Genomic DNA, 112,176 nt, shown 5'->3' on the forward strand with positions numbered 1-112,176 from the left:
GCGCGGTGGTCCCACCTGACCCCATGCCGAACTCAGAAGTGAAACGCCGTAGCGCCGATGGTAGTGTGGGGTCTCCCCATGTGAGAGTAGGGAACTGCCAGGCATCAAATTTAGCGTGCTGATATGGCTCAGTTGGTAGAGCGCACCCTTGGTAAGGGTGAGGTCCCCAGTTCGACTCTGGGTATCAGCACCACTTTTTAGGTTAAAGTTCGGCTCGTTGTAAAGAATTTGCCTGGCGACAATAGCGCGGCGGTCCCACCTGACCCCATGCCGAACTCAGAAGTGAAACGTCGTAGCGCCGATGGTAGTGTGGGGTCTCCCCATGTGAGAGTAGGGAATCGCCAGGCATCAAATAAAGCAGAAGGCCCAGTCGAAAGACTGGGCCTTCTGCTTTTGTGCTATCTGTTATCTGTTGATAAACAGTCCTGCCACCAGGGGGAAACCCGTCAAAGTCGATTTGCTCGTAATGCAGCAAGGGACAGAGAGTTTATTTGCCCGGTTGTCATGTGGATGATGCGCAGAAGAGCAGATACAGGTTCGACGCTAGCCCCAGTATCTGCTGGTCGGGGGTGAATTAGCGGGTCAACGCAACGATCCCTAACGTGAGGCCGGCTACCGCGGCGGCTCCCCCGGCGATCGCGCCTGCCGTGTCCCAGTTGTCTTCTGTTGTGCCCTTCATACAGGTATTGGTGTGGACTAAGCGGCCTTGCGAGTCATAAACCGGCACGCAGGGAGAGTCATGGGCACAGCCTGCCAGCAGAGAGGCCAGCAGCGCCACGATTAAATACTTTTTCATGATATTACCTCTGGATAATCCGCAGGGTTGTACTGAAAGCCAGTGCAGAACGGAATGGCTTATTTTATCACCGCGGATTGTCCGGCCCGGATGCCGAAATCATCTCAATATATGAGCCACGTAAATATCGTGAAGATAAGCAGGGGAATATGCAGAAAAGATGGAGAGAAAGATCGTCTCCCCGCGCTGCCGCACGCGATAGAGGTTGTCAGGTAGCGGGAAGCTGAGCGGGTTGCTAATATGCCTGGCGAAAAAAAAGCGCCCGCAGGGGGCGCCTTTAAAACCAGGCCGCGTTATTCAGCGTGCCGGGTAAAACGTCGTCTGACGACCACAAAGAAGACCGGAACAAAGAAGATCGCCAGCAGTGTCGCGGTTAGCATCCCGCCCATGACGCCGGTACCTACCGCATTCTGCGCCCCGCTGCCGGCACCATGGCTAATCACCAGCGGCATGACTCCGAGAATAAAAGCCAGAGAGGTCATCAGAATGGGTCGCAGGCGCATCCGCGATGCCTCCAGGGTTGCTTCAATGATCCCTTTCCCCTCCTTCTCCATCAGATCCTTGGCGAATTCGACGATCAGGATCGCGTTCTTCGCCGACAAACCGATCGTGGTCAGAAGGCCTACCTGGAAGTACACGTCATTATTCAGCCCACGCAGCGTGGCGGCTAACAGCGCGCCGATCACCCCCAGCGGAACCACTAACATGACTGAGAATGGAATCGACCAGCTCTCATACAGCGCCGCCAGGCACAGGAAGACGACAATCAGCGAGATGGCATAAAGCGCGGGAGCCTGGTTGCCGGAAAGGCGTTCCTGGTAAGACATCCCGGTCCAGTCGTAACCAATGCCGCTCGGCAGCTTACTGGCCAGCGCTTCCATCAGCGCCATGGCTTCCCCGGTACTTTTACCCGGCGAGGCTTCACCGAGGATTTCCATGGAGGGTAAACCGTTGTAGCGTTCCAGACGCGGCGAGCCATAAATCCAGCGCGAAGTGACGAAGGCGGAGAACGGGACCATTTCGCCATTGGCGCTACGAACATACATATTGTTAATGTCGCTCGGCAGCATACGGAAATGGGCATCAGCCTGGACGTACACTTTCTTGACGCGACCACGGTCAATAAAGTCATTGACGTAGTACCCGCCCAGCGCGGCTGATATCGTTTCATTGATATCGGAGAGCGATACGCCCAGCGCCTGCGCTTTTTCCTGGTCGACATCCAGTTTGAACTGCGGCGTATCTTCCAGCCCATTAGGCCGTACCCGCACCAGCTGATCCGGATGCTGTTTCACCATGCCCAGCAGTTGATTGCGCGCCTGCGTCAGGGCGGTATGACCTAGCCCGCCCTGGTCGATCAGCTCAAAGTCGAAGCCGGTGGCGGTACCCAGCTCAATAATGGCAGGCATGTTGAACGGGAAAACCATGGCGTCTTTGATCTGGCTGAAGGCCACGGTGGCTCGCTTGATGATGGACTCCACGCTGTTTTCATCACCGCTGCGCGCCTCCCAGGGTTTCAGGCTGACAAACGCCATGCCGGAGTTTTGTCCCTGACCGCTGAAGCTGAAGCCGTTAACGGTAAAGACGCTTTCGACGTTAGCCTTCTCGTTATGCAGATAGTAGTCGGTCACGGTACCCAGCACTTTCTGTGTCCGCTCCTGGGTGGCGCCGGAGGGCAGCTGGATCATGGTCAGGAAGACCCCCTGGTCTTCATCGGGTAGAAAGGATGTCGGGAGACGCATAAACAGCACGGCCATTCCCACGACGATCAGCAGATAGATCACCAGGTAACGGCCGGTTCCACGCAAAATACCGCTGACGCTGTTGGTGTAGTGGTTAACGCTCTGGTCAAAGCGGGCGTTAAACCAGCCGAAGAAGCCTTTTTTCTCATGGTGTTCGACCGAGGACGGCTTTAACAACGTGGCGCAGAGCGCTGGCGTCAGGACCAGGGCAACCAGCACGGAGAGCGCCATGGCGGAAACGATGGTGATCGAAAACTGGCGATAAATCGCGCCGGTGGAACCGCCGAAGAAGGCCATCGGCACGAATACCGCAGAGAGCACCATGGCGATACCCACCAGCGCCCCCTGGATCTGCGACATCGACTTTTCCGTCGCTTCTTTTGGCGAGAGTTTTTCCTCAACCATCACGCGCTCAACGTTTTCCACTACGACGATAGCGTCATCGACCAGCAGACCTATCGCCAGCACCATGCCAAACATCGTCAGGGTGTTGATGGAGTAGCCAAACATCGACAGTACGGCGAAGGTGCCCAACAGCACGACGGGCACGGCAATGGTCGGAATGAGCGTTGCGCGCATGTTCTGCAGGAACAGATACATGACAAGGAAGACGAGAATAATCGCTTCAAATAGCGTTTTGACCACTTCGTGAATAGAGATTTTAACGAAAGGGGTCGTATCGTACGGATAGACCACCTTCATTCCCTGGGGGAAGTAAGGCTGCAGTTCGGCCAGCTTCGCTTTAATCGCCGTGGCGGTATCCAGCGCGTTGGCGCCGGTCGCAAGCTTAATACCCAGACCAGAGGCGGGCTTACCGTTAATTCTGGCGACGACGTTGTAGTTCTCTCCGCCCAGCTCAATGCGGGCGACATCTTTCAAATGGACGACAGAGCCATCGGCATTGACCCGCAGCGTGACCTTGCCAAACTCCTGCGGATCTTTAAGCCGCGTCTGGGCAATGATCGACGCATTGAGCTGCTGGCCTTTTAGCGCTGGCGTACCGCCCAGCTGGCCGGCGGCGATCTGATCGTTCTGAACCTGCAGCGCATTAATGACATCCACTGGCGTCAGGTTGTATTTGTTCAGCAGGTTGCCATCCAGCCAGATGCGCATGGCGTACTGTGCGCCAAACAGCTGGACATCGCCCACACCGTTGAGGCGGCTGATGGGATCTTTAACATTAGAGGCGACATAGTCGGAAATATCGTCCTGGGTAGTGACCGGGTTATCAGAGATAAAGCCGGCCACCAGCAGGAAGCTGCTGCTGGACTTTTCTACGCTAATTCCCTGCTGCTGGACTTCCTGAGGCAGCAGCGGGGTGGCCAGCTGCAGTTTGTTTTGCACCTGCACCTGGGCGATATCCGGATCGGTGCCGGACTTAAAGGTAAGCGTGATGGTTACTGAGCCGGCGGAATCGCTGGTCGACGACATATACATCAGGTTGTCGATACCGTTCATGTTCTGCTCAATAACCTGAGTGACCGTGTCCTGCACGGTCTGGGCATCCGCACCGGGATAGGTAGCGGAGATCGCCACCGCAGGGGGCGCTATCGTCGGATACTGCGCTATCGGCAACTGCAGAATGGCCAGACCTCCGGCAATCATCATGATGATCGCCAGCACCCAGGCAAAGACTGGTCGATGGATAAAAAACTTAGACATGGCTGGGTATCCTTATTGTGCGACCGGTGCCGCACGCTCCGCTTCTGCTTTAACGGTGACGCCTGGACGGACTTTCTGTAAGCCGCTGATAATCACCTTATCGCCCGGCTTCAGCCCGCTGGTGATAAGCCACTTATCGCCCACGGCCTGGGAAGCTACCACCTGACGGGTTTCAACCTGGTTTTTGTCATTCACCAGCATGACGGAGGCATCGCCCCGCGGCGTACGGGTCATCCCCTGCTGCGGCACCAGGATGGCCTGCGGATCGGTGCCTTCATCGATGCGGGCGCGAACGAACATTCCCGGCAGCAGGACATGCTGTGGGTTAGGGAAGATAGCGCGCAGGGTAATTGAACCTGTACTTTCATCGACAGTCACGTCGGAGAACTGCAGCGAACCCTTAAGCGGATAGGCCTGACCGTTCTCCATCACCAGCTCAACGCTTTTGGTGTCGCCGCCGCGTTGCAGGCTTTCCTGCTTGAGGCGCATGAAGTCATTGCTGGATTCCGTCACGTCGACGTAGATCGGATCGAGCTGCTGGACGGTAGCCAGGGCATCCGACTGACCGTTGGTGACCAACGCTCCCTCGGTGACGCTCGATTTACCGATGCGTCCGCTAATGGGAGAGGTCACTTTGGTGTAGGCCAGGTTGATGCGGGCGCTTTCCACGGAGGCTTTGGTGGCGATGACGTCAGCGTCGGCCTGGCGGGCGGTGGCCACCGCCTGATCGTATTCCTGCTGACTGATATACTTGGTGCCCAGCAGCGGAACGTAGCGTTTCACCGTTAAGTGGGCGATGGCGGCTGCGGCTTCGGCTTTAGCCTCATCGCCCTTGGCGCTGTTCCACGCCGCCTGGTAGGTTGCCGGATCGATCTGATAGAGCGACTGGCCTGCTTCGACATCGCTTCCTTCAACAAAGTTACGCTTCAGGATGATTCCGCTTACCTGAGGGCGGACTTCCGCCACGCGAAAAGCTGAAGTTCGGCCTGGCAGTTCGGTGGTGACCGACAGCGGCGCGCTGTTCACGACATGGACCGTCACCTGCGGCGCCTGGGCATGGGGTTGCGGGTTGTCCGAATTATCGCAGCCGGTAAGCAATAAGGCCGAGATAATTAAACCGGATAAAAGTGTCACTCTGGCGTGAGTTGTCATGGCGGTTCCTTATAGATTACGTGCCAAATTCGGCGGCGAATCTTTGAAAGAAAGAGGGAATTAAAAAGCAGTTTGCCATCCTACAAATAAACGCCGCTGGATGTAAGGGATACTTATTTTTGAGCAATCAGCAAGGCACGCAAAAACAAAAAAGCGCGCAGGATTTTTTTGCTATTTACCTCAATTGTAAAACTTAATAAATAGACATCAATTCAGTGAATGGGTTATTTATTAATATTCTTTTGGGTAATTTATTTGGCGACAGCTTCAGAATTAACTTGTCTGCATTTTTGCTAAAAAATATTCCATGACAAATGTTAGGTTAAGCGATCTTCAGAAAATCCTGAATAACCTGTCTGACGGGAAGGGGCTTGTATGGCTAGAAAAACGAAAGAAGAGGCGCTACGCACGCGGCAGCTCCTGATTGAGTCCGCGATCCAGCAGTTCGCCCTGCGGGGGGTGACCAACACAACCCTGACGGATATTGCTGATGCGGCGGGAGTGACCCGCGGCGCCGTATACTGGCATTTTGCCAGTAAGACTGAGCTGTTTAATGAAATGTGGCAGCAGCAGCCACCGCTCAGGGATTTGATTCAGCATAGCCTCGTAACAGAGAATGAACAGGAGCCGTTAAATGCATTGCGCGAGCGGTTTATTACCGGGCTCCGCTATATTGCTGCGAATCCTCGCCAGCGCGCGCTGATGCAAATTCTTTATCAGCGCTGCGAGTTTGCCAATGATATGCTTTCGGAAAACGAAATTCGCCAGCGCATTGGTTTTAATTATTCGCTGATTGGCGGCATGCTTCAGCGCTGTGTGCGTAACAATATATTGCCAGCCGAAACAAATATTGAAGTGATATTAATTGTTTTACACAGCGCCTTTTCCGGGCTGATTAAAAACTGGCTGCTCGATCCGCAACGCTTCGATCTTTATCAGCAGGCGCCTGCGCTGGTGGATAATGTTATGGCGGTAGTCTGTGCTGCTCATGTATCGGAGGCGCCGGTACTGCGGGCGGTGAATCAGTGATGTGTCCCGCTGTCGCAGGTAATAAAAAAGGCGCTTCCCCATGCCGAAGAGCGCCTTTTATATCAAGCAAGCAACTGACTAGTATCAGTTCATGCCGTATTTTTTCAGTTTTTTACGCAGCGTACCGCGGTTGATGCCCATCATCAGGGCAGCGCGGGTCTGGTTACCACGGGTGTATTGCATCACCATGTCCAACAGGGGCTGTTCAACTTCAGCCAGTACCAGCTCATACAGGTCATTCACATCCTGACCGTTCAGTTGAGCAAAATAGTTCTTCAGTGCCTGTTTAACCGAGTCACGCAGGGGCTTTTGAGTTACCTGATCCTGAGAGTTAACGGTAGAAACGGTCAGTACGTCAGAATTTACGCGTTGTTCGAACATAGTTCTGTCAGCTCTTTATTTCTATTACGCAAAATTTTCGAAGTATGCCTCCAACGCCTCCAGCTGTTCGCTGGCATCCTCAATGGCGTTGAATGTGCGCCGAAACTGGTCATCTGGAGCATGTTCCTGAAGATACCAGGAGACGTGTTTACGCGCGATTCGGTACCCTTTTGCCTGACCATAAAAGTCATGCAATTCCCGAACGTGCGCACAAAGCAAGCGCTTGACCTCTGCCAGCGGCAGCGGGGGCAGCAGCTCTCCAGTGTCCAGATAATGCTGGATTTCCCGAAAGATCCAGGGTCTTCCCTGAGCTGCACGGCCTATCATCAGGGCATCAGCCCCTGTATAGTCGAGCACAGCTCTGGCTTTAAGCGGGTCAGTAATGTCGCCATTCGCGATAATCGGAATGGAAACTTTCTGCTTAACTGCCCGAATACTGTCGTACTCAGCGTCTCCGTTAAACAAGCAGGCGCGGGTGCGTCCGTGAATAGTCAGAGCCTGAATGCCACACTCTTCGGCCAGTTGGGCAATCTCTACGCAGTTACGGTGTTCCGGTTCCCAACCGGTGCGAATCTTGAGAGTCACAGGAACGTCCACCGCATTCACGACCGCCGTCAGGATCGACTTCACCTGGTCGGGGTACTGCAAGAGGGCTGAACCTGCAAGCTTGCGATTCACCTTTTTCGCCGGGCATCCCATATTGATATCAATAATCTGGGCGCCGCTTTCCACGTTAATCCGCGCGGCGGCAGCCATCTCTTCCGGCACGCTACCGGCGATTTGCACGGTACGAATACCGGGCTCATCAATATGCACCATCCGTAAACGGGACTTGTCGCTCTCCCACACCTGTGGGTTAGAGGACATCATCTCGGAAACGGTTAAACCCGCTCCCATCTCGTAGCACAGCGTCCGGAATGGTCTGTCAGTAATGCCAGCCATGGGCGCTGCGATCAGGCGATTTCTGAGCTGGTGGTGTCCGATGCGCATGAGTTAAGAAATGACCATACTGTGACTGCAAGGCGGCGTATATTACGCATTTTTTGCACGAGATGAAAGGCCAAACTTTGAGCAATCCTCTGTTGCAGATCAATGAATCCGGGACTAACGTAAAAGGGATGAATAAATACTTATATTAATCATTGATTTAATGGCTGATGGATAATTTGTGTCCATTTATAAAATCATAAAACTTCTCGATTTTTCTTAGACAAACTCGCTACCAGGCGATATAAAACGCTGTTTTTATAGTCAAAAAAGTGCTCTGTAGTGCGATCTGCCTCTCATTTCCTGGCATTATTTGGTGGCTACTGGAAACAAAAATGCGGCCCACAGGCCGCATTGCACTTAGTTTTTCTGGCCGGTGATCCGGCACCACTCCTCTTTCTCGACCACCGGGTCAAGTGTGAAGATATCGGCGTAGGCTTCACAGACGCTCTCCGCCTGGCTGGCAAGGATGCCGGAAAGCCCCAGCAAACCGCCTGAAACAGGCAGGACGCTGATTAACGGCGCCAGCTCACGTAACGGGCCAGCCAGGATATTGGCGACCACGACGTCGGCTTTCATCGACTCGGGCTGGTCCTGAGGAAGATAGAGCTCCAGACGCTCAGAGACGCCGTTACGCTGTGCGTTATCGCGGCTGGCCTGAATAGCCTGCGGGTCGATATCAATGCCGATCGCTTTTGCGGCTCCCAGCTTCAGCGCGGCAATCGCCAGGATGCCGGAACCGCAGCCGAAATCAATGACCGTTTTTCCGTTGAGGTCGAGTCCATCGAGCCACTGCAGGCACAGGGATGTCGTCGGGTGCGTGCCGGTACCGAAGGCCAGACCCGGATCGAGCATCACGTTGACGGCATTTTCATCCGGAACGTCGCGCCAGCTCGGGCAGATCCACAGCCGCTCACCGAAGCGCATCGGATGGAAGTTATCCATCCATTCCCGCTCCCAGTCTTTATCTTCCAGCTGCTCGATCTTATGCGCGAATCCGGCGCCCAGCAGCGGGTGCTGCTCCAGTTGGGCAACGACCGCTTTCATATCGGTTTCGGCATCGAACAGGCCGATCACGTCGGTGTCGCCCCACAGCCGGGTTTCCCCGGGTAACGGCTCAAATACCGGCGTATCGTGCGTATCCTGGAAGGTGATCGAGACCGATCCGGCCTCCATCAGCGCATCGCTAAGATCTTCAGCGTTCGCGCCGGTGGTATTTAGTTTCAGTTGGATCCATGGCATAGCAAAACTCTTTATTTATCAGTAGTCAAAATAGGTGGCTGTGGTGCGGGACGGCCGAAACGATTCCCTGCCACAAACGCCAGTAAACTCAGCAGCAGCGCGGGAACGATCGGATGGAAGCCGAGAAACTGCACTTTCAGCGTGGCAAGTACGGCATACAGTACACCACCCACGATCATCGCGCTCAGCGCGCCAGCCGCGTTGGCACGTTCCCAATACAGGCCCAGCACCAGCGGCCACAGAAAGACGGCTTCCAGGCCGCCGAAGGCCAGCAGGTTCAGCCAGATAATCATCTCTGGCGGTCGCCAGGCCGCGAGCAGCAGCAGGACACCCAACAGGAGCGTAATGCCGGCGGACATGCGTTTAAGCCGCTTTTCGTTAGTCGCCTGATCCGGACGCCAATTCAGATACAGATCCTTGATGATCGTAGCGGAACTTTGCAGAAGTTGGGCATTGATCGTCGACATAATCGCCGCCATCGGCGCGGCCAGAAAGATCCCTGCCGCAAAGGGCGGGAGCACTTTGACCATCAGCGTCGGGATCACCAGATCCGGTACGGTGAGGTCAGGGATCACCGCCCGACCTAACGCGCCGGCCAGGTGCATGCCAAACATCAGGATCGCCACCACGATGGTGCCGATAATGATGCCGCGATGCACGGCTTTGCTGTCTTTGTAGGAGATACAGCGCACGGCGGTATGCGGGAGGCCTATCACGCCGAAGCAGACCAGCACCCAAAACGAGGCCATAAAGGTTGGCGAGAGGATATCTTCCGCCCCCTGAGGGGACACCAGCTTGACATCGATCGACTGCAGGGTCTCTACCGCATGGCCAATCCCGCCGGCGGCGTGGATCACCCCCACCAGCAGCACGATCGTGCCGATCAGCATCACCATGCCCTGCATGGTGTCGTTGAGCACGCTGGCGCGAAAGCCGCCATAAGCGGTATACAGCGCGATGCTGATGCCGAAGATCAGCAGACCGGTATCGTAGGGAATACCCGCAGCCGTCTCCAGCAGGCGGGCACCGCCGATAAACTGGACGGTCATGGCGCCAACGAAGGCTACCAGCAGACTCAGGCTGGCCAGCCAGACCAGCAGACGACTCTGGTAGCGCGCAAACAGCATGTCATTGAGGGTGACGGCGTTGTAACGGCGCGCAAGAATGGCGAATTTTTTTCCCAGTACGCCCAGCGACAGCCAGATGGCGGGGAGCTGGATCATTGCCAGCAGCACCCAGCCCAGGCCGTATTTATAGGCGGCGCCGGGTCCGCCGATAAATGAGCTGGCGCTGATATAGGTGGCGGTTAGCGTCATGGCCAGCACGAAGCCGCCCATCGAGCGGCTGCCGAGAAAGTACTCATTCAGAAAGCTTCCTGAGGCGCGTTTTCGCATGGCGTAGAGGGATAAGCCGAACACCACCACCAGATAGGCGATCAGGGGAATAATGACCTCAAACTGCATCATCGTCCTCCAGAGGAATGTCGCGAAAAACCAGTTTGACCATCGCCCAGCACAGCAGAATAAACAGCAGCGAAACCAGCAGGCAGGCCATTTCAAACCAGTGGGGCAGGCCGGTAAAACCGATAGCCACCCCCGGCAGATAGGCGGCGGCCAGCCAGGCGGCAAGATAGAGAAGGGTCAGCCACAGCGCCCAGCGCGCTTCTTTGTGGGCCTGAACAAAGCGTTTGTCCATTTTTTGTCCCTTGAGGATGAAGAAAGCGGGGATTGTACCGCATGGTATAGATGAGGAGAGAGAAAAAGAAAAAAGGCCGGAAAATCCGGCCTTTTGCTGAGAGTGCAGAATTATTTTTCCTGCAAGCCGAGTTTTTTCTCCAGATAGTGGATGTTGGTGCCACCATGCTGGAAGTTCTCGTCGCTCATAATGCGCATCTGCAGATCGACGTTGGTCTTGATGCCATCGATGATCAGCTCCTGCAGCGCATTCTTCATGCGGGCAATCGCCACGTCACGGCTTTCGCCGTAGCAGATCAGTTTGCCGATCATGGAGTCATAGTACGGCGGTACGGTGTAACCGGCGTAAATATGGGACTCCCAGCGCACGCCAAAGCCGCCCGGCGCGTGGAAACGGGTAATTTTACCCGGGCTCGGCAGGAAGGTGTTCGGGTCTTCGGCGTTGATACGGCATTCCACCGCATGGCCGCGAACCACCACTTCATCCTGCTTGATGGACAGCGGCTGACCGGCTGCGATACGCAGCTGCTCTTTGATCAGGTCAACGCCGGTGATCATTTCAGTTACCGGATGCTCTACCTGGATACGGGTGTTCATTTCAATGAAGTAGAACTCGCCGTTTTCGAACAGGAACTCAAAGGTACCCGCCCCGCGGTAGCCGATATCGACACAGGCTTTCGCGCAACGCTCGCCGATGTAGCGACGCAGTTCCGGGGTGATGCCCGGCGCCGGCGCTTCTTCGACCACTTTCTGGTGACGGCGCTGCATGGAGCAGTCACGTTCAGCCAGATAGATAGCGTTACCCTGACCGTCCGCCAGCACCTGAATTTCGATGTGACGCGGGTTTTCCAGGTATTTCTCCATGTAGACCATGTCGTTGTTGAAAGCCGCTTTGGCTTCCGCTTTGGTCATGGAGATGGACTGGGCCAGTTCAGCGTCGCTGCGCACAACGCGCATACCGCGACCGCCGCCGCCGCCGGAGGCCTTGATGATCACCGGATAGCCGATGCGTTTGGCATGGGCGCGGTTAGCGTCCATGTCGTCGGTCAGCGGGCCGTCAGAACCGGGTACGGTCGGGACGCCGGCTTTTTTCATGGCGGTGATCGCGGACACTTTGTCGCCCATCAGGCGGATGGTGTCGGCTTTCGGGCCGATGAAGATAAAGCCGGAGCGCTCAACCTGCTCAGCAAAGTTGGCGTTCTCAGAGAGGAAGCCATACCCCGGGTGAATTGCTACCGCGCCGGTGATCTCAGCGGCGCTGATGATAGCCGGGATGTTCAGATAGCTTTTTACGGACGGAGCCGGACCGATGCAGACCGTCTCATCCGCTAACAATACGTGTTTTAGATCGCGATCCGCGGTGGAATGCACAGCAACGGTCTTGATGCCCAGTTCTTTACAGGCACGCAGGATGCGCAGTGCGATCTCGCCACGGTTAGCGATGACAATTTTATCCAGCATGTTCGCCTCGTTACTCGATAACTACCAGCGGCTCGTCGAATTCTACCGGTTGGCCGCTTTCGATCAGAATGGCTTTCACCACGCCGGCTTTGTCGGCTTCGATCTGGTTCATCATTTTCATCGCTTCGACGATGCACAGGGTGTCGCCCACGTTAACTTTCTGGCCAACTTCCACAAACGCTTTCGCGTCCGGGCTTGGCGTACGATAGAAAGTACCAACCATCGGGGAACGTACGATGTGACCACTGATTTCCGCTTTTGCCGGCGCTTCTGCTGCTGCAGCTGGCGCGGCAGCCGCGGCGGCAGGTGCCTGAGGCTGCATCATCGGCGCAGCATAAGCCTGCTGCATAACCGGATAGCTTGCGGCCGGTGCAGAGCGGCTGATGCGAACAGACTCTTCGCCTTCAGAAATTTCCAGTTCGGAGATACCTGATTCTTCAACCAGCTCGATCAGTTTTTTAATCTTACGAATATCCATGAGTGGGTTCCGTACTCTTTGTTTAGTGTGATTGTGACAGGCGTTTTACCGCCGTCTGTAAAGCGTATGAATAGCCGTCCGCCCCCAGTCCGCAGATAACGCCAGCGGCGATATCTGACAGATACGAATGCTGGCGGAAGGGTTCGCGTGCATGCACATTGCTCAGGTGAATCTCGATAAACGGGATGTTCACGGCAAGCAACGCGTCACGGATTGCTACGCTGGTATGCGTGAACGCGGCCGGATTAATCAGGATATAGTCCACGTTGTCTTTAGCCTGATGAATTCGGTCGATTAACGCATGCTCCGCGTTGGACTGCAGGTGATCCAGGCTCACATTCAGCGCCGCTGCTTCAGATGTTAAATGGTTAACAATCTCAGCCAGCGTGAGAGATCCATACTTCTCTGGCTCGCGGGTACCGAGCATGTTAATGTTTGGACCATTCAAAAGCAAAATGTGAAACTTGTCTGCCATCGTGTGGCCATCTCCTGCCATTTTCGGGTAAAAAACAACATATACCTTCAATGCGCCCTTGTCACCTTTTCAGGGTCAGAAAACCCTGTCAGGAAAGCCAAAGTCGCACATTATAACGATTTCGTAGCAATTGGCAGCTAAATACTGGTCTTATCAGGGAAGATTATCAACCGCTATCTTAAAAAGAGTCGCGGTTGATAAAGGATCTGCGGGAAACTGCACATTACCGGATTCAGCGCCACCACTGGCGAAACTTCTTGTAACGCCATGCCAGGAGCGCGACTGCCAGCAGGGCATAAATGATGGGCTGCGGTGAGAGGATCTTCACTGACCACAGGTAGTGAATCGGCGCGAGGATCGCCACCAGATAGACGAAGTTGTGTAAAATTTGCCAACGGCGGCCCAGTTTTCGCTGCATCGCCTGCGTCGACGTCGCCGCCAGCGCCAGCAGGATCGCCCAACTGACCATGCCTAACGTCAGATAGGGGCGGTTGATAATCTCCGAGCCCAGTAGCGCCAGATTGTTAATGCCCAGCTCCAGCAGGGTATAGCTGGTCAGGTGCAGGGTCGCCCAGGCGAAACACCATAAACCTAACAGGCGGCGAACGCGAATCAATAATGGCTGTTTCGCGTAGCGCGCCAGCGGGGAGACCAGCAGCGTCGCCAGCAGAAACTTCAGCGCCATCCTGCCGGTAAAATGCTGGATATCCTTGGCCGGATCGGCGCTAAAGTAGCCCTGGTGCCCGGCCCAGAATAACCAGACCAGCGGCAAAAACCCCGCCAGATGAAGTAAAACCTTCAACCAGGCGATCTGTTTGACGGTGAAACGCACTAGAAGTTCTCCCGCAGATTCATGCCGCGATACAGCGACGCCACCTCGTCGGCATAGCCGTTAAACAGCAGCGTCGGTTGACGTTTCACATCGAGCACGCCGCCGGCACCGATAAACCGCTCGCTAGCCTGTGACCAGCGGGGGTGATCGACGTGCGGATTGACGTTGGCGAAGAAGCCGTATTCGTCCGGCGCCGCGAGGTTCCAGGTGGTCGGTGGCCGCTCGCGGGTCAGTTCAATGCTGACGATGGATTTAATGCCTTTGAAACCGTACTTCCACGGCACGGTAAGGCGGACCGGCGCGCCGTTTTGCGGCGGCAGCGCTTTGCCATACACCCCGACGGTGAGCAGCGTCAGCGGGTGCAGCGCTTCATCCAGCCGCAACCCCTCCACGTAAGGGTAAGCGAGCCCGCCGCCGATAAACCGATCTTTCTGCCCGGGCATTTGATTCGGGGCATAGAGGGTTTTGAAGGCCACATAGCGCGCGTTGCTGGTGGGCTCCACCAGCGCCAACAGCTTATGCAGCGGGAAGCCGACCCAGGGGACCACCATCGACCAGGCTTCCACGCAGCGCATACGGTAAATACGCTCTTCCAGCGGGAAGCGTTTGGTCAGATCGTCATGGTCAAGGGTCAGCGGCTTCGCCACCTCACCGCCGATGGTCAACGTCCAGGGATCGGTGCGCAGGCTACCCGCGTTCGCCGCCGGATCGGCTTTATCGAGGCCGAATTCATAAAAGTTATTGTAGCCGGAGACTTTATCTTCCGGAGTAAGCGTCAGGTTAGCCTGCCATTCAGCGGGTTTAGCAAAGTCCAGGGCCTTGCCCGCCGGGGCTGGCGGACGGTCGTGGCCTTTAAACCAGTCCAGCAGGTCGGCCTGTGCGGCGGCGGGAAGCGAAAGGGCGGTCGCGCTGATGCCCAGCATTTTCAGCACCTGGCGCCGCTGGAGCATAAAAACGGATTCGGCCGTGACGTCGGCTTCCGTCAGTTTTTTTCTTTTCATGGTGTCCTCCGTCATGCGTTTCCCTAAGCATGACGGAGGCGGCGATGAATCGCGAATATGTCACGAAAAATTGCACATTAGGCGCATTCGCCACCGCCGAAGCTGGGGCGCGGTCGTCCAGGAATCATCGGAAAGTGGCGCAAGACGTTTCCTTTAACGCGCCTGACCCGGCATCTTTAGCAGGGGAAAAAAGCGGGCGGGAGGCTGGCAGGATGGAAAATTAGCAATAATGTGCGCCGCTGGCGCGGGTTTGCCATCCAGCGTCTAAAATTAAAGCGCTTCTGGCGCAGGCCGCAGGCGGGCGGCGTTTGGCAAATTTTTTCTGCCGACTATACTCGCTATCGGCATACTTTCGCCGATAATACGCATTCCATTGCCAGACTCGCCATCTTTGATAGTATGCGTCGCGCTTTAAAAGGTTAATGCTAGCGTCAAGGCGCGCGCCGGCACGGGAGCCTGATGGTTCATCGGGCAGTCATTCACTCGCGGAGTTAACACAGGGATGCGATTAACGACGAAGTTCTCAGCCTTTATCACGCTGCTAACTAGCCTGACCATCTTTGTCACGCTGATTGGCGCTTCGCTGAGTTTTTACAACGGCATTGAGAACAAGGTCGAAAACCGGGTTCAGGCGGTGGCGACCATGCTGGATAACCGGCTCATCACCACCTCTTTTGATAAGCTTGAGCCGCAGCTGGATGAGCTGATGACGCCGATAGAGATCGTGCATATCGATTTCATGCTTAACGGTAAACCGCTCTACAGCCACTCCCGAACCGACAGCTACCGCCCGCTGGGCAGTCATGAGCAATTCCGTGAGATCACGGTCCCGTCGTTGAAACATCCCGGTATCACCCTGCATCTGGTCTACGTTGACCCGATGGTGAACTATTTCCGTTCGCTGTCAATCACCGCCCCGCTGTCGATCTCCATCGGCTTCATGGTGGTGATTATTTTCTTCGCCGTCCGCTGGATACGCCGCCAGCTGGCAGGTCAGGAACTGCTTGAGCTTCGTTCCACGCGCATCCTGAGCGGCGAGCGCGGGCCGCAGGTGCGCGGGTCAGTCTATGAATGGCCTGCCAGCACCAGTAGCGCGCTGGATATGCTGCTGTCGGAGCTGCAATTCGCCAGCGATCAGCGCAGCCGGATGGATACGCTGATTCGCTCCTATGCGGCACAGGATTCCAAAACCGGGCTGAACAATCGCCTGTTTTTTGACAATCAGTTGGCCACGCTGCTGGAAGATCAGGAGAAGGTGGGGGCGTACGGCATCGTGATGATGATCCGTCTGCCGGAGTTTGATCTGCTGCGGGACAACTGGGGACGAGCGGCGGCCGAAGAACATTACTTCACGCTAATCAACCTGCTCTCTACCTTTATTATGCGTTACCCTGGCGCGCTGCTGGCCCGCTATCACCGTAGCGACTTCGCCGTGCTGCTGCCGCACCGCACGTTAAAAGAGGCGGATAGCATCGCCGGACTGTTGCTGAAGGCCATGGACGCGCTGCCTCCGACGCGCATTCTCGATCGTGACGATATGATGCATATCGGCATCTGTTCTTTCCGCAGTGGACAATCGGCGGCGCAAGTGATGGAACATGCTGAAGCAGCAACGCGCAACGCGGTGCTGCAGGGCAGCAACAGCTGGTCGGTCTATGACGATACCCTTCCGGAGAAAGGCCGCGGCAACGTTCGCTGGCGGACGCTGATCGAACAGATGCTGAGCCGCGGCGGGCCGCGGTTGTATCAGAAACCCGCCGTCACTCGCGATGGCCGGGTGCATCACCGTGAACTGATGTCGCGGATGTACGACGGTAAGGAAGAGGTGATCGCCGCCGAGTATATGCCGATGGTGCTGCAGTTTGGCATGGCGGAGGAGTATGACCGCCTGCAGGTGACGCGCCTGCTGCCGTTTTTAGGCTTCTGGCCCGAGGAGAATCTGGCGCTCCAGCTGTCGGTGGAGTCGCTGATCCGTCCGCGATTCCAGCGCTGGCTGCGTGATGCTCTGATGCAGTGCGAAAAATCGCAGCGTCAGCGGATTATTTTTGAACTTGCTGAGGCAGATGTTTGTCAATATATCGGCCGTCTACAGCCGGTTATGCGGTTGGTTAACGCGCTTGGCGTTCGGGTGGCGGTGGTTCAGGCAGGGTTAACCCTGGTGGGAACTAGCTGGATCAAGCAGCTGGATGCGGAGCTGATCAAACTGCATCCGGGGCTGGCGCGCAATATCGAAAAGCGCAGCGAGAACCAGCTGCTGGTGCAAAGCCTGGTGGAAGCCTGTAAAGGCATGCCTATGCAAGTTTTTGCGACGGGCGTACGCAGCCGCAGCGAGTGGCTGGTACTGTCCCAATGCGGTGTCACGGGCGGGCAGGGGGAATTTTTTGCCGCCTCACAGCCACTTGACACAAATGTGAAAAAATATTCGCAAAGATACTCGGTTTGATCTGCCGTTTAGCGTGATTTCACGTAGAATAACGCGCGCCATCGTGAAGGGGGTGTGCTTGTCTACCTGCCGGATCATCGCAATGTAAATGCCAGTGACCCTCCTTTGACAGGTTACAAATTCAGGCGTGGAGCGCTGCTGAAGATTTCAGCAATGAACGGAGTCGGAAAAATTTGTAACAAAGGAAATGAACTGCACTAATTTTCACCGCAGCAGGTGATTTTTGCGCCTTGTCGCTGCTGCGTGTGGTTGGTAAAGTAAGCGGATTTTGTTTTCCGCCCCAGCTTTCAGGATTATCCCTTAGTATGTTAAAAAAATTTCGTGGCATGTTTTCCAATGACCTGTCCATTGACCTGGGTACCGCGAATACCCTTATTTACGTAAAAGGACAAGGCATCGTATTGAATGAGCCTTCCGTGGTGGCCATTCGTCAGGATCGTGCCGGATCGCCGAAAAGCGTCGCCGCCGTGGGTCATGAAGCGAAGCAGATGCTCGGCCGTACCCCGGGTAATATCGCGGCGATTCGCCCGATGAAGGACGGCGTTATCGCTGACTTCTTCGTGACGGAAAAGATGCTGCAGCACTTTATCAAACAAGTGCACAGCAACAGCTTTATGCGCCCGAGCCCGCGCGTACTGGTCTGCGTGCCGGTTGGCGCCACCCAGGTTGAGCGTCGTGCTATCCGTGAATCCGCGCAGGGCGCAGGCGCTCGCGAAGTGTTCCTGATTGAAGAACCGATGGCGGCCGCGATCGGCGCTGGCCTGCCGGTTTCTGAAGCGACCGGTTCCATGGTGGTGGATATCGGCGGCGGTACCACCGAGGTGGCGGTTATCTCTCTGAACGGCGTGGTTTACTCTTCTTCCGTGCGTATCGGCGGCGACCGTTTCGACGAAGCCGTCATCAATTACGTGCGTCGTAACTACGGTTCCCTGATCGGTGAAGCGACCGCTGAGCGTATCAAACATGAAATCGGTTCGGCTTACCCGGGCGATGAAGTGCGTGAAATTGAAGTGCGCGGCCGTAACCTGGCGGAAGGCGTGCCACGCGGTTTCACCCTGAATTCAAACGAAATTCTTGAAGCGCTGCAGGAGCCGCTGACCGGCATCGTGAGCGCGGTCATGGTTGCCCTTGAGCAGTGCCCGCCGGAACTGGCGTCTGATATCTCCGAGCGCGGGATGGTTCTCACCGGCGGTGGTGCGCTGCTGCGCAACCTGGACCGTCTGTTAATGGAAGAAACCGGTATTCCAGTCGTGGTTGCTGAAGATCCGCTGACCTGCGTAGCGCGTGGCGGCGGCAAGGCGCTGGAAATGATCGACATGCACGGCGGCGACCTGTTTAGCGAAGAGTAGTCAGCCTGAAGGTCCGGGGTGGCTTACCCGCTGCCCCAGGTCTTTACTGACACGAGAATACGCATAGCCTATGAAGCCAATTTTTAGCCGTGGCCCCTCGCTACAGATTCGCCTTATTCTGGCGGTGCTGGTGGCGCTTGGCGTGATTATCGCCGACAGCCGCCTGGGTACGTTCAGTCAAATCAGAACGTACATGGATACAGCCGTCAGCCCTTTCTACTTTGTCTCTAATGGTCCCCGAGAACTGCTTGACAGCGTATCGCAGACGCTGGCTACCCGTGACCAGCTCGAACTGGAAAACCGCGCGCTGCGTCAGGAGCTGTTGTTGAAAAACAGCGATCTGCTGATGCTGGGCCAGTACAAGCAGGAGAACGCACGCCTGCGTGAACTGCTTGGCTCGCCGCTGCGCCAGGACGAGCAAAAAATGGTGACCCAGGTCATCTCAACGGTCAACGACCCCTACAGCGATCAGGTGGTTATCGATAAGGGCAGCGTCAACGGCGTCTACGAAGGCCAGCCGGTTATCAGCGATAAAGGCGTGGTGGGGCAGGTCGTGGCGGTAGCGAAAATGACCAGCCGGGTACTGCTGATCTGTGATGCCACCCATGCGTTGCCGATCCAGGTCCTGCGTAACGACATTCGCGTCATTGCCGCCGGTAACGGCTGCACCGACGACCTCCAGCTTGAGCATCTGCCGGCCAATACTGATATTCGCGTCGGCGATGTGCTGGTGACCTCCGGTCTTGGCGGCCGTTTCCCGGAAGGGTACCCGGTTGGGGTTGTCTCTTCAGTGAAACTGGACACCCAGCGCGCCTACACGGTGATCCAGGCGCGTCCGACGGCCGGTCTGCAGCGTTTGCGCTATCTGCTGCTGCTGTGGGGCGCCGATCGCAATGGCGCTAACCCGATGACTCCGGAAGAGGTTCATCGCGTGGCTAACGAACGCCTGATGCAGATGATGCCGCAGGTGTTGCCTGCGCCGGATGCGATGGGGCCGCAGATGCCGGCGCCCGCCACCGGGCTGACGCCGTCTCAGCCGTCGCAGCCTGCAGGGGGGCAATAGTGGCAAGTTACCGTAGCCAGGGACGCTGGGTTATCTGGCTCTCGTTTCTTATCGCGCTATTGCTGCAAATTATGCCCTGGCCGGCGGACATCAGCGTTTTCCGGCCCAACTGGGTATTATTGATCCTGCTGTACTGGATCCTCGCGCTGCCGCACCGGGTGAACGTGGGGACGGGCTTCGTGATGGGGGCTATTCTTGATCTCATCAGCGGCTCGACGCTGGGCGTTCGCGCGCTGTCCTTAAGCATCGTCGCCTATCTGGTGGCGCTGAAGTATCAGCTGTTCCGTAACCTGGCGCTGTGGCAACAGGCGCTGGTGGTCATGCTGTTATCCCTCGCCGTGGATATCATTGTTTTCTGGGCAGAGTTTTTAGTGATCAACGTCTCTTTCCGTCCGGAAGTATTCTGGAGTAGTGTAGTAAACGGTATCCTCTGGCCATGGCTCTTCCTGCTGATGCGTAAAGTGCGTCAGCAATTTGCAGTGCAATAAGGTTGATATGACAACTCTGTATCTTGCTTCTGGTTCCCCGCGTCGGCAGGAACTGCTGACTCAGCTTGGTCTCGCGTTCGAGCGTCTGGTTCCTGGTATCGAGGAGCAGCGCCAGCCGCAGGAGAGCGCACAGCACTATGTCGTCCGTCTGGCGCGTGAAAAGGCGCAGGCCGGAGTGGCGCTGGCATCGCGGGATTTGCCGGTGTTGGGAGCGGATACGATTGTTATTTTGAACGGCGAAGTGCTGGAAAAACCGCGCGACGCCGAACACGCTGCAGCGATGCTGCGCCTGCTTTCCGGCCAAACCCATCAGGTCATGACCGCGGTGGCGCTGGCGGATAAGCAGCAGACGTTGGATTGTCTGGTGGTCACGGAAGTGACCTTCCGAACGCTCAGCGAGCAGGATATCGCCGATTATGTGGCCAGCGGCGAGCCTTTAGATAAAGCAGGTGCATACGGTATTCAAGGGTTGGGTGGCTGCTTCGTCAGGAAGATTAATGGCAGCTATCACGCCGTAGTCGGCTTACCGCTGGTGGAAACGTATGAGTTGCTCAGTAACTTTAACTCACTGCGTAAAGAAAAGGGATAAAGATGACGGCTGAATTATTAGTGAACGTAACGCCATCCGAAACGCGCGTTGCGTATATTGATGGCGGTATTCTGCAGGAAATCCATATTGAGCGTGAAGCGCGACGCGGGATAGTAGGCAATATCTACAAAGGTCGTGTTAGCCGAGTGCTGCCGGGAATGCAGGCGGCTTTTGTAGATATTGGTCTGGATAAGGCGGCGTTCCTCCACGCCTCCGATATCATGCCGCATACCGAATGCGTTGCCGGTGAGGAGCAAAAGCAGTTTACCGTGCGCGATATTTCGGAGCTGGTGCGTCAGGGCCAGGACCTGATGGTTCAGGTGGTTAAAGATCCGCTCGGTACCAAAGGCGCGCGTCTGACCACCGATATTACCCTGCCTTCTCGCTATCTGGTTTTTATGCCAGGCGCCTCCCACGTGGGGGTCTCTCAGCGGATTGAAAGCGAAGCCGAGCGCGAGCGGCTGAAAAAGGTCGTGGCAGAGTACTGCGACGAGCAGGGCGGGTTTATCATTCGCACCGCCGCGGAAGGGGTCCACGAGCAGGAGATGGCCGCCGATGCCGCCTATCTTAAGCGCGTATGGACCAAAGTGATGGAGCGCAAAAAGCGCAACCAGACCCGCTATCAGCTGTACGGCGAGCTGGCCCTGGCTCAGCGCGTGCTACGGGATTTTGCCGATGCGCATCTCGATCGTATTCGCGTCGACTCGCGGCTGACCTATGAGGCGCTGCTGGAATTTACCGCCGAATATATTCCGGAAATGACCAGCAAGCTGGAACACTACAGCGGCCGTCAGCCGATATTCGATCTCTTTGACGTTGAGAACGAAATTCAGCGCGCGCTGGAGCGTAAAGTCGAGCTCAAGTCCGGGGGCTATCTGATCATCGACCAGACCGAGGCGATGACCACCATCGATATCAACACCGGGGCGTTTGTTGGGCACCGCAATCTTGACGATACTATCTTCAATACCAATATCGAAGCCACCCAGGCGATAGCCCGCCAGCTGCGTTTGCGTAACCTCGGCGGCATTATCATCATTGATTTCATCGACATGAACAATGAAGACCATCGCCGGCGGGTGTTGCACTCCCTGGAGCAGGCCCTCAGCAAAGACCGGGTGAAGACCAGCATCAACGGTTTCTCCCAGCTGGGTCTGGTGGAGATGACGCGGAAACGCACCCGCGAAAGCGTGGAGCATGTGCTGTGCAACGAATGCCCGACCTGCCACGGACGCGGAACGGTAAAGTCCGTGGAAACGGTATGCTATGAGATTATGCGTGAGATCGTTCGCGTGCATCATGCTTATGATTCCGATCGCTTCCTGGTCTATGCTTCCCCTGCGGTGGCGGAAACCCTGAAAGGGGAAGAGTCGCATGCGCTGGCTGAAGTGGAGATCTTTGTCGGCAAGCAGGTGAAGGTACAAATTGAGCCGCTCTATAATCAAGAGCAGTTCGATGTGGTTATGATGTAATACACCGCGTCATTGTGCGGCTGACAAGGAGAGAGGCGTGAGGCGACTGCCCGGGATTTTATTGCTCACCGTGGCAACATTGATTGTTATCGTCGCGCTGCTGGTGAGTGGCTTGCGTCTCGTGTTGCCGCAGCTCGACGCCTGGCGTCCGCAGCTGCTGGAGAAAATCTCCGCCCTCACCGGCACGCCGGTGGATGCCTCGCAGATCGCCGCCAGCTGGCAAACTTTTGGCCCAACATTAGATGTCCGCGATATTCATGTTGGGCTTAAGGATGGCGGGACAATGGCGGTCAAGCGCGTGACCCTGGCGCTGGACGTCTGGCAAAGTCTGCTGCATATGCGCTGGCAGTTTCGCGATCTCACCTTCTGGCAGCTGCAGGTCCATACCAATACCCCGATTCAGACCAATGACGGCGGCGAAAGTCTGAAAACCGACCGCATCAGCGATCTCTTTTTACGTCAGTTCGACCACTTTACTCTGCGCGACAGCCATCTGAGCTTCCTGACCATTTCTGATCAGCGGGCGGAGCTGGCGGTCCCGCAGCTGACCTGGCTTAACGGCAGGAACCGTCACCGCGCCGAGGGGCAGCTCAGCCTTTCCAGTCTCACCGGCCAGCATGGCGTCATGCAGGTGCGGATGGATCTCCGCGATGAGGATGGCCTGCTGAATAAAGGCCGGGTCTGGCTGCAGGCTGACGATATTGACGTCAAACCCTGGCTGGGCCGCTGGATGCAGGACAATATCGCGCTGAAAAGCGCCCGCTTCAGCCTCGAAGGCTGGATGACTATTGAAAAAGGCGATGTAGCCAGCGGCGACGTATGGCTGAAAAAAGGGGGCGCCAGCTGGCAAGGGGATAGCGAGGTTCATCATCTGTCAGTGGATAACCTGACGGCGCATCTCTCTCACGACAAGCAGAGCTGGGGCTTCTATATTCCCGATACGCGGATCGCGATCGACGATAAACCGTGGCCAAGCGGCGCGCTGGCGATGGCGTGGATCCCGGGGCAGGATGTCGGTGGCGACGGTCATCAGCGTAGCGATGAATTACGTATTCGCGCCAGCAATTTAGCGCTCAGTGGCCTGAGCGGATTGCAGCCGTTTGCCGATAAGCTGGCGCCTTCTTTGGGCGAACTCTGGCGTACCACGCAGCCCAGCGGCAAAATCAATCTGCTGGCTCTCGATATTCCCCTGCAGGCGACGGAGAAAACGCGCTTTCAGGCGCAGTGGAGCGATCTGGCGTGGAAGCAGTGGAAACTCCTGCCGGGAGCGGAACACTTTTCCGGCAGCCTGAATGGCAGCGTGGAGCACGGGGAACTGCGCGCCCGCATGACGAAGGCGCAAATGCCGTATGCCGGAGTTTTCCGGGCCCCGCTGGAGATCGCCGCTGGCGAAGCCACCCTCAGCTGGGTGAAAAATGACAAAGGCTTTATGCTTGATGGCCGCGATATTGACGTGCAGGCGACGGGGGTACGCGCCCGCGGCGGCTTCCGCTATCTGCAACCGCAGGGGGACGATCCGTGGCTGGGCATTCTGGCGGGGATCAGCACCAACGATGGCGGCCAGGCGTGGCGTTACTTCCCGGAAAACCTGATGGGCAAAGCGCTGGTGGACTATCTCAGCGGCGCGATTAAAGCCGGGCAGGCCCGCGATGCGACGCTGGTGTATGGCGGTAACCCACATCTGTTCCCGTATCCGCACAATGAAGGCCAGTTCCAGGTTTACGTCCCGCTGAAGAATGCCACTTTCGCTTTTCAACCGGACTGGCCGGCGCTGACCGGGCTGAATATCGACCTCAATTTTATCAACAGCGGCCTGTGGATGCGGGCGGATAAAGCGATGCTCGGCAATGTGACCGCCAGCAATCTCGATGCCGTGATCCCGGATTATGCGCAGGAAAAACTGCTGATTGATGCTGACATCAAAGGCCCGGGCAAAGAGGTGGGCCCTTATTTCAACACCACGCCATTGAAAGCGTCGCTCGGGGCAGCGCTGGATTCCCTGCAGCTGGATGGGGATGTGAGCGCTCGCTTACATCTGAATATCCCCCTCGATGGCGAGATGACCACCGCGAAAGGCGATGTACGGCTGCAGAATAATACCTTGTTTATCAAACCATTAGATACTACGTTGCAGAACCTAAGCGGTAATTTCAGCTTTGTGAATGGCGATCTCAATAGTCAAACGTTGAGCGCGACCTGGTTTAATCAGCCGCTGAACCTCAATTTTTCCACCCGCGAAGGCGAAAAAGCGTTTCTGGTGGATGTCGGGATGAACGCCAGCTGGCAGCCGTCGCGCACCGGACTGCTGCCGAAAGCGGTTAATGAGACGCTGAGCGGTAGCGTTCCGTGGGATGGCAAGGTCGCTATCGAACTGCCGTACCATGGCAATGCCAGCTATAAGGTTGATATCAATGGCGATCTGAAGAATGTGAGCAGTCACTTACCTTCACCGGTCAACAAGTCCGCTGGCGAACCCCTGCCGGTCAAAATTAACGTCGCCGGCGGTCTGAGCAGCTTCGACCTGACCGGATCCGTTGGCGCGAAGAATCATATCAACAGCCGCTGGTTGCTGAACCGTAAGCTGACGCTGGACAGAGCGATCCTCACGACGGATAGCAAAGGCCTCTCTCCGCTGCCCGACCAGCCCGGCGTTGAACTCAATCTGCCGCCGATGGATGGCGCGCAGTGGCTGGCGCTGTTCCAGAAGGGCGCGGCGAATGAAGTCAGCAGCAGCGTCCTCTTTCCACCGCGCATTGTGCTGCGTACGCCGTCGCTGGCGCTGGCCGGCCAGCAATGGAACAACGTCAGCCTGATGTCGCAGCCGGTCGCCGGCGGCTCGCAGGTTGAGGCGCAGGGGCGTGAGATCAACGCCACCCTGACGATGCGCGACAATGCCCCGTGGCTGGCAAATGTGCGTTATCTCTATTTCAACCCGGCCAGCGCCAGCGGCAAGGGCGGAACGGAGAACGTGACTTCTCAGGCGGAGACGCGGCTGGATTTCCACGGCTGGCCCGATCTGCAACTGCGCTGCGCGGAATGCTGGCTGTGGGGGCAAAAATATGGCCGCATCGACGGCGATGTGACGATCAAGGGCGATACCTTAACGCTCTCCAACGGCCTGGTGGATACCGGGTTTGGCCGGCTGACGACCGACGGCGTGTGGGTTAACGCCCCTTCCGGGGTGCGCACCTCGCTGAAAGGCAGACTGCATGGCAATAAAACGGATGAATTTGCGGATTTCTTTGGCGTTTCCACACCGGTGAAGGATTCGCCGTTTGATATCGACTACGATCTCCACTGGCGCGCGCCGCCCTGGTCACCCGATGTCGCCTCGCTCAATGGGATCATTAAAAGCCACCTCGGCAAGGGGCAGTTTACCGACCTGAGTACCGGACATGCAGGCCAGCTGCTGCGTTTGCTGAGCGTCGATGCCCTACTGCGCAAACTGCGCTTCGACTTCAGCGATACCTTCAGCGAAGGTTTTTACTTTGACTCGATTAACAGTACGGCATGGATTAAGGATGGCGTACTGCATACCGATGATACGCTGGTGGATGGTCTGGAGGCGGACATTGCCATGAAAGGGTCGGTCGATCTGGTGCGTCGCCAGCTGGATCTGCAGGCGGTGGTAGCGCCGGAGATCTCCGCGACCGTCGGCGTGGCGGCGGCTTTTGCTGTCAACCCGATTGTCGGCGCGGCGGTGTTTGCCGCCAGCAAGGTGCTGGGGCCGCTGTGGAATAAAGTCTCGATACTGCGCTATCGCATCACCGGCCCGATTGACCAGCCGCAGATCAATGAAGTGCTGCGCCAGGCGCGCAGCAACAAAAAGCAATGATTTGACGATTGCCGGGAATTGCCGCAATCTCAATAGATAGCCTTCTGTATTTCCGCCTGTCAGGCGGCAACAAACGAGTAGCATAACGATGAGTCTGAACCTGGTAAGTGAACAATTACTGTCGGCAAATGGCCTGAATCATCAGGACCTGTTTGCCATTCTTGGTCAACTGACCGAGCGCCGCCTCGATTACGGCGATCTTTATTTTCAGTCGAGCTATCACGAATCCTGGGTTCTGGAAGACAGCATCATTAAAGATGGGTCGTACAATATCGACCAGGGCGTAGGCGTGCGCGCCGTCAGCGGCGAAAAAACGGGCTTTGCCTACGCTGACCAGATCAGCAAGCTGGCGCTGGAGCAGAGCGCCCAGGCGGCGCGGACCATTGTGCGCGAGACCGGCAATGGCAAAGTACAGACCCTCGGCACCGTAGAGCACAGCGCCCTCTATACCAGCATCGACCCGCTGCAGAGTATGAGCCGGGAAGAGAAGCTGGATATTCTTCGCCGGGTCGACAAAGTCGCTCGCGCGGCGGATCAGCGTGTGCAGGAGGTTTCGGCCAGCCTGAGCGGCGTCTATGAACTGATTCTGGTGGCCGCCACCGACGGCACTCTGGCCGCGGACGTTCGTCCGCTGGTGCGCCTCTCGGTCAGCGTACTGGTGGAAGAGGACGGCAAACGCGAGCGCGGCAGCAGCGGCGGCGGCGGGCGTTTTGGCTATGACTATTTCCTCGCCTCTCAGGAGGGCGAAGTGCGGGCCGACGCCTGGGCGAAAGAAGCGGTGCGCATGGCGCTGGTTAACCTCTCGGCGGTCGCCGCCCCGGCGGGAATGCTGCCGGTGGTGCTCGGCGCCGGCTGGCCTGGCGTCCTGCTGCACGAAGCGGTCGGTCACGGCCTGGAAGGCGATTTCAACCGTCGCGGCACCTCGGTCTTCAGCGGCCATATGGGGGAATTAGTCGCCTCTGAACTGTGCACCGTCGTGGACGACGGCACCATCGTCGATCGTCGTGGCTCAGTGGCTATCGATGATGAAGGCACGCCGGGTCAATACAATGTGCTGATCGAAAACGGCATCCTGAAAGGCTACATGCAGGATAAACTCAATGCGCGTCTGATGGGCGTCGCGCCGACCGGCAACGGCCGCCGTGAATCCTATGCCCATCTGCCGATGCCGCGTATGACCAACACCTATATGCTGGCGGGCCAGTCCACGCCGCAGGAGATTATCGAGTCGGTGGACTACGGTATCTTCGCGCCTAACTTCGGCGGCGGGCAGGTGGATATCACCTCCGGTAAGTTTGTCTTCTCCACCTCCGAGGCCTATCTGATCGAAAAAGGCAAGGTCACGAAGGCGGTGAAAGGGGCTACCCTGATCGGCTCCGGGATTGAGACCATGCAGCAGATTTCGATGGTGGGTAACGATCTGCGTCTGGATAACGGCGTCGGCGTCTGTGGCAAAGAGGGCCAGAGCGTGCCGGTGGGCGTTGGCCAGCCGACCCTGAAGGTCGATAATCTTACCGTCGGCGGCACCGCCTGATCCTGACCGGGTTCCCGGCGTCGCCGGGAACCGCTTCAGCGGGCGATCCCTCTCCCGTGCATCCCCTGATAGATCTTCGCCACGTCGACAAAATACTCTGTCAAATAGTTGATACAGACCTGCACTTTCAGCGGCAGTTTATCCTTTTCGGTGTACAGGGCGTAAACCGGCCGCGGATCGGACTGGTAGCTCGGCAGCAGGATCTCAAGCTCACCACGATTGATCTCTTCGATCGCCCACATCAACGGCACATAGGCGATACCCACCCCGGCGGTCAGCCAGCGCACCAGCGTCATGGGGTCGTTGGTCACAAAGCGCCCCTGTGGGGTCAGGCGGGTTGAGATCCCTTCCGGCGCGATAATGACAAACTCATTGTCCGGCCGCACGCTATATTCCAGCCAGGCATGCCCGGTAAGATCGGCCGGTTTCTCCGGATTGCCAGCCTGCGCCAGATAGCTTTTCGCGGCGCATAATACCATCGGCATTGATCCCAGGCGGCGGGAAAAAAGGCTGGAATCCTGCAGGGCACCCACGCGGATCACCACGTCAAGACCGTCGGCGATCAGGTCCGGCGCAGGTATGCCGGTGACCAGATTGACGGAGAGCCCGGGGTATTCTTTCAGCATTTTCGCCGTTATGCGCGCCAGAACATTCTGTGCCATAGTTGAAGAGCAGCCGATACGCAGCGTCCCGATGGGGGTGTTGTTAAATGCGTATAATTGCTCATGGACATCCTGCGCTTCAAACAGCATCCTACGGCAGCCCTGATAGTAAATTTTACCCGCTTCCGTTAAGCCAAGGCTGCGGGTGCTGCGGTTGAGCAGCTTCACCTGCAGTTCATCTTCCAGTTTGGCGACGGTCTGACTGATTGAGGAAACGCTCATCCGAAGCTGGCGGGCCGCTGCGGTGAAGGAACCTAATTCGACCACTTTGGCGAAAACGGACATGCGCTTTAATCGTTCCATTATTCACTCTGGCTTAAAAGTGATTTAGATCACACATTGTAGATAATGCGGCAATCGTTACGTTAATATATTGTTAGCTACATAATAAACGCATCTGCTCACTACCTGTACGCTTCTTATTCAAGGTCATCATGAGTCTGTTTCCTGTCATCGTGATTTTCGGCTTATCGTTTCCGCCGATCTTCTTCGAGTTGCTGTTGTCGCTGGCCATCTTCTGGCTGGTGCACCGATTGCTGGTTCCAACCGGCATTTACGATTTTGTCTGGCACCCTGCACTGTTTAATACGGCGCTATATTGCTGCCTTTTTTATTTGATATCGCGCTTGTTCGTTTGAGGTTGATGTGAAAACACTAACAAGAAATATCCTCCGTACTGCTATTACCGTGATACTGGTCATTTTGGCCTTCGTAGCGATTTTCCGCGCCTGGGTTTACTACACCGCCTCGCCGTGGACGCGGGATGCGCGCTTTAGCGCCGACATTGTGGCCATTGCCCCCGACGTCTCCGGGCTGATCTCCCAGGTAAACGTCAAGGATAACCAACTGGTTAAGAAAGACCAGGTATTGTTCGTTATTGACCAGCCTCGTTACCAAAAAGCGCTGGCGCAGGCGGAAGCCGATGTCGCCTACTACCAGACGTTAGCCCAGGAAAAACGTGTCGAAGCCGGTCGGCGTAATAAGCTTGGCGTCCAGGCGATGTCGCGGGAAGAGATTGACCAGGCGAACAATGTGCTGCAGACGGTTGAGCATCAGCTGGCGAAAGCGGTGGCCAGCCGCGACCTGGCCAGACTGGACCTGGAGCGCACGGAGATTCGCGCCCCTGCGGATGGTTGGGTAACCAACCTTAACGTCTATACCGGGGAATTTATCACCCGCGGCTCCACGGCGGTGGCGCTGGTGAAAGAGAATACATTTTACGTCATGGCCTATCTGGAAGAGACCAAACTGGAAGGCGTCCGTCCTGGCTATCGGGCGGAAATTACCCCGCTTGGCAGCAGCAAAACCATTAAAGGCACGGTGGACAGTATCGCTGCGGGGGTAACCAACGCCAGCAGCAGCAGCGACTCGAAAGGGATGGCCTCGGTGGATTCCAACCTTGAATGGGTGCGTCTGGCGCAGCGTGTGCCGGTACGTATTCGTCTTGACCACCAGCAGGGGAATCTGTGGCCATCGGGCACGACGGCGACGGTGGTGATCACCGGTAAAGAAGACCGTGATACCAGCCAGGCCAACTTCTTCCAGAAACTGGCTATGCGCCTGCGCGAATTCGGTTAATCGCTATGGGGACATATACTATTGCTCCCCAGCATCTCCGCTTTGCCATTAAGCTTGCATGCGCGGTGGTGCTGGCGCTGTTCGTCGGCTTCCATTTTCAGCTCGAAACGCCGCGCTGGGCGGTGCTGACCGCGGCAATCGTCGCCGCTGGCCCGGCCTTTGCCGCCGGGGGAGAGCCGTACTCCGGCGCGATCCGCTATCGCGGCATGTTGCGTATTGCCGGGACCTTTATCGGCTGTATTGCGGCGCTGGTTATCATCATCCTGATGATCCGCGCCCCTCTGCTGATGATGCTGGTATGCTGCCTGTGGGCCGGGTTTTGTACCTGGGTTTCGTCGCTGGTCAAGGTCGAAAACTCCTATGCCTGGGGACTGGCCGGCTACACCGCGCTGATTATCATTATTACCATCCACACCGATCCGATGCTGGCGCCGCAGTTTGCCGTTGAGCGCTGCAGCGAAATTGTCATCGGGATTGTCAGCGCCATCGTCGCCGATCTGCTTTTCTCCCCGCGTTCGATTAAAAAAGAGATCGACCTTGAGCTGGATAACCTGCTGATTGCCCAGTATAAGCTGATGCAGTTATGCGTTGCGCACGGCGAAAAAGAGGAAGTGGATCAGGCCTGGGGAGCGCTGGTGCGTCGTACCACGGCGCTGGAAGGCATGCGCAGTAACCTGATTATGGAATCCTCTCGCTGGGCTAAGGCGAATCAACGCCTGAAGGCGATCAATACCCTCTCGCTAACGCTTATCACCCAGGCTTGCGAAACCTACCTGATTCAGAACTCGCGACCGGAAATGGTGACGGACGACTACCGCGAGCTGTTTGCTGAGCCGGTTGAGACAGTGCAGGATGTTCACCAGCAGCTGAAGCGTATGCGTCGCTTCCTGACCTGGAAAGGCGAGCATAATACGCCGGTCACCATCTACAGCTGGGTAGGCGCAGCCACCCGTTACCTGCTGCTTAAGCGTGGCGTGGTGGGCAATACCAAAATCAGCCGCATCGAAGACGGTGTATTGCGCGGTGAAACGGTGGTTAAAGTGGAGTCCGCCGAGCGTCACCACGCGATGGTGAACTTCTGGCGCACCTCCGTCTCCTGTATCCTCGGGACGCTGTTCTGGCTGTGGACGGGCTGGACCTCAGGCAGCGGGGCGATGGTAATGATTGCCGTGGTTACCGCGCTGGCGATGCGTCTACCTAACCCGAGAATGGTGGCGATAGACTTCCTCTACGGTACTCTGGCGGCGTTACCGCTGGGTACCCTGTACTTTCTGGTGATCATGCCGGCGACGCAGCAGAGTATGCTGCTGCTCTGTATCAGCCTGGCGGCGATGGCGTTTTTTATCGGTATCGAAGTGCAGAAAAGGCGCCTCGGATCGCTGGGAGCGCTGGCGAGCACCATCAACATTCTGGTGCTGGATAACCCGATGCAGTTCCAGTTCAGCCAGTTCCTCGATAGCGCGCTGGGGCAGATCGTCGGCTGTTTCCTCGCTCTGATGGTTATTCTCATTGTCAGGGATAACTCCCGGGCCAGAACCGGTCGGGTGCTGCTGAACCAGTTTGTCTCCGCGGCGGTCTCTTCGCTGACCACCAACTCGGCGCGTCGCAAAGAGAATCATCTGCCCGCGCTCTATCAGCAGCTGTTTTTGTTGCTCAACAAATTTCCCGGCGATGTCGCCCGTTTCCGTCTGGCGTTGACGTTAATCATTGCCCACCAGCGCCTGCGCGATGCGCCCGTGCCGGTGAACGAGGATTTGTCGGCGTTCCATCGCCAGCTGCGACGTACTGCGGATCATGTGATCTCCGCCGGGAGCGATGATAAGCGTCGGCGCTACTTTACCCGGCTGCTGGCGGAGCTTGATGTTTATCAGGAGAAGCTGCGGGTCTGGGAGGCTTCGCCGCAGGTGACCGAGCCGGTACGGCGACTGGTTGAGATGTTGCACAAGTACCAGCATGTGCTGACCAGCAGTTAACCCATAAACCGACGCCCAGGCGTCGGTTTTTTTATCGCTATACTTAACGGCGACAGGAAGAGAAGCGGGAGGGGCTGTCATGACCACCTATACGTTTGATTTTGACGAAATCGCCGAGCAACAGGATTTCTACCGGGAGTTCTCCCGGACCTTCGACCTGGCTCAGGATAAGGTCAACAACCTTGATTCGCTATGGGACGCGGTGACCGGTGGGCTGCTGCCGCTGCCGCTGGACATTGAGTTCATCCATTTAAATGACAAGCAGCGTCGGCGCTTTGGGGCATTAATTTTATTATTTGATGAAGCAGAGGAAGAGCTGGAGGGGGAGTTACGTTTTAACGCCCGGCAGGCATAAAAAAGCCCCCGGCAGGCGGGGGCAAGTCGTCGAAATAAGACGACGAGGGTTTATTTGTACAGCTCAGCGGTGGCGTGCCAGCTATCGCCGGTACGTGCTTCAATAATACGGTAGCTGCTGGCGCCTTCTTTCTCGGCTTTAGCGGCCAGTTCCTGACGCATGTCCATTGGCGCACTACCTACCTGGGAAACCGAGATGGTGCCCATGGACTGCAGGTTTTGTGCTTGTTCAGCGTTCACTTGTTGAACGGCCGCACTTGCGCCGAAAGAGAGAAGGGAAGCCAGGCCAAGGGATGCGATGATCATTGCGCGTTTCATAATCTTTACTCCAGTCTTTGTTTTACCGCGGCGGGGCGATGAATGAGGCCGGGCCGCGGTAGAGAATTTTTGTCGGGTTAATCGTTGACGATCTAAAACTTATTTATACAGCTCAGCAGTGGCATGCCAGTGGTCGCCAGTGCGGGCTTCGATAATGCGGTAAGAAGAAGCTCCTTCTTCCTGCGCTTTTTTGTTCAGCATTTCATGCATATCCATCGGGGATGATGCTACCGCGCCGACGGATACTGTGCCGATGGCCTCGCGGCCCTGGGCCTGCTCGCTGTTGATAACGTCAGCGGCGAAAGCGCCAAACGACATGACGGACAGGATGCTGAGAGCTGCTACAGTGGTTTTGATTTTCATGATGTTCACCTCGTCGAATCTTTTTGTTGAGGGTCTTTGTTTCGTGACCCTCATCACAAAAACAAGTATACACTAATCACCAAAAATATTAATACCATGCTAATTGTTTTGTGCGTTAATAGTTACAATGGATTGCGCTTTTTATAACCGATAAGAATTAAAAATGACAAGTCGTAGACGGAGATAAGTTTTATTTCTAATAAAATCATAAAGGTATACGATTTTGATCTTTTGTGCGTTTTAGGCGTTTGCCTTACGTAAAAGAACGTATAGACAGGCTAAATCACACAAAATGTTAAATTTTTGTTGAGTTGAAAGGGGGAGAGAGAAGAGGGAGTAATCCACCCTCTGACGGTTGCCAGAGGGGAATGCTCAGAGTTCCTGTTCGAACAGCACCAGGATAGCGTCGTGCAGATCTTTCACTGTGAAACCGCGCGCTGGCGTGGTGAAGATGGTGTCATCCCCGGCGATGCTGCCAAGAATACCTTCCGCCTTGCCCAGCGAGTCGAGAAGACGGGCGATCAGCTGCGCTGCCCCGGGGCTGGTATGGATCACCACGACGGCATCGTTATAGTCGATATCCAGCACCAGATTTTTCAGCGGGCTGGAGGTGGTCGGCACGCCAAGCTCGGCAGGCAGGCAATAGACCATTTCCATTTTGGCGTTACGGGTACGAACCGCGCCAAATTTGGTGAGCATGCGGGAAACCTTCGATTGGTTGATATTCTCGAAGCCCTCTTCCTGCAGCGCCTGAACGATCTCTCCCTGCGAGCTGAATTTCTCTTCTTTAAGCAGCGCTTTAAACGCTTTAACCAGTTCTTCTTGTTTTGCCGAACTTCGCATAAGTCACCCAGATTATGGTGGTAAAATCAACATCATTATGCATAACCGTGAATTTTTATGCAAATAATCCGCGAAGGGATAGGTCAATAATGTTATGAAGGGGGCATATTTTAGCAAAAAAACCGTATAAGGAACATGTTCTCATCACAACGCTTAAAGCCATGTAAAAGTAAATGAAATGTTATTGAGTTGGTGTTGTTTTGCGCAACTGGCTGGGTGTATTGTAACCAATAGTCGATCCGGTACTTCGCTTTGCTGGATGGTCAGTCAGGAAGCATAACGTGCGCCGCTGTTCTATTGCTACGCACAATCATGCATTCTTCAGCCATAATCATTGTAATTGTTCATCTTGTGAATTAAGGTCCAGGCGACGGAATAACGAAAGACTAAATTAACCATAATAAGGAGTTTAGGATGAAAGTTGCAGTCCTTGGCGCTGCCGGTGGTATCGGCCAGGCGCTTGCCCTACTACTTAAGACCCAACTGCCTTCAGGTTCAGAGCTCTCGTTGTACGACATCGCTCCGGTTACGCCGGGCGTGGCGGTAGATCTAAGTCATATCCCCACAGATGTAAAAATTAAAGGATTTTCCGGTGAAGATGCTACCCCAGCGCTGGAAGGCGCTGATGTGGTGCTGATCTCCGCGGGCGTAGCGCGTAAGCCCGGCATGGATCGTTCAGACCTGTTTAATGTGAATGCGGGTATCGTTAAGAACCTCGTGCAGCAGATTGCCAAAACCTGCCCGCAGGCCTGCATCGGCATTATCACCAACCCGGTGAATACCACCGTGGCTATCGCCGCCGAAGTGCTGAAAAAAGCTGGCGTGTACGATAAAAACAAACTGTTCGGCGTGACTACGCTGGACATCATCCGCTCCAATACCTTTGTGGCGGAGCTGAAAGGTAAATCGGCAACCGAGGTGGAAGTCCCGGTTATTGGCGGTCACTCCGGGGTCACCATTCTGCCTTTACTGTCGCAGATCCCGGGCGTCAGCTTTAGCGATCAGGAAGTGGCCGATCTGACTAAACGCATTCAAAACGCCGGTACCGAGGTCGTGGAAGCGAAAGCGGGCGGCGGGTCGGCGACTTTGTCGATGGGTCAGGCGGCTGCGCGCTTTGGTCTCTCTCTGGTTCGCGCCATGCAGGGAGAAAAAGGTGTAGTGGAGTGTGCCTACGTGGAAGGCGACGGCGAGTATGCGCGTTTCTTCTCCCAGCCGCTGCTGCTGGGGAAAAACGGCGTGGAAGAGCGTCAGTCTATCGGCAAACTCAGCGCCTTTGAGCAACAGGCGCTGGAAGGCATGCTGGACACCCTGAAGAAAGATATCGCGCTCGGCGAAGACTTCGTTAACAAGTAACCTCGCACGTGCAAAAAAGCCGGAACCGTTGTTCCGGCTTTTTATTGCCTTGCATTCATGGTGACCGGGCTTCTGGTCAGATTCCCGGCCGATCCGGCATCTGGCAAATAACGTAGCCCCCAGCCGGAGAGCCGCTTAGTTGGTGGCCGGGTATTCCTGGACGGCGATATGGAGCGTGATTTTCTTATCATCACGCATGATGACTACCGGAATTTCCGATCCCGGACGGATCTCGGCCACCTGATCCATCGTTTCCAGTGCAGAGACCGCAGGTTTGTCATTCACGGAGATGATCACGTCGTTGGCGCGGATCCCCGCCTGTGCGGCCGGTCCGTCCGGCGCGACATCGTTAACCACGATCCCCTGGATCTGATCGATCCCGCCGCCCTGCGCGTGCAGCGGGGCGATCTCCCGGCCGCTAATGCCGATATAGCCGCGGATCACCCGGCCATCCCGGATCAGCTTATCCATAATTTTGGTCGCTAACTGGAACGGGATCGCAAAACCAATGCCTTCTGGCGTTTCGCCGTCGTTGCTCTTATCAAAGGAGAGGGTGTTAATGCCCATCAGCTCGCCGAGGGAGTTCACTAGCGCCCCGCCGGAGTTACCGTGGTTGATCGACGCGTCAGTCTGCAGGAAATTCTGGCGCCCGGTGGGGTTGAGGCCAATGCGCCCTGTGGCGCTGATGATCCCCTGGGTGATGGTCTGTCCCAGGTTATAGGGGTTGCCAATCGCCAGCACCACATCGCCAATATGTGGGGTGCGTTTCGGGTTGATCGGGATCACCGGCAGCCCGCCGGTGGCGTTGATCTTCAGCACCGCGAGGTCGGTCAGGGAATCGGAGCCTACCAGCAGCGCTTCGAAGACCCGGCCGTCCTGCAGCGCGACGATAATCTGGTCGGCATCGTTAATCACATGCTTGTTGGTCAGGATATAGCCGCGCTGGTCCATGATCACCCCGGAGCCAAGCGTCAGCTGATTATGGCTGGTGCTGTTCAGGGCGCGGTTATAGACGTTCACTACGGCGGGCGCCGCGCGGCGTACGGCGGCGTTATAGCTCGCAGGGGAGTCGTCTGCCGTATCGTTCTGAGTGGTCGGCGCCAGCTGCCACTGGCGCAGCGAAGGCATCAAGGCCAACAGCAGGCCCCCGACAAGCAAACCGATGAGTACTGAACGTAATAACTTTCCAGGCATGATGCAGATATCGTTAATGAATGGTCAGGCGCAGCATAGCATGAGTTGTCCGGACATCGCACATGGCGGCGATGTCCGGGGAGACAATCAGCGCAGCAGCAGATAGATGCTTTCGTTGCCGCGGATCACGTTCAGGGCGATGACCGGCGGTTTGCCTTCGAGCACTTTGCGTAGTTCGGCAATCGAATGAATACGCTCCCGGTTAAGGCCAATGATAATGTCATCCTTATGCAGGCCGACCTGGGCGGCGGCGCTGCCTTTATCGACATTATCGATCACCACCCCTTTGGTACCATCTTTCATCTGACCGTCGCTAAACGAGGCACCCTGCAGAGCCGGGATAATCAGCTCAGCGCTGGCGGTGGAGGAGGTGCTCTTATCCAGCGTCACTTCGACATCGACCGGTTTTCCGTCGCGCAGCAGGCCCAGTTTGACTTTGGTCCCCGGCTCGGTAGTGGCAATGCGCGAGCGCAGCTCGGCAAAACTGTTCAGCGGTTTGCCGTTCAGGCTAACGATGACGTCGCCGGATTTGATCCCCGCTTTGGCGGAGCCGGAGTTTGGCAGCACTTCACTGACGAAGGCGCCGCGCTGAACGTTGAGGTTCATCGCCTTGGCGATATCGGCGCTCATTTCCATGCCTTTAATGCCCAGCAGGCCGCGCTTGATTTCGCCAAACTGAATGAGCTGGTCGGCGAGGGTTTTCGCCATGTTGCTCGGGATGGCGAAGCCGATGCCGATGCTGCCGCCGCCCGGCGCCAGGATCGCGGTGTTGATCCCGATAAGCTCGCCGTTGAGGTTCAACAGCGCGCCGCCGGAGTTGCCGCGGTTGATGGAGGCATCGGTCTGGATGAAATTCTCCAGCCCTTCAAGGTTCAGGCCGCTGCGGCCAAGGGCAGAGATAATGCCGGAGGTGGCGGTCTGGCCAAGGCCGAACGGGTTGCCGACGGCGACGGCGAAGTCGCCGACGCGCAGTTTATCGGAGTCAGCAATGGCGATTTGCGTCAGGTTTGACGGCTTAATCAGCTGCAGTAGAGCAATATCGCTCTGTTCATCGCTGCCGACCAGTTTGGCATCAAATTCACGGCCATCGTTCAGCTGGACGCTGATCTTCTGCGCCTGATTGATGACGTGGTTATTGGTCAGCACGTAGCCTTTCGCCGCGTCGATGATGACGCCGGAGCCAAGCCCTTCAAACGGCTGCGCCTGTTCTTGCGGGGCGTTATCGCCAAAATATTTCTTCAGCTCTTCTGGCATATTGAGCGTCGGCGAGGCAGTGCCTTCCACCTGCACGCTGACTACCGCCGGCAGGACCTTTTCCAGCATCGGCGCCAGGCTTGGTAACGCGCCCTGGCCGGGCACCTGAGTCGGTAAGGATGCTGCTGCCGGAGGCAGAACCGACAACGATAACCCAATGCTTAACGCTAACGCACTCAACAGCAAAGTCTGTTTCTTCATTAGATGCTGGCTCTCGTAATCTGAGGTGTATGGAAAAATGTCCTGAACAAGCTGATGTTATTGAATTTTTGCGCAGGTAACAATGTGGGGACTGGTTTAAATTGTAGCCGGGAAGTGGGGGAAGGAGCGGGCGCGATGGGCGCGCCCGGAGAATATTTTATCAGAGGCGATCGATTAATCGCGTTTTGCGCCACCGCGCAGTAAACCGGATGCGCCTTCGGAGTAGTCGCGCGGCATCTGGACCGGCGCCTGATCGTTGCTGGCTTCAGACTCTGCCAGGCGGTTGCGGAACGGGTTGGCGTCTGCCATGGAATCCGGCAGCAGGTTGTTAGAGCTTTTCGCCATATGCTGATACAGCTGACGGTAGTCGTGCGCCATGTTATCCAGCAGCTCGGCGCTGCGCGCAAAATGGCTGACCAGCTCTTCACGGTACTCTTCAAGCTCGGCTTTATTCTTTTCCAGTTCGAACTGCAGCGCCTGCTGCTGGCGCAGTTTGCGGTTGCCGAAACGCATGGCGACGGCACCAATGATGATACCGACGACTAACCCAATTAGCGCGTATTCCCAGGTCATGAACATCTCCCGTTGTATTGTGGTTCCGTAGGGTGGCTCTTAGGCTCTCCGCCTGCGCCCGATAGTGCCACTATAACCGCTAATTCCACAGAAGTGGAATCCTGGCGTATCATCGCGTAGTGTAGAACGGCCTTTTTTTCGTCAATCGTGAGCTTCGACATCACGGTTTTCAAGGAATAACAATTAGATCATGCAAAGCCTGTCTCCAACATCGCGTTACCTTTCAGCCCTGAAAGAGGGCAGCCATCAACCCGACGACGTCCAACAAGAAGCGGTGAGCCGCCTTGATACCATTTACCAGGAGCTGCAGACTCAGCCCGCGCCCGTCGCGTCAGGCGGCGGTTTGCGCGCGAAATTCGGCAAACTGCTGGGTAAGCGCGAACCAGCAGCCGAGGCGACGCCTGTCCGCGGCCTGTATATGTGGGGCGGCGTGGGGCGAGGGAAAACCTGGCTGATGGACCTGTTTTACCAGAGCCTGCCGGGCGAGCGTAAGCAGCGCCTGCATTTCCATCGCTTTATGCTGCGGGTGCACGAAGAGCTGACCACCCTGCAGGGCCATAGCGACCCGCTGGAGATTGTCGCCGACCGCTTTAAAGCGGAAACCGACGTGCTCTGTTTCGACGAGTTTTTTGTCTCCGATATTACTGACGCCATGCTGTTGGGCGGTCTGATGAAAGCCCTGTTCGCCCGCGGCATCACGCTGGTGGCGACTTCCAATATTCCGCCGGATGAGCTCTATCGCAATGGCCTGCAGCGCGCCCGTTTTCTGCCCGCTATCGACGCCATCAAGCAGCATTGCGATATTATGAACGTTGATGCCGGCATCGATTATCGCTTGCGTACCCTGACCCAAGCGCACCTGTGGCTGTCGCCGCTGAATAACGACACCCGCGAACAGATGGATAAACTGTGGCTGGCGCTGGCCGGCGCGCCGCGCGCTGCCGGGCCGACGCTGGAGATCAACCATCGCGAGCTGCCGACCCTCGGCGTGGAAAACCAGACGCTGGCGGCGTCGTTCGCCACGCTGTGCGTGGATGCCCGCAGCCAGCATGACTATATCGCGCTCTCCCGCCTGTTCCACACCGTGATGCTGTTCGACGTGCCGGTGATGACCGCGCAGCTGGAGAGCGAAGCCCGGCGCTTTATCGCCCTGGTGGATGAGTTCTATGAGCGCCACGTGAAGCTGGTGGTCAGCGCGGCGGTGCCGCTGTACGACATTTATCAGGGAGAGCGGCTGAAGTTTGAGTTCCAGCGCTGTCTGTCGCGCCTGCAGGAGATGCAGAGCGAAGAGTACCTCAAGCGCCCGCATATGCCCTGACAGGACACTTTTCCTGGCGAATTAAGGGCCGCAGGGCCGCTCCGGGAGCTGCCTGAAAAATCTCATAAAGGGGTCGATCTTTGACCCCGACTTCTCTATAATCTTGCGACCCCACGTTACGAGAAGGTTTTTTTCCCGAAACTTTCTATGTGCCGGCATAGGCTATTCGAAGGGGTAGGTTTGCTGGACAATGTCGTGTGAACCTCAACTGACTAAACGTTTGGGTGTTCACCAACGTGTAACTTATTATTTGGGTAAGCTTTTAATGAAAACTTTTACAGCTAAACCAGAAACCGTAAAACGCGACTGGTATGTTGTTGACGCGACCGGTAAAACTCTGGGCCGTCTGGCTACTGAACTGGCTCGTCGCCTGCGCGGTAAGCACAAAGCGGAATACACTCCGCACGTTGATACCGGTGACTACATCATCGTTCTGAACGCAGAAAAAGTTGCTGTTACCGGCAACAAGCGCGAAGACAAAATGTACTACCACCACACCGGCCACATCGGTGGTATCAAAGAAGCGACCTTTGAAGAGATGATTGCCCGCCGTCCTGAGCGTGTGATTGAAATCGCGGTTAAAGGCATGCTGCCAAAAGGCCCGCTGGGTCGTGCTATGTACCGTAAACTGAAAGTTTACGCGGGTAACGAGCACAACCACGCGGCACAGCAACCGCAAGTTCTTGACATCTAATCGGGATTATAGGCAATGGCTGAAAATCAATACTACGGCACTGGTCGCCGCAAAAGTTCCGCAGCTCGCGTTTTCATCAAACCGGGCAACGGCAAAATCGTTATCAACCAGCGTTCTCTGGAACAGTACTTCGGTCGTGAAACTGCCCGCATGGTAGTTCGTCAGCCGCTGGAACTGGTCGACATGGTTGAGAAACTGGATCTGTACATCACTGTTAAAGGTGGTGGTATCTCTGGTCAGGCTGGTGCGATCCGTCACGGTATCACCCGCGCTCTGATGGAGTACGACGAGTCCCTGCGTTCTGAACTGCGTAAAGCTGGCTTCGTCACTCGTGACGCTCGTCAGGTTGAACGTAAGAAAGTCGGTCTGCGTAAAGCACGTCGTCGTCCGCAGTTCTCCAAACGTTAATTGTTTTCTGCTCACGCAGAACAATTTGCGAAAAAACCCGCTTCGGCGGGTTTTTTTATGGATAAAACGACTGTTATCCACAAGCTTACCGCCGGTTCTCGCCACTTTTTCAGCATTTCCAGAATCCCCTCACCACAACGTCTTCAAAATCTGGTAAACTATCATCCAATTTTCTGCCCAAATGCTGGTGATTGTTCATTTTTTGTTTTATTCGTGAACGAAGGTGACATCGCGCTAATGGGGTTTTTACATCTGGCTGGCCATGAGTGGCTGGCAGCAGTACAAAATTCTGAATATACCTGGAGGTTTTCATGGCTGTCGCTGCCAACAAACGTTCGGTAATGACGCTGTTTTCTGGTCCTACTGACATCTATAGCCATCAGGTCCGCATTGTGCTGGCCGAGAAGGGTGTCAGTTTTGAGATAGAGCACGTGGAGAAGGACAACCCGCCTCAGGATCTGATTGACCTCAACCCGAATCAAAGCGTACCGACGCTGGTGGATCGTGAGCTCACTCTGTGGGAATCCCGCATCATTATGGAATACCTGGATGAGCGTTTCCCGCACCCGCCGTTAATGCCGGTTTATCCGGTGGCGCGTGGCGAAAGCCGTCTGTATATGCAACGTATCGAGAAGGACTGGTATTCGCTGATGAACACCATCCAGAGCGGTACCGCAGCGCAAGCTGATGCTGCGCGTAAGCAGCTGCGTGAAGAACTGCTGGCCATCGCGCCGGTCTTCACCCAGAAACCTTACTTCCTGAGCGATGAGTTCAGCCTGGTGGATTGCTACCTGGCGCCGCTGCTGTGGCGTTTGCCGGTTCTCGGTGTGGAGCTGGTTGGCGCAGGCGCGAAAGAGCTCAAAGGCTATATGACTCGCGTATTTGAGCGTGATTCCTTCCTCGCTTCTTTAACTGAAGCCGAGCGTGAAATGCGCCTCGGTCGGGGCTAAATAATGGATGTATCACAGCTGACGCCGCGTCGCCCGTATCTGCTGCGGGCGTTTTATGACTGGCTGCTGGATAACCAGCTGACGCCGCACCTGGTGGTGGATGTCACACTGCCGGGCGTGCTCGTGCCGATGGAGTACGCGCGCGACGGGCAAATCGTTCTCAATATTGCTCCGCGTGCGGTAGGTAATCTTGAGCTGGCGAACGACGAAGTGCGCTTCAACGCGCGCTTTGGCGGCGTGCCGCGCAACGTGTCTGTCCCGCTGGCTGCGGTACTCGCCATCTATGCCCGTGAGAACGGCGCTGGCACGATGTTTGAACCGGAAGCGGCCTATGACGAAGACGTCAGCAGCCTCAACGATGATGACGTCGCGCCTGAGAGTGAAAGCGAAACGGTGATGTCGGTGATTGATGGCGATAAGCCGGACAATCACGACGACGATCCTGACGACACGCCGCCGCCGCGCGGTGGCCGCCCGGCGCTGCGCGTCGTGAAATAATCCTTACCAGGCCCTTCGGGGCCTGTTTTATGCTCTCTGCAAAATTCTTGTGTTAAGATGGAACAGCCGTCACATGCTGTCACAAATCACGCAATGGTCCCTATGAGCGCATTTGATCCACAAGCCGAAGATACCCCGTCCTCCATTGGCAACAGCCTTGGCCGCCGTCCTCTGGCGCGCAAAAAACTGTCTGAAATGGTGGAAGAAGAGCTGGAGCAGATGATCCGGCGCCGGGAGTTTGCGGAGGGTGAACAGCTGCCGTCCGAACGTGAGCTAATGACCTTTTTTAACGTCGGACGTCCTTCGGTTCGTGAAGCGCTGGCGGCGCTGAAGCGTAAGGGACTGGTGCAGATCAGCAACGGCGAACGCGCTCGCGTTTCCCGGCCTTCAGCGGACACCATCATTGGCGAGCTTTCCGGCATGGCGAAAGACTTTTTGTCTCACCCTGGCGGTATCGCGCATTTTGAACAGCTGCGTCTGTTTTTTGAGTCCAGTCTGGTTCGCTATGCCGCAGAACACGCCAGCAATGAGCAGTTGGAAAAGCTGACGCAAGCGCTAAAGATCAACAGTCAATCGCTGGATGACAATGCGCTGTTTATCCGCTCTGACGTTGAATTTCACCGCGTGCTTGCGGAAATCCCCGGTAATCCAATCTTTATGGCTATCCATGTGGCCCTGCTGGACTGGCTAATCGCCGCCCGGCCAACGGTGCCCGAGCGCGAACTGCACGAACATAACAGCGTCAGCTATCAACAGCATATCGCTATTGTTGATGCTATTCGTCGTCGCGATCCTGACGAAGCCGATCGCGCCCTCCAGACCCACCTCAATAGCGTATCCGCCACCTGGCACGCCTTAGGTCAGAAAGCCTGATCTCATAGTTTACCCTCACGATCCTGAGGATCGTTTAGTGAAGTAGATCGCATTATAAGCGTTCTCTATTACTCTGCTGCTTATTTGATCTGGTATAACAGGTATAAAGGTACATAGTTAATCATCAAAAATTCACAAAGAGGTAGATATGGCGGTCAATTTACGTGGGGTTATGGCGGCGTTGCTTACGCCGTTCGATGGGCAGCAAAAACTGGATAAAGAGAGCCTGCGTCGACTGGTGCGATTTAATCTGCGTCAGGGTGTTGATGGACTATATGTTGGAGGATCTACCGGTGAAGCCTTTGTCCAGAGCGGCACAGAGCGTCAGGAAGTGCTGGAGATCGTAGCGGAAGAGGCGAAAGGCAAAATGACTCTTATCGCCCATGTCGGCTGCGTGAGTACCCTCGAAAGCCAGCAACTGGCAAGGGCTGCGGTAGGTTATGGCTACGATGCTGTCTCCGCCGTCACGCCGTTCTATTATCCGTTTAGTTTCGAAGAACACTGCGCGCATTATCAGGCCATTATTGAGTCGGCTGATGGCTTGCCGATGGTGGTGTACAACATCCCGGCGCTAAGCGGCGTGAAGCTGACCCTCGATCAAATCAATACCCTGGTGACGCTGCCTGGCGTCGGTGCGCTAAAGCAGACTTCAGGCGATCTATTCCAGATGGAACAGATCCGACGGGCTCATCCGGATCTGGTGTTGTACAACGGTTACGATGAGATATTTGCCTCAGGCCTGTTGGCCGGAGCTGATGGCGGTATTGGGAGTACTTACAACATCATGGGCTGGCGTTACCAGGGAATGGTCGCGGCGCTGAAAGTGGGTGATGTTGCCAAAGCACAGCAGCTGCAATGTGAGTGCAACAAGGTAATCGACCTGTTGATTAAAACCGGCGTATTCCGTGGTTTGAAAACCGTATTGCACTATATGGATGTGGTCTCTGTGCCGCTGTGCCGTAAGCCGTTTGCACCGGTAGACGAAAAATTCTTGCCGGAGCTGAAAGCGCTGGCGCAGCAGCTAATGCAGGAACACGGCTGATCGGTAGCCGGGTGGCGACAGTGCTTTCCGGCCTGCGGTTGCTCTTTCCTGGCCCGGCAAGCGAAGCCCCCTGGCGCGACAACAAACATCGTCGGGAGAGTAAAATGAGTACACTGCCCCAGAACATCCCGTGGTACCGCCATCTTAGCCGTCCCCAGTGGCGGGCTTTTTCCGCCGCCTGGCTCGGGTATCTGCTTGATGGTTTTGATTTTGTATTAATCGCCCTGGTGCTCACCGAAGTGCAGGGGGATTTTGGCCTGACGACCGTTCAGGCTGCAAGTCTCATCTCAGCGGCTTTCATTTCTCGCTGGTTTGGCGGTCTGATGCTTGGCGCGATGGGCGATCGCTATGGTCGACGCCTGGCGATGGTGACCAGCATTATTCTGTTCTCTCTCGGTACTCTGGCCTGCGGTTTTGCGCCGGGTTACACAACAATGTTTATCGCGCGTCTGGTTATCGGTATGGGAATGGCTGGAGAGTACGGCTCCAGCGCCACTTACGTTATCGAAAGCTGGCCAAGGCATTTACGCAATAAGGCCAGCGGTTTTCTGATTTCCGGGTTTTCCGTTGGCGCAGTTATCGCCGCGCAGGTTTATAGCCTGGTGGTACCCGTCTGGGGCTGGCGCGCGCTTTTTTTCATCGGCATTGTTCCCATCGTATTTGCCCTCTGGCTGCGGAAAAATATTCCGGAAGCCGAAGACTGGAAAGAGAATCATGAAGGCAAAGAACCGGTACAGACTATGGTCGATCTGCTTTATCGCGGCAAGCATCGGGTTATTAACATCCTGATGACCATCGTGGCGGCGACTGCCCTATGGTTCTGTTTTGCCGGTGGCTTACAAAATGCAGGTATCGTTCTGCTGCTGGGCGTAATGTGCGCGGTGATATTTATCAGCTTTATGGTGCAGAGCAGCGGTAAACGCTGGCCTACGGGCGTGATGCTGATGGTGGTGGTACTTTTCGCCTTCCTTTATTCATGGCCAATTCAGGCGCTGCTGCCGACTTATCTGAAAACCGAGCTGGCCTATGACCCGTCGACGGTGGCAAAGATTTTGTTTTTCAGCGGGTTTGGCGCGGCGGTTGGCTGCTGTGTGGGCGGATTTCTCGGGGACTGGCTGGGCACCCGCAAGGCCTATGTTTACAGCCTGCTGGCTTCACAGTTGTTGATTATTCCGGTCTTTGCAATTGGCGGCACAAACATCTGGGTTCTTGGCCTGCTTCTGTTTTTCCAGCAGATGTTAGGGCAGGGGATCTCCGGGATCTTGCCAAAACTGATTGGCGGCTATTTCGATACCGATCAGCGGGCGGCTGGACTTGGTTTTACCTACAACGTGGGGGCGCTGGGAGGCGCGATTGCGCCGGTGCTGGGTGCCTTAATTGCCCAGCGTTTGGATTTGGGTACCGCGTTGGGATCGCTCTCTTTTGGTCTGACCTTCGTTGTAATCCTGCTGATTGGGCTGGATATGCCGTCCCGCGTACAGCGCTGGATTCGGCCGGAAGCGATACGAACTCATGATGCGATCGATGGTAAACCTCTAATCGGAGCGGTGCCTTTTGGTGGTAACAAAAGCGGTTTAGTTAAGACCAGATAACAACAGCCCGGCTGCGGTGCCGGGTGTGCATATTTATCAGGGAGCGAGTATGTCTTTGCTTAAAGAATTGGATTTACGCATTAGCGCTAACGGCGGTCTTATTGTTTCCTGTCAACCGGTACCCGGCAGCCCATTGGATAAGCCGGAGATCGTTGCCGCGATGGCGCTGGCGGCGGAGCAGGCCGGGGCGGTCGCGTTGCGCATTGAAGGCGTAGAGAATCTGCGCGCGGTACGCGCGCAGGTAAAGGTGCCGATTATCGGCATTATTAAACGCGATCTGGATGATTCGCCGGTAAGGATCACGCCCTATCTGGAAGATATCGATGCATTGATGCAGGCTGGCGCCGATATTATCGCCGTTGATGGCACAGAGCGAGCGCGCCCTGTTCCAGTGGCAACGCTACTGGCGCGTATCCACCAGCATAAGCTAGTGGCGATGGCCGACTGCTCCTCTCTTGAGGATGGCCTGGCCTGTCAAGCTCTTGGCGCGGAAATCATCGGCACTACGCTGTCGGGCTATACCATGGCGTATACCCCGGATGAACCAGATCTGGAGCTGGTGAAAGCGCTGGCGGAGGCCGGTTGCAGGGTGAATGCGGAAGGGCGCTACAACACACCGGCTCAGGCAGCGGAAGCCATACGCCACGGTGCGTGGGCGGTGACCGTTGGTTCTGCGATTACCCGCCTGGAACATATTTGCCAGTGGTATAACACGGCGTTAAAAGAGACGAAGTCATGACGACGCTGGCGATAGATATTGGCGGTACGAAGCTTGCTGCGGCGCTGGTAACGGATGACCTGCTGCTCTGCGATCGTCGCGAGCTACCCACTCCTGCCAGCAAAACAGCGGATGCTCTGAACACGGCGCTGGAGGCGCTTGTCAGGCCTCTGTGCATGCGGGCAAAGCGCGTCGCGATAGCCTCGACCGGGATTATTCGTGAAGGAAACCTGATTGCAATTAATCCACAGAATCTTGGCGGACTCATGCACTTCCCGCTGGTAAAAACGTTACGAGAAATAACCGGTCTGCCAACGCTGGCGATAAATGATGCTCAGGCGGCAGCCTGGGCGGAATACCAGGCGATGGCTGATAAGGTCAGCGATATGGCGTTTATTACCGTTTCTACCGGGGTTGGCGGCGGCGTGGTGAGCAACGGTACTTTACTTACCGGGGCCGGAGGCCTGGCCGGACACCTGGGGCACTCGTTAGCCGATCCTGACGGACCGCTTTGCGGCTGCGGTCGCGTCGGCTGCGTAGAGGCCATTGCTTCCGGACGGGGAATCGCCGCGGCGGCAACTGACGATCTCTGCGGACTGGATGCGAAATCTATTTTTACTTTTGCGGCGCAAGGCCACCCGCAGGCGCGTTTACTCATTCAGCACTCGGCACAAACTTTGGCGCGGATGATTGCCGATCTTAAAGCGTTGACCGATTGCCAGTGCGTGGTCGTTGGCGGCAGTATTGGCCTGGCGGATGGGTACTTACCGTTGGTGAGGGACTATCTGGCGCAAGAACCGGCTATTTACCAGGTTCCATTATGCGCAGCACACTATCGCCATGATGCTGGCCTGCTGGGAGCGGCGCTATGGGGCAAGGAGAGAAGCCATGATTATCGGTGATGTAAACAATCCATTGTTGGCTGGCGTGTCGTCGGGGCTACAAAAGGCGATATCCCTCGCCCTGGATCATGATTTATTGAGTCTTTCTCCCGGAAGCGTTGAACTTCAAGGGGATAATGTCTTTATGAATGTGATGCAGTTTATGACGGAGTTTCCGGCAGATAAAAAGGCTGAACTACATACGAAGTTTATCGATATCCAGATATTACTGGCGGGCGAAGAGCAGATTTTTTTCGGCGTAGCCGGCTCCGCAATGCAGTGCGAGGAGATGCACGTTGAGGAGGATTATCAGCTGTGCAACGCGATTGATGGCGAACAGTCGGTCATTCTGACGCCAGGTATGTTCGCGATCTTTATGCCGGGTGAACCGCATAAGCCAGGATGCGTAATAACCGAGCCCGCAGAGATAAAAAAAGTGGTGATTAAAGTCAGCGCAAATTTGTTAAGCGCATAAATAAGCCCGATGGGATTAACCATCGGGCCTGAGTCCCATACCCGGATAAAACCGCTATCCGGGTATTCGCATTACACTTCCAGGTAGTTCAGGATCCCGTCCGCCGCTTTACGTCCTTCGGCAATCGCGGTGACTACCAGGTCGGAACCGCGCACGATATCGCCACCGGCGAAGATTTTCGGGTTGCTGGTCTGGAAGGCGTTCTCGCTGCCTTCCGGGGCAATGATGCGGCCCTGGGAGTCCAGCTCGACGCTGTGCTTCGCCAGCCACTCCATGCTGTGGGGACGGAAGCCAAACGCCATGACGACGGCGTCTGCCGGCACCACGTGCTCAGAGCCGGGAACGATCTCCGCGCGACGGCGGCCTTTTGCATCCGGCTGGCCCATCTCGGTGCGCGCCATCTTCACGCCGCACACTTTGCCGTTGGCATTCACTTCCACACCCAGCGGCTGGACGTTGAACTGGAACTCCACGCCTTCTTCACGCGCGTTTTTCACTTCGCGTTTTGAACCCGGCATGTTCTCTTCGTCACGACGATAGGCGCAGATCACGTGAGCCGCATTCTGACGGACGGAGGTGCGTACGCAGTCCATCGCGGTGTCGCCACCGCCGAGCACGACCACGCGTTTGCCTTCCATGCTGACGTAGGGCTCATCGGCGGTTTCGCCAAAGCCCATGATCTGCTTGGTATTGGCGATCAGGAACGGCAGCGCGTCGTAGACGCCCTGGGCGTCTTCGTTGTCCAGCCCGCCGCGCATTGACTGATAGGTGCCAACGCCGAGGAACACCGCATCGTACTCTTTCAGCAGGTCGTCAAGCTGCACGTCACGGCCCACTTCGGTATTGAGTTTGAACTCAATGCCCATGCCAGTGAAGATCTCCCGGCGGCGGGTCATCACCTCTTTTTCCAGCTTGAACGCCGGGATACCGAAGGTCAGCAGGCCGCCGATTTCCGGATGGCGGTCAAACACCACCGCCTTGACGCCGTTACGGGTCAGGACGTCGGCACAGGCGAGGCCCGCCGGGCCAGCGCCGATGATAGCGACGGTTTTACCGGTCGGTTTCACGCCGGAGAGATCCGGACGCCAGCCCATCTCGAATGCTTTATCGTTGATATAGCGTTCGATGTTGCCGATGGTCACCGCGCCGAACTCATCGTTCAGCGTACAGGAGCCTTCACACAGGCGGTCCTGCGGGCAAACGCGCCCGCAGACTTCCGGCAGGGTGTTGGTCTGGTGCGACAGCTCAGCCGCCTCAAAAATACGTCCCTCGTTGGCCAGCTTCAGCCAGTTCGGGATGTAGTTATGCACCGGGCACTTCCATTCGCAGTACGGGTTGCCGCAGGACAGGCAGCGATCTGCCTGCGCCTTGGCCTGGCCTTCTGAAAACGGCTCGTAAATTTCCACAAATTCAATTTTACGGATCTTCAGCGGTTTCTTTGGCGGATCAACGCGCTGCAGGTCGATAAATTGATAAACGTTCTGACTCATCTTAACCCCTTACTGCGCCTGCACCCGCAGCTCAGCTGCGGAACGACTACGGTGACCCAACAGTGCTTTAACATCGCTGGACTTCGGTTTAACCAGCGCAAACTTCGCGGAGAAGGCCGGCCAGTTGGCGAGGATCTCTTCGCCGCGTTGCGAACCGGTAAGCTGTACGTGCTCGGTGATTAAACCGCGCAGGTGCTCTTCATGGATGGCCAGAGAGTCAACGTCCAGCACTTCCACCAACTCCGGATTCACGCGCTTGCGGAAGTCGCCATCTTCATCCAGGACATAGGCAAAGCCGCCGGTCATCCCTGCGCCAAAGTTGACGCCGGTTTTACCGAGCACGCAGACGATGCCGCCGGTCATATATTCACAGCCGTTGTCGCCGATGCCTTCCACCACGGTAATGGCGCCGGAGTTACGCACCGCGAAACGCTCACCTGCGCGGCCTGCGGCGTACAGACGACCACCGGTCGCGCCGTACAGGCAGGTGTTGCCGATAATGCTGGCTTCGTGACTGCGGAAAGCGGAGCCCACCGGAGGACGAATGGCCAGCAGACCGCCCGCCATGCCTTTGCCGACATAGTCGTTGGCGTCGCCCGTCAGATGCAGTTCCACGCCGCCGGCGTTCCACACGCCGAAGCTCTGGCCCGCGGTGCCGCTAAAGTGAGCGACGATCGGGTCGCCCGCCAGTCCCTGGTCGCCATGGGTCTGGGCGATATACCCGGACAGCGAGGCCCCCACGGAGCGGTCGGTGTTGCGGATATCGAACCAGAACGTTTTGCTCTGCTTTTCATCAACGTACGGTTTCGCCTGCTGCAGCAGCTGGGCGTTGAGCACGCCGTTATCGAACGGCGGGTTATTTTCGGTGCAGTACAGCGCTTTGCCAGGATGCGGCTCTGCGGTCTCCAGCAGTTTACCCAGATCCAGTTTCTGCTGCTTGGCGGTGAACCCATCCAGCTCTTTGAGCAGATCGGTGCGGCCAATCAGATCCACCAGTCGCTTGACGCCCAGCTGGGCCATCAGCTCGCGGGTTTCACGGGCGATAAATTCAAAGTAGTTGGTCACTTTGAACGGCAGACCGTGATAGTGGTTCTTACGCAGTTTGTCATCCTGGGTCGCCACGCCGGTCGCGCAGTTGTTCAGGTGACAAATACGCAGGTATTTACAGCCCAGCGCCACCATCGGGCCGGTGCCGAAGCCGAAGCTTTCCGCGCCAAGGATCGCCGCTTTGATGATATCGAGGCCGGTTTTCAGGCCGCCATCCACCTGCAGACGGATCTTGTGACGCAGACCGTTAGCGACCAGCGCCTGCTGGGTTTCCACCAGACCAAGCTCCCACGGACAGCCGGCATATTTCACTGAAGTGAGCGGGCTTGCCCCGGTGCCGCCGTCGTAGCCGGCGATGGTGATCAGATCGGCATAAGCCTTGGCTACGCCGGTGGCGATGGTGCCCACGCCCGGTTCCGAAACCAGCTTGACCGAGATCATCGCTTTCGGGTTAACCTGCTTGAGGTCGAAAATCAGCTGCGCCAGATCCTCGATAGAGTAGATATCGTGGTGCGGCGGCGGGGAGATCAGCGTCACGCCCGGTACCGAATAGCGTAGTTTAGCGATGTACGGGGTGACTTTATCACCCGGCAGCTGACCGCCTTCACCCGGCTTCGCGCCCTGGGCGACTTTGATCTGGATAACGTCGGCATTGACCAGATAGGCTGGGGTGACGCCGAAGCGGCCGGATGCCACCTGCTTGATGCGCGACACTTTGTTGGTGCCGTAGCGCGCCGGGTCTTCACCGCCTTCACCGGAGTTGGAGAAGCCGCCGATGCTGTTCATCGCTTCCGCCAGCGACTCGTGCGCTTCCGGACTCAGGGCGCCGATCGACATCGCTGCGGTATCGAAGCGTTTGAACAGCTCCTTCGCTGGCTCCACGTCGTCGATGCTGATGGCGTCTTCGCCCGGGTTGAGCGCCAGCAGATCGCGCAGCGTGGCCGCCGGGCGTTCGTTAACCAGCTTCGCGTATTGTTGATAATCGCTGTACTCACCGCTCTGCACAGCCTGCTGCAGGGTGCGCACCACGTCCGGGTTGTAGGCGTGATATTCGCCGCCGTGAACGTACTTCAGCAGACCGCCCTGAGCCAGCGGCTTGCGTGCCAGCCAGGCGCGTTTCGACAGATTCAGCAGATCCTGCTGGAAATCGTCGAAGCCGGCGCCGCCGATGCGGCTGACCACGCCCTGGAAGCAGAGATCGGAGACATCGCGATGCAGACCGACCGCTTCGAACAGCTTCGAGCAGCGGTAGGAGGCGATGGTCGAGATCCCCATCTTGGACATGATCTTATACAGACCTTTGTTGATACCGTTGCGATAGTTCAGCATCACCGCACGGTACGGTTTATCGATGGCTTTGCTGTCGACCAGCTTCGCCAGCGTTTCATAGGCGAGGTACGGATAGATAGCTGTCGCGCCGAAGCCCAGCAGCACGGCGAAGTGGTGCGGATCGCGAGCGCTGGCGGTTTCAACGATGATGTTGGCATCGCAGCGCAGACTTTTATCGACCAGACGGGTCTGGATCGCGCCAACGGCCATCGGCGCCGGCACCGGCAGGCGGTCTTTGGCGATGTTACGGTCGGAGAGGACCAGCAGCACGGTACCATCGCGTACCATCTGCTCCGCTTTGTCGCACAGGGCCTTCACCGTCTCGCTGAGGGAAGCCTCTGCCGGGTTGAAGGTGATGTCGAGGACGTCGGCACGATAGTGCTCTTCTTCCATCGTCGTCAGCTGTTTGAAATCGGAGTACAGCAGGATCGGCGATTTGAAGCTCAGACGATGCGCCTGGCCTTCCGCTTCGCAGAAGACGTTCATTTCGCGACCGATGCTGGTGGCCAGCGACATGACGTGCGCTTCACGCAGCGGATCGATAGGCGGGTTCGTCACCTGGGCGAACTGCTGACGGAAGTAATCGTAGATAATGCGCGGCTGGCTGGAAAGGACGGCAAACGGCGTGTCATCGCCCATAGAGCCGACCGCCTCCTGGCCATTTTCGCCGAGCACGCGCAGAACCGAGTCCAGCTCTTCCGCGCTGTAGTTAAACTGTTTCTGGTAGCTGGCCAGCAGATCGTCGTCCAGCTGGCGGCTGCCAACCTCTTCGTCCGGCAGATCTTCAAACGGCACCAGGCGACGAACGTTTTTCTCCATCCACTCTTTATACGGATGGCGGCTCTTCAGATCGTCATCGGTTTCCGCCGAGTGCAGAATGCGTCCGGCACGGGTATCGATAACCATCAGCTCGCCCGGGCCCACGCGGCCTTTTTCAACCACTTCGTCCGGCTGGTAGTCCCAGATGCCGACTTCAGAGGCGCAGGTGATGAGCTTATCTTTGGTAATGACGTAGCGCGCCGGGCGCAGGCCATTACGGTCGAGGTTACAGGCCGCGTAGCGACCGTCGGACATGACGATGCCCGCCGGGCCGTCCCATGGCTCCATATGCATGGAGTTAAAGTCGAAGAACGAACGCAGCTCCGGATCCATATCCGGGTTGTTCTGCCAGGCTGGCGGCACCAGCAGACGCATGGCGCGCACGATGTCCATCCCGCCGGCCAGCAGCAGCTCCAGCATGTTGTCCATTGAACTGGAGTCGGAGCCGGTTTCGTTAACGAACGGCGCAGCGTCGTGCAGGTCCGGGATCAGCGGGGTCTGGAACTTATAGGTACGGGCGCGAGCCCACTGGCGGTTGCCGGTGATGGTGTTGATTTCACCGTTGTGCGCCAGGTAGCGGAACGGCTGTGCCAGCGGCCAGCGTGGTACGGTGTTGGTGGAGAAGCGCTGGTGGAACAGGCAGATAGCCGACTCCAGGCGCAGGTCCGCGAGGTCCAGGTAGAAGCGCGGCAAATCCGCCGGCATACACAGACCTTTATAGATGTTGACCAGGTTGGACAAGCTACAAACGTAGAAATCTTTGTCTTCCTGCAGGCGTTTTTCAATGCGACGACGCGCAATAAACAGACGGCGCTCCATATCGCGCGGGCGCCAGCCGGCCGGGGCGTTAACAAAGATTTGCTCAATACGGGGCAGCGAGGAGAGGGCGATTTCACCGAGCACGCCTTCGTTGGTCGGCACATCGCGCCAGCCGACGATCGACAGGGTCTCAAGCTGAAGTTCTTCTTCAACGATGCGGCGCGCCGCTTTCGCCAGTTCAGGATCTTTATTCAGGAACAGCATCCCAACGGCGTAGTTTTTGGCTAAACGCCAGCCGCGCTCTTCGGCAACGATGCGGAAGAAACGATCGGGTTTTTGCAGCAGCAGACCGCAACCGTCGCCGGTTTTACCATCGGCAAGGATTGCGCCACGGTGCTGCATGCGGGCCAGTGCGTGTATCGCGGTTCGCACTACCTTGTGGCTAGGTTCGCCTTCTATGTGGGCGATCAGGCCGAAACCACAGTTATCCCTCTCAAGGGATTTGTCGTACAACATATCAGTGAACCTCCCCAGGCTCTACGGACCCCCTCCGATACCGATTGCGCACAGGCACAGAAAGAGCATGGCGACGGGGTTTGCACCTCGCATTCGCCCTCTTTAAATCCTTTTCGCATCGGTACACAAGTTTGAGGACTTGCTGTTAAGAGGGAATCTCAATTACTGCATAAATATGATGAGCAGAGTGCTCATCCAGAAAGCTTCCAGCGGATTCCCAACTTATCGGGAATCCACACTTACGTCAAATGGCAATCTTATTAATACAAAAATGTGCTATGCAGGTATTAAATTGTTGTTTTTAAAATAAATAATGACATTTTTTATGCTTTGGATACGCCTGCAGAGGGTAAGGCTAGTGTGATCTGTCTCACTGTGCGCGCGGCTTTGCATTACCGATCTACGCTGAAATACATTTCATTATTAGCACATTTGACTGCTGTAAATGTTTGTGATGGATATTAATACTGTTTTTTACCATAAAGCAGATTAGGGCCGCGCGATGATGAAATATAAGGAAAACTCATTACCCTGCGGGTGAATGAAATTGCAGTAATCATGATTGTTTATGCAATGGGATGATTCGCCGCGCTGACGATTGATCCAGGTCATCGCCGTCGGTGACGAAAAGTGGCAGGCTTGGCCCCCTTTGTTGAGGCCGGTCTATCAGATTATGCAGTTACAGAAATTAGTCAATATGTTTGGTGGGGATCTTCTGCGCCGCTATGGTGAAAAGGTCCATAAGCTAACGCTGCACGGCGGTTTTAGCTGCCCGAACCGCGACGGCACGCTGGGCCGTGGCGGTTGCACATTCTGTAACGTGGCCTCGTTTGCGGATGAAGCGCAGCAGCATCGATCCATCGCCGAACAGCTCGCCCATCAGGCGCAGCTTGTTAACCGGGCAAAGCGTTATCTGGCCTACTTTCAGGCTTATACCAGCACCTTTGCTGAAGTGCAGGTGCTCCGCTCGATGTATCGTCAGGCCGTCAGCGAGGCGAATATCGTTGGCCTCTGCGTTGGCACCCGCCCGGACTGCGTGCCGGAGGCGGTTCTCGACCTGCTCAGTGAATACCACCAGCAGGGGTATGAGGTTTGGCTGGAGCTGGGGCTGCAGACCGCCCATGATAAGACCCTGCATCGCATTAACCGCGGGCATGATTTCGCCTGTTACCAGCGCACCGCGCGTCTGGCGCGTGAGCGCGGACTGAAGGTATGCGCGCATCTGATCGTCGGCCTGCCCGGGGAGAGCCAGGAGCACGGCCTCGAGACGGTGGAGCGGGTCGTGACCACCGGCGTGGATGGCATAAAGCTGCATCCGCTGCATATTGTGAAAGGCAGCATTATGGCAAAAGCATGGCAGGCCGGTCGTCTCGATGGCATCGAACTGGAGGCGTATACCGTCACCGCCGGGGAGATGATCCGCCATACCCCGCCGGAGGTGATCTACCATCGCATATCGGCCAGCGCCCGTCGGCCGACGCTGCTCGCGCCGCTGTGGTGCGAAAATCGCTGGACCGGAATGATTGAACTGGATCGCTATCTGAATGAGCAGGGCGCTCAGGGTTCGGCGCTGGGCCGCAGCTGGGTCGCGCCCCAGTCGGCGAAATAGTCTAAGAGGATGCCCGGCGTGATGGCTGCGCCGGGCATGGCTTTCCTGTCAACTAAGCCTGACTGGCTTTCATCGTCACACGCGGCGTTTTGATCACGAACAGCACCAGCAGGGCGCCGAGCGCGGCGATAGTGCCGGCGAGGACAAAGGCGCTGTCGAATTTACCGGTAGACTGCACGATATAGCCGGTGACAATCGGTCCCACGATGCCGGAGACGCTGCCGATAAGGTGGATAAAGCCGCTGGTGCCGCCAACGCGGGATTTATGCACCACGTCCTGGATAATCGCCCAGTAGATCGCTCCGGTGACATAGAGGAAAAAGATGGAGACTGACATCAGCAGAACGGCAGGAACGACGCTGCTGACGGTACCGGCAAGCCCCACACAGATGGCGGCCATCAGCAGACATACCACCAGCACAATTTTGCGTGACAGCAGCAGGCGTCCGGTGAGTTTAAAAATTTTATCGGAAATATAGCCCCCCAGCGCCAGACCGACAAAGCCGACTATCCATGGGATCATGGTGGTGAGGCTCATCTGTTTAATATCGAGATGGTGCTGCTGAACCAGATAGGACGGAAACCAGCTGAGAAAGAAAAACAGAATATAGTTGTAGCAAAAGAAGGCAAAGGCCGTCACCAGTATAATAGGTTGTTTGAGATAATAACCCAGCGAGTGGGCGGTTTGATTTTCAGTTGATTCCAGCGCAGACTCCTCTTGCTTCATATTATTAATGAGCATGAGCTCTTCCCGGCTGACATGTTTATGTTTTTCCGGCGAGTTAGCGGCAATAAAAAACCACACTATCATCCACACAATGCCGATGGCGAAAATAATCATAAACGCCGGGCGCCAGCCGAATGCCAGGGCCAGATAACCGACGATGGGGCCGGCAACCGCGCCGCCCAGCGGAGAGCCGGCGCTGAGCAGCCCCACGGCGGTGGCCGCTTGCTTCTTGGGAAACCAGCCGTTGATCATCTTGTTCGCCGACGCGCAAATCGGGCCCTCAGCCATCCCGAAGAGGACTCGCAGCATCAGCATGGAATAAAAGCCGGTGGCAAAGGCAGTTAAGCCGCAAAACAGCGACCACATCCCCACCGCCAGCCCCAGGACCAGCGTTGCGCCAAACTTATCTACGGCCAGACCGCCAATAAAATTAAATACCGCATAGCCGAAGAAAAAACTGCCGAAAATAATACCAAATTGTTCAGCGTTTAGCGCCAGATCCTTTTCAATCATTGGTACCGTAATGGATAACGCCACCCGGTCCAGATAATTAATCATATATACTAAAAATAATAACAGGACGATAATCCAGCGGATATTTTTTCCCATGATGACACCATGATGATTATATTATTGAGCTCTTGCGCGACGGATATCAATATTCACGTCGCCCGTTATTTAGCATTTAACCCAGCTGCAGCAATACCTTGCAGCAAGTTTTCCGATCGTTGGCGAAAATCTCCATCGCCTCTTTTACCTGCTCCAGCGGCATGCAGTGGGTGATTAACGCCTCAGGCTGGATAAGGCCTTTCTCCATCCAGTCGATAACCAGCGGAAAACGCCCGCTGTTTAGCCGGGAGGAGAAAATGGAGATCTCTTTGCTGGTGATGCTTTGCTGGGTCAGGGTGGACGGCTCGCCGGAGAAGCCGAGTATGCCGATGCGTGCGGCGGGAGAGGCGAGGAGAATGGCCTCCTGAAGGATCGCCGGATGGCAGGCGGCATCGATGATCAGCGTGGGGGCTATCTGCCGCTGCGCCAGCTGTTCCGCCAGCGGCTGGTGAGTGTTATCCAGCGTCAAATCGGCGCCGTTGTCCCGCGCCATCTGCAGACGTTCGGCAATGCGGTCCACTACGATCACCTGCTTAACGCCATACACCCCCTTCAGCGCCTGGATCGCCGTCAGACCCATCGGACCTGCGCCGTAGATCAGGGCGATATCCTGCGCCGTGGGCTGCAGCTGGGCGGTAATGTTTGCCGCAATGGTAAAAGGCTCAACCATCGTCGCCTGACGATCGCTGATGGCCTCCGGAATGCGCCAGGCGTTTTTCGCCGGCACGCAGGCGTAGTCGCTGAATCCGCCGTCGCGGTGAACCCCGATGACCTGGAGCTGCGCACAGACATTCGGCCGCCCCACCGAGCAGGGATAACAATGGCCGCAGCTGACGACAGGGTCGACCGCGACGCGCTCGCCGATGCGTGCCGAAGAGACCTGCTCGCCGACGGCATCAATGATGCCGAAGAATTCATGGCCGATAACGCGAGGATATTTCGCGAAGGGGTTATGGCCTTGATAGATATGCACATCGGACCCGCAGATCCCGGCAAAGGCGATTTTCACCCGGACTTCGTGGGCGCCCGGAGCGGGAACCGGACGGGATTCGATGTTCAGTTGGCCTGGCTCTTTGACAACGACGCTTCTCATTTCTGTTTCTTCCCTTGTCTGTTTTCTGAACAAATAGCGTTATTTTTATTACCATACAAGTATGCAATTGATCATAACTAGCTCTGGATCACATTTGGCGAAGGTCGTCAGAAAAAGCCCGGGAATGATTAATTTATTGAAATAAATTGAGAAAAATTATGAATGCCGCGAAAGCGACCTTACCGACGAGCCGGTCAGCAGGAATGTGATCGTCATCACGACAGTTAAGGCTCAATCAATTATGATTACTGGTATGGTAGTAGGGTGAAATTAAACTATGTTGAGCAGGTGATGACGATGCAGATGACAATGCGCTGGTTTGGACCAGAGGAAGATAAGGTTTCATTAGAGCATATACGCCAGGTGCCCGGCGTGGAGGGAGTGGTCGGCGCGCTCTATGACGTCGCGGTCGGCGAGGTATGGCCGGAGGATAAAATTGAGCGTCTGGTCAGCCAGGCCCATGCCGCAGGCCTGAAAATGGAGGTGATAGAGAGCGTCAACATCCATGACGACATCAAAATCGGCCTCCCTTCCCGTGACCGCTATATTGCCAACTATCAGCAGACCATTCGCCACCTTGCCCGCTTCGGCGTCAAAGTCATCTGCTATAACTTCATGCCGGTGTTTGACTGGATGAAGACGGATATGAACTACGTCCTGCCGGATGGCTCGTTAACGATGGCTTTTGAGAAGAAAGATATCGATAAGCGGCTGGAAGACGTGGTGAAGGAGGTCCTGGAGAATTCAAACGGCTTCGCGTTGCCGGGCTGGGAGCCGGAACGGCTGGCGGAAGTGCAGACCCTGTTTGCCAAATATAGCGCGGTGGATGACCACAAGCTGCGGGAGAACCTGGTCTATTTTCTGCAGGCGGTGATCCCGGTTTGCGAAGAGGTGGGCGTGAAAATGGCGATCCATCCTGACGATCCGCCGTACTCGATATTTGGCCTGCCGCGGGTGGTCAAAAACCGCGACGATCTGGACTGGATCTGCCGGGCTGTCGATTCACCCGCCAACGGCATTACCCTCTGCACCGGCTCGATTGCCGAAGATCCGGATAACGACGTATACGCTATTCTGGCTGAGTTTACCCGCCGCAAGCGGATCCATTTTGCCCACGTCCGCAATATTAAACTGATGCAGGATAAAGACTTTTACGAGTGCGCCCATCCGTCAGAATACGGCTCCCTGGATATGTACAAGGTGATGCAAGCGTTGCACGATAACGGCTTCGACGGCTATATACGCCCGGATCATGGCCGCTTTATCTGGGGAGAGACCGGACGCCCGGGCTATGGTTTATACGATCGCGCACTCGGGGTGACCTACCTCAAAGGTCTCTGGGAGGCGCTAAGCAAGCGCTAGCCTCCTCCTGACCATGCCTCTTTTTAGCGGCTGGTTCGCCTTGGCGGCCAGCCGTCATATCGGCTCCTTCCCGCATTTTTTGCACAACTTACAGCGCATTGCTCAGAATTGAGTATTATTGTGCGGAGTTGTCGTGAAGGAATCCCCTATGAAGCAAATTCGTATGCTGGCGCAGTATTATGTCGACCTGATGATGAAGCTGGGTCTGGTCCGCTTTTCAATGCTGTTGGCTCTTGCGCTGGTGGTGCTGGCCATCGTGGTACAGATGGCGGTCACCATGGTGCTGCATGGCCAGGTTGAAAGCATCGACGTTATCCGCTCTATCTTCTTCGGTCTGCTCATCACCCCGTGGGCGGTCTACTTTCTCTCGGTGGTGGTGGAGCAACTCGAAGAGTCCCGCCAGCGTCTGTCGCGGCTGGTGGAGAAGCTGGAGGAGATGCGCGAGCGCGATCTGAAGCTGAATGTGCAGCTGAAAGACAATATCGCGCAGTTGAATCAGGAGATTGGCGAACGTGAAAAGGCGGAAGCCGAGCGTGAGACCACCCTTGAGCAGCTGAAGATCGAGATGAAAGAGCGTGAAGAGACGCAGATCCAGCTCGAACAGCAATCCTCCTTTCTGCGCTCTTTCCTCGACGCCTCCCCGGACCTGGTCTTTTACCGCAATGAGGATAAAGAGTTTTCCGGCTGTAACCGGGCGATGGAACTGCTGACCGGCAAAAGCGAGAAACAGCTGATCCACCTCAAACCACAGGACGTCTATAGCGAAGAAGCAGCGGAAAAGGTGCTGGAAACCGATGAGAAGGTGTTCCGCCACAATGTATCGCTGACCTATGAGCAGTGGCTGGACTATCCCGATGGCCGTAAAGCGTGCTTCGAAATCCGCAAGGTCCCGTACTACGATCGCGTCGGCAAGCGTCGCGGCCTGATGGGCTTCGGGCGCGATATCACCGAACGAAAACGCTATCAGGACGCCCTCGAACGCGCCAGCCGGGATAAAACCACCTTCATCTCCACCATCAGCCATGAGCTGCGTACCCCGCTGAACGGGATCGTCGGGCTGAGCCGAATTTTGCTGGATACCGAACTGACCAGCGAGCAGGAAAAATACCTGAAAACCATCCATGTCTCGGCGGTGACGCTGGGGAATATCTTCAATGATATTATCGACATGGATAAAATGGAGCGCCGTAAGGTACAGCTCGATAACCAGCCGGTGGACTTCACCAGCTTCCTTGCCGACCTTGAAAACCTTTCCGGTCTGCAGGCGCAGCAGAAGGGACTGCGCTTTGTGCTGGAGCCGAGCCTGCCGCTGCCGCACAAGGTGATCACCGACGGCACCCGCCTGCGGCAGATCCTGTGGAATCTTATCAGCAACGCCGTGAAATTTACCCCACAGGGCGGTGGGGTGAACGTCCGCGTGCGCTATGACGAAGGCGATATCCTGCACTTCGAAGTGGAAGACTCCGGGATTGGTATTCCTGAAGCGGAACAGGACAAAATATTCGCCATGTATTACCAGGTCAAAGACAGCCACGGCGGCAAACCAGCCACCGGCACCGGGATTGGCCTCGCCGTATCGCGCCGCCTGGCGCGCAATATGGGCGGCGATATCAGCGTCACCAGCCAGCCGGGTAAAGGAGCGACCTTTACGCTCACCGTCCATGCGCCTGCCATTGCGGAAGAAGTGGAAGATACCCTGGCGGAAGACGACATGCCATTACCGGCGCTCAACGTGCTGCTGGTAGAAGATATTGAGCTCAACGTCATCGTGGCGCGCTCGGTGCTGGAAAAGCTGGGCAACAGCGTGGATGTCGCGATGACCGGTAAAGCCGCGCTGGAGATGTTTGAGCCTGGTGAGTACGACCTGGTGCTGCTGGATATCCAGCTGCCGGATATGACGGGTCTGGATATCTCTCGTCAGCTAAAACAGAATTTTGCCGCGGATGAGCTGCCGCCGCTGGTAGCCCTGACCGCCAACGTGCTGAAGAATAAGAAAGAGTATCTTGATGCCGGCATGGACGATGTGCTGAGCAAGCCGCTATCGGTGCCGGCGCTGACGGCCATGATCAAAAAATTCTGGGATGCGCCGGAAGAGGAGGCGCAGGAAGCGCCGGCGGCCGATCTGCATAAAGCCGACGCGGTGCTGGATACCGATATGCTGGAGCAATACATCGAACTGGTGGGACCGAAGCTTATCAACGATGGCCTCGCGGTGTTTGAGAAGATGATGCCGGGCTATATGTCCGTCCTTGAGTCTAATCTCACCGCCCGCGATCAAAAAGGGATCGTCGAAGAGGGGCATAAGATCAAAGGGGCTGCGGGTTCTATTGGCCTGCGCCACATCCAGCAGCTGGGTCAGCAGATCCAGACGCCGGACCTGCCTGCCTGGTCTGATAATGTCGCTGAATGGGTTGAAGAGATGAAATCCGAGTGGCAAAACGACGTGGCAATTCTGAAGGCATGGGTGGCGAAGGCCGGGAAAAAATGACCCCGGACAGACCGGGGTGCGCGAATACTGCGCCAACACCAGGGAACTGGTGGTTGAGCCAGTGTGATTTGAGTGATGTTGTTACGTGGCGCAACCTGAGAAGTGGATTGCTCGCTCATTAAGATAGCAAAGCTTAACTAATTTGTTACATGAATCAGTAAAATATGTGAAGCATAGCGAGTAAATCGACATTTTTGACTGGTTTCAGTGAGTTGCATGGAGGAGCGAAGGCGATGAAAAAAATTGGTGTGGTACTGAGCGGCTGCGGCGTGTACGACGGCAGTGAAATTCATGAGGCAGTGATTACCCTGCTGGCGATCGCGCGCAACGGCGCGCAGGCGGTCTGCTTTGCGCCCGATAAACCGCAGCGCGACGTCATCAACCATCTGACGGGTGAACCGTTGACGGAGCAGCGCAACGTGCTGGTGGAAGCGGCGCGCATCGCCCGCGGCGACATCCTGCCGCTGGCGCAAGCGCGTGAGGAGACGCTGGACGCGCTGATCGTCCCCGGCGGCTTCGGCGCGGCGAAAAACTTAAGCAGCTTCGCTGCCGAGGGCAGCAAATGCGAGGTGGACCACGATCTGCGGGCCCTGGCGCTGGCGATGCATCAGGCCGGCAAGCCGCTGGGCTTTATGTGCATCGCTCCGGCGCTGCTGCCGAAGATCTTTGCGTTTCCGCTGCGGATGACTATCGGGACCGATCTCGACACTGCCGATGTGGTGGAGGAGATGGGGGCGGAGCATGTGCCTTGCCCGGTCGACGACATCGTGGTGGATGAAGAGAATAAAGTGGTCACCACCCCGGCGTATATGCTGGCGGAGAATATTGTGCAAGCCGCCACTGGGATCGAAAAACTGGTCGCCCGCGTGCTGGCGCTGAGCGCATGAAGCTCCGCATTGCGCCCTTCGCGCTGCTCAAACGACTGGCGCTGCGTCTGCTGCTGATCGCCGCCGTCTTCTGGGGCGGGGGGATCGCGCTGTTTAGCGTGCTGCCGGTGCCCTTTTCGGCAGTCATGCTTGAGCGGCAGGTAAGCGCCTGGCTGTCCGGCGATGTCCACTATCTGGCGCACTCCGACTGGGTCGCCATGGATAAGATCTCCCCGTGGATGGGGCTGGCGGTGATTGCCGCCGAAGATCAGAAGTTCCCGGAACACTGGGGGTTTGACGTCTCGGCAATCGAAAAGGCGCTGGCGCACAATGAGCGTCACGATACCCGCATCCGCGGCGCGTCAACGCTGTCGCAGCAGACGGCGAAAAACCTGTTTTTGTGGGATGGTCGTAGCTGGCTGCGCAAGGGGCTGGAGGCCGGATTGACCGTCGGCATGGAAATCGTGTGGAGTAAAAAGCGGATCCTGACCGTCTACCTGAATATTGCCGAGTTTGGCGAGGGGATTTTTGGGGTGGAAGCGGCCGCCCAGCGCTATTTTCATAAGCCCGCCAGCCAGTTGACGCCGGGGGAAGCGGCTCTGCTGGCCGCGGTGCTGCCAAACCCGATCCGCTATCGCGCCGACGCGCCTTCGGGCTATGTGCGCAACCGCCAGGCCTGGATCTTACGCCAGATGCAACAGCTGGGTGGGGAAGGGTTCATGCGTGAGCATAAGCTCTATTAGCGGGTAAATCCGGCGCCGGGGCTGGTACCGTCGCCAGTCTCCGTCGCCGGGAAGCGTCACTTTTAGTCTTCGTCAAACCCGGCATTAAACAGGGCAATCACTGCGGCGAGGGCTTCCACTTCCTGCGGACCGCTGGCTTCCACCTCTATCTGCCGTCCTTTCGCCGAGTCCAGCATCAGCAGGGCAATGACGCTGTTGGCTTCCGCCTCCGTGCCTTCATCGTTGCGCAGCAACACCTCGGCATCGAAATTCTGCATCAGTTCGAACAGCTTCATCGCCGGGCGGGCGTGCATGCCCAGCTTATTGGTGATTTCAACGGTCTGCTTTACGGTCATGATTTACGTTTTTCCAGCGTCCGATGACGAGACTGCACGTTTTTGCCGCGCGAGCGGAAGTAGTCAGCCAGTTGTTCAGCAATATAAACCGAACGATGTTTACCGCCGGTGCAGCCAATGGCCACCGTCAGATAGCTGCGATTGTTGGTCTCCAGCATCGGTAACCATAGCTCAAGATAGCTCCGGGTCTGGTAAATAAAGTTGTGCACTTCGGTGTGCCGATCGAGGAAGGCGGCCACCGGCTTATCCAGACCGGTCATGGGACGCAGCTTCGGATCCCAGTGCGGGTTTGGCAGAAAGCGCACGTCAAAGACGTAATCGGCATCGATCGGGATACCGTGCTTAAAGCCGAAGGATTCGAAGACCATGGTCAGTTCGCGTTCTCGTTTACCCAGCAGCCGGGTGCGTAACATTTCCGCCAGCTCGTGAACCGACATCTCCGAGGTATCGACAATCAGATCGGCACGCGAGCGCAGGGGCTCCAGCAGATCGCTCTCTTCATCGATGGCGCTTTCCAGCGACAAATTCTTGCTCGACAGCGGATGCAGGCGACGGGTGTCGCTGTATCGACGGATCAGCGTGTTGCGATCGGCATCGAGAAACAGCAGCTGCGGCGAAAAGCACTCCGGCAGGTTTTTCATCGCCTGCTCGAAGATCTCCGGTGATTCCGGCATGTTCCGCACGTCGATGCTGACGGCCGCCGAAATATTGCGGTCAGCCAGCGACCGTGCCAGATCGGGCAGCAGCACGACCGGCAGGTTATCCACGCAGTAAAAGCCCATATCTTCCAGCGCTCGCAGAGCGACGGATTTACCCGAGCCCGAGCGGCCGCTGACGATCATCAGTACCATGTACCGTTTCTCCTCAGTACGATAAAGGATAAGGTGCGACTGCCGTTATGCGTCATCGCTGCTTCCTGCTTCGGTGATGATCTCATACAACTCTTCATCGCTCTGCGCCGCGCGCAGGCGACGACAAATCGCTTTGTCGGCCAGCCGTTTGGCCACCAGGGAGAGCGTATGCAGGTGGGTTTTTGTCTGATCGGCCGGCACCAGCAGCGCGAACAGCAGGTCGACAGGCTGATTGTCGATCGCGTCGAAGGCGATGGGGGTTTCCAGCTGGACAAAAACGCCGACAGCACGCAGCGTATCCTCTTCCAGTTTTCCGTGGGGAATGGCGATACCATTGCCAATCCCGGTACTGCCCATTTTTTCGCGGGTGAGGATCGCTTCGAACACCACCTGCGGCGGCAAACTTAACTGTTTGGCGGCCAGTTCGCTAATGATTTCCAGAGCACGCTTCTTGCTCTGGCAGTGAACCTGGCTACGGGTACATTCCTGGTTCAGGACGTTGCTCAGTTGTAGAGCCGAATCGTTGTTCATCATAATTTCACCTGAGCGCCCCCGCGCCCGTCGCCGATGTTACCTGGCGGCTGACGCAGGGGGGCCCGGACAATTAGTGTTGTTTTAGTTTATCTTTATGCTTCGTTAACTGCCTTGCCAGCTTGTCGATAAGACCATCGACAGCTGCATACATATCCTGCCCTTCCGCACTGGCATGGATTTCGCCACCGTTGACATGCAGATTCGCGTCCGCAATTTGCGTCACTTTCTCTACTTTTAACACAATATAGACCTGATTGATCCGGTCGAAAAATTGTTCCAGCTTGCTGAACTTCGCCGTGACGAAGTCGCGCATCGCGGGAGTGATCTCGACGTTGTGTCCTGTAATGTTGAGCTGCATAGTGTCTTCCTTATCGGTTGTGTCAGACCAGTTGTTTACGCTGGTTTGACGGCGGGATGGATAAAGACTCTCTGTACTTCGCGACAGTGCGGCGCGCGACCATGATACCCTGCTCGGACAGCATGGAGGTGAGCTTACTGTCGCTCAACGGCTTCGCGGGATTTTCCGCGGCGATGAGTTTCTTCACCAGCGCGCGAATCGCCGTCGACGAGGCTTCGCCGCCGCCTTCGGTATTGACATGGCTGGAGAAGAAATACTTCAGTTCAAAAATACCGCGCGGACTGTGCAGATATTTTTGCGTGGTGACACGGGAAATCGTCGATTCATGCATCTCGACGGCCTGGGCGATATCGGCCAGCACCATCGGCTTCATATACTCTTCACCCTGTTCGAAAAAAGCCTGCTGTTGTTCTACGATGCAGCGGCTCACGCGCAGCAGGGTATCGTTGCGGCTTTCCAGACTTTTAATCAGCCAGCGGGCTTCCTGCAGATTGCTGCGAATGAACTGGCCGTCGGCGTCATTGCGGGCGCTGTTGCCCATTGCCGCATACTGCTGATTAATTTTCAGCCGTGGAATGCTGTCGGCGTTGAGCTCCACGGTCCAGCGGCCGCTGACCTTGCGCACCAGCACGTCGGGAATGACATATTCCGGTTCGCTGGTTTGAATGGACTGGCCGGGACGGGGATCCAGGGACTGGATCAGGTTCACCGCCTCTTTCAGCACCTCTTCTTTCAGCCGGGTCACCCGCATCAGGGTGCGGAAATCATGGTTGGCCAGAAGATCGAGATGATCGCTGATAATCAGCCGGGCCTCTTCCAGCCACGGCGTCTCTTTGGCGAATTGCGAGAGCTGGATCAGCAGACAGTCGCGCAGATCTTTCGCCGCGACGCCAACCGGATCAAAACGCTGGATGCGCTTCAGGACGGCTTCCACTTCTTCGAGGCCGATCTCCTCATCGCCGATGCTGTCGACGATATCTTCAATCTGAACGGTGAGGTAGCCCGTATCGTCGACGGCGTCGACAATGGAGGTGGCGATGGCGCGGTCGGTATCGGTGAAGGGCGTCAGCTCGACCTGCCACATCAGGTAATCCTGCAGCGTCTGGGTGGTCTCGCCTTGATAAACGGGGAGTTCGTCGTCCTGGTAGTCCACGCCGTTGCCTGACGGTGTACCGGCGGTATAGATTTCATCCCAGCTGGCATCGAGAGGAAGCTCGTCGGGCATCTCTTTTTGCTCAAGTGCGTCGACGGTATCGAGAGACTCGCGGTCCTCCACCTCTTTCGCCTCTACCTCGTCGTGAAGATCGGTTTGCTCAAGCAACGGGTTACTTTCCAGCGCTTGCTGGAGCTCTTGCTGGAGTTCTAACGTGGACAACTGCAGCAAACGAATCGCCTGCTGCAGCTGCGGCGTCATGGCAAGCTGTTGGCTAAGCCTTAATTGCAAACCTTGCTTCATGTTCAGGGTAAATATCTCCGGCTAAAACGTCTGTAACCTCTACCCTATCAGAGTCTGAAGTCTTCCCCAAGATACACGCGCTTAACCTGCTCATCTTCGAGGATCTGCTGCGGTGTACCATGAGCGATAAGGTGTCCCTGACTGACAATATACGCGCGTTCGCAGACCGCGAGAGTCTCTCTGACGTTATGGTCGGTAATCAGTACGCCGAGGCCGCTGTCGCGCAAATGCTCAATGATGCGTTTGATGTCGATAACCGAGATCGGATCCACGCCGGCAAAGGGTTCATCCAGAAGAATAAATTTCGGGTTGGCCGCCAGCGCGCGGGCGATTTCGACGCGGCGGCGTTCACCACCGGAGAGCGCCTGACCGAGGCTGTCGCGCAGGTGCTCAATATGAAACTCTTCCATCAGCTCTTTGGCGCGATCTTCCCGCTGCTCGCTACTCAAATCGTCACGGATCTGCAGGACCGCCATCAGGTTGTCATAAACGCTCAGGCGACGAAAAATCGAGGCTTCCTGCGGCAGATAGCCGATCCCCCGGCGCGCGCGCGCGTGCAGCGGCAGCAGGCTGATGTCTTCGTCATCAATGATAATATTGCCCGCGTCGCGCGGCACAATCCCGACCACCATATAGAAGGTGGTGGTTTTACCGGCGCCGTTGGGGCCAAGCAAGCCGACAATCTCCCCCGAGTTAACGGTGAGACTGACATCTTCCACCACGCGGCGGCCTTTATACGCTTTAGCGAGATTCTTCGCAGTTAAGGTTGCCATAACGGATTAGTTACTCTTCTTTTGCTGGTTGCCGCTTTTGTCCTGCAGCTCGGACGGCACCAGAACGGTGGTGACGCGTCGACCTTTGTCGCTGAAGGCCTGCATTTTTTGCTCTTTCACCAGATAGGTGATCTTGTCGCCCTTGATGTTGCTGTCGAGCTGTTCAAGGTACGCGTTGCCGGTCAGCACGACGTAATCGTTCTGCAGCTCATAGCGCATTTTCGACGCCCGGCCTTTTACCGGTTTGCCGTTATCCTGCATCTGGTAGAAGGTGGCCGGGTTACCGAAACCTTCGATCACCTCTTTGCCTTTTTCATTGCCCGGACGGGTGACCACCACTTTATCAGCGTTAATTTTGATCGTCCCCTGAGTCACGACCACGTTACCGGTGAAGGTGACGACATTGCCCTGCATATCCAGCGACTGCTGATCGGATTCGATATGGATCGGCTGATCGGTATCGCCCGTCTTGGCGAGGGCCGGCAGGCTGGCGGCCAGTAACGCGCCGGCGAGCGCAATCTTAAGGCTGAGTTTGTTTGTTCTGAATTTCATAAGAGGTTCTCACCTTTTCAATCAGCTCGGCATTTTTGCTGCGAAGGTTTCCACGCATTTTCAGGCCGCTGGAATTAAATGTGGTGCCGTATAACGTCACCATGTCATCAGAGGTAACGTCCTGCGTTACCAGATTTATCTGGGCGTTATCCGTCGTAATTTTGCGCAGTTGAGAGTCAGGCGCGAGCGCATTCACCTCAACGTGCCCGTAAAGATAGAGCATCCGGTCATTTGTCAGCTTCGCTTTATCTGCTCTGACTGACCAGGTCGGCACCTTATTGGTATCAAAGGTGGTCATCACTGGTTTGGTAAACCAGGAGACCTCCTGATCGGAAAAATACTCCACATGCTCGGCAATCAGCCGATAGCTCAGGGCGCCTTCCGGACTGTACACCACGGTGTCAGTGTGTTCGCTTTTATACGTCGGGTCGTTGGGATTGACCTCCTGCTGGGCCGTGTCGTCCGTATTCGCCAGATTCAGGCCGATGAGGATCAGCGCGAGCAGCGACAGTAAAATGATAACCCAACGTCTGGTTTTACTCATATTGATTGCCCTTTGGCCTCATCCAGCTTGCCCTGCGCCAATAGTAACAAATCGCAGACTTCGCGTACCGCGCCGCGTCCGCCATTAATCCGGGTGATGTAATCGGCGCGCGGCAGCAGCAGCGGATGCGCATCCGCGACGGCGACGCTAAGCCCCACTTCGGCCATCACCGGCCAGTCAATCAGATCGTCGCCGATGTAGGCGACTTCCTCTGGCCGCACGCCCAGTTTGTCAGTGAGATCGCGGAACGCCAGCAGCTTGTCCGACTGCCCCTGATACAAATGCGTGATGCCCAACGTCTGACAGCGATCTTCTACCAGTTTAGCTTTTCGTCCGGTAATAATCGCCACTTCAATGCCAGAGGTCAGCGCGCAGCGGATACCATAGCCATCGCGGACGTTGAACGCTTTCAGCTCCTCGCCGTGATTACCCATATAGATAAGCCCGTCGGATAATACACCGTCGACATCGAGGATCAGTAAACGGATCTTAGCCGCGCGATCGAGAAACGTCTGGCTTACCGGCCCATAGCAGGTCGCTAACGGAGCATCAGCATTATTCATTATTTTTTCCTTACTTACACTACGCCCGCGCGCAGGAGATCGTGCATATGTACCACACCCAGCAGATGGTCGCCATCGGCAACCAGCACGCAGGTGATATGACGGGATTGCATCAGGTTTAGCGCATCCACCGCCAGGGTGCCGGGACGGATACGGATCCCTCCCCGGGTCATGACGTCGGCAATGCTGGCATCGCGCATATCAACGCCGGTGTCGAAGACCCGGCGCAGGTCACCGTCGGTAAAGATACCGATGATGTTCATGTCGTCATCGCAGATAGCGGTCATACCTAAATTTTTACGGGTGATTTCCAGCAGCGCATCGCGCAGGGTGGCCTGCAGGCCGACGTGCGGGATCTCATCACCGGTATGCATAATATCATTGACGCGCAGCAACAGCTTACGACCGAGTGCGCCACCCGGATGCGAGAGAGCGAAATCCTCAGCGGTAAAGCCGCGGGCTTCCAGCAGGGCGACGGCGAGGGCATCGCCCATCACCAGCGCGGCGGTGGTGCTGGAGGTGGGCGCCAGCCCTAACGGACAGGCCTCCTTCGGCACTTTCACGCACAGATGGATATCCGCCGCGCGCGCCATGCTGCTTTCAGGCCGGCTGGTGATGCAGATAAGCTTCACCTGCTGGCGTTTCAGTACCGGGATCAGCGCGAGGATTTCGTTCGATTCGCCGGAGTTCGACAATGCAATCACCACGTCCTGCGGCGTAACCATGCCCAAATCGCCGTGCGCGGCTTCGCCTGGGTGGACAAAAAATGCCGACGTGCCGGTACTGGCGAAGGTTGCCGCCATTTTGCGGCCGATATGGCCGGATTTGCCCATCCCCATCACCACGACCTTCCCGCCGCAGCGGAAAATCGTTTCGCAGGCGCGGGTGAAATCGTCATTTATATACTGATCGAGCTGGGCCAGACCTTCACGTTCAATTTCCAGCACCTGACGGCCTGCCTGTTGAAAGTCAAAATCCGTGGGCAAATCTATTTGCGACATGATGTTATCCCGAGTCATTCAACGAAGAGCGGCGCTGTCCAGAACAGCATCGCCAACCAAACCACAAAACCGCCGACCAGCAGCGCGCCAACCAGTCGTCCCGGCTGCTGCTGGCGGCGCCAGCACAGCACGGCGAAGATCAGGCTGACCAGCAACATCACGCCATAGTCGCGGGTAAAGGCTTCCGCCGCAAAGGCTCCCGGCGCGATCAGCGCCGGCAAACCCAGCACCAGCGCAATATTGAGGATATTTGCGCCGATGATATTGCCGATGGCAATGTCATCTTCCCCTTTGCGCGCCCCGGCGATGGCGGTGGCCAGCTCCGGCAGGCTGGTGCCTATCGCCACTACCGTCAGGCCGACGGTCAGTTCACTGATGGCAAAATAGTTTGCCAGCACCGTACTGTTATCTACCACCATGCGGGTGGCCATCGGCATGACGATCATCGCCACCCCTAACCACAGCAGAGCGACCGGCAGCGACCCTTCACGCGGCAGTTCGGCCAGCTGTTCGCGGGTCAGGCTATCGCTTCCCTGGCGTTCCGCCAGACGGGCGATTTTGATGGTGAACAGCAGCCATAGCAGCGCCAGCGCCAGTAAAAACAGGCCGTCGAGACGGGACAGTTGACCATCATAGAGCACCAGCCCTGCCAGTACGCTGACCAGCAACATTAGCGGTAATTCGCGGCGCAGAATATCAGAATGCACGGTAAATGGCCTGAGTAAGGCAGCCAGACCGAGGATCAGGAGAATATTAGTAATGTTGGAGCCGAGCGCGGTGCCCACCGCCAGATCGGTCTGTCCATGCAGCGAGGCCGCGGTGGAAACCATGATCTCTGGCAGGCAAGTGCCAATACTCACCACCGTCATACCGATGATCAGCGGCGGGATCCCCAACATGCGACAGAGGATGGAGGCGGCATAGACCAGACGATCGGCGCTGTAGACAACCAGCAATAAACCAATAATTAACAGAGCCGTCGCTAAGAGCATCTAAAGTCCTTTCTTCAGGTATAATCGTCGCCTCGCTGGGTTATCCCTACGCAGCGTAACGAATTCTTAATTTTGACTTTATGCGTGCCAAAAGTAAAACAAATGCCAGCTTTCGCTAACCTGTGCAGGTAAGATTCTGTAAAAATGTTGTGATTGTGGCGTAAGAAAGGGCGATGCTTGCCCATCAGGTGCTTAGTAAGGATGATTTTATGAGCCAAACTCAGGCGAATTTAGTTGAAGTGCGCGGTATCCGCTTTTCTCGCGGCGATCGCGTGATCTTCGACGACATCTCGCTGTCGGTGCCACGCGGTAAAATTACTGCGATTATGGGACCTTCGGGGATCGGCAAGACTACCCTGTTACGCCTGATCGGCGGACAGATCCCGCCGGACAGGGGAGAGATCCTGTTCGATGGCGAGAACGTGCCGCAGATGACCCGTTCGCGTCTGTACACGGTGCGTAAGCGGATGAGCATGCTGTTCCAGTCCGGGGCGCTGTTCACCGACCTCAATGTCTTTGACAACGTCGCCTACCCGCTGCGCGAACATACGCATCTGCCGCCTGCGCTGCTGCATACGACGGTGATGATGAAGCTGGAGGCGGTAGGGCTGCGCGGTGCGGCGAAGTTAATGCCCTCTGAGCTTTCCGGCGGCATGGCGCGCCGCGCCGCCCTGGCGAGGGCCATTGCCCTGGAGCCGGATCTCATTATGTTCGACGAACCGTTCGTCGGGCAGGATCCCATCACCATGGGCGTGCTGGTGAAGCTGATTTCTGAACTCAACAGCACGCTGGGTGTCACCTGCATCGTGGTTTCGCACGATGTGCCTGAGGTGCTGAGCATTGCGGACTATGCGTATATCGTGGCGGATAAAAAGATTGTCGCCCACGGCAGCGCCCAGTCGCTACGTGAGAATGCTGACCCTCGGGTTCGTCAGTTCATTGATGGTATTGCCGACGGCCCGGTGCCGTTCCGTTATCCGGCTGGCGACTATCACCATGATTTATTAGGCATAGGGAGTTGAGCGACTGATGCTGTTTAATGCGCTGGCCGCGCTAGGCCATCGCGGTATTAAAACCACCGCGACCTTTGGACGCGCCGGATTAATGCTGTTCAACGCCGTTGTCGGCAAGCCAGAGTTTCGCAAGCACGCGCCGCTGCTGGTTCGTCAGCTCTACAACGTCGGCGTTCTGTCGATGCTGATTATCATTGTATCGGGCCTGTTTATCGGTATGGTGCTCGGGCTGCAGGGGTATCTGGTCTTAACCACCTACAGCGCAGAGACCAGTCTTGGCATGCTGGTGGCGCTGTCGCTGCTGCGCGAGCTGGGGCCGGTGGTCGCCGCGCTGCTGTTTGCCGGTCGCGCCGGGTCGGCGCTGACCGCCGAGATTGGCCTGATGCGGGCCACGGAACAGCTCTCCAGTATGGAGATGATGGCGGTGGATCCGCTGCGCCGCGTCATTTCTCCCCGTTTCTGGGCCGGCGTCATTTCGCTGCCGCTGCTGACGATTATCTTCGTTGCGGTGGGGATCTGGGGTGGAGCGCTGGTGGGCGTGAGCTGGAAAGGCATTGATGGTGGTTTTTTCTGGACCGCGATGCAAAATGCCGTCGACTGGCGAATGGATCTGGTGAACTGCCTGATTAAGAGCCTGGTATTCGCCATTACGGTAACCTGGATTGCGTTATTCAATGGTTATGACGCTATCCCCACTTCCGCCGGGATTAGCCGGGCGACTACGCGCACCGTGGTGCATGCGTCGCTGGCGGTTCTGGGGCTGGATTTTGTGCTGACTGCGCTGATGTTTGGGAATTGAGTTCATGCAAACGAAAAAAAATGAAATCTGGGTAGGGGTGTTCTTACTGGTGGCGCTGCTGGCGGCGCTGTTTGTCTGCCTGAAGGCGGCGAACGTCACCTCGCTACGTACCGAGCCGACTTACCGTCTTTACGCGACCTTCGATAATATCGGCGGCCTGAAAGCACGCTCGCCGGTGCGCATCGGCGGTGTGGTTGTTGGCCGCGTGGCGGACATCACCCTCGACCCGAAAACCTATCTGCCGCGCGTGGAGCTCGATATCGATGAGCGCTACAACCATATCCCCGATACCAGTTCGCTGGCGATCCGCACCTCTGGCCTGCTGGGCGAGCAGTATCTGGCGCTGAACGTCGGTTTTGAAGACCCGGACCTCGGGACGACTATTCTTAAAGACGGCGGTACTATCCAGGACACCAAGTCCGCTATGGTGCTGGAAGATCTGATTGGTCAGTTCCTTTATAACAGTAAGGGCGGCGACAATCAGAATTCTGGCAATGATAAGGCCGAGGCAGAAGGTCATACTGACGCGACGCCGGCAGCCGGCACGACGCATTAATTTCAGGAGAAACACGATATGTTTAAACGCTTACTCATGGTCGCCATGCTGGTGATTGCCCCGCTGACCGCCGCCCAGGCGGCAGACCAGTCCAATCCGTATAAGCTGATGAATGAAGCGGCGCAGAAAACCTTCGATCGCCTGAAGAATGAACAGCCGAAGATCAAGGCCAACCCTAACTATCTGCGCGACATCGTCGACCAGGAGCTTCTGCCTTATGTGCAGGTGAAGTATGCCGGCGCGTTGGTGCTGGGCCGCTATTACAAAGAAGCTACCCCGGCGCAGCGTGAAGCCTATTTTGCCGCCTTCCGTGAATACCTGAAGCAGGCCTATGGCCAGGCGTTGGCAATGTACCATGGTCAGACCTACCAGATTGCCCCGGAACAGCCGCTGGGCAGCGCGACCATCATTCCGATCCGCGTCACTATCATCGACCCGAACGGCCGTCCGCCGGTACGTCTCGACTTCCAGTGGCGTAAAAATACCCAGACCGGCAACTGGCAGGCCTACGATATGATTGCGGAAGGGGTCAGCATGATCACCACCAAACAAAACGAGTGGAGCGACCTGCTGCGTACCAAGGGCGTTGATGGCCTGACCGCGCAGCTCAAAGCGATCTCCGCTCAGCCGATCACCCTGGAACAGAAAAAATAATGAGCGGGCAGCTGAGCTGGACTCGTGATGGCGAGACGCTGGCGCTGCACGGAGAGCTGGACCAGGATCTGCTGGTCCCGCTCTGGGAGGCACGCGCCCAGGCGACAGCCGGGACAGCGATCATCGATCTCAGTCAGACCACGCGCGTGGACACGGCGGGCCTGGCGCTGTTAGTACATTTTGTGGCGCTGATTCGCCGCCAGGGCCGGGAAGCGCAGCTGATCGGCAAGAGCGAAAATCTGCAAACGCTGGTCGGTCTTTACAACCTGCCTGTCGATATGATCCCATAATCTTTTCAGTGTCTTAGCGCTGAAGCTATTCCGAAAGCCCCGGCAATCTTTTCGCCGGGGCTTTTTGCTTGTTTAAGACCGCGCCACTTTCCTCTAAGATGTTGGGCTGTTTTCACTATCAGATAAATTTGAGCCCATGGAAAATCATGAAATTCAGACCGTGCTGATGAACGCACTCCCCCTCCAGGAAGTCCACGTCTCTGGCGATGGCAGCCACTTTCAGGTTATTGCTGTGGGTGAGATGTTCGATGGCATGAGTCGGGTTAAAAAGCAGCAGAGCGTCTACGCGCCGCTGATGGAATATATTGCTGACAACCGCATCCATGCGCTGTCGATCAAGGCCTTTACTCCGCAGGAGTGGGCGCGAGACCGCAAACTAAATGGCTTCTAAGCTGTGGGGGATCCCCTGCAGCGTATGTGAATTTTTAATAGAGAACAGAATCAATGGATAAATTCCGTGTTCAGGGGCCGACTCGCCTTCAGGGCGAAGTCACCATCTCCGGTGCAAAAAACGCCGCCCTGCCAATCCTCTTTTCCGCGCTGCTTGCCGAAGAGCCGGTAGAGATCCAGAACGTACCTAAGCTGAAAGACATCGATACCACCATGAAGCTGCTGAGTCAGCTGGGCGCGAAGGTAGAGCGCAATGGTTCGGTGTGGATTGACGCCGGCCCGGTCGATGTATTCTGTGCTCCGTACGATCTGGTGAAAACCATGCGCGCCTCTATCTGGGCGCTGGGCCCGCTGGTGGCGCGTTTCGGTCAGGGACAAGTCTCTCTGCCTGGCGGCTGCGCCATCGGCGCGCGTCCGGTCGATCTGCATATTAGCGGCCTGGAACAGCTGGGCGCCGAGATCAAACTGGAAGAAGGTTATGTAAAAGCTTCGGTCAATGGTCGTCTGAAAGGCGCGCATATCGTGATGGATAAAGTGAGCGTCGGCGCCACCGTCACTATCATGAGCGCAGCGACCCTCGCCGAGGGGACGACGATTATCGAAAACGCCGCTCGCGAGCCGGAGATCGTCGATACCGCGAACTTCCTTAACGCGCTGGGCGCAAAAATCAGCGGCCAGGGTACCGATCGCATCACCATCGAAGGCGTGCAGCGTCTGGGCGGCGGCGTTTACCGTGTGCTGCCGGACCGTATTGAAACCGGGACCTTCCTGGTGGCCGCAGCCATTTCCGGCGGCAAGATCCTCTGCCGTAACGCGCAACCAGATACCCTCGATGCCGTACTGGCAAAGCTGCGCGACGCCGGAGCGGACATCGAAACGGGCGAAGACTGGATCAGCCTTGATATGCATGGCAACCGTCCGAAAGCGGTTAACGTGCGTACCGCGCCGCATCCGGGCTTCCCGACCGATATGCAGGCCCAGTTCACGCTGCTCAACCTGGTCGCGGAAGGGACCGGCGTGATCACCGAAACGATCTTTGAAAACCGCTTTATGCACATTCCGGAACTGATCCGTATGGGTGCTCACGCGGAGATCGAGAGCAATACCGCGATCTGTCATGGCGTGAAGCAGCTTTCGGGCGCGCAGGTGATGGCGACCGATTTGCGTGCTTCGGCGAGCCTCGTGCTGGCAGGTTGTATCGCTGAGGGAACCACCATCGTCGATCGCATCTATCATATCGATCGTGGCTATGAGCGTATTGAAGATAAACTGCAGGCGCTGGGTGCCAATATTCAGCGCGTGAAAGGCGAGTAATCGCGTCCTGACAGGGCCCGGGTGTCTCTCCCGGGTCCTTGTCGCATAATCACATCACTTGTCCATCTTCTTCTGACGCATCATCTGCGTTCTGTCGATAAACTCATGCGTTACCGGATCATGGTAGCGTGACGGCCAGATGACCCATGGCTGTGTATCCAGCGCCGTGGCGATGATTAATTCGCCTTTCGGCCAGGGGCGGGTCAGGGCGTTCGCCAGCGTTGAAGAACTCAGACCGTGCCGTCGCGACTCTGCCGCCAGCGATGTTCCCCGTTTACGTAATCCAGCAACAATATCTGCGGGATGCCAGTCGATGAACTTATCCATAAATTCTCCTGGTGATAAAGATCCTGAACGGCCCATATGGGCAACGGAGACACTATACCCGCGCACCAGGTAAGGTTCTAACAAGTTCTGTTAAAGCGTCGGAATATTCAGAATGTATCAAGATATCGGGAAATTTACGGTAGGGAATGGATTTTTACTGGAACTTTCCCGCGCACTGCGCGGGAAGGGAGAGGGGATTAATGATCGCGCTGAACCGCGATATGCGCCAGCCCGATCAAGGCTTCACGCCAGGGGGTGTCCGGGAGAATCTGCAGCGCGGCAATCGCTTTGTCAGCTTCTTCTTCAGCACGTTTCTGCGTCCACTCCAGCGAACCGCAGGCAGCCATCGTTTCCAGGACGGCATCCAGCAGATGGCGGCCGTTGCCCTGCTCGATAGCCCCGCGGATCATCGCCGATTGATCGGCGGTACCATGGTGCATGGCGTGTAGCAGCGGTAGCGTCGGTTTGCCTTCGTTGAGGTCATCACCGACGTTTTTACCGAGCCGCTCTCCGTCTGAGCTGTAATCGAGTAAATCGTCGATCAGCTGGAAAGCGGTGCCGAGATAGCGGCCATAATCCTGCAACGCGCGCTCTTCTTCCGCAGTGCAGTCGGCCAGCAGTCCCGCACACTGCGAGGCTGCCTCAAACAGACGCGCCGTCTTGCTGTAGATGACGCGCATGTAGTTCTCTTCCGTGATATCCGGGTCATTGACGTTCATCAGCTGCAGCACTTCGCCTTCGGCAATGACGTTCACCGCTTCCGACATGACCTCGAGGATCTTCAGCGAGCCCAGCTGGGTCATCATCTGAAAGGCGCGGGTATAGATAAAATCGCCGACCAGCACGCTGGCGGCATTGCCAAACGCCGCATTTGCCGTGGCTTTGCCGCGACGCATATCAGACTCATCGACGACGTCGTCATGCAGCAGGGTGGCGGTATGAATAAATTCAATCAGCGCAGCAATGGTGACATGCGCGCTCCCCTGATAACCCACCGCGCGCGCGGCGAGCACAGCAATCATCGGGCGAATGCGTTTGCCGCCGCCGCTGACGATGTAATAGCCTAACTGATTGATAAGCTGAACATCGGAGTTGAGTTGCTCAAGAATCGTCGCATTGACACCCGCCATATCTTGCGCGGTTAACTCATTGATTTTTTCTAAATTCATCGCAAAAGCCGGGCCAAATGTCCTGTTACCATGAATCCAGGTGGGATCACAGAAGGATTAAGACAGAATTAAAAGAAGATATGATTGTACTGAAAAATTGCCGTAGATAAACGTTGTCGTGAAAGTTGTGTTTTTTTTCTGCATTGATCGCTAATCGCTCTTGTCAAAGGCTCGCGTTTTGCGTAATATTCGCGCCCTATTGTGAATATTTATAGCGCACTCTGAATCACACGAAGAGGTGCGCGGAAGCGGAGTTTTATATGTACGCGGTTTTCCAAAGTGGTGGTAAACAACACCGAGTAAGCGAAGGTCAGACCGTTCGCCTGGAAAAGCTGGACATCGCAACTGGCGAAGCTGTTGAGTTCGCTGAAGTGCTGATGATCGCAAACGGTGAAGAAATCAAGATCGGCGTTCCTTTCGTTGAGGGCGGCGTAATCAAAGCTGAAGTTGTTGCTCACGGTCGTGGCGAGAAAGTTAAAATCGTTAAGTTTCGTCGTCGTAAACACTATCGTAAGCAGCAGGGCCATCGTCAGTGGTTCACTGATGTGAAAATCACTGGCATCAGCGCCTAAGACCTGAGGAGTAGATTTAAATGGCACATAAAAAGGCTGGCGGCTCGACTCGTAACGGTCGCGATTCAGAAGCTAAACGTCTGGGCGTAAAACGTTTCGGCGGTGAAGCAGTTCTGGCAGGTAGCATCATCGTTCGTCAACGTGGTACCAAATTCCACGCTGGCACCAACGTTGGTTGCGGCCGTGACCACACTCTGTTCGCTTTGACTGACGGTAAAGTCAAGTTCGAAGTTAAAGGCCCGAAAAACCGTAAATTCATCAGCATCGTTGCTGAATAAGTTTTTCGCGTCCCGGTAACGGATGAAAGCCCCGCAACACGTTGCGGGGCTTTTTACATTCGTCTACCGGAAAATTTTTGCAGGGAAACAGGCATGAAGCAGCAGGCTGGGATTGGCATTATTCTGGCGCTTACCACCGCGATGTGTTGGGGAGCGTTGCCGATTGCAATGAAGCAGGTTCTTGAGGTGATGGCGCCGCCAACGGTGGTGTTTTATCGCTTCCTGATGGCCAGTATTGGCCTTGGCGCGATCCTCGCGATCAAAGGCAAACTGCCGCCGCTGCGGATTTTTCGCAAGCCGCGCTGGCTGGTCTTATTAGCGATTGCCACCGGCGGTCTGTTCGGTAACTTCATTCTGTTCAGTTCTTCCCTGCAGTATCTCAGCCCCACGGCTTCTCAGGTCATCGGCCAGCTATCGCCGGTGGGCATGATGGTGGCTAGCGTCGTGATTCTGAAAGAGCGCATGCGCGGCACCCAGGTGGTGGGCGCGTTGATGCTGCTCAGCGGGCTGGTGATGTTCTTCAACACCAGCCTGATTGAAATCTTTACCCGCCTGACGGACTACACGTGGGGGGTAATTTTCGGCGTTGCTGCCGCCACGGTGTGGGTAAGCTACGGCGTCGCGCAAAAGGTGTTATTGCGCCGTCTGGCATCGCAGCAGATACTATTTTTGCTGTACACTTTATGTACGATTGCATTACTGCCGCTCGCTGAGCCTGGGGTGATATCCCGGTTAAGCAGCTGGCAACTGGCATGCCTGATTTTTTGCGGGTTAAATACCCTGGTCGGCTACGGCGCGCTGGCGGAAGCCATGGCGCGCTGGCAGGCGGCGCAGGTCAGCGCGTTAATCACCTTGACGCCACTGTTTACGCTACTGTTTTCTGATTTATTATCAATGGCCTGGCCCGATGTTTTCGCCAGACCGATGTTAAACCTGATTGGTTATCTCGGTGCGTTTGTCGTGGTTGCGGGCGCGATGTATTCCGCCATCGGTCATCGTCTTTGGGGACGTTGGCGTAAGCGAGAGGCGGTAGTACCGCTGCCCCGCTCAGGCGAATGATTTACGGAGAGTAAAATGAAGTTTGTAGATGAAGCAACGATCCTGGTCGTAGCAGGTGACGGCGGCAATGGTTGCGTAAGCTTCCGCCGCGAGAAATATATTCCGAAAGGCGGCCCGGACGGCGGCGATGGCGGTGACGGCGGCGATGTCTGGCTGGAAGCGGACGAGAACCTGAATACCCTGATCGACTACCGTTTTGAAAAATCTTTCCGCGCCGAACGCGGGCAGAATGGCCAGAGCCGCGACTGTACCGGTAAGCGTGGTAAAGACGTGACGGTAAAAGTGCCGGTCGGGACCCGGGTTATCGACCAGGGCACCGGCGAGACCATGGGCGATATGACCAAACACGGTCAGCGTCTGATGGTGGCGAAGGGCGGCTGGCACGGTCTGGGCAACACCCGTTTTAAATCATCCGTTAACCGTACCCCGCGTCAGAAGACCATGGGTACGCCGGGTGATAAGCGCGACCTGCAGCTGGAGCTGATGCTGCTGGCGGACGTCGGAATGCTGGGGATGCCGAACGCCGGTAAATCCACCTTCATCCGTGCGGTCTCCGCCGCCAAGCCAAAAGTGGCTGACTATCCGTTTACCACCCTGGTACCAAGCCTGGGCGTGGTGCGTATGGACAACGAGAAGAGCTTTGTGGTCGCCGATATCCCGGGGCTGATTGAAGGCGCAGCGGAAGGCGCAGGCCTCGGTATCCGCTTCCTCAAGCACCTTGAGCGCTGCCGCGTATTGCTGCACTTGATCGACATCGAGCCTATCGACGGTTCCGATCCGGTTGAGAACGCGCGCATCATCATCGGCGAGCTGGAGAAATACAGCGAGAAGCTGGCCTCCAAACCGCGCTGGTTAGTCTTTAACAAGATTGACCTGATGGACAAAGCGGAAGCCGAAGCTAAAGCGAAGGCGATTGCTGAAGCGCTTGGTTGGGAAGAGAAATTCTACCTGATCTCCGCCGCCAGCCAGCAGGGCGTGAAAGATCTGTGCTGGGACGTGATGACCTTCATCATCGAAAACCCCATCGTGCAGGCGAAAGAAGAGCAGAAGCCGGAGAAAGTCGAGTTTATGTGGGACGACTATCACCGTCAGCAGCTTGAAGAGGCCGAAGCCGAAGTGGAAGATGACGAAGACTGGGATGACGACTGGGACGAAGACGACGAAGAGGGCGTCGAATTCATCTACAAACGCTAATCCTGACTTCTCTGGATCAAAAAGGGCCGCATCTGATGCGGCCCTTTTGTTTTTAGTTGTTCTGGTACAGATCCTTATAAAGCCGGCTTTCAAAGCGCACCAACGGTATGCGGCGATTACGCTGATCGGCTGGCTCCACGGCGTAGCCGGAGAGGTATTGCACGAAGGCCACCTTTTGCCCGCTGGCGGTAGTGATGAAGCCCGCAAGGTTATAAACCCCCTGCAGTGACCCAGTTTTCGCCGAGACTTTGCCATCGACGCCCGCCTGATGGAGGCCGGCGCGATACTGCAGCGAGCCGTCATGGCCCGCCAGCGGCAGCATAGAGATGAAGTTGAGCTCGGTGTCGTGCTGGGCGATATACTGCAACACCTGCATCATGGTCGCCGGGGCAATCAGGTTGTGGCGCGACAGGCCAGAGCCGTCGGCGATGATGGTGTTGCCAAGATCAACACCAGCCTGTTGACGCAGGATCTGACGTACGGCATCGGATCCTGCCCGCCAGGTCCCTGGTACGCCGAACCGGGCATGACCGATGGTACGAAAAACGGTATCCGCAATCATGTTGTCGGATTTCTTCAGCATGATCCGCAGCAGATCGTGCAGCGGCGCCGACTGGGTGGTGGCTAATACCGTACCGGGCTCATTGGCCAGCGTCTGACGCAGCAGCGTGCCGCTATAGGCGATCCCCGCCTGCTTCAGCTCCGCTTTAAGGATCGCCCCGGCATAGCTGGCGCCATCCTGTATCGCAAAGGCCAGCGGCAGCGGTTCGCTACGCTGCGGCAGGCAGCCGGTGAGGGTATAGCGGTTGAGGTCGCCCGGCACCACGTCCAGTTCGCAATACTGGGCTTCCGATGAGCCGCGCGCCAGGGTGCGAACCTGACTGAACATGGTGACCGGATAATAGGAGGCGACGCGAATGAAGGCGAGATCGCCCGGCTTCTGCGCGCTATACAGCGAGACCGAGAAGCAGTTGCGGTCGACAATCGCCGCCGCAGGCGGAGCGCTGAAGCATTGCGTCATGTCGTTCCACGGCCACCCCGGCGCTTTATCATGGCTGGCGAAGACCGAGGTATCGATAAGCACATTGCCGTCGATACGCTGCACGCCAGCTTTTTTTAGCGTCGCCACCATGTTGCGAATATCCTGCCGCTTCAGCGTTGGGTCGCCGCCGAAGCGGGCGATCAGATCGCCTTTCAGCACGCCGCCGTCCAGTGAGCCTTTGGTTTCCAGCGTGGTGGTGAAGCGAAAATCGGGCCCCAGTTGCAGCAGCGCCGCCAGCGCGGTGATGACCTTTTGCGTACTGGCTGGAAGCGCCATTTGCTGGCTGTGATAGTCGATTTCCGGCGTCGACGCGCCGACCTTTTGCGCCATAAAGGCAAGGTTCGCACCGGCGGGAAGCTGGGTGATGTACTCGTCAATATTCGCCGCCTGAGCGCTAAGCGCTATACCGGCAGTCAATCCGATGATAAATCTGGGAAATCGCATAATCTCGCGCTAACAACCTGAAGCCAGGCCGTCATACTACGGTGCAACGCCCAGTAAAGTAAACGATGACCCATAATGAACTTCGGGGTAAAATACCTATCAAATGAAAAATTGCTGCTGACCTGGGGAGTGTTTCCCGGGTCGGTTTCTTTTTGCTCGTGTCCTGCCCGTGTACAGGACAGGTGGCGGAGCGGGGCTATCCGTTCCCTGAAGGAATGATAAAGAGGTATAACTAATGCAAGCGATTCCGATGACCTTACGTGGCGCTGAAAAACTGCGCGAAGAACTGGATTATCTGAAGTCTGTGCGTCGTCCTGAAATCATTGCCGCTATTGCTGAGGCCCGTGAACACGGCGATCTGAAAGAGAATGCCGAGTATCACGCTGCGCGTGAACAGCAGGGCTTCTGCGAAGGGCGTATCAAGGACATCGAAGCGAAGCTGTCCAACGCGCAGGTTATCGATATCACCAAAATGCCGAACAATGGCCGGGTGATTTTTGGTTCAACCGTCAGTGTGCTGAACCTCGATACTGACGAGGAGCAGACCTACCGTATCGTGGGCGATGACGAAGCTGATTTTAAGCAGAATCTGATCTCCGTGAACTCGCCGATTGCCCGTGGTCTGATCGGTAAAGAGCAGGATGACGTCGTGACTATCCGCACACCGGGTGGGGAAGTGGAATACGAAATTACCAAGGTTGAATACCTGTAAGGCGTATTTCCCGCTACGATGTTTATAGATTGTAAAGAAAGGAAAAAGGCCGCATAGCGGCCTTTTATCAACGTCACGAGCATGGCATTTTGCTCGCCTGGCCACAGAAATCCCTCGTTTTACACAAAGTTGTGTCGGGATTGAGGATATTCTTAGCGTGGCAGCGAGATTTTACGCTCTGGCGTTGGGCGGTACAGAACCAGCGTTTTACCGATGACCTGTACGTTACAGGCGCCGGTTTCGCGCACGATGGCTTCCACGATCAAGGCTTTAGTTTCGCGATCTTCTGAGGCGATCTTCACCTTGATGAGTTCATGGTGCCCTAACGCTTGTTCGATCTCGGCCAGTACCCCTTCGGTCAAACCATTGTTGCCAAGCATAACTACCGGCTTGAGCGGATGTGCCAGACCTTTCAGGTGCTGTTTTTGTTTAGTACTCAGATTCATCGTATTTTTTTGCTTACGTTGGGATTGAAAACGGGTCATTCTACCGCCATCTCCCATATATCGCCAAACTACCGCGTCGATTTTTACGCAGTAAAGTACGATGAACCCGAACGGGAATGTTAAATGACAGGTAAAAAGCGTTCTGCCAGCTCAAGCCGCTGGCTTCAGGAACACTTTAGCGATAAATATGTTCAACAGGCACAGAAAAAGGGGTTACGTTCCCGTGCCTGGTTTAAACTTGATGAAATACAGCAAAGTGACAAAATTTTTAAGCCGGGGATGACGGTAGTCGACCTCGGTGCTGCTCCCGGTGGCTGGTCGCAGTATGCGGTCACGCAGATCGGCAACAGCGGCCGCATCATCGCTTGCGATCTTTTACCAATGGATCCAATTGTTGGTGTGGACTTCCTTCAGGGCGATTTTCGTGATGAATTAGTCCTGAAAGCGTTACTTGAGCGAGTGGGCGACAGTAAAGTACAAGTGGTCATGTCCGATATGGCGCCGAATATGTGCGGAACACCGGCGGTGGATATTCCCCGGGCTATGTATCTGGTAGAACTGGCGCTTGAAATGTCTCGTGATGTATTAGCGCCAGGTGGTAGTTTTGTAGTGAAGGTGTTCCAGGGCGAAGGCTTCGATGAGTATCTTCGAGAAATTCGCTCCCTGTTTACGAAGGTCAAAGTTCGTAAGCCGGACTCTTCCCGCGCTCGTTCGCGTGAAGTGTATATTGTAGCGACCGGGCGTAAACCATAACCGGCAGATTTCAAACGAAAGTTTGAAAGAAACTGGATATAGAGTATCCTGACGCTGTTTTTAACACAGTTGTAATAAGAGGTTAATCCCTTGAGTGACATGGCGAAAAACCTAATACTCTGGCTGGTCATTGCCGTTGTGCTGATGTCAGTATTCCAGAGCTTTGGGCCCAGCGAGTCGAATGGCCGCAAGGTGGATTATTCTACCTTCCTGCAAGAGGTCAATCAGGACCAGGTTCGCGAAGCGCGTATCAACGGACGTGAGATCAACGTTACCAAGAAAGATAGTAACCGTTACACGACTTACATTCCGGTTAACGATCCGAAGCTGCTCGATAACCTGTTGACTAAAAACGTCAAAGTGGTTGGTGAACCACCAGAAGAGCCAAGCCTGCTGGCTTCCATCTTCATCTCCTGGTTCCCTATGCTGCTGTTGATCGGCGTCTGGATCTTTTTTATGCGGCAAATGCAGGGCGGCGGCGGGAAGGGCGCGATGTCCTTCGGCAAAAGCAAAGCCCGTATGCTGACAGAAGATCAGATCAAAACCACTTTTGCTGACGTTGCCGGGTGTGACGAAGCGAAAGAGGAAGTCGGCGAACTGGTGGAATACCTGCGTGAGCCGAGCCGCTTCCAGAAACTGGGCGGTAAGATCCCGAAAGGCGTCCTGATGGTCGGTCCTCCGGGTACCGGTAAAACGTTGCTGGCGAAAGCGATCGCTGGCGAAGCAAAAGTGCCGTTCTTTACTATTTCCGGTTCTGACTTCGTAGAAATGTTCGTCGGTGTTGGTGCATCTCGTGTGCGTGACATGTTCGAACAGGCTAAGAAAGCAGCGCCTTGCATCATCTTCATCGATGAAATCGACGCCGTCGGCCGCCAGCGTGGCGCCGGTCTTGGCGGTGGCCACGATGAACGTGAGCAGACCCTGAACCAGATGCTGGTTGAGATGGACGGCTTTGAAGGTAACGAAGGCATTATCGTTATCGCGGCGACTAACCGTCCGGACGTTCTTGACCCCGCGCTGTTGCGTCCGGGCCGTTTTGACCGCCAGGTGGTGGTTGGCCTGCCGGATGTTCGCGGTCGTGAGCAGATCCTGAAAGTGCATATGCGTCGCGTTCCGCTGGCGCCGGATATCGATGCGGCAATCATTGCTCGCGGTACCCCTGGCTTCTCCGGTGCCGACCTGGCCAACCTGGTCAACGAAGCGGCCCTGTTTGCTGCCCGCGGCAACAAACGCGTCGTCTCGATGGTTGAGTTCGAAAAAGCGAAAGACAAAATCATGATGGGTGCGGAACGCCGCTCCATGGTGATGACGGAAGCGCAGAAAGAGTCTACCGCTTACCACGAAGCGGGCCACGCGATTATCGGTCGCCTGGTGCCGGAGCACGATCCGGTACACAAAGTGACGATTATCCCGCGCGGTCGTGCGCTGGGTGTGACCTTCTTCCTGCCGGAAGGCGATGCGATCAGCGCCAGCCGTCAGAAACTGGAAAGTCAGATCTCCACCTTGTACGGCGGTCGTCTGGCGGAAGAGATTATCTACGGTCCGGAACATGTTTCTACCGGCGCGTCCAACGACATTAAAGTGGCGACGAACCTGGCGCGTAACATGGTGACCCAGTGGGGCTTCTCCGACAAACTCGGTCCGCTGCTGTATGCGGAAGAAGAGGGTGAAGTGTTCCTCGGCCGCAGCGTCGCGAAAGCGAAGCATATGTCCGATGAAACCGCGCGTATCATCGACCAGGAAGTGAAATCGCTGATTGAGCGTAACTATGGTCGTGCTCGCCAGTTGCTGAACGACAACATGGATATTCTGCACGCGATGAAAGATGCGCTCATGAAGTATGAGACCATCGATGCGCCGCAGATTGACGACCTGATGGCTCGTCGCGATGTTCGTCCGCCAGCGGGTTGGGAAGAACCAGGTTCTTCTAACAACTCTGACAACAATGGCACGCCTCGTGCGCCGCGTCCGGTTGATGAACCGCGTACGCCGAACCCGGGCAATACCATGTCAGAGCAGCTGGGCGACAAATAAGCTGCCGCTGTTGATGTCTTGTTTTAACCTTAAAACCCCGGGGCGCCCGCTCCGGGGTTTTTCTTTTTTAACCTCTTCTGTCTCAGGGATTTTGTGATGAAACTTGTAGCCCAGGGCTCAACCCTCGATCTCTCTCACCCCCACGTGATGGGTATTCTTAATGTGACGCCTGACTCCTTCTCTGATGGCGGCGCCCATAATTCGCTGATTGAGGCGGTGAAGCATGCCAATCTGATGATCAACGCCGGGGCGACCATCATTGATATCGGCGGTGAATCGACGCGGCCAGGGGCGGCTGAGGTTAGCGTGGAAGAGGAGCTTGCGCGGGTGATCCCGGTGGTGGAGGCTATCGCCCAGCGCTTTGAGGTGTGGATCTCAGTGGACACCTCCAAAGCGGAGGTTATCCGCGAATCGGCCCGAGCGGGGGCGCATATCATTAACGATATTCGTTCGCTGACCGAACCCGGCGCGCTGCAGGCTGCGGCGGAAACCGGGTTGCCGGTGTGTCTGATGCATATGCAGGGACAGCCGAAAACCATGCAGGAGGCGCCGAAGTATGAGGATGTCTTCGCCGATGTAGAGCGCTTTTTTAATGAACACATCGTGCGCTGCGAACAGGCGGGGATCGCAAAAGAAAAATTGCTGCTCGACCCGGGATTCGGTTTCGGTAAAAATCTCACCCACAATTATCAGTTGCTGGCCAGGCTGGGAGAGTTTCATCACTTTGGTCTGCCGCTGCTGGTCGGTATGTCGCGTAAGTCGATGGTAGGTCAGTTGCTGAACGTTGGGCCGTCGGAACGGCTGAACGGCAGCCTGGCGTGTGCCGTCATAGCAGCAATGCAGGGCGCGCAGATTATCCGCGTCCATGATGTCAAAGAAACGGTAGAAGCGCTGCGCGTGGTGGAAGCCACCCTCGCCGCTAAGGGAAAAAAACGTTATGAGTAACCGCAAGTATTTTGGCACCGATGGTATTCGTGGCCGCGTCGGCGATGCGCCGATCACTCCGGAATTTGTGCTTAAGCTCGGCTGGGCGGCGGGTAAAGTGTTAGCGCGCCACGGCTCGCGTAAAATTATCATCGGCAAGGATACCCGTATTTCGGGCTATATGCTGGAATCGGCGCTGGAAGCCGGGCTGGCGGCAGCGGGACTCTCTGCATCGTTCACCGGGCCAATGCCGACGCCGGCGATTGCCTACCTGACGCGCGCCTTTCGCGCCGAGGCGGGGATCGTCATCTCCGCTTCACATAACCCTTTCTACGACAACGGCATCAAGTTCTTCTCCATTGAGGGCACCAAGCTGCCTGATGATGTGGAAGAGGCGATTGAAGCCGAAATGGAGAAAGAACTCACCTGTGTGGATTCGGCTGAGCTGGGTAAAGCCAGCCGTATCGTCGATGCCGCGGGGCGCTACATTGAGTTTTGTAAAGGCACCTTTCCCAATGAACTGAGCCTCTCCACGCTGAAAGTGGTGGTGGACTGTGCGCATGGCGCAACCTACCACATCGCTCCTAATGTATTCCGCGAGCTGGGCGCCCAGGTTATCGCGATGGGCTGTGAGCCTGACGGCCTCAACATCAACGAAGAGGTCGGGGCTACCGACGTGCGGGCGCTGCAGGCGCGCGTGCTGGCGGAAAAAGCCGATCTGGGCATTGCCTACGACGGCGATGGCGATCGGGTGATCATGGTTGACCATGAAGGCAATAAAGTCGATGGTGACCAAATCCTCTACATCATCGCCCGGGAAGGGCTGCGTCAGGGACAGCTGCGCGGCGGCGCCGTCGGTACGCTGATGAGCAATATGGGCCTGGAGCTGGCGCTCAAGCAGCTAGGCATCCCGTTTGCCCGTGCGAAGGTGGGCGACCGCTATGTGCTGGAGATGCTTCAGGAAAAAGGCTGGCGCATCGGTGCGGAAAACTCCGGCCATGTGATCCTGCTGGATAAAACCACCACCGGCGATGGCATCGTCGCCAGTCTGCAGGTGGTCGCGGCGATGGTACGCAACCACATGAGCCTGCATGACCTGTGCAGCGGCATGAAGATGTTCCCTCAGCTGCTGGTGAATGTGCGCTTTACCGAGGGCAGCGGCAACCCTCTGGAGAATGAGCATGTCAAAGCGGTGACCGCAGAAGTGGAAGCGGCATTAGGTAAGCGTGGCCGCGTCCTGCTGCGTAAATCGGGTACGGAGCCGCTGATCCGCGTCATGGTGGAAGGCGAGCATGAAGATCAGGTGCACGAGTTTGCGCATCGCATCGCCGAAGCGGTAAAAAGCGTCTAAGCTTGCCGGCTAAGTGGTTAAAAAGGCGGCGCTTGCCGCCTTTTTTATGATCGAATACCGGCTTTTTGCTGTTTTTTTCTGCAGTTGATACAATGTGTCGAAATTGCCCTTGCGAAGGTCATTCGCTTTGGTTAGTATTCACACCCGCTTCAGTGGGAAACGTTAAAACGTCCCGCTTTATTGGTCGAAGCACTTGGTATGCGGCGAATCCGCAAGGAACAGGTTGATTATGTACGAAGCTCTTTTGGTTGTTTTCCTTATTGTAGCGATTGGCCTCGTAGGTCTGGTTATGCTGCAGCAAGGTAAAGGCGCTGATATGGGAGCCTCCTTCGGTGCAGGCGCTTCCGGCACACTGTTTGGGTCCAGCGGTTCTGGTAACTTCATGACCCGTATGACCGGCATCCTGGCTGCGCTGTTCTTCATCATCAGTCTGGCGCTGGGTAATATCAACAGCAACAAGACCAGTAAAGGAAGTGAGTGGGATAACCTGAGCGCGCCGAAAACAGAGCAAACTCAGCCAACTGCGCCGGCTCAGCCGACCAGCGATATCCCGCACTAAGTATTCTGTACCGAGGTGGTGGAATTGGTAGACACGCTACCTTGAGGTGGTAGTGCCCTAACGGGCTTGTGGGTTCGAGTCCCATCCTCGGTACCAATATTCCAGAAGAAAGACGCTGAAAAGCGTCTTTTTTTGTTTTTGTCCCCACCGACCATTTATTATTAAACATCTCTTCGCTGGTCCCCTCCTTTTGCTGTCGTTAAAGTCGCCTCGTCAAATTAACAGAGGTGAAGTGACACAATGAACAAGATCGGGGTGCTTATCGTCGCCGGCGTGCTCGGTTTAGCGGGATGCAGTTCAACATCCCCATCCAAAACGGTGGAGACGATTAATACGCTAACCGTACCGGTATCGCACAGTGAGCCGGGGACTGCGGCGAACAATGCCCAGGCTGTGACGCGCTATTTCCAGGACAATACGGCACTGATTGGTCGCCTTAATCATTCGTTGAAAAGCCATTATTTGCAGGATGTGGAGCGCCGCGATGTGTTCGACAGACACAGCGAGGCATATCAGGTGTATGGCGCGTTGACCCGCCTGGAGCAGATGGCATCCATGAATGACGTTTACCGTAAAGAGAATAATGTTGCTGGTCTGCAGGAGATCAACCGTGTACTGAAAAGCGTGCCACTGACCAGCTGAGATGAGACAGGGACTGCCGGAAGGCAATCCCTGTGCATGGATTAAAAGCGGAAGTTAACCCCGGCATAGGCCCCGTCGGCGAGGGTGTTGTCGCGGTTGCCATCTTTCCCCGCCATATCGATATAACGATAGCCAGCTTCGATATTTAGCGACGGGAGCACGTTAAGGCGTAGCCCGGCATTAGCCTCTACATAATCATCGACGCCGCTGGACATCGAGTCCGGCGAGTAATAACCCTCACCGAAGAGCGTGAAGTACTGGCCGAGTGGGAGTTCTGCTCCGCCACCTGCGGCGATAGCGTAACCTTCATCACCGTCTTTAGGGTTCAAATAGACCCCTTTACCGCCCAGCGTCATCAGAAAGGGCCCGAGGTTAAAGTTGTAACCCATTCCCAGTCCTACGCTGTCCCCGTCATTGTCGCTGTGGGCCCACTGGGTGTTGAACGTCATGCCAGGTTCCCCGGCACCAAAGCTGGCGGACAGATTGGTAAACTCGGCGCCGGCTTCACCATGCAGGTTAACGGATGCGCAGGCAGCGCTGCTGGCCCCTAAAGCGATCATCACGGCAACCATTTTTGGAGCAATAGACTTCATTGTTGAATTCCTTCAGATAAAAAAAAGCCCGATACGGGCGTTCGGGCAAAATTAACGGGTTCTTGGATCTCATCGTTATGGTCGCTGCAGACGGCAAACAAGAGGGGTCAACTCCCGCTGCCGCTGCTCACGCCTGGCCGATTTCCGGTGGCATATCCTGAGCTGATGCAGGCCCGGCGGTTAACGCCGTGAGTGGCAGTCTGCTGGTTGATCTCAGGGACATGTTGTCCACCGGTAAATTCAGGAACTCAGCATAAAATTTTTCTTTTTTTACCGTTAGCGTTTATTGATTTAAATTTAAACATTTTCAACAGTAAGGTGAATAACGACAAAAAGATGGTGACGGGCGCGGGTTAGAATTTTTCCGGAAGCGAGGCGATACTTTGCAAATAACCGCCGCGGGCAAAGGCAATATAACCGCCTTTCTTTAAGGCTGACAAGACATTGAGAATACTGCTGCGCGACAGATGGGTCCGGTCCTGAATATATTCCAGAATAGACACGCGCTGCCGAGTCTCTTCGGTTAAGAGCATCATTTCCAGCAGATGGTTACGGATCACCGAATAGGTTCGCTGCTGCAGGACCAGATCGTCACGATATACCATATACGAGGTATGATAAGCCAGCAGGCTGGTAACTTCTTCCCACAGGTTGTGCTGACGGAATAGCGCCGACGCCAGGTCATAATCGATACGCAGCAGTTCGGAAGAGACCTCCGCCCGCAGACTATGGCTGCGGCTGGGCTGCAGCATTTCCGCCACGCCGAACAGATGCGGCTCATAGACGGTCACCATCAATAGCTTGTCGGAATTACGAATAATCGACAGCTCGCCTTTTTTAAAAATAAAGAGTTGGGTCTTACCTTTATATTCCCACGTTAGTCTTTTTCTGGCGATCGCGTTAACGGGCGTCGCGTGTGGCTCAAGCACATCGATCAGTCGGTCAATGGCCTTTTGCGGCCTGATCGGCGGTTTAATATTCATGATGTTTATCACCAGATATGAATTAATCAATTGAGGCTATTATAGTCAACAATTTTGCCGGCCGGGTGATAAGGAAAAAATGCCTCTTTTCGATTTTTCTGCTGCTGACTGGTAACAAAAAATAAAAAGCCGGCGGAGAGCCGCCGGCAGAGAGAGTAAACATCGTCAGGCGATTATTTGCCTTTGTTTTCCAGATTTTCAACCTGCGGTAAACCCGTCGCTGAGGAGGCGCTCAGCAGTCCAGACTGCGCGTAGCCGAACAGCTTCTCGCGAGTATCGGTGATATCCAGATTACGCATGGTCAACTGGCCGATACGGTCTTCAGCGGTAAACATGGAATCGCCTTTTTCCATGGTCAGGCGCTCTGCTTTATAGGTCAGGTTGTCTGATACCGTATTGAGGATCGAGTAGTCATTGCCGCGACGCAGCTCAAGGGTGACTTCGCCGGTGATCTGGCTGGCGACCCAGCGCTGCAGCGAATCACGCAGCATCAGCGCCTGGGAATCGAACCAGCGGCCCTGATACAGCAGACGGCCCAGCTGGCGACCGTGAGCGTGATACTGCTCGATAGTATCTTCGTTATGAATACCGGTCAGCAGACGCTCGTAGGCGATATGCAGCAGCGCCATCCCCGGGGCTTCATAAATGCCGCGGCTTTTCGCTTCGATAATGCGGTTTTCGATCTGGTCGCTCATGCCCAGGCCGTGACGACCGCCGATGCGGTTGGCTTCCAGCATCATTTCAACGTCATCGGCGAAGGTTTTGCCATTCAGCGCCACCGGGTGGCCTTGCTCAAAGCGTACGGTGACTTCTTCCGCAGGGATCTTCACGTTTTCGTCCCAAAACTTCACGCCCATAATCGGGTTGACGATCTTGACGCTGGAATTCAGAAACTCCAGATCTTTCGCTTCGTGGGTAGCGCCGAGCATGTTGGAGTCGGTGGAATAGGCTTTCTCGACCGACATCTTGTAGTCAAAGCCGCAGGCGATCATAAATTCGGACATTTCGTGACGGCCGCCGAGTTCATTGATGAAATCGCTGTCCAGCCACGGTTTGTAGATCTGCAGTTCAGCGTTGGTCAGCAGGCCGTAGCGATAGAAACGTTCGATATCGTTGCCTTTATAGGTGCTGCCATCGCCCCAGATGTTAACGCCGTCTTCTTTCATTGCCGCTACCAGCATGGTGCCGGTGACCGCGCGGCCCAGCGGCGTGGTGTTGAAATAGGTCAACCCGCCAGTGGTGTTATGGAAAGCGCCACACTGAATCGCGGCGATCCCTTCTGCGACCAGCTGTTTGCGGCAGTCGATCAGACGGGCACCTTCGGCGCCGTACTCTTTCGCGCGGCGCGGAATAGCATCGTAGTCGTCTTCGTCCGGTTGACCCAGGTTAGCGGTATATGCATAAGGCACGGCGCCTTTTTTGCGCATCCATAACAGCGCGGCGCTGGTATCCAGTCCACCAGAGAAAGCGATACCAATACGTTGACCAACCGGGAGATGCTTGAGAATCGTCGTCATAAAATAAAACCCTGCTCGATAGACTGTGGTGAGTTCGACCCAACAACCTTAACTGCATTTTTATGCATTAATTGTGAGTATTGATTTAACCATCTTTTACTGGCGACAGGAAGGGCTTCATCATCTTTTTGCTAAAAAAGCCTGAAATACCAGCACAAACGGCAATCGGGGGCGCTAAAATGCATGTTGACAAAATATACTAGTTGCCGTTACAATTCATCCCGATTTTATGTCCCGTCTTCGGTACCAAATCCCAGCAGTATTTGCGTCTTTTGCTCAAAAAGAGTAAAATATGCCACGTTTCAGGCGCGGGGTGGAGCAGCCTGGTAGCTCGTCGGGCTCATAACCCGAAGGTCGTCGGTTCAAATCCGGCCCCCGCAACCACTTTCCCATTAAGTACTTTTTCAAATATACTGTGAGGACTAGGTGTCCTTCGTAGCCGAATTTGAAAGAATTCTTGCGGAAGGTGTTCCAGATCGCCATGGCGATCTCAGGGTTCAGTTATCTAAAGCCCCGATTTATCGGGGTTTTTTGTTATCTGACTTCAGAATAACTGGGCTATACGCCCTTTTTTTATGTCTTGGGGGTGGGTTTGTCCACATTAGAGCAAAAATTGACAGAGATGCTCACTGCGCCGGTTGAAGCGCTTGGCTTTGAGCTGGTCGGCATCGAATTTATTCGCGGTCGCACATCCACACTGCGCATCTATATTGATAGTGAAGATGGCATCAACGTTGATGATTGTGCTGATGTGAGCCACCAGGTAAGCGCCGTCATGGATGTCGAAGACCCGATCACTGTCGCTTACAACCTGGAAGTCTCTTCGCCTGGTCTCGACCGTCCGATGTTCACCGCCGAACACTATCAACGTTTCACTGGCGAAGAAGTTGCGCTGGTGCTGCGCATGGCGGTTCAGAACCGTCGCAAATGGCAGGGCATTATCAAAGCGGTAGACGGTGAAATGATCACGGTAACCGTCGAAGGCAAAGATGAAGTGTTCGCGCTGAGTAACATCCAGAAGGCGAACCTGGTTCCCCACTTTTAACAGTCTGGATTGAGGTGAAAGGCCCCGATGAACAAAGAAATTTTGGCTGTTGTTGAAGCCGTTTCCAACGAAAAAGCGCTGCCGCGTGAGAAAATTTTCGAAGCGCTGGAAAGCGCGCTGGCAACGGCCACCAAGAAAAAATACGAACAAGAGATCGACGTTCGCGTTGAAATCGACCGTAAGAGCGGCGATTTCGACACTTTCCGTCGCTGGCTGGTTGTAGAAGAAGTGACCCAGCCGACGCGCGAGATCACGCTGGAAGCCGCGCGTTTCGAAGATGAAAGCATGAACGTCGGTGACTACGTCGAAGATCAGATTGAGTCTGTCACTTTCGACCGCATCACCACCCAGACCGCTAAACAGGTTATCGTGCAGAAAGTTCGCGAAGCCGAGCGCGCAATGGTGGTCGATCAGTTCCGCGAGCACGAAGGTGAGATCATCACCGGCGTGGTGAAAAAAGTGAACCGCGACAACATCACTCTGGATCTGGGCAACAACGCTGAAGCCGTGATCCTGCGTGAAGATATGCTGCCGCGTGAGAACTTCCGCCCGGGCGACCGCATTCGCGGCGTACTGTACGCAGTCCGTCCGGAAGCGCGTGGCGCCCAGCTGTTCGTGACCCGTTCCAAACCTGAGATGCTGATCGAACTGTTCCGCATCGAAGTGCCGGAAATCGGTGAAGAAGTGCTGGAAATCAAAGCGGCGGCTCGCGATCCGGGATCTCGTGCCAAAATCGCGGTGAAAACCAACGACAAGCGTATCGACCCGGTTGGCGCTTGCGTCGGTATGCGCGGCGCGCGCGTGCAGGCGGTTTCCACTGAGCTGGGCGGCGAGCGTATCGATATCGTCCTCTGGGATGATAACCCGGCGCAGTTCGTGATTAACGCTATGGCGCCGGCAGACGTCGCGTCCATCGTGGTGGATGAAGATAAACACACCATGGATATCGCGGTAGAAGCGGGCAACCTGGCGCAGGCGATTGGCCGTAACGGTCAGAACGTTCGTCTGGCCTCGCAGCTCAGCGGCTGGGAACTCAACGTGATGACCGTTGACGATCTGCAGGCTAAGCACCAGGCGGAAGCGCATGCCGCTATCGATACCTTCACCAAATATCTCGATATTGATGAAGATTTCGCGACAGTGCTGGTTGAAGAAGGCTTCTCCTCGCTGGAAGAGCTGGCCTATGTGCCGATGAAAGAACTGCTGGAAATCGACGGTCTGGATGAAGCCACCGTTGAAGCACTTCGTGAGCGTGCGAAAAACGCACTGACTACGCTGGCGCTGGCTCAGGAAGAAAGCCTGGGAGATAACAAACCTGCCGATGATCTGTTGAATCTCGAAGGTCTGGATCGTGCCCTGGCATTCAAACTGGCTGCCCGTGGTGTTTGTACGCTGGAAGATCTCGCCGAGCAGGGCGTTGATGACCTGGCTGATATCGAAGGGATGACCGACGAGAAAGCTGGCGAGCTCATCATGGCCGCTCGCAACATTTGTTGGTTCGGCGACGAAGCGTAATAAACTGTAGCAGGAAGGAACAGCATGACAGATGTGACTATTAAAGCGCTGGCCTCAGAGATTCAGACCTCTGTGGATCGCCTGATACAGCAATTTGCTGACGCAGGCATCCGCAAAACGGCTGATGATTCTGTGACCTCGCAAGAGAAACAAACTTTGTTGACGCACCTGAACCGTGAGCATGGTTCGGCGCCAGACAAGCTGACGTTACAGCGTAAGACGCGCAGTACGTTGAATATTCCAGGTACCGGTGGAAAGAGTAAATCGGTACAAATCGAAGTCCGCAAGAAACGCACCTTTGTGAAACGCGATCCGCAAGAGGCTGAACGCCTGGCCGCGGAAGAGCAGGCGCAGCGTGAAGCGGAAGAGCAGGCCCGTCGTGAAGCTGAAGAAGCAGCGAAACGCGAGGCGCAATTAAAAGCTGAACGTGAGGCCGCAGAACAAGCTAAACGTGAAGTCGCTGATAAAGCGAAACGTGAAGCTGCGGAAAAAGACAAAGTGAGCAATCAACATACCGACGAAATGACCAAAACCGCCCAGGCTGAAAAGATCCGTCGCGAGAACGAAGCCGCGGAACTGAAGCGCAAATCGGAAGAAGAAGCACGCCGCAAACTTGAAGAAGAAGCGCGCCGTGTAGCGGAAGAAGCACGCCGTATGGCAGAAGAAAACGAAAAAAATTGGTCTGAAACTTCAGACAGCCCGGAAGACACCAGCGACTATCACGTCACCACGTCACAGCATGCTCGTCAGGCTGAAGATGATAACGATCGTGAAGTCGAAGGCGGTCGCGGCCGCAGCCGCAGCAGCAAAGCGGCGCGTCCGGCGAAGAAAGGCAACAAACACGCTGAATCGAAAGCCGATCGTGAAGAAGCCCGTGCGGCCGTTCGCGGCGGTAAAGGCGGTAAGCACCGTAAGGGTTCTGCTCTGCAGCAGGGCTTCCAGAAGCCGGCGCAGGCCGTTAACCGTGACGTGGTGATCGGCGAAACCATCACCGTTGGCGAACTGGCTAACAAGATGGCGGTGAAAGGTTCTCAGGTCATCAAAGCGATGATGAAGCTGGGCGCCATGGCGACCATCAACCAGGTCATCGACCAGGAAACCGCACAGCTGGTTGCCGAAGAGATGGGCCACAAAGTTATCCTGCGTCGTGAAAACGAGCTGGAAGAAGCGGTAATGAGCGACCGTGACACCGGCGCGGCGGCTGAACCGCGCGCACCGGTTGTGACCATCATGGGTCACGTTGACCACGGTAAAACCTCGCTGCTGGACTATATTCGTTCTACTAAGGTTGCCTCCGGCGAAGCGGGTGGTATTACCCAGCACATCGGTGCTTACCATGTAGAAACCGACAACGGCATGATCACCTTCCTGGATACCCCGGGCCACGCCGCGTTTACCTCCATGCGTGCTCGTGGTGCGCAGGCGACGGATATCGTGGTTCTGGTGGTGGCGGCAGACGACGGCGTGATGCCGCAGACTATCGAAGCTATCCAGCACGCCAAAGCGGCGCAGGTGCCGGTGGTAGTTGCGGTGAACAAGATCGATAAGCCTGAAGCCGATCCGGACCGCGTGAAGAATGAACTGTCCCAGTACGGCATCCTGCCGGAAGAGTGGGGCGGCGAGAGCCAGTTCGTCCACGTCTCCGCGAAAGCCGGTACCGGTATCGACGACCTGCTGGACGCGATCCTGCTGCAGGCTGAAGTCCTCGAGCTGAAAGCGGTCCGTAACGGGATGGCGAGCGGCGCAGTGATCGAATCCTTCCTTGATAAAGGTCGTGGTCCGGTTGCTACCGTTCTGGTTCGCGAAGGTACTCTGCACAAGGGTGATATCGTTCTGTGCGGCTTCGAATACGGCCGTGTGCGTGCGATGCGTGACGAACTGGGTCGCGAAGTGCTGGAAGCGGGTCCGTCCATTCCGGTGGAAATCCTCGGCCTGTCCGGTGTGCCGGCTGCCGGTGACGAAGTGACCGTGGTTCGTGACGAGAAAAAAGCGCGTGAAGTGGCGCTGTATCGTCAGGGCAAATTCCGTGAAGTTAAGCTGGCGCGTCAGCAGAAATCTAAACTGGAAAACATGTTCGCTAACATGACCGAAGGCGAAGTTCACGAAGTGAACATCGTGCTGAAAGCGGATGTACAGGGTTCTGTCGAAGCGATTTCCGATTCCTTACTGAAACTGTCTACCGACGAAGTGAAAGTGAAGATCATCGGTTCCGGCGTAGGTGGTATCACCGAAACCGACGCCACCCTGGCTGCAGCATCCAACGCGATTCTGGTTGGCTTCAACGTTCGTGCCGATGCCTCTGCGCGTAAAGTTATCGAAGCGGAAAGCCTGGATCTGCGCTACTACTCCGTCATCTATAACCTGATCGACGAAGTGAAAGCGGCGATGAGCGGTATGCTGTCTCCGGAACTGAAACAGCAGATCATCGGTCTGGCTGAAGTGCGCGATGTCTTTAAATCGCCGAAATTCGGCGCCATCGCGGGCTGTATGGTTACCGAAGGGACCATCAAACGTCACAACCCAATCCGCGTGCTGCGTGACAACGTGGTTATCTATGAAGGCGAGCTGGAATCCCTGCGCCGCTTCAAAGATGACGTTAACGAAGTCCGTAACGGCATGGAATGTGGTATCGGTGTGAAGAACTACAACGACGTTCGCGTTGGCGATATGATCGAAGTGTTCGAAATCATCGAAATCCAGCGTAGCATCGATTAATCATCGGATGGCTAATCCGCCGGGGAAGCGAAGCGCCACCCGGCAATCATTTTAAAAAGGGGCTTTAGGCCCCTTTTTTGTCTTTATTCTGGAGAATTTATTATGGCGAAAGAATTTGGTCGCCCGCAGCGCGTGGCCCAGGAGATGCAAAAAGAGATTGCGATTATCCTGCAGCGTGAAATCAAAGACCCGCGTCTGGGCATGATGACCACCGTTTCCGGTGTGGAAATGTCCCGTGACCTGGCCTATGCCAAGGTGTATGTCACCTTCCTCAACGACAAAGATGAAGCCGCGGTAAAAGCGGGCATCAAAGCGCTGCAGGAAGCCTCTGGCTTTATCCGCTCTCTGTTGGGGAAAGCGATGCGCCTGCGCATCGTGCCGGAGCTGACCTTCTTCTACGACAACTCACTGGTGGAAGGGATGCGCATGTCCAACCTGGTCACCAGCGTGGTGAAACACGACGATGAGCGTCGTGTGAACCCGGACGACAGCAAGGAGGACTGATGAGTCGTCCTCGTCGTCGCGGCCGCGACGTGCACGGCGTATTGCTGCTGGATAAGCCTCAGGGCGCCTCCAGCAACGATGTGCTGCAGAAAGTAAAGCGTATATATAACGCCAACCGCGCCGGACACACCGGCGCGCTGGATCCGCTGGCGACCGGCATGCTGCCGATCTGCCTTGGCGAAGCGACCAAGTTTTCCCAATACCTGCTGGATTCCGATAAGCGCTACCGCGTGATCGCCAAACTTGGCCAGCGCACCGATACCTCCGATGCCGACGGCCAGGTGGTGGAAGAGCGCCCGCTGACCTTTAGCGACGAACAGCTGGCGGCGGCGCTGGACAGCTTCCGCGGCGAGACGCAGCAGGTGCCGTCGATGTACTCGGCGCTGAAATATCAGGGCAAGAAGCTATACGAATATGCCCGTCAGGGGATTGACGTCCCGCGGGAATCCCGGCCGATTACCGTCTATGAGCTGCTGTTTATCCGCCACGAAGGCGATGAGCTGGAGCTGGAGATCCACTGCTCGAAAGGCACCTACATCCGGACGATTATCGATGATTTAGGTGAGAAGCTCGGCTGCGGAGCGCACGTGATTTTCCTGCGTCGCCTGGCGGTGAGCAAATACCCGGTTGAACGGATGGTAACCCTCGAGCAGTTGCAGGCGCTGGTCGATCAGGCGGCGGCGCAGGATATTCCTGCCGCGCAGCTGCTCGATCCGCTACTGATGCCCATGGACAGCCCGGCCTCGGACTATCCGCTGGTGACCATCCCGGAGACCTCCGCGGTCTATTTTAAAAACGGCAACCCGGTACGTCAGTCAGGCGCGCCGCTTAACGGGCTGGTGCGGGTGATGGAAAGCGAATCCGGCAAGTTTCTCGGCATGGGCGAAATTGACGATGAAGGCCGCGTGGCGCCGCGTCGTCTGGTGGTGGAATACCCGGCGTAAGCGCTTTTCTTGCGATAAAAGCCTGCTACGAGTAGAATATCGCCGCTTAACGTCCGCTAAAGTGTTTTAACATTTTCGGGCGTTGCATCAGGGGTCGCTGAATTAGAGATCGGCACCCTTTCTTTCTTTTAATTTCTGGAGTTCTAAAATGTCTCTAAGCGTTGAAGCTAAAGCAAAAATCGTTTCTGAGTTTGGTCGTGGCGAAAACGACAGCGGTTCTACCGAAGTTCAGGTTGCACTGCTGACTGCACAGATCAACCACCTGCAGGGCCACTTTGCAGAGCACAAAAAAGATCACCACAGCCGTCGTGGTCTGCTGCGCATGGTTTCTCAGCGTCGTAAACTGCTCGACTACCTGAAACGTAAAGATGTTGCACGTTACTCCGCGCTGATCGAGCGTCTGGGTCTGCGTCGCTAATTCTGCGAGTTTCAGAAAAAGGGGCCTGACGGCCCCTTTTTTCGACCGGGCGGCAGCAATTCATTCAAAACTCATGTATTGTTGCTAGTAATGATCTTCATGCAGAGGTTCGCGCGGCTAATGAGAGGCTTCATCCGCAGGGGCGGGTAAAGGTTGTCATTAGTCGCGAGGATGCAGAGGATCGGGTCAATAGACGCTATGTCGTAGATATGGCGTGATTTATAGATAAAAAGGATAGAATTTTGCTTAATCCGATCGTTCGTAAATTCCAGTACGGCCAGCATACCGTGACCCTGGAAACCGGCATGATGGCGCGCCAGGCAACGGCCGCTGTGATGGTTAGCATGGATGACACTGCGGTATTCGTGACCGTTGTGGGCCAGAAAAAAGCGAAGCCAGGCCAGGACTTTTTCCCGCTGACGGTTAACTACCAGGAGCGCACCTACGCTGCCGGTAAAATCCCGGGTGGTTTCTTCCGTCGTGAAGGCCGCCCAAGCGAAGGCGAAACCCTGATCGCGCGTCTGATTGACCGCCCGGTTCGCCCGCTGTTCCCGGAAGGCTTCGTTAACGAAGTACAGGTTATCGCCACCGTTGTTTCCGTTAACCCGCAGGTTAACCCGGATATCGTCGCGATGATCGGCGCTTCTGCAGCGCTGTCCCTGTCTGGTATTCCGTTCAATGGCCCAATCGGCGCCGCGCGCGTGGGTTACATCAACGACCAGTACGTACTGAACCCGACCCAGGAAGAGCTGAAGTCCAGCAAACTGGATCTGGTGGTTGCCGGTACCGAAGCGGCCGTACTGATGGTGGAATCCGAAGCGGAACTGCTGAGCGAAGACCAGATGCTGGGCGCGGTGGTCTTTGGCCACGAGCAGCAGCAGATTGTTATCCAGAACATCAACGACCTGGTGAAAGAAGCCGGTAAACCACGTTGGGACTGGCAGCCGGAAGCTGTCAACGAAGCGCTGAACGCGCGCGTTGCTGCGCTGGCTGAATCCCGCCTGAGCGATGCTTACCGTATCACCGACAAACAAGAGCGTTACGCTCAGGTTGATGTGATCAAATCTGAAACCATCGCTACGCTGGTTGCAGAAGATGAAACCCTGGACGCTAACGAACTGGGTGAAATCCTGCACGCTATCGAGAAAAACGTGGTTCGTAGCCGCGTGCTGGCCGGTGAGCCGCGTATCGATGGTCGCGAAAAAGATATGATCCGTGGTCTGGACGTTCGTACCGGCGTTCTGCCGCGTACTCACGGTTCCGCACTGTTCACCCGTGGCGAAACGCAGGCGCTGGTTACCGCGACGCTGGGTACCGCACGCGATGCGCAGAACATCGATGAACTGATGGGCGAGCGTACCGACTCCTTCCTGTTCCACTACAACTTCCCTCCGTACTCCGTAGGTGAAACTGGCATGGTGGGGTCTCCGAAGCGTCGTGAAATCGGTCACGGTCGTCTGGCTAAGCGCGGCGTTCTGGCCGTGATGCCGACTATCGAAGAATTCCCGTACACCGTACGCGTGGTGTCTGAAATCACCGAATCCAACGGCTCTTCTTCCATGGCTTCCGTCTGCGGTGCCTCTCTGGCGCTGATGGACGCTGGTGTGCCGGTGAAAGCCGCCGTGGCGGGTATCGCCATGGGTCTGGTGAAAGAAGGCGACAACTTCGTCGTGCTGTCTGACATCCTCGGTGACGAAGACCACCTTGGCGATATGGACTTCAAAGTAGCGGGTTCCCGCGACGGTATCTCTGCGCTGCAGATGGATATCAAAATTGAAGGTATCACCAAAGAAATCATGCAGGTTGCATTGAACCAGGCTAAAGGTGCGCGTCTGCACATCCTGGGCGTGATGGAGCAGGCGATTAACGCGCCGCGCGGCGATATCTCTGAATTCGCACCGCGTATCCATACCATCAAGATCAACCCGGACAAGATCAAAGACGTTATCGGTAAAGGCGGTTCTGTTATCCGTGCCCTGACCGAAGAGACCGGTACCACCATCGAAATCGAAGATGACGGTACCGTGAAGATCGCAGCGACTGACGGCGACAAAGCACAGCATGCTATCCGTCGTATCGAAGAGATCACCGCTGAGATCGAAGTTGGCCGTATCTACAATGGTAAAGTGACCCGTATCGTTGACTTTGGCGCGTTCGTTGCCATCGGCGGTGGTAAAGAAGGTCTGGTTCACATCTCGCAGATCGCTGACAAGCGCGTTGAGAAAGTGACTGACTACCTGCAGATGGGTCAGGAAGTGCCGGTTAAGGTTCTGGAAGTTGACCGCCAGGGCCGTGTCCGTCTGAGCATCAAAGAAGCAACTGAACAGACTCCGTCTGCCGCAGCGCCGGAAGTTCCGGCTGCCGAGCAGGGCGAGTAAGGTTGCCGTTAGCCCTCCGCTTTTGCGGAGGGCGTTTTACGGGCAGGACGCCTCGTTTGCAGCCGGGGAACAGGACGTTCATCCAATCGTTGTCTTCGGGAGTGGGAAATGAAGCCTTTTTTGCGCTGGTGTTTCGTGGCGACAGCTCTCACGCTGGCAGGATGCAGTAGCACCGCCTGGCGTAAGGACGCCGTCCTCGCAGTACCATTGCAACCGACTTTACAGCAAGAAGTGATTCTGGCACGTATGGAACAAATTCTTGCCAGTCGGGCTTTATCCGATGACGAACGCGCACAGCTTTTATATGAGCGCGGAGTGTTGTATGATAGTCTCGGTATGAGGGCATTAGCGCGAAATGATTTTTCACAAGCGCTGGCAATCCGACCCGATATGCCTGAAGTATTCAATTACTTAGGTATTTACTTAACGCAGGCAGGCAATTTTGATGCTGCCTATGAAGCGTTTGATTCTGTACTTGAGCTTGATCCAACTTACAACTACGCGCACTTGAACCGCGGTATCGCCCTGTATTACGGCGGCCGGGCTAAGTTAGCGCAAGATGATCTGCTGGCGTTTTATCAAGACGATCCCAATGATCCTTTCCGTAGCCTGTGGCTTTATATCGCCGAGCGTAAACTCGACGAGAAGCGGGCGCTTGAAGCACTCAGAGAGCGCTTAGACAAGTCGGACAAAGAGCAATGGGGATGGAACATTGTCGAGTTCTACCTTGGCGACATTAGCGAAAAAGAGCTGATGACTCGTCTGAAGGCAGACGCAACGGATAACACCTCGCTCGCTGAGCATCTCAGTGAAACCAACTTCTATTTAGGTAAGTACTACCTAAGTCTGGGGGACAAGGACAGCGCTACGGCACTGTTCAAACTGGCGGTCGCCAACAACGTACATAACTACGTTGAGCACCGATACGCATTGTTGGAATTATCGCTCTTGGGCCAGGAGCAAGATGACCTGGCAGAATCGGACCAGCAATAGCTGACGAACACATCAGCCCATAGTTTTTTGCTTGCCATCACCTTCGCGGGTGAGGGCGTTGTTGTTCGTTAATACACCTACTTTGAGCCGGTTCACACTTTTCAATGAAAATTACCGTAAATTTTCACGATGAGTTATGTAGACTGGCCGCCATTAATTTTGAGGCACACGTACTACATGGCTGAATTCGAAACCACTTTTGCAGATCTGGGCCTGAAGGCTCCTATCCTTGAAGCGCTTAACGATCTGGGTTACGAAAAACCATCTCCGATCCAGGCTGAGTGCATTCCGCATCTGCTGGACGGCCGCGACGTTCTGGGTATGGCCCAGACCGGTAGCGGTAAAACCGCAGCGTTTTCTTTACCGCTGCTGAACAACATCGATCCTGAGCTGAGAGCACCACAGATCCTGGTGCTGGCGCCGACCCGCGAGCTGGCGGTACAGGTTGCTGAAGCAATGACGGAATTCTCTAAACATATGCGCGGCGTAAACGTGGTTGCCCTGTACGGCGGCCAGCGTTATGACGTGCAGCTGCGCGCCCTGCGTCAGGGTCCGCAGATCGTTGTCGGTACCCCGGGTCGTCTGCTGGACCACCTGAAGCGCGGCACCCTGGACCTCTCTAAACTGAGCGGTCTGGTACTGGATGAAGCAGATGAAATGCTGCGCATGGGCTTTATCGAAGACGTAGAAACCATTATGGCGCAGATCCCGGAAGGGCATCAGACCGCGCTGTTCTCCGCCACCATGCCGGAAGCGATCCGTCGCATTACCCGCCGCTTTATGAAAGAGCCGCAGGAAGTGCGTATTCAGTCCAGCGTGACCACTCGTCCGGACATCAGCCAGAGCTACTGGACTGCCTACGGTATGCGTAAAAACGAAGCGCTGGTGCGTTTCCTGGAAGCGGAAGATTTTGATGCGGCGATTATCTTCGTCCGTACCAAAAACGCGACCCTGGAAGTGGCTGAAGCGCTGGAGCGTAACGGCTACAACAGCGCGGCGCTGAACGGCGACATGAACCAGGCGCTTCGTGAGCAGACCCTGGAGCGTCTGAAAGACGGTCGTCTGGATATCCTGATTGCGACTGACGTGGCAGCCCGTGGTCTGGACGTTGAACGTATCAGCCTGGTGGTGAACTACGACATCCCGATGGATTCTGAATCCTACGTTCACCGTATCGGTCGTACCGGTCGTGCGGGCCGCGCGGGCCGCGCGTTGCTGTTCGTTGAGAACCGTGAACGTCGTCTGCTGCGCAACATCGAACGTACGATGAAGCTGACCATCCCGGAAGTGGAGCTGCCGAACGCAGAGCTGCTGAGCAAACGTCGTCTGGAAAAATTCGCCGCCAAAGTCCAGCAGCAGCTGGAAAGCAGCGATCTGGACCAGTACCGTGCGCTGCTGGCGAAAATCCAGCCGACGGCGGAAGGCGAAGAGCTGGACGTGGAAACGCTGGCTGCCGCGCTGCTGAAAATGGCCCAGGGCGAACGCTCGCTGATCGTGCCGCCGGATGCGCCGATGCGTCCGCGTCGTGAGTTCCGTGACCGTGACGATCGCTTCGAGCGTCGTGGCGACCGCAACGATCGCGCTCCGCGTGGCGATCGCGAAGATCGTCCGAAGCGTGAGCGTCGTGACGTAGGCGATATGGAACTGTATCGCATTGAAGTGGGTCGCGATGACGGTGTTGAAGTGCGTCATATCGTTGGCGCGATCGCTAATGAAGGCGATATCAGCAGCCGCTACATCGGTAACATCAAGCTGTTCGCTTCTCACTCCACCATCGAACTGCCGAAAGGGATGCCGGGCGAAGTGCTGCAGCACTTTACTCGTACCCGCATCCTGAACAAGCCGATGAACATGCAGCTGCTGGGCGATGCGCAGCCGCGCACCGAACGTCGTGGCGGTGGTGAACGTCGTGAAGGCGGTCGTAGCTTCGGCGGTGAGCGTCGTGAAGGCGGTCGTGGCTTCGGTGGCGAGCGTCGTGAAGGTGGTCGTGGTGATGGTCGTCGTTTCAGCGGCGAACGTCGTGAAGGCCGTGCGCCGCGTCGTGACGATGCATCCGCGCCGCGCCGCGATGACTCTGCCGGTCGCCGTCGCTTCGGTGGCGATGCATAATTAACGCAGCCCGCTAGCGTAAACTAAATAATACAGCCCCGATCGTCATGATTGGGGCTTTTTTTATTTCTTTTGTACTCGTGTACTGGTACAGTGCTTCGCACCCATCGTGGGAAAGTATTTTTGACTGGAGATTTCGGTAAATGGCGACACTAACCACTACGGCAACCCGTCCGTCCCTGTTTGGCGGCGTGGTGATCATCGGCGGCACGATTATCGGCGCGGGTATGTTCTCGCTGCCGGTGGTGATGTCCGGCGCGTGGTTTTTCTGGTCGCTGGCGGCGCTGGTTTTCACCTGGTTCTGCATGCTGCACTCCGGTCTGATGATCCTCGAGGCCAACCTTAACTACCGGATCGGCTCCAGCTTCGACACCATTACCAAAGACCTGCTCGGCAAGGGCTGGAACCTGGTCAACGGCGTGTCGATCGCCTTTGTGCTGTATATCCTGACCTACGCCTATATTTCAGCCAGCGGCTCGATACTACATCATACGTTTAGCGAGATGTCGCTGAACGTGCCGGCGCGGGCGGCGGGTTTTGGCTTTGCGCTGCTGGTGGCATTTATCGTCTGGATGAGCACCAGGGCGGTGAGCCGCATGACGGCTATTGTGCTCGGCGCCAAGGTGATCACTTTCTTCCTGACCTTTGGCAGTCTGCTGGGGCACGTCGAGCCGACGACGCTGTTTAACGTTGCGGAAAAGAACGCCTCCTATGCGCCATATCTGCTAATGACGCTGCCGTTCTGCCTGGCCTCGTTTGGCTACCACGGCAATGTGCCGAGCCTGATGAAATACTACGGCAAAGATCCACGCACCATTATCCGCTGCTTAACCTACGGTACGCTGCTGGCGCTGGGTCTGTACGTGGTCTGGCTGCTGGTGACGATGGGCAATATCCCGCGTCCGCAGTTTATCGACATCGCGCAGAAGGGCGGCAATATTGATGTGCTGGTGCAGGCCCTGAGCGGGGTGCTGAACAGCCGGAGCCTGGATCTGCTGCTGGTGGTATTCTCTAACTTTGCCGTCGCCAGCTCGTTCCTTGGCGTCACGCTGGGGCTGTTCGACTACCTGGCGGATCTGTTTGGTTTTGACGACAGCGCGCTGGGGCGCTTTAAAACTGCGCTGCTGACATTTATTCCGCCGATGATGGGCGGGCTGGTGAAACCCGATGGCTTCCTCTACGCCATCGGCTATGCCGGCCTGGCGGCGACGATCTGGGCGGCGATTGTACCGGCGCTGCTGGCTCGCGCCTCGCGTAAACGCTTCGGCAGCCCACAGTTCCGCGTATGGGGCGGAACACCGATGATTGTGCTGATCCTACTGTTTGGCCTTGGCAATGCGGTTGTACACATTCTGTCGAGCGTTAATCTGCTGCCGGTTTACCAGTAAGAGGCTTACCCGGTGGCGCGACGTCCACCGGGCCTGGATTTTGATTAACCCAACAATTCCTCTTTCACCTGCATCGCTAAATCGAAAGAATGCAGCCGCGCCTGGTGGTCGAAGATCTGGCCATTGACCATGATTTCGTCCGCCTCGGTTTCCCGCATAATCGACACTAAGCCGTGGCGGACTTTAGTTTTATCACCCACCAGCGACATGCGCAGCGCCTGCTGCACGCCATACTGCTCGGACGCTGACCACAGCTGATGCATATTTTCCACTGGCGGCGGCAGCTGTCCGGTTTCGCCGCGACGCAGCTTCACAAACGCCTGCTGCATGGAAGTGAAGAGAAACTCCGCATCGCGGTTGCTGTCGGCGGCGATGATATTGATGCACACCATGGCATACGGTTTTTCCAGCCGCGCGGAGGGCGTAAAGTTGCTGCGATACAGGTGCAGGGCCTGGAACAGCATATCCGGCGCGAAGTGCGAGGCGAATGCGAACGGCAAACCGAGCTGCGCCGCCAGCTGGGCGCTGTAGAGGCTTGAACCCAGCAGCCACACCGGAATGCGCTCCCCGTAGCCGGGAACCGGGCGCACGTGCGGGTTCGGATCGCGGGCGTCAAACCAGTCCACCAGTTCCCCCACGTCGCGCGGGAAGTTATCGACATCGCCGCTCATATGGCGACGCAGGGCGCGCATGGTGGGCTGATCGCTGCCCGGCGCGCGGCCAAGGCCGAGGTCGATACGCCCGGGATAGAGGGTGTTCAGGGTGCCGAACTGCTCGGCGATCACCAGCGGCGAATGGTTGGGCAACATCACGCCACCGGAACCCAGATGCAGGGTAGTGGTATTGGCGGCGAGATAGCCAATCAGCACCGAGGTCGCTGCGCTGGCAATGCCGACCATATTGTGGTGCTCCGCCAGCCAGTAGCGGTGATAACCGCGCGATTCGGCCAGCCGGGCGAGATCCAGAGAGTGGGTAAAGGCTTCTTTGGCAGAAGATCCTTGCGGGATCGGCGCCAGATCGAGCACCGAGAACGGAACAGATTTGTCAGTCATAAAGGCTCACTTTGCTACAGCATCGTCATCAGATTGAAGGTCTTCTTCCAGCCTGGCGCATCCAGGACGCGCCAGCCAGAAAAGCTGCATCTTTAATAATGCATTAAAATCTGAGCACTGCTGTTAACAAAGTGAGCGGTTTATCAGGCCTGCAGCGCCAGCCCGGGCAGCCGTTTCCAGTAGCCGTTGCAATCGCTGTTGCCGGTGAGCGCCAACGGCGCAGCGCCGTTTTCATTGGCGCGGAAGGCGTCGAGCATGGCGAAGGTCTCGTTGCCCATCGGCGATAGGCGTACCATATCCACCAGGCCGTGCATGGACGTCAGCTCATTGCCCAGGTTGTAGACATAGCCGCTCATGGTCTGGATACCGTTGAGCACGAACACCTGCTGGTTCTCCTGGGACAGCATGCTGCGTCCGGTTGGGTATTTGATGCAGCAGGTCTCGCACTCATCCTTTGGCCTATCTTCCGAGCGGGCGGTAAAGCAGCGGGCGGAATAAGCCAGCGGCAGATGGCCGTAGCTCAGCACTTCGACTTCAAACTGATTGCGAATGCCCAGCTCTTCGCACTGGGTCAGTAAATTAGCCAGCCAGTCGCGGGAAAGCTCCACCGGCATGCACCAGCGCACCATGCCCTGTTTTAACAGCAGGCGCAGGGTAACGGCGTTGTAGCAGTTCAGCGCATGCCCGGCGACGAACGGCAGCTTGCGTTCGGCGCAGAGGTTAACCACGCCCAAATCGCTGGCCTCAATCAGGAACTCCCCGTTATCGACATAGCGCTTCAGCTCGCCCAGTTCGGAGGAGGCCTGCACCAGCGCGAGGGTAGACAGCACCACCTGTTTGCCGCTCCCGGCCAACGCTTTCGCCATATCAATCCAGTCGCCGACTTTGGTAGCGCGGCGTTTGCTGCACACCGCTTCGCCGAGATAAATGGTGTCGGCGCTGCAGTTTGCTGCCTGCTGGTAAAAATTTTCCAGCGTCTCTTTTGGCCAGTAGTAAAGCACTGGCCCTAATGAATATTTCATGTTTCTCACTGCCATTTACGGTGGTAGGCGCCAAGGGTGGTTTGTGTACCTTCGGACATGGAGCCAAGGGTTTCCATCCATGCGGATTGCGGCACGAAATTCTGTGGATCGGCTTTGCAGCGATCGATCGCCTGGCGCCAGACTTTCGCTACCTGGGTGACGTAGGCCGGGCTGCGCTGACGGCCTTCGATTTTCACTGAGGCGATATTGGCGGCCATCAACTCCGGCAACAGTTCCAGGGTATTGAGGCTGGTGGGCTCCTCCAGCGCGTGATAGCGCTCGCCATCGACCAGGTAGCGGCCTTTACACAACGTCGGGTAACCGGCGTTTTCCCCATCCTGATAGCGGTCAATCAGCACTTCATTGAGGCGCGATTCCAGCCCCTGTGGGGTTTGCTGCCAGCGCACGAAGCGGGCAGGCGAGCAGGCGCCGACGGTGTTGGGCGATTCGCCGGTCAGGTAGGAAGAGAGATAGCAGCGGCCTTCCGCCATGATGCACAGGCTGCCGAAGGCAAAGACTTCCAGCGGCACCGGCGTGGCGCGAGCCAACTGTTTCACCTGGTGAATAGATAACACCCGCGGCAGTACGACGCGCGCCACGTCGAAGTTGCGATGATAGAAGCGAATGGCCTCTTCATTGGTGGCGGAAGCCTGTACCGACACATGGCGTTCTATATGCGGATAGCGCTCCGCGGCGTACTCCAGCATGGCGATATCGGCCAGAATGAGCGCATCGGCGCCCAGCTGAGCCGCCATATCCACCGCGCGCTGCCAGCGGGCGTAGCCGTCGGGGTGGGCGAAGGTGTTGATGGCGATATGCAGCTTACGACGGTGCTGATGCACAAAGCTGACGGCTTCCTGCAGTTTCTTTTCGGTGAAATTAAGGCCGGCAAAGTGGCGGGCGTTGGTGTCATCTTTCAGCCCGATATAGACGGCATCGGCGCCGTTTTCGATGGCCGCCTTAAGCGCCGGAAGGTTACCGGCTGGGCAGAGCAGCTCCATAATTTTTCCTGAAAAATGCGGCCCGTCAGGGACGCTGAATGGTTAACGAGCAGGGATTTTAGTTAACCTTCTGGTGACAATTTTTGATTTGAGGCAGTTAAAAGTGTATTGGCGGCGCCAATAACGGGCTGCCGTCATCGCGTTTTTGTTGATTTACGCCGCTATGTTGTTTATGTGATATGGCACAATAGCGGCACAATTGCATTCATGGAGTAAAGCTTGTGTTGGATAAACTGCGTTCCCGGCTGGTCCACTTTGGCCCGTCTTTAATGAGCGTGCCGGTTAAGCTGGCGCCTTTTGCCCTCAAGCGCCAGGTGCTGGAGCAGGTGCTTAGTTGGCAGTTTCGCCAGGCGCTGGCGGAGGGAGAGCTGGAGTTTCTCGAGGGGCGCTGGTTAAGTATTCATGTGCGTGACATCGGTCTGCTGTGGTATACCTCGGTAGTCGATGGTCGCCTGGTGGTCAGCCAGCAGGCGGACGCCGACGTCAGCTTCAGCGCCGACGCCAGCGATCTGTTAATGATCGCCGCGCGCAAGCAGGATCCGGATACGCTATTCTTCCAGCGTCGTCTGGTTATTGAAGGCGATACGGAGCTGGGGCTGTATGTAAAAAATTTGATGGACGCCATTGAGCTCGAGCAGATGCCCAAAGCGCTGCGCGTGATGTTGCTGCAACTGGCGGATTTTGTCGAAGCTGGACTGAAGAGCCCGCAGAAACCTGAACAGACATCGGTAGGTGAGGCATGCTGATTCGAGTGGAAATTGGGATTGATGCACCGGGAATCGACGCGCTGCTGCGTCGTACCTTCGGCCGCGATGCCGAAGCGCAGCTGGTGCACGATCTGCGTGAAGATGGACTGATCACGCTGGGGGTAGTGGCGACGGATGATGAAGGCCAGGTGATCGGCTACGTTGCCTTCAGCCCGGTTGCGGTGGAAGGTGAAGAGCTACAGTGGGTCGGCCTGGCGCCGCTGGCGGTGGATGAACGCTACCGTGGACAGGGCATTGGCCGGCAGCTGGTCTATGAAGGGCTGGATTCGCTGAATGAGTTTGGCTATGCCGCGGTGGTGACGCTGGGCGACCCGGAGTTATACCGTCGCTTTGGTTTTGAACCGGCCGCGCGCTTCGATCTCCGCTGCCGCTGGCCGGACAGCGCGGAGGCGTTCCAGGTGCACCGCCTGGCGGATGACGCCCTCGAAGGTGTCCACGGCCAGGTCGAATACAGCGACCACTTTAATCGTTTTTGAGCCTTGCCAGCAGGGTTTCGACGGTATCTTCTCCGGCAACGAGGCGCTCTTTTTCGCGCTTCGTTAGCTGCTTAATGCGGTATTCCAGCCGCAAAGCAAGTGAGTGTTCACCAACTTCATGGCTAAAGGCCAGCTGCAGGTCGCCTTTGCCGCGCAACGCCTTCGCGCCTTTCCCTGCCTGATGCTGGCGAAAGCGGCGCGGCACATCGGTGGTGATGCCGGTATAGAGGCGATTATCCGCGGTTCGAATGAGATACAGAAACCAGCACACGGTTATAAAGTCACTATGGTAAGGTGTAGGCACCATAGCATAATGGAGAAGAAAGATGGATACGCTTGCCGCCATTGGCCGCTGGCTGAGTAAACAGCACGTCGTCACCTGGTGCGTCTCCCGCGACGACGAGCTGTGGTGTGCGAACGCCTTTTACGTCTATGACCCGGATAGCGTGGCCTTTTATCTGCTCAGCGATGAGCACACCCGCCACGGCCAGATGACCGGCGAGCGGGCGAAGGTGGCCGGCACGGTCAACGGCCAGCCAAAAACCGTGGCCCTGATCCGCGGCGTGCAGTTCCAGGGCGAGATCCGCCGATTGCGCGGCGACGAAGAGGCGCGTATGCGTCAGCGCTACGTCAAGCGCTTCCCGGTGGCCCGCATGTTGTCGGCGCCGGTTTGGGAGATTCGTCCGGACGAAATCAAGTTTACCGACAACACGCTGGGGTTCGGGCAAAAGCTACACTGGCGGCGCGATGCCGGCGCCGAGCAGGCGTAGCGCTTCGCGATTGAAGGCCGGCAGATCGTCCGGCGTTCTGCTGGTGACCAGCTGTTCGTTATCGACCACCACCTCCTGGTCGTAAAACTCGCCCCCGGCGTTTTTCACATCCACCACGATAGGCTTCACCGCCGTGAGCTTACGCCCGCGGATCACATCGGCGCTGATCAGCAGCTGCGGGCCGTGGCAGATGGCGAAGACCGGCTTCCCGCCGTTGACAAAATCGCG

At 56.2% G+C, this 112,176-nt stretch carries 111 protein-coding genes, 3 tRNA genes and 2 rRNA genes (1 of these 116 only partly in view); 69 read left to right on the forward strand and 47 right to left on the reverse strand.

Annotation, left to right across the window (positions count from 1 at the left end):
* The 3 genes from rrf (ACLH1I_RS16220) to rrf (ACLH1I_RS16230) all read left to right on the forward strand — a co-directional run.
* Positions 1-103 (forward strand): 5S ribosomal RNA (gene rrf / locus ACLH1I_RS16220); the annotation flags it as partial.
* A 14-nt stretch (positions 104-117) separates the two neighbouring features.
* A tRNA-Thr gene (locus ACLH1I_RS16225) sits at positions 118-193 on the forward strand.
* A 38-nt stretch (positions 194-231) separates the two neighbouring features.
* A 5S ribosomal RNA gene (gene rrf / locus ACLH1I_RS16230) occupies positions 232-347 on the forward strand.
* Positions 348-574: 227 nt separating this feature from the next.
* Here the strand turns inward: rrf (ACLH1I_RS16230) and ACLH1I_RS16235 are convergent.
* From ACLH1I_RS16235 to ACLH1I_RS16245, 3 genes are all read right to left on the reverse strand, one after another.
* Positions 575-796, reverse strand: coding sequence for a membrane protein (locus ACLH1I_RS16235; RefSeq protein ID WP_004206262.1), 222 nt, complete (start codon positions 794-796; stop codon positions 575-577).
* A gap of 293 nt (positions 797-1,089) precedes the next feature.
* The gene (locus tag ACLH1I_RS16240; protein WP_411302858.1) at positions 1,090-4,200 is read right to left on the reverse strand and encodes an efflux RND transporter permease subunit; all 3,111 of its coding nucleotides are present in this window, start codon (positions 4,198-4,200) and stop codon (positions 1,090-1,092) included.
* Between the two features lie 12 nt (positions 4,201-4,212).
* The gene (locus ACLH1I_RS16245) at positions 4,213-5,352 is read right to left on the reverse strand and encodes an efflux RND transporter periplasmic adaptor subunit (RefSeq protein ID WP_151628883.1); all 1,140 of its coding nucleotides are present in this window, start codon (positions 5,350-5,352) and stop codon (positions 4,213-4,215) included.
* A 375-nt stretch (positions 5,353-5,727) separates the two neighbouring features.
* Here ACLH1I_RS16245 and envR point away from each other — a divergent pair, with 375 nt between their 5' ends.
* The gene (envR, locus tag ACLH1I_RS16250; protein ID WP_004206257.1) at positions 5,728-6,381 is read left to right on the forward strand and encodes an acrEF/envCD operon transcriptional regulator; all 654 of its coding nucleotides are present in this window, start codon (positions 5,728-5,730) and stop codon (positions 6,379-6,381) included.
* Between the two features lie 84 nt (positions 6,382-6,465).
* Here envR and fis read toward each other — a convergent pair whose 3' ends face one another.
* The 10 genes from fis to msrP all read right to left on the reverse strand — a co-directional run bounded on the left by fis (position 6,466) and on the right by msrP (position 14,932).
* Positions 6,466-6,762 carry a DNA-binding transcriptional regulator Fis gene (gene fis / locus ACLH1I_RS16255; protein WP_000462905.1) on the reverse strand — a complete coding sequence of 99 codons (297 nt, stop codon included), beginning with the start codon at positions 6,760-6,762 and terminating at the stop codon, positions 6,466-6,468.
* 24 nt (positions 6,763-6,786) lie between these two features.
* Positions 6,787-7,752, reverse strand: a complete 966-nt coding sequence (gene dusB, locus ACLH1I_RS16260; RefSeq protein ID WP_004144972.1) for a tRNA dihydrouridine synthase DusB — start codon at positions 7,750-7,752, stop codon at positions 6,787-6,789.
* A gap of 357 nt (positions 7,753-8,109) precedes the next feature.
* The gene (gene prmA / locus ACLH1I_RS16265) at positions 8,110-8,991 is read right to left on the reverse strand and encodes a 50S ribosomal protein L11 methyltransferase (protein WP_004206256.1); all 882 of its coding nucleotides are present in this window, start codon (positions 8,989-8,991) and stop codon (positions 8,110-8,112) included.
* Between the two features lie 11 nt (positions 8,992-9,002).
* Positions 9,003-10,454 carry a sodium/pantothenate symporter gene (gene panF / locus ACLH1I_RS16270; protein WP_004206255.1) on the reverse strand — a complete coding sequence of 484 codons (1,452 nt, stop codon included), beginning with the start codon at positions 10,452-10,454 and terminating at the stop codon, positions 9,003-9,005.
* On the reverse strand, positions 10,444-10,686 hold the full coding sequence (locus ACLH1I_RS16275; RefSeq protein WP_151628885.1) for a DUF997 family protein: 243 nt from the start codon (positions 10,684-10,686) through the stop codon (positions 10,444-10,446). Before ACLH1I_RS16275 ends, panF begins: the two co-directional genes overlap by 11 nt.
* 110 nt (positions 10,687-10,796) lie before the next feature.
* Positions 10,797-12,146, reverse strand: coding sequence for an acetyl-CoA carboxylase biotin carboxylase subunit (gene accC / locus ACLH1I_RS16280; protein ID WP_004174096.1), 1,350 nt, complete (start codon positions 12,144-12,146; stop codon positions 10,797-10,799).
* A gap of 10 nt (positions 12,147-12,156) precedes the next feature.
* Positions 12,157-12,624, reverse strand: coding sequence for an acetyl-CoA carboxylase biotin carboxyl carrier protein (gene accB, locus ACLH1I_RS16285; protein WP_004206250.1), 468 nt, complete (start codon positions 12,622-12,624; stop codon positions 12,157-12,159).
* Positions 12,625-12,646: 22 nt separating this feature from the next.
* Positions 12,647-13,099, reverse strand: a complete 453-nt coding sequence (gene aroQ / locus ACLH1I_RS16290) for a type II 3-dehydroquinate dehydratase (protein WP_004206246.1) — start codon at positions 13,097-13,099, stop codon at positions 12,647-12,649.
* A 232-nt stretch (positions 13,100-13,331) separates the two neighbouring features.
* The gene (msrQ, locus tag ACLH1I_RS16295; RefSeq protein WP_023319225.1) at positions 13,332-13,931 is read right to left on the reverse strand and encodes a protein-methionine-sulfoxide reductase heme-binding subunit MsrQ; all 600 of its coding nucleotides are present in this window, start codon (positions 13,929-13,931) and stop codon (positions 13,332-13,334) included.
* Positions 13,931-14,932: a protein-methionine-sulfoxide reductase catalytic subunit MsrP gene (gene msrP / locus ACLH1I_RS16300; RefSeq protein ID WP_004206244.1), complete on the reverse strand. Its 1,002-nt coding sequence runs from the start codon at positions 14,930-14,932 to the stop codon at positions 13,931-13,933. Before msrP ends, msrQ begins: the two co-directional genes overlap by 1 nt.
* A gap of 231 nt (positions 14,933-15,163) precedes the next feature.
* Between msrP and ACLH1I_RS16305 the strand changes: the two genes are divergently transcribed.
* From ACLH1I_RS16305 to tldD, 9 genes are all read left to right on the forward strand, one after another.
* Entirely contained in the window at positions 15,164-15,355 is a 192-nt protein-coding gene (locus ACLH1I_RS16305; RefSeq protein WP_017899936.1) for a hypothetical protein, read from the forward strand.
* A 79-nt stretch (positions 15,356-15,434) separates the two neighbouring features.
* Entirely contained in the window at positions 15,435-17,375 is a 1,941-nt protein-coding gene (gene csrD / locus ACLH1I_RS16310; RefSeq protein WP_151628887.1) for an RNase E specificity factor CsrD, read from the forward strand.
* 305 nt (positions 17,376-17,680) lie between these two features.
* Positions 17,681-18,724, forward strand: coding sequence for a rod shape-determining protein MreB (mreB, locus tag ACLH1I_RS16315; RefSeq protein WP_002918653.1), 1,044 nt, complete (start codon positions 17,681-17,683; stop codon positions 18,722-18,724).
* 70 nt (positions 18,725-18,794) lie between these two features.
* On the forward strand, positions 18,795-19,787 hold the full coding sequence (gene mreC / locus ACLH1I_RS16320; RefSeq protein ID WP_004206242.1) for a rod shape-determining protein MreC: 993 nt from the start codon (positions 18,795-18,797) through the stop codon (positions 19,785-19,787).
* A complete protein-coding gene (gene mreD / locus ACLH1I_RS16325) occupies positions 19,787-20,275 on the forward strand; it encodes a rod shape-determining protein MreD (protein WP_002918648.1) in 489 nt (162 codons plus the stop codon). Before mreC ends, mreD begins: the two co-directional genes overlap by 1 nt.
* 7 nt (positions 20,276-20,282) lie before the next feature.
* Positions 20,283-20,864 (forward strand): Maf family protein, encoded by a 582-nt coding sequence (locus tag ACLH1I_RS16330; protein ID WP_004206240.1) that lies wholly within the window; start codon positions 20,283-20,285, stop codon positions 20,862-20,864.
* Positions 20,865-20,866: 2 nt separating this feature from the next.
* Positions 20,867-22,336: a ribonuclease G gene (gene rng / locus ACLH1I_RS16335; RefSeq protein ID WP_004206239.1), complete on the forward strand. Its 1,470-nt coding sequence runs from the start codon at positions 20,867-20,869 to the stop codon at positions 22,334-22,336.
* 37 nt (positions 22,337-22,373) lie between these two features.
* Positions 22,374-26,171: an AsmA2 domain-containing protein YhdP gene (yhdP, locus tag ACLH1I_RS16340; protein WP_198079836.1), complete on the forward strand. Its 3,798-nt coding sequence runs from the start codon at positions 22,374-22,376 to the stop codon at positions 26,169-26,171.
* 88 nt (positions 26,172-26,259) lie between these two features.
* Complete coding sequence (tldD, locus tag ACLH1I_RS16345; RefSeq protein ID WP_017899933.1) at positions 26,260-27,705, forward strand: metalloprotease TldD; 1,446 nt, start codon at positions 26,260-26,262, stop codon at positions 27,703-27,705.
* A gap of 35 nt (positions 27,706-27,740) precedes the next feature.
* On the opposite strand, the gene aaeR is transcribed toward tldD, so the two are convergent.
* Positions 27,741-28,670 (reverse strand): HTH-type transcriptional activator AaeR, encoded by a 930-nt coding sequence (gene aaeR / locus ACLH1I_RS16350; protein ID WP_151628889.1) that lies wholly within the window; start codon positions 28,668-28,670, stop codon positions 27,741-27,743.
* A gap of 131 nt (positions 28,671-28,801) precedes the next feature.
* Between aaeR and aaeX the strand changes: the two genes are divergently transcribed.
* The 4 genes from aaeX to ACLH1I_RS16370 all read left to right on the forward strand — a co-directional run bounded on the left by aaeX (position 28,802) and on the right by ACLH1I_RS16370 (position 32,273).
* Complete coding sequence (aaeX, locus tag ACLH1I_RS16355; protein ID WP_002918640.1) at positions 28,802-29,005, forward strand: p-hydroxybenzoic acid efflux pump operon protein AaeX; 204 nt, start codon at positions 28,802-28,804, stop codon at positions 29,003-29,005.
* Between the two features lie 7 nt (positions 29,006-29,012).
* A complete protein-coding gene (gene aaeA, locus ACLH1I_RS16360; protein WP_004206234.1) occupies positions 29,013-29,945 on the forward strand; it encodes a p-hydroxybenzoic acid efflux pump subunit AaeA in 933 nt (310 codons plus the stop codon).
* A 5-nt stretch (positions 29,946-29,950) separates the two neighbouring features.
* On the forward strand, positions 29,951-31,918 hold the full coding sequence (aaeB, locus tag ACLH1I_RS16365) for a p-hydroxybenzoic acid efflux pump subunit AaeB (protein ID WP_004206233.1): 1,968 nt from the start codon (positions 29,951-29,953) through the stop codon (positions 31,916-31,918).
* A 79-nt stretch (positions 31,919-31,997) separates the two neighbouring features.
* On the forward strand, positions 31,998-32,273 hold the full coding sequence (locus ACLH1I_RS16370) for a barstar family protein (protein ID WP_004206232.1): 276 nt from the start codon (positions 31,998-32,000) through the stop codon (positions 32,271-32,273).
* Positions 32,274-32,323: 50 nt separating this feature from the next.
* Here the strand turns inward: ACLH1I_RS16370 and yhcN-B are convergent, their stop codons facing one another.
* The 3 genes from yhcN-B to argR form a co-directional block, all read right to left on the reverse strand.
* Positions 32,324-32,590, reverse strand: a complete 267-nt coding sequence (yhcN-B, locus tag ACLH1I_RS16375; protein WP_002918627.1) for a DUF1471 family stress response protein YhcN-B — start codon at positions 32,588-32,590, stop codon at positions 32,324-32,326.
* A 99-nt stretch (positions 32,591-32,689) separates the two neighbouring features.
* On the reverse strand, positions 32,690-32,953 hold the full coding sequence (gene yhcN / locus ACLH1I_RS16380; RefSeq protein WP_017899932.1) for a peroxide/acid stress response protein YhcN: 264 nt from the start codon (positions 32,951-32,953) through the stop codon (positions 32,690-32,692).
* 372 nt (positions 32,954-33,325) lie between these two features.
* On the reverse strand, positions 33,326-33,796 hold the full coding sequence (gene argR, locus ACLH1I_RS16385; protein ID WP_002918625.1) for a transcriptional regulator ArgR: 471 nt from the start codon (positions 33,794-33,796) through the stop codon (positions 33,326-33,328).
* Between the two features lie 414 nt (positions 33,797-34,210).
* Here argR and mdh point away from each other — a divergent pair, with 414 nt between their 5' ends.
* Positions 34,211-35,149 (forward strand): malate dehydrogenase, encoded by a 939-nt coding sequence (gene mdh, locus ACLH1I_RS16390; protein WP_004206230.1) that lies wholly within the window; start codon positions 34,211-34,213, stop codon positions 35,147-35,149.
* A 135-nt stretch (positions 35,150-35,284) separates the two neighbouring features.
* On the opposite strand, the gene degS is transcribed toward mdh, so the two are convergent.
* The 3 genes from degS to zapG all read right to left on the reverse strand — a co-directional run bounded on the left by degS (position 35,285) and on the right by zapG (position 38,371).
* The gene (gene degS, locus ACLH1I_RS16395; protein ID WP_002918568.1) at positions 35,285-36,343 is read right to left on the reverse strand and encodes an outer membrane-stress sensor serine endopeptidase DegS; all 1,059 of its coding nucleotides are present in this window, start codon (positions 36,341-36,343) and stop codon (positions 35,285-35,287) included.
* A gap of 87 nt (positions 36,344-36,430) precedes the next feature.
* Positions 36,431-37,798 carry a serine endoprotease DegQ gene (gene degQ, locus ACLH1I_RS16400; protein ID WP_017899931.1) on the reverse strand — a complete coding sequence of 456 codons (1,368 nt, stop codon included), beginning with the start codon at positions 37,796-37,798 and terminating at the stop codon, positions 36,431-36,433.
* Between the two features lie 174 nt (positions 37,799-37,972).
* The gene (gene zapG, locus ACLH1I_RS16405) at positions 37,973-38,371 is read right to left on the reverse strand and encodes a Z-ring associated protein ZapG (RefSeq protein ID WP_004206227.1); all 399 of its coding nucleotides are present in this window, start codon (positions 38,369-38,371) and stop codon (positions 37,973-37,975) included.
* Positions 38,372-38,561: 190 nt separating this feature from the next.
* Between zapG and zapE the strand changes: the two genes are divergently transcribed.
* From zapE to nanQ, 12 genes are all read left to right on the forward strand, one after another.
* Positions 38,562-39,689: a cell division protein ZapE gene (gene zapE, locus ACLH1I_RS16410; protein WP_004206226.1), complete on the forward strand. Its 1,128-nt coding sequence runs from the start codon at positions 38,562-38,564 to the stop codon at positions 39,687-39,689.
* Between the two features lie 265 nt (positions 39,690-39,954).
* Positions 39,955-40,383 carry a 50S ribosomal protein L13 gene (gene rplM, locus ACLH1I_RS16415; protein ID WP_002918559.1) on the forward strand — a complete coding sequence of 143 codons (429 nt, stop codon included), beginning with the start codon at positions 39,955-39,957 and terminating at the stop codon, positions 40,381-40,383.
* Positions 40,384-40,398: 15 nt separating this feature from the next.
* Positions 40,399-40,791: a 30S ribosomal protein S9 gene (gene rpsI, locus ACLH1I_RS16420; RefSeq protein ID WP_000829818.1), complete on the forward strand. Its 393-nt coding sequence runs from the start codon at positions 40,399-40,401 to the stop codon at positions 40,789-40,791.
* 57 nt (positions 40,792-40,848) lie between these two features.
* Entirely contained in the window at positions 40,849-41,133 is a 285-nt protein-coding gene (locus ACLH1I_RS16425) for a hypothetical protein (RefSeq protein WP_136023330.1), read from the forward strand.
* Positions 41,103-41,741, forward strand: a complete 639-nt coding sequence (gene sspA / locus ACLH1I_RS16430; RefSeq protein ID WP_002918467.1) for a stringent starvation protein SspA — start codon at positions 41,103-41,105, stop codon at positions 41,739-41,741. The genes ACLH1I_RS16425 and sspA overlap by 31 nt, the downstream gene beginning before the upstream one ends.
* Before the next feature lie 3 nt (positions 41,742-41,744).
* A complete protein-coding gene (gene sspB / locus ACLH1I_RS16435; RefSeq protein ID WP_002918465.1) occupies positions 41,745-42,239 on the forward strand; it encodes a ClpXP protease specificity-enhancing factor in 495 nt (164 codons plus the stop codon).
* A 93-nt stretch (positions 42,240-42,332) separates the two neighbouring features.
* Entirely contained in the window at positions 42,333-43,112 is a 780-nt protein-coding gene (gene nanR / locus ACLH1I_RS16440) for a transcriptional regulator NanR (RefSeq protein WP_004206225.1), read from the forward strand.
* A 148-nt stretch (positions 43,113-43,260) separates the two neighbouring features.
* Positions 43,261-44,154: an N-acetylneuraminate lyase gene (gene nanA, locus ACLH1I_RS16445; RefSeq protein ID WP_004206223.1), complete on the forward strand. Its 894-nt coding sequence runs from the start codon at positions 43,261-43,263 to the stop codon at positions 44,152-44,154.
* A 104-nt stretch (positions 44,155-44,258) separates the two neighbouring features.
* Positions 44,259-45,746, forward strand: coding sequence for an MFS transporter (locus ACLH1I_RS16450; protein ID WP_049116166.1), 1,488 nt, complete (start codon positions 44,259-44,261; stop codon positions 45,744-45,746).
* 49 nt (positions 45,747-45,795) lie between these two features.
* Positions 45,796-46,485 carry an N-acetylmannosamine-6-phosphate 2-epimerase gene (locus ACLH1I_RS16455; protein WP_004206221.1) on the forward strand — a complete coding sequence of 230 codons (690 nt, stop codon included), beginning with the start codon at positions 45,796-45,798 and terminating at the stop codon, positions 46,483-46,485.
* Positions 46,482-47,366 carry an N-acetylmannosamine kinase gene (gene nanK / locus ACLH1I_RS16460; protein WP_049116165.1) on the forward strand — a complete coding sequence of 295 codons (885 nt, stop codon included), beginning with the start codon at positions 46,482-46,484 and terminating at the stop codon, positions 47,364-47,366. The genes ACLH1I_RS16455 and nanK overlap by 4 nt, the downstream gene beginning before the upstream one ends.
* The gene (gene nanQ / locus ACLH1I_RS16465; protein WP_004206219.1) at positions 47,353-47,820 is read left to right on the forward strand and encodes an N-acetylneuraminate anomerase; all 468 of its coding nucleotides are present in this window, start codon (positions 47,353-47,355) and stop codon (positions 47,818-47,820) included. The genes nanK and nanQ overlap by 14 nt, the downstream gene beginning before the upstream one ends.
* Positions 47,821-47,891: 71 nt before the next feature.
* Here nanQ and gltD read toward each other — a convergent pair whose 3' ends face one another.
* Together gltD and gltB are read right to left on the reverse strand one after the other, a co-directional pair.
* Complete coding sequence (gene gltD / locus ACLH1I_RS16470) at positions 47,892-49,310, reverse strand: glutamate synthase subunit GltD (RefSeq protein ID WP_004206218.1); 1,419 nt, start codon at positions 49,308-49,310, stop codon at positions 47,892-47,894.
* A gap of 9 nt (positions 49,311-49,319) precedes the next feature.
* Complete coding sequence (gltB, locus tag ACLH1I_RS16475) at positions 49,320-53,780, reverse strand: glutamate synthase large subunit (RefSeq protein WP_017899925.1); 4,461 nt, start codon at positions 53,778-53,780, stop codon at positions 49,320-49,322.
* A 673-nt stretch (positions 53,781-54,453) separates the two neighbouring features.
* Between gltB and ACLH1I_RS16480 the strand changes: the two genes are divergently transcribed.
* Entirely contained in the window at positions 54,454-55,389 is a 936-nt protein-coding gene (locus tag ACLH1I_RS16480; protein ID WP_151628891.1) for a TIGR01212 family radical SAM protein, read from the forward strand.
* Positions 55,390-55,441: 52 nt separating this feature from the next.
* Here ACLH1I_RS16480 and ACLH1I_RS16485 read toward each other — a convergent pair whose 3' ends face one another.
* Together ACLH1I_RS16485 and ACLH1I_RS16490 are read right to left on the reverse strand one after the other, a co-directional pair.
* Entirely contained in the window at positions 55,442-56,725 is a 1,284-nt protein-coding gene (locus ACLH1I_RS16485) for an MFS transporter (protein ID WP_004206215.1), read from the reverse strand.
* Between the two features lie 76 nt (positions 56,726-56,801).
* Positions 56,802-57,818, reverse strand: coding sequence for a Zn-dependent oxidoreductase (locus tag ACLH1I_RS16490; protein WP_004206214.1), 1,017 nt, complete (start codon positions 57,816-57,818; stop codon positions 56,802-56,804).
* Between the two features lie 297 nt (positions 57,819-58,115).
* Here ACLH1I_RS16490 and uxuA point away from each other — a divergent pair, with 297 nt between their 5' ends.
* The 4 genes from uxuA (at position 58,116) to mtgA (ending at position 63,277) form a co-directional block, all read left to right on the forward strand.
* Positions 58,116-59,180, forward strand: coding sequence for a mannonate dehydratase (gene uxuA / locus ACLH1I_RS16495; protein WP_025999212.1), 1,065 nt, complete (start codon positions 58,116-58,118; stop codon positions 59,178-59,180).
* A 148-nt stretch (positions 59,181-59,328) separates the two neighbouring features.
* A complete protein-coding gene (gene arcB, locus ACLH1I_RS16500) occupies positions 59,329-61,668 on the forward strand; it encodes an aerobic respiration two-component sensor histidine kinase ArcB (protein ID WP_023319214.1) in 2,340 nt (779 codons plus the stop codon).
* Positions 61,669-61,901: 233 nt separating this feature from the next.
* Positions 61,902-62,555, forward strand: coding sequence for an isoprenoid biosynthesis glyoxalase ElbB (elbB, locus tag ACLH1I_RS16505; RefSeq protein ID WP_004206211.1), 654 nt, complete (start codon positions 61,902-61,904; stop codon positions 62,553-62,555).
* Entirely contained in the window at positions 62,552-63,277 is a 726-nt protein-coding gene (mtgA, locus tag ACLH1I_RS16510; RefSeq protein WP_062913582.1) for a monofunctional biosynthetic peptidoglycan transglycosylase, read from the forward strand. Before elbB ends, mtgA begins: the two co-directional genes overlap by 4 nt.
* A 62-nt stretch (positions 63,278-63,339) precedes the next feature.
* Here the strand turns inward: mtgA and npr are convergent, their stop codons facing one another.
* The 11 genes from npr to ACLH1I_RS16565 all read right to left on the reverse strand — a co-directional run bounded on the left by npr (position 63,340) and on the right by ACLH1I_RS16565 (position 71,236).
* The gene (gene npr / locus ACLH1I_RS16515) at positions 63,340-63,612 is read right to left on the reverse strand and encodes a PTS phosphocarrier protein NPr (RefSeq protein ID WP_002918431.1); all 273 of its coding nucleotides are present in this window, start codon (positions 63,610-63,612) and stop codon (positions 63,340-63,342) included.
* Entirely contained in the window at positions 63,609-64,463 is an 855-nt protein-coding gene (rapZ, locus tag ACLH1I_RS16520; RefSeq protein WP_004206208.1) for an RNase adapter RapZ, read from the reverse strand. Before rapZ ends, npr begins: the two co-directional genes overlap by 4 nt.
* 45 nt (positions 64,464-64,508) lie before the next feature.
* Positions 64,509-64,997: a PTS IIA-like nitrogen regulatory protein PtsN gene (ptsN, locus tag ACLH1I_RS16525; RefSeq protein ID WP_004144926.1), complete on the reverse strand. Its 489-nt coding sequence runs from the start codon at positions 64,995-64,997 to the stop codon at positions 64,509-64,511.
* Between the two features lie 70 nt (positions 64,998-65,067).
* Complete coding sequence (gene hpf, locus ACLH1I_RS16530; RefSeq protein WP_004206206.1) at positions 65,068-65,355, reverse strand: ribosome hibernation promoting factor; 288 nt, start codon at positions 65,353-65,355, stop codon at positions 65,068-65,070.
* Positions 65,356-65,377: 22 nt separating this feature from the next.
* Positions 65,378-66,811, reverse strand: coding sequence for an RNA polymerase factor sigma-54 (gene rpoN, locus ACLH1I_RS16535; protein WP_004206204.1), 1,434 nt, complete (start codon positions 66,809-66,811; stop codon positions 65,378-65,380).
* A gap of 47 nt (positions 66,812-66,858) precedes the next feature.
* Entirely contained in the window at positions 66,859-67,584 is a 726-nt protein-coding gene (gene lptB, locus ACLH1I_RS16540) for an LPS export ABC transporter ATP-binding protein (RefSeq protein ID WP_004206203.1), read from the reverse strand.
* 6 nt (positions 67,585-67,590) lie between these two features.
* Complete coding sequence (lptA, locus tag ACLH1I_RS16545; protein WP_002918415.1) at positions 67,591-68,136, reverse strand: lipopolysaccharide ABC transporter substrate-binding protein LptA; 546 nt, start codon at positions 68,134-68,136, stop codon at positions 67,591-67,593.
* Positions 68,105-68,680 carry an LPS export ABC transporter periplasmic protein LptC gene (gene lptC, locus ACLH1I_RS16550; protein ID WP_004206202.1) on the reverse strand — a complete coding sequence of 192 codons (576 nt, stop codon included), beginning with the start codon at positions 68,678-68,680 and terminating at the stop codon, positions 68,105-68,107. The genes lptA and lptC overlap by 32 nt, the downstream gene beginning before the upstream one ends.
* Entirely contained in the window at positions 68,677-69,243 is a 567-nt protein-coding gene (gene kdsC / locus ACLH1I_RS16555; RefSeq protein ID WP_017899917.1) for a 3-deoxy-manno-octulosonate-8-phosphatase KdsC, read from the reverse strand. The genes lptC and kdsC overlap by 4 nt, the downstream gene beginning before the upstream one ends.
* 14 nt (positions 69,244-69,257) lie before the next feature.
* Positions 69,258-70,262, reverse strand: coding sequence for an arabinose-5-phosphate isomerase KdsD (kdsD, locus tag ACLH1I_RS16560; protein WP_075201808.1), 1,005 nt, complete (start codon positions 70,260-70,262; stop codon positions 69,258-69,260).
* Entirely contained in the window at positions 70,259-71,236 is a 978-nt protein-coding gene (locus ACLH1I_RS16565) for a calcium/sodium antiporter (RefSeq protein WP_004206198.1), read from the reverse strand. Before ACLH1I_RS16565 ends, kdsD begins: the two co-directional genes overlap by 4 nt.
* A 209-nt stretch (positions 71,237-71,445) precedes the next feature.
* On the opposite strand from ACLH1I_RS16565, the gene mlaF reads away from it, so the two are divergent.
* The 7 genes from mlaF to murA all read left to right on the forward strand — a co-directional run bounded on the left by mlaF (position 71,446) and on the right by murA (position 76,252).
* Positions 71,446-72,258, forward strand: coding sequence for a phospholipid ABC transporter ATP-binding protein MlaF (gene mlaF / locus ACLH1I_RS16570; RefSeq protein WP_004206196.1), 813 nt, complete (start codon positions 71,446-71,448; stop codon positions 72,256-72,258).
* Positions 72,259-72,265: 7 nt separating this feature from the next.
* A complete protein-coding gene (mlaE, locus tag ACLH1I_RS16575) occupies positions 72,266-73,048 on the forward strand; it encodes a lipid asymmetry maintenance ABC transporter permease subunit MlaE (RefSeq protein ID WP_004150949.1) in 783 nt (260 codons plus the stop codon).
* 4 nt (positions 73,049-73,052) lie between these two features.
* Entirely contained in the window at positions 73,053-73,604 is a 552-nt protein-coding gene (gene mlaD, locus ACLH1I_RS16580) for an outer membrane lipid asymmetry maintenance protein MlaD (RefSeq protein WP_004206195.1), read from the forward strand.
* 18 nt (positions 73,605-73,622) lie between these two features.
* Positions 73,623-74,258 carry a phospholipid-binding protein MlaC gene (gene mlaC, locus ACLH1I_RS16585; RefSeq protein WP_004206194.1) on the forward strand — a complete coding sequence of 212 codons (636 nt, stop codon included), beginning with the start codon at positions 73,623-73,625 and terminating at the stop codon, positions 74,256-74,258.
* Positions 74,258-74,548 carry a lipid asymmetry maintenance protein MlaB gene (gene mlaB, locus ACLH1I_RS16590; protein ID WP_048325846.1) on the forward strand — a complete coding sequence of 97 codons (291 nt, stop codon included), beginning with the start codon at positions 74,258-74,260 and terminating at the stop codon, positions 74,546-74,548. Before mlaC ends, mlaB begins: the two co-directional genes overlap by 1 nt.
* 136 nt (positions 74,549-74,684) lie before the next feature.
* Positions 74,685-74,939 carry a BolA family iron metabolism protein IbaG gene (gene ibaG, locus ACLH1I_RS16595; protein ID WP_004144910.1) on the forward strand — a complete coding sequence of 85 codons (255 nt, stop codon included), beginning with the start codon at positions 74,685-74,687 and terminating at the stop codon, positions 74,937-74,939.
* 53 nt (positions 74,940-74,992) lie between these two features.
* On the forward strand, positions 74,993-76,252 hold the full coding sequence (murA, locus tag ACLH1I_RS16600; RefSeq protein ID WP_004206190.1) for a UDP-N-acetylglucosamine 1-carboxyvinyltransferase: 1,260 nt from the start codon (positions 74,993-74,995) through the stop codon (positions 76,250-76,252).
* A gap of 54 nt (positions 76,253-76,306) precedes the next feature.
* Here murA and sfsB read toward each other — a convergent pair whose 3' ends face one another.
* Both sfsB and ispB read right to left on the reverse strand, forming a co-directional pair.
* Entirely contained in the window at positions 76,307-76,579 is a 273-nt protein-coding gene (gene sfsB / locus ACLH1I_RS16605) for a DNA-binding transcriptional regulator SfsB (protein WP_004206189.1), read from the reverse strand.
* Between the two features lie 197 nt (positions 76,580-76,776).
* A complete protein-coding gene (ispB, locus tag ACLH1I_RS16610; RefSeq protein WP_004206188.1) occupies positions 76,777-77,748 on the reverse strand; it encodes an octaprenyl diphosphate synthase in 972 nt (323 codons plus the stop codon).
* 260 nt (positions 77,749-78,008) lie between these two features.
* Here ispB and rplU point away from each other — a divergent pair, with 260 nt between their 5' ends.
* The 4 genes from rplU (at position 78,009) to cgtA (ending at position 80,851) form a co-directional block, all read left to right on the forward strand.
* Positions 78,009-78,320 carry a 50S ribosomal protein L21 gene (gene rplU / locus ACLH1I_RS16615; RefSeq protein WP_002918379.1) on the forward strand — a complete coding sequence of 104 codons (312 nt, stop codon included), beginning with the start codon at positions 78,009-78,011 and terminating at the stop codon, positions 78,318-78,320.
* Between the two features lie 20 nt (positions 78,321-78,340).
* Complete coding sequence (gene rpmA / locus ACLH1I_RS16620) at positions 78,341-78,598, forward strand: 50S ribosomal protein L27 (protein WP_002434222.1); 258 nt, start codon at positions 78,341-78,343, stop codon at positions 78,596-78,598.
* A gap of 93 nt (positions 78,599-78,691) precedes the next feature.
* The gene (locus tag ACLH1I_RS16625) at positions 78,692-79,657 is read left to right on the forward strand and encodes a DMT family transporter (RefSeq protein ID WP_004206187.1); all 966 of its coding nucleotides are present in this window, start codon (positions 78,692-78,694) and stop codon (positions 79,655-79,657) included.
* A 15-nt stretch (positions 79,658-79,672) separates the two neighbouring features.
* Entirely contained in the window at positions 79,673-80,851 is a 1,179-nt protein-coding gene (cgtA, locus tag ACLH1I_RS16630; RefSeq protein WP_151628896.1) for an Obg family GTPase CgtA, read from the forward strand.
* A 52-nt stretch (positions 80,852-80,903) separates the two neighbouring features.
* On the opposite strand, the gene dacB is transcribed toward cgtA, so the two are convergent.
* Entirely contained in the window at positions 80,904-82,337 is a 1,434-nt protein-coding gene (gene dacB, locus ACLH1I_RS16635) for a serine-type D-Ala-D-Ala carboxypeptidase (protein WP_004206185.1), read from the reverse strand.
* Positions 82,338-82,572: 235 nt separating this feature from the next.
* Between dacB and greA the strand changes: the two genes are divergently transcribed.
* A complete protein-coding gene (gene greA, locus ACLH1I_RS16640; protein ID WP_002918375.1) occupies positions 82,573-83,049 on the forward strand; it encodes a transcription elongation factor GreA in 477 nt (158 codons plus the stop codon).
* Between the two features lie 152 nt (positions 83,050-83,201).
* Here greA and yhbY read toward each other — a convergent pair whose 3' ends face one another.
* Entirely contained in the window at positions 83,202-83,495 is a 294-nt protein-coding gene (gene yhbY / locus ACLH1I_RS16645) for a ribosome assembly RNA-binding protein YhbY (RefSeq protein ID WP_002918374.1), read from the reverse strand.
* Between the two features lie 123 nt (positions 83,496-83,618).
* Between yhbY and rlmE the strand changes: the two genes are divergently transcribed.
* From rlmE to ACLH1I_RS16680, 7 genes are all read left to right on the forward strand, one after another.
* The gene (gene rlmE / locus ACLH1I_RS16650) at positions 83,619-84,248 is read left to right on the forward strand and encodes a 23S rRNA (uridine(2552)-2'-O)-methyltransferase RlmE (protein WP_002918373.1); all 630 of its coding nucleotides are present in this window, start codon (positions 83,619-83,621) and stop codon (positions 84,246-84,248) included.
* Positions 84,249-84,347: 99 nt separating this feature from the next.
* On the forward strand, positions 84,348-86,282 hold the full coding sequence (gene ftsH, locus ACLH1I_RS16655; protein ID WP_004206183.1) for an ATP-dependent zinc metalloprotease FtsH: 1,935 nt from the start codon (positions 84,348-84,350) through the stop codon (positions 86,280-86,282).
* Positions 86,283-86,378: 96 nt separating this feature from the next.
* Positions 86,379-87,227, forward strand: a complete 849-nt coding sequence (gene folP, locus ACLH1I_RS16660; RefSeq protein WP_004206182.1) for a dihydropteroate synthase — start codon at positions 86,379-86,381, stop codon at positions 87,225-87,227.
* The gene (gene glmM, locus ACLH1I_RS16665; protein WP_004206179.1) at positions 87,220-88,557 is read left to right on the forward strand and encodes a phosphoglucosamine mutase; all 1,338 of its coding nucleotides are present in this window, start codon (positions 87,220-87,222) and stop codon (positions 88,555-88,557) included. Before folP ends, glmM begins: the two co-directional genes overlap by 8 nt.
* 229 nt (positions 88,558-88,786) lie before the next feature.
* Positions 88,787-89,116 (forward strand): preprotein translocase subunit SecG, encoded by a 330-nt coding sequence (secG, locus tag ACLH1I_RS16670; protein ID WP_002918369.1) that lies wholly within the window; start codon positions 88,787-88,789, stop codon positions 89,114-89,116.
* 9 nt (positions 89,117-89,125) lie between these two features.
* Positions 89,126-89,212: transfer RNA gene (locus ACLH1I_RS16675), tRNA-Leu, on the forward strand.
* A 297-nt stretch (positions 89,213-89,509) separates the two neighbouring features.
* Entirely contained in the window at positions 89,510-89,758 is a 249-nt protein-coding gene (locus tag ACLH1I_RS16680; RefSeq protein ID WP_072206933.1) for a hypothetical protein, read from the forward strand.
* Between the two features lie 41 nt (positions 89,759-89,799).
* On the opposite strand, the gene ACLH1I_RS16685 is transcribed toward ACLH1I_RS16680, so the two are convergent.
* The 3 genes from ACLH1I_RS16685 to argG form a co-directional block, all read right to left on the reverse strand.
* Entirely contained in the window at positions 89,800-90,351 is a 552-nt protein-coding gene (locus ACLH1I_RS16685) for a YfaZ family outer membrane protein (protein WP_032456656.1), read from the reverse strand.
* Between the two features lie 353 nt (positions 90,352-90,704).
* On the reverse strand, positions 90,705-91,334 hold the full coding sequence (locus ACLH1I_RS16690; RefSeq protein WP_004206175.1) for a winged helix-turn-helix transcriptional regulator: 630 nt from the start codon (positions 91,332-91,334) through the stop codon (positions 90,705-90,707).
* A 173-nt stretch (positions 91,335-91,507) separates the two neighbouring features.
* Positions 91,508-92,851 carry an argininosuccinate synthase gene (argG, locus tag ACLH1I_RS16695; protein ID WP_004144895.1) on the reverse strand — a complete coding sequence of 448 codons (1,344 nt, stop codon included), beginning with the start codon at positions 92,849-92,851 and terminating at the stop codon, positions 91,508-91,510.
* 307 nt (positions 92,852-93,158) lie between these two features.
* Between argG and ACLH1I_RS16700 the strand changes: the two genes are divergently transcribed.
* The 12 genes from ACLH1I_RS16700 to mtr all read left to right on the forward strand — a co-directional run bounded on the left by ACLH1I_RS16700 (position 93,159) and on the right by mtr (position 106,860).
* A tRNA-Met gene (locus tag ACLH1I_RS16700) sits at positions 93,159-93,235 on the forward strand.
* Between the two features lie 208 nt (positions 93,236-93,443).
* Positions 93,444-93,896, forward strand: coding sequence for a ribosome maturation factor RimP (gene rimP / locus ACLH1I_RS16705; RefSeq protein ID WP_002918364.1), 453 nt, complete (start codon positions 93,444-93,446; stop codon positions 93,894-93,896).
* 27 nt (positions 93,897-93,923) lie between these two features.
* Entirely contained in the window at positions 93,924-95,411 is a 1,488-nt protein-coding gene (nusA, locus tag ACLH1I_RS16710; RefSeq protein ID WP_002918252.1) for a transcription termination factor NusA, read from the forward strand.
* Positions 95,412-95,435: 24 nt separating this feature from the next.
* Positions 95,436-98,126, forward strand: coding sequence for a translation initiation factor IF-2 (gene infB, locus ACLH1I_RS16715; protein WP_004206173.1), 2,691 nt, complete (start codon positions 95,436-95,438; stop codon positions 98,124-98,126).
* Between the two features lie 102 nt (positions 98,127-98,228).
* Complete coding sequence (gene rbfA / locus ACLH1I_RS16720; RefSeq protein ID WP_002918248.1) at positions 98,229-98,630, forward strand: 30S ribosome-binding factor RbfA; 402 nt, start codon at positions 98,229-98,231, stop codon at positions 98,628-98,630.
* A complete protein-coding gene (gene truB, locus ACLH1I_RS16725) occupies positions 98,630-99,574 on the forward strand; it encodes a tRNA pseudouridine(55) synthase TruB (RefSeq protein ID WP_017899913.1) in 945 nt (314 codons plus the stop codon). Before rbfA ends, truB begins: the two co-directional genes overlap by 1 nt.
* 148 nt (positions 99,575-99,722) lie before the next feature.
* A complete protein-coding gene (gene rpsO, locus ACLH1I_RS16730) occupies positions 99,723-99,992 on the forward strand; it encodes a 30S ribosomal protein S15 (protein ID WP_002918244.1) in 270 nt (89 codons plus the stop codon).
* A 242-nt stretch (positions 99,993-100,234) separates the two neighbouring features.
* Positions 100,235-102,370 (forward strand): polyribonucleotide nucleotidyltransferase, encoded by a 2,136-nt coding sequence (gene pnp / locus ACLH1I_RS16735; protein ID WP_004206170.1) that lies wholly within the window; start codon positions 100,235-100,237, stop codon positions 102,368-102,370.
* Positions 102,371-102,478: 108 nt separating this feature from the next.
* Positions 102,479-103,363 (forward strand): lipoprotein NlpI, encoded by an 885-nt coding sequence (gene nlpI / locus ACLH1I_RS16740; protein WP_151628898.1) that lies wholly within the window; start codon positions 102,479-102,481, stop codon positions 103,361-103,363.
* A 104-nt stretch (positions 103,364-103,467) separates the two neighbouring features.
* Positions 103,468-103,548: a protein YrbN gene (gene yrbN, locus ACLH1I_RS16745; RefSeq protein WP_085903200.1), complete on the forward strand. Its 81-nt coding sequence runs from the start codon at positions 103,468-103,470 to the stop codon at positions 103,546-103,548.
* A complete protein-coding gene (gene deaD / locus ACLH1I_RS16750; RefSeq protein ID WP_004206168.1) occupies positions 103,541-105,472 on the forward strand; it encodes an ATP-dependent RNA helicase DeaD in 1,932 nt (643 codons plus the stop codon). The genes yrbN and deaD overlap by 8 nt, the downstream gene beginning before the upstream one ends.
* A 143-nt stretch (positions 105,473-105,615) precedes the next feature.
* The gene (mtr, locus tag ACLH1I_RS16755) at positions 105,616-106,860 is read left to right on the forward strand and encodes a tryptophan permease (RefSeq protein ID WP_004206167.1); all 1,245 of its coding nucleotides are present in this window, start codon (positions 105,616-105,618) and stop codon (positions 106,858-106,860) included.
* Between the two features lie 44 nt (positions 106,861-106,904).
* Here mtr and ACLH1I_RS16760 read toward each other — a convergent pair whose 3' ends face one another.
* The 3 genes from ACLH1I_RS16760 to ACLH1I_RS16770 form a co-directional block, all read right to left on the reverse strand.
* On the reverse strand, positions 106,905-107,912 hold the full coding sequence (locus ACLH1I_RS16760) for a luciferase-like monooxygenase (RefSeq protein ID WP_151628901.1): 1,008 nt from the start codon (positions 107,910-107,912) through the stop codon (positions 106,905-106,907).
* 143 nt (positions 107,913-108,055) lie between these two features.
* Positions 108,056-108,934, reverse strand: coding sequence for a U32 family peptidase (locus ACLH1I_RS16765; RefSeq protein WP_198079833.1), 879 nt, complete (start codon positions 108,932-108,934; stop codon positions 108,056-108,058).
* A 5-nt stretch (positions 108,935-108,939) separates the two neighbouring features.
* Entirely contained in the window at positions 108,940-109,935 is a 996-nt protein-coding gene (locus ACLH1I_RS16770; RefSeq protein ID WP_004206164.1) for a peptidase U32 family protein, read from the reverse strand.
* 221 nt (positions 109,936-110,156) lie between these two features.
* On the opposite strand from ACLH1I_RS16770, the gene ACLH1I_RS16775 reads away from it, so the two are divergent.
* Entirely contained in the window at positions 110,157-110,681 is a 525-nt protein-coding gene (locus ACLH1I_RS16775) for an SCP2 domain-containing protein (RefSeq protein ID WP_002918231.1), read from the forward strand.
* Positions 110,675-111,178, forward strand: coding sequence for a GNAT family N-acetyltransferase (locus ACLH1I_RS16780; protein ID WP_004206163.1), 504 nt, complete (start codon positions 110,675-110,677; stop codon positions 111,176-111,178). Before ACLH1I_RS16775 ends, ACLH1I_RS16780 begins: the two co-directional genes overlap by 7 nt.
* On the opposite strand, the gene ACLH1I_RS16785 is transcribed toward ACLH1I_RS16780, so the two are convergent.
* Positions 111,165-111,455, reverse strand: a complete 291-nt coding sequence (locus ACLH1I_RS16785) for a GIY-YIG nuclease family protein (protein ID WP_025999208.1) — start codon at positions 111,453-111,455, stop codon at positions 111,165-111,167. The two genes, ACLH1I_RS16780 and ACLH1I_RS16785, sit on opposite strands and share 14 nt — an antisense overlap.
* A 49-nt stretch (positions 111,456-111,504) precedes the next feature.
* Between ACLH1I_RS16785 and ACLH1I_RS16790 the strand changes: the two genes are divergently transcribed.
* On the forward strand, positions 111,505-111,948 hold the full coding sequence (locus tag ACLH1I_RS16790) for a YhbP family protein (RefSeq protein WP_151628903.1): 444 nt from the start codon (positions 111,505-111,507) through the stop codon (positions 111,946-111,948).
* On the opposite strand, the gene ACLH1I_RS16795 is transcribed toward ACLH1I_RS16790, so the two are convergent.
* Positions 111,910-112,176 carry the 3' portion of a type 1 glutamine amidotransferase domain-containing protein gene (locus tag ACLH1I_RS16795; protein ID WP_004206160.1) on the reverse strand. It continues 270 nt past the right edge of the window, so only the last 267 of its 537 coding nucleotides appear in the window; the start codon falls outside the window, past its right edge; its stop codon occupies positions 111,910-111,912. The genes ACLH1I_RS16790 and ACLH1I_RS16795 overlap by 39 nt on opposite strands.

The sequence above is a fragment of the Klebsiella sp. 1SOBk10mer genome, assembly GCF_046602535.1.
GTDB lineage: Bacteria > Pseudomonadota > Gammaproteobacteria > Enterobacterales > Enterobacteriaceae > Klebsiella > Klebsiella quasipneumoniae.

What these genes read in the sequence shown, in the direction of transcription:
- yhbY (WP_002918374.1), bottom strand. Translation starts at nt 83,495, where the DNA reads ATGAATCTGAGTACTAAACAAAAACAGCACCTGAAAGGTCTGGCACAT.
- ACLH1I_RS16330 (WP_004206240.1), top strand. Translation starts at nt 20,283, where the DNA reads ATGACAACTCTGTATCTTGCTTCTGGTTCCCCGCGTCGGCAGGAACTG.
- mlaE (WP_004150949.1), top strand. Translation starts at nt 72,266, where the DNA reads ATGCTGTTTAATGCGCTGGCCGCGCTAGGCCATCGCGGTATTAAAACC.
- rng (WP_004206239.1), top strand. Translation starts at nt 20,867, where the DNA reads ATGACGGCTGAATTATTAGTGAACGTAACGCCATCCGAAACGCGCGTT.
- panF (WP_004206255.1), bottom strand. Translation starts at nt 10,454, where the DNA reads ATGCAGTTTGAGGTCATTATTCCCCTGATCGCCTATCTGGTGGTGGTG.
- hpf (WP_004206206.1), bottom strand. Translation starts at nt 65,355, where the DNA reads ATGCAGCTCAACATTACAGGACACAACGTCGAGATCACTCCCGCGATG.
- fis (WP_000462905.1), bottom strand. Translation starts at nt 6,762, where the DNA reads ATGTTCGAACAACGCGTAAATTCTGACGTACTGACCGTTTCTACCGTT.
- prmA (WP_004206256.1), bottom strand. Translation starts at nt 8,991, where the DNA reads ATGCCATGGATCCAACTGAAACTAAATACCACCGGCGCGAACGCTGAA.
- ACLH1I_RS16275 (WP_151628885.1), bottom strand. Translation starts at nt 10,686, where the DNA reads ATGGACAAACGCTTTGTTCAGGCCCACAAAGAAGCGCGCTGGGCGCTG.
- rpsO (WP_002918244.1), top strand. Translation starts at nt 99,723, where the DNA reads ATGTCTCTAAGCGTTGAAGCTAAAGCAAAAATCGTTTCTGAGTTTGGT.
- aroQ (WP_004206246.1), bottom strand. Translation starts at nt 13,099, where the DNA reads ATGGCAGACAAGTTTCACATTTTGCTTTTGAATGGTCCAAACATTAAC.
- argG (WP_004144895.1), bottom strand. Translation starts at nt 92,851, where the DNA reads ATGACGACGATTCTCAAGCATCTCCCGGTTGGTCAACGTATTGGTATC.
- ACLH1I_RS16425 (WP_136023330.1), top strand. Translation starts at nt 40,849, where the DNA reads ATGGATAAAACGACTGTTATCCACAAGCTTACCGCCGGTTCTCGCCAC.
- mtgA (WP_062913582.1), top strand. Translation starts at nt 62,552, where the DNA reads ATGAAGCTCCGCATTGCGCCCTTCGCGCTGCTCAAACGACTGGCGCTG.
- accC (WP_004174096.1), bottom strand. Translation starts at nt 12,146, where the DNA reads ATGCTGGATAAAATTGTCATCGCTAACCGTGGCGAGATCGCACTGCGC.
- csrD (WP_151628887.1), top strand. Translation starts at nt 15,435, where the DNA reads ATGCGATTAACGACGAAGTTCTCAGCCTTTATCACGCTGCTAACTAGC.
- ACLH1I_RS16455 (WP_004206221.1), top strand. Translation starts at nt 45,796, where the DNA reads ATGTCTTTGCTTAAAGAATTGGATTTACGCATTAGCGCTAACGGCGGT.
- ACLH1I_RS16480 (WP_151628891.1), top strand. Translation starts at nt 54,454, where the DNA reads ATGCAGTTACAGAAATTAGTCAATATGTTTGGTGGGGATCTTCTGCGC.
- ACLH1I_RS16370 (WP_004206232.1), top strand. Translation starts at nt 31,998, where the DNA reads ATGACCACCTATACGTTTGATTTTGACGAAATCGCCGAGCAACAGGAT.
- glmM (WP_004206179.1), top strand. Translation starts at nt 87,220, where the DNA reads ATGAGTAACCGCAAGTATTTTGGCACCGATGGTATTCGTGGCCGCGTC.
- mreC (WP_004206242.1), top strand. Translation starts at nt 18,795, where the DNA reads ATGAAGCCAATTTTTAGCCGTGGCCCCTCGCTACAGATTCGCCTTATT.
- gltB (WP_017899925.1), bottom strand. Translation starts at nt 53,780, where the DNA reads ATGTTGTACGACAAATCCCTTGAGAGGGATAACTGTGGTTTCGGCCTG.
- rpsI (WP_000829818.1), top strand. Translation starts at nt 40,399, where the DNA reads ATGGCTGAAAATCAATACTACGGCACTGGTCGCCGCAAAAGTTCCGCA.
- ACLH1I_RS16790 (WP_151628903.1), top strand. Translation starts at nt 111,505, where the DNA reads ATGGATACGCTTGCCGCCATTGGCCGCTGGCTGAGTAAACAGCACGTC.
- ptsN (WP_004144926.1), bottom strand. Translation starts at nt 64,997, where the DNA reads ATGATGAACAACGATTCGGCTCTACAACTGAGCAACGTCCTGAACCAG.
- ftsH (WP_004206183.1), top strand. Translation starts at nt 84,348, where the DNA reads ATGGCGAAAAACCTAATACTCTGGCTGGTCATTGCCGTTGTGCTGATG.
- ACLH1I_RS16245 (WP_151628883.1), bottom strand. Translation starts at nt 5,352, where the DNA reads ATGACAACTCACGCCAGAGTGACACTTTTATCCGGTTTAATTATCTCG.
- ACLH1I_RS16240 (WP_411302858.1), bottom strand. Translation starts at nt 4,200, where the DNA reads ATGTCTAAGTTTTTTATCCATCGACCAGTCTTTGCCTGGGTGCTGGCG.
- rpmA (WP_002434222.1), top strand. Translation starts at nt 78,341, where the DNA reads ATGGCACATAAAAAGGCTGGCGGCTCGACTCGTAACGGTCGCGATTCA.
- ACLH1I_RS16770 (WP_004206164.1), bottom strand. Translation starts at nt 109,935, where the DNA reads ATGGAGCTGCTCTGCCCAGCCGGTAACCTTCCGGCGCTTAAGGCGGCC.
- nanA (WP_004206223.1), top strand. Translation starts at nt 43,261, where the DNA reads ATGGCGGTCAATTTACGTGGGGTTATGGCGGCGTTGCTTACGCCGTTC.
- degS (WP_002918568.1), bottom strand. Translation starts at nt 36,343, where the DNA reads ATGCCTGGAAAGTTATTACGTTCAGTACTCATCGGTTTGCTTGTCGGG.
- yhcN (WP_017899932.1), bottom strand. Translation starts at nt 32,953, where the DNA reads ATGAAAATCAAAACCACTGTAGCAGCTCTCAGCATCCTGTCCGTCATG.
- mlaB (WP_048325846.1), top strand. Translation starts at nt 74,258, where the DNA reads ATGAGCGGGCAGCTGAGCTGGACTCGTGATGGCGAGACGCTGGCGCTG.
- ACLH1I_RS16685 (WP_032456656.1), bottom strand. Translation starts at nt 90,351, where the DNA reads ATGAAGTCTATTGCTCCAAAAATGGTTGCCGTGATGATCGCTTTAGGG.
- lptA (WP_002918415.1), bottom strand. Translation starts at nt 68,136, where the DNA reads ATGAAATTCAGAACAAACAAACTCAGCCTTAAGATTGCGCTCGCCGGC.
- accB (WP_004206250.1), bottom strand. Translation starts at nt 12,624, where the DNA reads ATGGATATTCGTAAGATTAAAAAACTGATCGAGCTGGTTGAAGAATCA.
- folP (WP_004206182.1), top strand. Translation starts at nt 86,379, where the DNA reads ATGAAACTTGTAGCCCAGGGCTCAACCCTCGATCTCTCTCACCCCCAC.
- dacB (WP_004206185.1), bottom strand. Translation starts at nt 82,337, where the DNA reads ATGCGATTTCCCAGATTTATCATCGGATTGACTGCCGGTATAGCGCTT.
- ACLH1I_RS16765 (WP_198079833.1), bottom strand. Translation starts at nt 108,934, where the DNA reads ATGAAATATTCATTAGGGCCAGTGCTTTACTACTGGCCAAAAGAGACG.
- rbfA (WP_002918248.1), top strand. Translation starts at nt 98,229, where the DNA reads ATGGCGAAAGAATTTGGTCGCCCGCAGCGCGTGGCCCAGGAGATGCAA.
- rplM (WP_002918559.1), top strand. Translation starts at nt 39,955, where the DNA reads ATGAAAACTTTTACAGCTAAACCAGAAACCGTAAAACGCGACTGGTAT.
- aaeX (WP_002918640.1), top strand. Translation starts at nt 28,802, where the DNA reads ATGAGTCTGTTTCCTGTCATCGTGATTTTCGGCTTATCGTTTCCGCCG.
- ACLH1I_RS16485 (WP_004206215.1), bottom strand. Translation starts at nt 56,725, where the DNA reads ATGGGAAAAAATATCCGCTGGATTATCGTCCTGTTATTATTTTTAGTA.
- ACLH1I_RS16690 (WP_004206175.1), bottom strand. Translation starts at nt 91,334, where the DNA reads ATGAATATTAAACCGCCGATCAGGCCGCAAAAGGCCATTGACCGACTG.
- ACLH1I_RS16780 (WP_004206163.1), top strand. Translation starts at nt 110,675, where the DNA reads ATGCTGATTCGAGTGGAAATTGGGATTGATGCACCGGGAATCGACGCG.
- ACLH1I_RS16450 (WP_049116166.1), top strand. Translation starts at nt 44,259, where the DNA reads ATGAGTACACTGCCCCAGAACATCCCGTGGTACCGCCATCTTAGCCGT.
- truB (WP_017899913.1), top strand. Translation starts at nt 98,630, where the DNA reads ATGAGTCGTCCTCGTCGTCGCGGCCGCGACGTGCACGGCGTATTGCTG.
- mreB (WP_002918653.1), top strand. Translation starts at nt 17,681, where the DNA reads ATGTTAAAAAAATTTCGTGGCATGTTTTCCAATGACCTGTCCATTGAC.
- yrbN (WP_085903200.1), top strand. Translation starts at nt 103,468, where the DNA reads ATGAAAATTACCGTAAATTTTCACGATGAGTTATGTAGACTGGCCGCC.
- zapE (WP_004206226.1), top strand. Translation starts at nt 38,562, where the DNA reads ATGCAAAGCCTGTCTCCAACATCGCGTTACCTTTCAGCCCTGAAAGAG.
- npr (WP_002918431.1), bottom strand. Translation starts at nt 63,612, where the DNA reads ATGACCGTAAAGCAGACCGTTGAAATCACCAATAAGCTGGGCATGCAC.
- mdh (WP_004206230.1), top strand. Translation starts at nt 34,211, where the DNA reads ATGAAAGTTGCAGTCCTTGGCGCTGCCGGTGGTATCGGCCAGGCGCTT.
- nanR (WP_004206225.1), top strand. Translation starts at nt 42,333, where the DNA reads ATGGTCCCTATGAGCGCATTTGATCCACAAGCCGAAGATACCCCGTCC.
- ispB (WP_004206188.1), bottom strand. Translation starts at nt 77,748, where the DNA reads ATGAATTTAGAAAAAATCAATGAGTTAACCGCGCAAGATATGGCGGGT.
- rapZ (WP_004206208.1), bottom strand. Translation starts at nt 64,463, where the DNA reads ATGGTACTGATGATCGTCAGCGGCCGCTCGGGCTCGGGTAAATCCGTC.
- zapG (WP_004206227.1), bottom strand. Translation starts at nt 38,371, where the DNA reads ATGACCTGGGAATACGCGCTAATTGGGTTAGTCGTCGGTATCATCATT.
- arcB (WP_023319214.1), top strand. Translation starts at nt 59,329, where the DNA reads ATGAAGCAAATTCGTATGCTGGCGCAGTATTATGTCGACCTGATGATG.
- gltD (WP_004206218.1), bottom strand. Translation starts at nt 49,310, where the DNA reads ATGAGTCAGAACGTTTATCAATTTATCGACCTGCAGCGCGTTGATCCG.
- dusB (WP_004144972.1), bottom strand. Translation starts at nt 7,752, where the DNA reads ATGCGCATCGGACACCACCAGCTCAGAAATCGCCTGATCGCAGCGCCC.
- lptB (WP_004206203.1), bottom strand. Translation starts at nt 67,584, where the DNA reads ATGGCAACCTTAACTGCGAAGAATCTCGCTAAAGCGTATAAAGGCCGC.
- ibaG (WP_004144910.1), top strand. Translation starts at nt 74,685, where the DNA reads ATGGAAAATCATGAAATTCAGACCGTGCTGATGAACGCACTCCCCCTC.
- mlaC (WP_004206194.1), top strand. Translation starts at nt 73,623, where the DNA reads ATGTTTAAACGCTTACTCATGGTCGCCATGCTGGTGATTGCCCCGCTG.
- rlmE (WP_002918373.1), top strand. Translation starts at nt 83,619, where the DNA reads ATGACAGGTAAAAAGCGTTCTGCCAGCTCAAGCCGCTGGCTTCAGGAA.
- kdsC (WP_017899917.1), bottom strand. Translation starts at nt 69,243, where the DNA reads ATGAATAATGCTGATGCTCCGTTAGCGACCTGCTATGGGCCGGTAAGC.
- greA (WP_002918375.1), top strand. Translation starts at nt 82,573, where the DNA reads ATGCAAGCGATTCCGATGACCTTACGTGGCGCTGAAAAACTGCGCGAA.
- elbB (WP_004206211.1), top strand. Translation starts at nt 61,902, where the DNA reads ATGAAAAAAATTGGTGTGGTACTGAGCGGCTGCGGCGTGTACGACGGC.
- deaD (WP_004206168.1), top strand. Translation starts at nt 103,541, where the DNA reads ATGGCTGAATTCGAAACCACTTTTGCAGATCTGGGCCTGAAGGCTCCT.
- lptC (WP_004206202.1), bottom strand. Translation starts at nt 68,680, where the DNA reads ATGAGTAAAACCAGACGTTGGGTTATCATTTTACTGTCGCTGCTCGCG.
- ACLH1I_RS16565 (WP_004206198.1), bottom strand. Translation starts at nt 71,236, where the DNA reads ATGCTCTTAGCGACGGCTCTGTTAATTATTGGTTTATTGCTGGTTGTC.
- mlaF (WP_004206196.1), top strand. Translation starts at nt 71,446, where the DNA reads ATGAGCCAAACTCAGGCGAATTTAGTTGAAGTGCGCGGTATCCGCTTT.
- secG (WP_002918369.1), top strand. Translation starts at nt 88,787, where the DNA reads ATGTACGAAGCTCTTTTGGTTGTTTTCCTTATTGTAGCGATTGGCCTC.
- nlpI (WP_151628898.1), top strand. Translation starts at nt 102,479, where the DNA reads ATGAAGCCTTTTTTGCGCTGGTGTTTCGTGGCGACAGCTCTCACGCTG.
- mtr (WP_004206167.1), top strand. Translation starts at nt 105,616, where the DNA reads ATGGCGACACTAACCACTACGGCAACCCGTCCGTCCCTGTTTGGCGGC.
- envR (WP_004206257.1), top strand. Translation starts at nt 5,728, where the DNA reads ATGGCTAGAAAAACGAAAGAAGAGGCGCTACGCACGCGGCAGCTCCTG.
- kdsD (WP_075201808.1), bottom strand. Translation starts at nt 70,262, where the DNA reads ATGACTCGGGATAACATCATGTCGCAAATAGATTTGCCCACGGATTTT.
- tldD (WP_017899933.1), top strand. Translation starts at nt 26,260, where the DNA reads ATGAGTCTGAACCTGGTAAGTGAACAATTACTGTCGGCAAATGGCCTG.
- argR (WP_002918625.1), bottom strand. Translation starts at nt 33,796, where the DNA reads ATGCGAAGTTCGGCAAAACAAGAAGAACTGGTTAAAGCGTTTAAAGCG.
- msrP (WP_004206244.1), bottom strand. Translation starts at nt 14,932, where the DNA reads ATGAAAAGAAAAAAACTGACGGAAGCCGACGTCACGGCCGAATCCGTT.
- ACLH1I_RS16625 (WP_004206187.1), top strand. Translation starts at nt 78,692, where the DNA reads ATGAAGCAGCAGGCTGGGATTGGCATTATTCTGGCGCTTACCACCGCG.
- nanQ (WP_004206219.1), top strand. Translation starts at nt 47,353, where the DNA reads ATGATTATCGGTGATGTAAACAATCCATTGTTGGCTGGCGTGTCGTCG.
- yhcN-B (WP_002918627.1), bottom strand. Translation starts at nt 32,590, where the DNA reads ATGAAACGCGCAATGATCATCGCATCCCTTGGCCTGGCTTCCCTTCTC.
- sspA (WP_002918467.1), top strand. Translation starts at nt 41,103, where the DNA reads ATGGCTGTCGCTGCCAACAAACGTTCGGTAATGACGCTGTTTTCTGGT.
- mlaD (WP_004206195.1), top strand. Translation starts at nt 73,053, where the DNA reads ATGCAAACGAAAAAAAATGAAATCTGGGTAGGGGTGTTCTTACTGGTG.
- nanK (WP_049116165.1), top strand. Translation starts at nt 46,482, where the DNA reads ATGACGACGCTGGCGATAGATATTGGCGGTACGAAGCTTGCTGCGGCG.
- murA (WP_004206190.1), top strand. Translation starts at nt 74,993, where the DNA reads ATGGATAAATTCCGTGTTCAGGGGCCGACTCGCCTTCAGGGCGAAGTC.
- ACLH1I_RS16490 (WP_004206214.1), bottom strand. Translation starts at nt 57,818, where the DNA reads ATGAGAAGCGTCGTTGTCAAAGAGCCAGGCCAACTGAACATCGAATCC.
- rpoN (WP_004206204.1), bottom strand. Translation starts at nt 66,811, where the DNA reads ATGAAGCAAGGTTTGCAATTAAGGCTTAGCCAACAGCTTGCCATGACG.
- degQ (WP_017899931.1), bottom strand. Translation starts at nt 37,798, where the DNA reads ATGAAGAAACAGACTTTGCTGTTGAGTGCGTTAGCGTTAAGCATTGGG.
- sfsB (WP_004206189.1), bottom strand. Translation starts at nt 76,579, where the DNA reads ATGGATAAGTTCATCGACTGGCATCCCGCAGATATTGTTGCTGGATTA.
- rplU (WP_002918379.1), top strand. Translation starts at nt 78,009, where the DNA reads ATGTACGCGGTTTTCCAAAGTGGTGGTAAACAACACCGAGTAAGCGAA.
- nusA (WP_002918252.1), top strand. Translation starts at nt 93,924, where the DNA reads ATGAACAAAGAAATTTTGGCTGTTGTTGAAGCCGTTTCCAACGAAAAA.
- aaeR (WP_151628889.1), bottom strand. Translation starts at nt 28,670, where the DNA reads ATGGAACGATTAAAGCGCATGTCCGTTTTCGCCAAAGTGGTCGAATTA.
- ACLH1I_RS16235 (WP_004206262.1), bottom strand. Translation starts at nt 796, where the DNA reads ATGAAAAAGTATTTAATCGTGGCGCTGCTGGCCTCTCTGCTGGCAGGC.
- aaeB (WP_004206233.1), top strand. Translation starts at nt 29,951, where the DNA reads ATGGGGACATATACTATTGCTCCCCAGCATCTCCGCTTTGCCATTAAG.
- cgtA (WP_151628896.1), top strand. Translation starts at nt 79,673, where the DNA reads ATGAAGTTTGTAGATGAAGCAACGATCCTGGTCGTAGCAGGTGACGGC.
- ACLH1I_RS16760 (WP_151628901.1), bottom strand. Translation starts at nt 107,912, where the DNA reads ATGACTGACAAATCTGTTCCGTTCTCGGTGCTCGATCTGGCGCCGATC.
- uxuA (WP_025999212.1), top strand. Translation starts at nt 58,116, where the DNA reads ATGCAGATGACAATGCGCTGGTTTGGACCAGAGGAAGATAAGGTTTCA.
- infB (WP_004206173.1), top strand. Translation starts at nt 95,436, where the DNA reads ATGACAGATGTGACTATTAAAGCGCTGGCCTCAGAGATTCAGACCTCT.
- sspB (WP_002918465.1), top strand. Translation starts at nt 41,745, where the DNA reads ATGGATGTATCACAGCTGACGCCGCGTCGCCCGTATCTGCTGCGGGCG.